Below are 90460 nucleotides of genomic sequence, written 5' to 3' on the forward strand. Positions count from 1 at the left end.
CCGCCATTTGGAGAAGTGGAATTTAAATTTTCATTTTAGGGGTGACGGTTTGCGGAAAATACCGCTTGTATTTGTGCACGGCTTTCGGTAGAATAGTACTAGGCTGAATCTGGGATTCTCTTTGGAAACGGAGAGAAGAACATGAAGAAAAAACGATCTGCCATTTTAAAATGGCTTTTGCTGGCTGTGTTTTTGCTGGCGGCCGGATGCTTTTACAGCTACAGTGGAGGGCAGACTTCTGAAACGTGGAATCCGTCAGCAACTTCCATGGAGACAGAGTTGCTGGGAGCGTCGGAAACATTCAAAGCGGAAGCGCCAGAAGCAGGAAAAGAAGCGGAAGTAGAAGAAACCGAAAAACTGGAATCAGATGGACAGTCCGGTGCCGAAATCGTATCGGAAACAGCGGAACAGGCAGCGGTACAGAAAGCAGGACAGTCAACCGTACAGAGGTCCGGTGCGGGCACTGCGGAGCAGAAACGCTGCTATGTGTACATCTGCGGAGAGGTCAATTGTCCAGGTGTTTACACGCTTCCGGAAGGCGCGCGGATTTATGAAGCCATTGAACTGGCTGGCGGTTTTACCGGGGAAGCAGCGGAAAGCTGGCTGAATCTGGCAGAGCCGGTCTGCGACAGCATGAAGCTGGAGGTTCCGTCCCGGACACAGGCAAAGGATCCGTCATGGCAGGCGAAAAGTCAGGCTGGCAGTGCAAACAATGCGGGGGCGACTGGAGGTGGAGCGAACGGTGCAGCGGGGAAAAGCCAGGCGGCACTGGTGAACATCAACACGGCTTCTCTGGAAGAACTGATGACGTTAAAAGGCATTGGGGCTTCCCGGGCAGAGGATATTGTCCGCTACAGGCAGGAGGCCGGTGGTTTTACAAAAATTGAAGACATTATGAAAGTGCCTGGCATCAAAGAGGCAGCTTTTCAGAAAATAAAAGACAACATTATAGTATAGGGAATAGGTGAGAACATGGCAAAGATTCTGGTGGTTGATGATGAAAAACTGATCGTGAAGGGCATCCGGTTCAGTCTGGAACAGGACGGCATGGAAGTGGACTGCGCATATGACGGGGAAGAGGCAATCAATCTTGCGAAGCAGACCGAGTACGATGTGGTACTTCTGGATGTTATGCTGCCGAAGTATGACGGGTTTGAGGTTTGCCAGGCAATCCGTGATTTTTCCGAGATGCCGATCATCATGCTGACTGCCAAGGGCGGAGACATGGACAAGATTTTGGGACTGGAATACGGGGCCGATGATTATGTCACGAAGCCTTTTAATATTCTTGAGGTAAAGGCACGGATCAAGGCGATCATGCGAAGAAATTCCAAAAAGGCCGGTAAGGGAAAAGCAGCAGAGAATAAGATGATCACAGCAGGAGATTTAAAGCTTGACCGGGAAGGACGTCTGGTATTTATCGGAGAGAAAGAAATTAACCTGACTGCGAAGGAATTTGATCTTTTGGAACTTTTGGTATGCAATCCGAATAAGGTGTATTCGCGCGAGAGTCTTCTGGCTCTAGTGTGGGGCAACAAAGCATCCGAATCTGGTGATGTTCGAACCGTAGATGTTCATGTCAGACGCTTAAGGGAAAAAATTGAACCAAGTCCGAGTGACCCGAAATATGTGCATACGAAGTGGGGCGTCGGTTATTATTTCCGTGTGTAGGACAAGAGGTGAGCAGTATGGAACAAAACAAATGGACAAACCGGTGGAGAAGACTGGACAATACGGCTAAGATTTTTCCGGTGATCGCAAATGAAAATGTGAGCCAGGTATTCCGGATTTCGGTCACGCTAAAAGAAAAGGTAGATCCGGAACTTTTAAGCCAGGCACTGAAGGATCTTCTTCCGGAGATCCGGAATTTCCGGGTAAAACTCAGGAGAGGACTTTTCTGGTACTATTTTGAAGAGAATGACAGAATCCCTCAGGTAAAACGGGAAAATACGTACCCGTGCCGTTTTATTGACCCGCATGGAAACCAGCGTTTTTTGTTCCGGGTAACCTATTATGAAAAGCGGATCAACCTGGAGGTGTTCCATGCGCTGACAGACGGACTTGGGGCAGTAAATTTCTTAAAATGCCTGACCAGGCAGTATTTGAGACTGGCGGCAGGGGCGTCTCAGTTTATGACATGGGACGATGAAAATATCCGCAAACAGGAAGTATTCCATGTGCAGGACAGTTATTTAGAGCATGGCGATGACGGAAAACCGCGCAGCTACAGTTCCAAACCGGCTTATCAGCTGGAAGGACATTATCTGCCGCTTGGAGCCGGTCAGGTTTTGCACGGCTATGTTCCGGTCAGTGAACTTAAGAAAGTTTGTAAAAAGCACGGAGTGAGCATTACCAAATATCTGGCGGCAACCCTGATCTGGTCGATCTGGAAGGAATATTTGGGCGGAAGAAGCAGCCGGAGGGCAGTTGTATTGAATCTTCCGATCAATCTGCGGGCCTTTTTTGGTTCTGATACCATGGCTAATTTTTTTGCAGTTACCATGATCGGCTGGCTGTTCCGAAATCCGGATATTCCGTTTGACGTGCTGCTTCAGAAGGTCAGCAGCCAGATGGATAAAAAAATTGACAAAGAAAAGCTGGCAGAGAGCATTGCCTACAATGTCTCCAATGAGAAAAAATGGTATCTGCGTGCAATTCCGCTCTTCCTTAAGGTTCCGGCACTTTCCATGGTGTTCCGTTTAAAAGACCGTGCCTACACGATGACATTATCCAATATTGGTCCGGTTTCGATGGAATCGGAATATGCAGATCTGATTGAGCGCTTCCATCTGATGATCGGGGTGTCCCGTCGCCAGCCGGTAAAGTGCGCAGTCTGTGCTTATCAGGATGAAATGGTGATCACCTTTACCTCGGTATTTGCGGACAGCCGTCTTCAGAAGCAGTTTTTCCATAAATTAAAAGAAGATGGTGTACCGGTCCGTTTTGAGGGAAATGAGCTTTCTGCGGCAGCAAAACGGGATATGTATCCGCGAGTCCGAAAAGTGCTCATCCGCCGCGGAGGTGCAGAGGAAAAAGCAACCCGTATGGCAAAGAAAGTAGGAAATACCGGAGTGGGCGCAGCAAAAGGAATCCGCGATTATGTAAGTGGCCGGAGAAGCTGGAAAGAAGAATTAAAACGGCGCCTGCATATATAATCACCACGTAACTGCTTTGCCGGTCTGCACAGTTGCTGCATAGACTGTGCGTATGCGAAACAGTTGAAAATAATGTTAGACAGAGCTTGGAAAGGATGACTAGTTTGAGAAACAGAGAAGTGAGCCTGCGTGGAAAACTGGTGCGGGACATGATGAAAAACATGATGGATTCCGCCATGGGACATAAGATCCAGACTGGGGAATACCGGATGGATCCGAAGGAGCCAGCCTGGAATTGTCCGCCGGATTATGAATATGAGATCATCGGGATGGAACATTTTAAAATGGAATATCTGCGTCCGGCCGGTGTGTGTACCGGGAGGGTGATTCTACAGTTTCATGGCGGCGGCTACATTGGCCCCATGAAGAATATTTACCGGGATTTTGCCATACAGTATTCCCAAAGAAGCTTCGGCGGAGATGTGCTGACGGTGGACTACCGCGTTGCCCCGGAGCACCCGTATCCAGCTGCGCTGGAAGATGCCGTGGCAGCGTACCAGTGGCTGATCGGGGAGAAGCATTATGAATCCGGAAAGATCATCATAGCGGGAGATTCTGCAGGAGGTGGTCTGGCACTGGCATTGGTCATGTATCTGCGCGATCATGGAATGGAACTTCCGGCGGGTATTGTGGTCATGTCACCCTGGACGGATCTGACGAACAGCGGAGCCTCATATCAGACAAATTTTGACCGGGATCCCCAGTTTGGCGGTACAACAGACAATATGCTGTTTCACAGTCCTTATATTGGAACTGCAGATCCGCACGATCCATATCTGTCTCCTTTGTTTGGCAGCTTTGAAGAGTTCCCACCGGTTTTGTTCCAGGTGGGAAGTGAGGAAGTGCTCTTAGATGATACTTTGCGGGCGGCTGATAAAGTACGGAAAGCACATGGAAAATTGCGTGTGACTGTCTATGAGGGTATGTTCCATGTGTTTCAGATGGCGCTGCGCTTGATTCCGGAAAGCCGGGAGGCATGGGACGAAGTAAGCCGTTTCCTGGAGGTCATTTACCGGATCGAGCGGAAAAAAGAAGGAAAAACCGTAAAACGGGTAAAATCCGGACGGGAGAGAAGCAGGAGAGAATCATGAAGATCACACTGGTGACGGTAGGAAAAATCAAAGAAAAGTTTTATACGGATGCGATCGCAGAATATGCGAAGCGGTTAAGCCGTTACTGCAAACTCGAGATCGTTCAGGTAGCAGATGAAAAAACGCCGGATAAGGCGAGCGAGGCAGAAGAAATCCAGATCAAAGAAAAAGAAGGGAAACGGATCCTGGAGCAGATCAAGGATGGTGCTTTCGTCATTGCCCTTGCAATCGATGGAAAAATGCTGGATTCCGTGGAACTGGCGGAAAAGATCGATAAGCTTGGTGTTGGTGGAGTCAGTCAGCTGGTTTTTGTGATCGGTGGTTCCCTCGGACTCTCCAAAGCCGTGCTTGACCGTGCCGATTACCATCTGAGCTTTTCAAAGATGACATTCCCGCATCAGCTGATGCGGGTGATTTTGCTGGAACAGATTTACCGCAGTTACCGGATCATCCACAAAGAGCCGTATCATAAGTAACGGTATCATAAATCATGCTGCCGGTGGCGCAGCAAAGCAGTATACAGAGCAATCAGGTTTCAGAGGAAAGACCATGTAAAAAAAGGAGGAGATTTCATATGAAAAACTGGAAAAAACAGATTGCATTGGTTGTAGCAGCAGGAGTTTTGATGGCAATGGGAGCCGTTACTGCATTTGCAAGTTCAAAGAGCAGGCTGGAAACGATCACAGATCTTTACTGGGGGGACGATGGAACAACTGCAAACTGGGAAACGGTAGAGGATGCTTATCAGTATGAAGTGCGTCTTTACTGTGAAGAAAGCCAGGTGGCAAGTGTCAAAACCAAAAAAGACTCTTATGACATGGAAAAGAAAATGACAAAAGAGGGAAATTACACGTTCCGGGTGCGCGCTCTGGCAAAATCAAATTCGAAGGAATTTACAGATGGATACTGGTCGGAAGATTCTGAGGAAACCTATATTGCGGCTGATTTTGCTGAACTGATCAAAAATGGCGGAAGTTCTTCCCAGTTAAAGAACGGAGGACCTGGAAAGAAAGAAGGCGAACAGGCGGCTGAAGAGAAAGAAGCTTCCGTTGTGTCCCAGGCGAAATGGATCCAGGAAGCAGGAAGCGGCCGCTGGTGGTATCAGAATGCGGATGGAAGCTATCCGGCAAATGGCTGGTGGCAGGACCTGGCAAACGGGATCTGGTATTTCTTTGATGCGCAGGGCTATATGCAGACGGGATGGATCGACTGGAACGGCAGCCGCTATTACTGCACGGGAAGCGGTGCCATGGCAGTCGGGGAATACACCATTGACGGTGCTGCATACCGGTTTGATGCGTCCGGCGCCCTGCAGCAGTAAAAAAACTGCGATAAAGAAAACATGGTATAGGATAACCGAATACAGCGCATTGTGCAGGAAACAATTGTGAACATAGACAAGGTCCGGGTATAAATCACCCCTTCCCTCATATATATTATGTAGGGGAGGGGTGATTTTTTGGATAAGCGGGAAGAACTGATCAAAATATTTTCGAAAGATATCCGGGTGATTTTAAAACAGGTCATGGTGGATTTTGACCAGGTGCAGGAAATACGTCTGCGGGTCCATGCGCCGCTTCTGATGATTTGGAATAATCACGAGTATTACATTACGCCGGAAGGAAATTTAAGTACACGGGCCGAAGAGGCGTATCTGGTGACGCGGGAAGCATTGAAAGAAACGTTGGACTATATGAGCAATTATTCGCTGTATGCCTTTGAAGAAGAAATAAAACAGGGATTTATCACGATCCAGGGAGGACACCGCATCGGCATTGCCGGAAAAACCATCATTGATGAACATGGAATCCGCAGTATGAAATTTATTTCCTTTATCAATGTACGTCTCTCCCATCAGGTGAAAGGATGTGCAACGGTACTGTTGCCGTATCTGTATGACCAGGAAACCCTCTTTCATACCCTGATCATATCGCCTCCGCGCTGCGGAAAAACCACACTTCTCCGTGATATTATCCGTCAGGTGTCCAATGGAGGACCTGGACATGCAGGGCTTACCATTGGCGTGATCGATGAACGGTCGGAAATTGGTGCCTGTTATCAGGGAATTCCGCAGAATGAACTCGGAATCCGGACGGATATTCTGGATTGCTGTCCGAAAGCACAGGGGATGATGATGCTGATCCGAACCATGTCGCCGCAGGTGATCGCGGTGGATGAGATTGGAAGCCGGGAAGATCTGGAAGCGATCGAATATGTCATGAATTGCGGCTGTAAGCTGGTTGCCACGGTTCATGGAAGTTCGATTGAGGATATCAAACAAAAACCGGTGCTTCGGAAGATGGTGCTGGAAAAATGGTTTGAGCGCTATGTGATTTTAAATAACAGGGGGAAAATTGGCAATATCGGAGAGATTTATGATTCCAGGGGCTGCAGGCTGTATCCGGTAGGAGGTGAATGCTTTTGAGTATTCAGGGATGGATGAAGGTATTGGGGGCGGCCTGTATTCTATGGGGAGCAGCAGGGACCGGAATCTGGTTTGCCGGAAGATATAAACAGCGGATCCAGGAACTGGAGCAGCTGAAACAGATGCTCTTTTTGTTAAAAGGGCAGATCCTCTATGCCAGTGCACCGCTCCCGGAAGCATTGGAGACAGTCGGAAAGCGGGTAGACGGAATCCTGGGAAAATTGTTTCAGGAAACTGCAGCCAGTCTGCAACAACAGCCCGGAGAGCCATTCCCGGTAATCTGGAAACGATGTGTTTCCGAAATATCCGGGCACAGCGCACTTTCAAAAATGGACATGCAGGCGCTTCAAAATCTGGGGGATCATCTTGGATTTCTGGACCGGGAAACTCAGGAACGGACACTGCTTCTATATCTGGAACAGGTAGATGCCCAGCTTGAGGTTTTAAGGGAACACCGCCAGGAACGCTGCAGACTGTATACAAGCCTTGGAGTTATGGGCGGCTTATTTCTTGCAGTAATCCTGATCTGATGGAGGATCCATATGGGAGTAAATCTGATTTTTCGCATTGCCGCAGTCGGGATTTTAGTATCTGTGATCTGTCAGGTACTGCGGCACAGCGGGCGGGAAGAACAGGCATTTCTGACCAGTCTTGCTGGTCTTGTACTGGTGCTGTTCTGGCTGGTGCCTTATATTTATGAGTTATTTGAAACCATGAAAAATCTGTTTGCCTTATAAAAATTGTAACTGCGGGGTGTCTGGCAGTTACAGATCGTGTTTCTATAGCAAATGTCTGGCAGGGGTTGATATGTCGGTTGTAACAGTAGGAATTATCGGAATTGCGGCAGTGCTGATGGCAGTTCAGCTAAAAAGCATGAAGGGCGAATATGGGCTGTATCTGGTCATGGCGGCTGCCTGTGTGATCTTTTTTTACGGAACACTGAGGCTTCGCGTGATCCTTGACGGCTTAGGGAAAATCCAGGCCATGATCCGGCTCAATCCGGTCTATTTAAATACGCTTTTAAAAATGACCGGAATTACTTATATTGCGGAATTTTCTTCCGGAATCTGCAAAGATGCAGGATATGGAGCGTTGGGGAATCAGATTGAGATATTTGGAAAATTGTCCATTCTGGCAGTAAGTCTTCCGGTCATTCTGGCACTGTTGGAGACACTGCAGGGGTTTCTGGTATGAAGCGGGGGAGCAAAGGCAAAGTGCTGCGTCTGTTCGTAGCTGTTCTGACGATTTCGGTGTGCATGTTGGGGGCTTCGGCTGAATATGCATGGGCGATGGGGGAGTCTCCGAACGTGCTGGCAGCAGATAGGGCTTTCAATGTCTGGAATGTATCTGGGTTTCATAATGCCGGGATTGTGGCCGGGCAGAAAAACGGGAGCACAGATGGAGAGAAAACCGGACTGGGGTCAGAGTCTGCGCTTCCTCTGGACGAGCTTTCCGGTCTGGATGAGATTGAGGAATATCTCAAACAAGAACTGGGTGGAGGGGAGCACCGGCTTACGTTTCGTGAACTGATGAAAGCATTGGCATCCGGAGATACAAAAACAGCTGCTTCTCTCTGCCTGGAAGGACTGTGGCAGCAGCTGTCTGGCGAATTGCAGGGGAAAAAAAGTATGGCAGTCAGCCTGTTGGCACTTGGACTTTTCGGTGCGATGTTTACAGGTTTTTCCGAGGTGTTTTCCGGAGATTCCACGGTAGAAACCGGATTTTTTTTGACTTATTTGATGGTATTTGCAATTTTGGCGGCTGCATTCAAAGAAAGCTCTGAGGCTGCTTCGCGGATCCTGGATGGGCAGGTCCAGTTTATGAAAGTACTGCTTCCTTCTTATTTTACGGCAGTGGTCTGGTCTGGTGCCGGACTTTCTTCGGCTGCCTGGTATGAACTGGCGCTGTTTTTGATCGCCGGGGTACAGCGGCTTTTTGGAGGATTATTACTCCCGCTGGCACGCATTTATTTTCTGTCTGTTATGGTTGGTTCCATGATCAAAGAAGATCTGTGTTCCCGGATGCTGGATCTTTTAAAAACAGGGATCTGGTGGGCAAGCCGGTCCCTGTTTGGAATCGTACTTGGGTTTCAGCTGATTCAGGGAATGGTGCTTCCTTATGCAGATGCAGTAAAAAATGCCGGAATGCAAAGGCTTTTGCAGGCAATTCCGGGAATCGGAGATGGAGCCGGGGCAGTGACCAGACTGATGCTGGGTTCCGGTGTATTGATCAAAAATACCATGGGAGCCGCGGCGGTATTGCTGTTACTCTTATGTTCCATAGTGCCGTTGGCAAGATTGTTTGTGATGTACCTGCTTTACCGTGGAATTGCAGCTGTCTTGCAGCCGGTGGCAGATAAGCGGCTGATTTCCTGCTTGAGTGGTGTGGCAGAAGCCCAGAAAATGCTTCTTGTGGTGGCAGCATCCGGATTCTTGCTGTTTGCGGTCACGATAGCGCTGATCTGTCAGGGAACAAATGCGGTTTATCTGGCATCGTAAAATTTGGAGGGAGTAAAGTGTCAGCAGTTTATGAATGGATCCGCAATCTGACAGCACTTTTCCTCTTTTTTTCTGTCGTGGAAAATCTGTTGCCAGGGAAAAAATACGGGAAATACATACGCCTGTTTGCTGGTATGGTTCTGATCCTTTTGGTCGTGGAGCCGCTGACGAACCATCTTGATCTGGAAGAGGTTCTGGCACGCAGCTATGAGAGTCTGCTCATTCGTGAAGAAGCCGGGGGACTCGAAGCAAACTTCAATGAAATAGAAAAAGAACGCGTGACGCAGATTCTGAAGCGTTATGAGGAGACAGTTTGTCAGGACATCCGGAAACTGGCAGATGCATGCGGCATGAAGCTTGTTGATTGTAACGTAAGTATAGACGGAGAAGAAAACAGTGCAAAATTTGGAGCAGTAAAGAGCATCTCAATTGTGTTGCAGGAAGAGTCTGATGCAGAGAGTACCAAAAAACTGTTAAAAAAAATTCAGGAATATTATGGTCTGGAGGAAAACTATGTGGAAATTCAAATTGCCGGAGGGAAAAGATCGGTGGATCTTTCTGCTGACCATAGGCGTGATTCTCTGTATTCTGGCGTTTCCGGTGGGGAATAAAGAAAAGCGGATGTTGTCTCCGACTCCCGGATATGCGGACACTTCAGAAAATACACAGACCGTGTCACAGGATGCGGCAGCCTACGAGAAAAAACTGGAACTGCGCGTAAAAGAACTGCTGCGCAATGTTTCCGGTGTAGGGGAAGTCGATGTGATGATCGTATTAAAATCTTCCTCTGAAAAAGTGATTCAGGTAGATAACAGCAGTTCCAAATCCGTGACAACAGAAAAGGGAAACGGAATGGACCGCTCGGTGGAAACCATGGATCAGGAACACAGTACAGTACTTACGGGGAGCGGCAGTGGTCAGGAACCAATTGTCTCCAAGGAAGTTTACCCGGAGATCGAAGGAATCGTGATCAGTGCAGATGGGGGAGGGAGTGCATCGGTCCAGGCGGAGATTTCCGGGGCCATGGAAGCATTATTTGGCCTTCCGGCGCATAAGATAAAAGTGCTAAAGCGGGTGGAGTAAAAGAAGGAGCGTCGGTATGAAACTGAAACGGGAAGAAACATCCAAACAGAACAACATGAAAAAACTGTTTCGCAGAAACCAGATCATCATTACGACCCTGGCCATCATGATCGCGGCTGCCGGATATTTGAATTATGCGGGAAAACGGGAACTGGAAGCCAGCACCGGAGATGAAATTTACCAGGCCGGCATGTTTGACATTTCACAGGAAGATCTGCTGAAAGAAAACCAGAAGAACAGTTTGGGGGGAGCAGGCATGATTGAGGAAGCGCAGCCGCAGGCAGAAGGCTCCATGCTTCAGGCAGAAGCCTCGCAGACAGAAATTCAGACGCAGGAAAATACGCTGGCAGAGGCAGAGCAGGGAGCAGAACTCGCTGAAATTGACAGCTGGGACAGCGGAGAGGAAGCCGGAATCGAGAATCCGGGAGAGGCAGTTCTGACGAGCGGTCTTACCGTATCGGATTACATAGCAAACGTGCAGTTAAACCGGGAACAGATCCGGGCAAGAAATAAAGAAACGTTAAATTCAATCATCAGCAACACCAACATCGATGAAGCTGCGAAGCAGGAAGCGATTCAGAACATGATCACCATGACTGCAGTTGCAGAAAAAGAAAATGCAGCAGAGACCCTTTTGCAGGCACGCGGGTTTGCAGATCCGGTTGTAAGTCTGACGGATGGAAAAGTCGATGTTGTGATCAATGCGCCTTCCATCACCGATCAGCAAAGAGCCCAGATCGAGGATATCGTGAAGAGAAAAACGGAAGTTGGAGCGGAGAATATCATTATCACGCTGCTGAACCTGGAAGACTAAATTGGAAATTGAAAACCGAATTGGAAAGACTGAAAATCCCCTTTGCAAAACACCCCAGATTTGCTATACTATAGGAAATAGAGAATCTGGACAGCAGTGGGAGTTGTAAGAAACAGCTGCTGCACCGGGCTGATCTGAGGAGGGAATACTGTGGCAGAGTTAGAAGGAAGAAATACGCATAAATTATATGAAAAAGAGATGATGGGCGAGGTCCGCATTGCAGATGAAGTTGTAGCGATCATTGCCGGACTGGCAGCTACCGAGGTAGACGGCGTGGATTCCATGGCTGGCAACATTACCAACGAGCTGGTTGGAAAACTCGGCATGAAAAATCTGTCCAAGGGTGTTAAGGTAGAAGTGACTGAGGAACATGTATCAGTCGATTTATCTTTAAACATCAAATACGGCTACAACATTCCGGATGTCAGCGAACGTGTACAGGATCGTGTAAAATCTGCAATTGAGAACATGACAGGTCTTACCGTACTGGATGTTAATATCCGGATTGCAGGAGTGAACATCAACGAGCAGTAACTGTAAGCTGCAGGAACGAGTTGAAAAATTGCATAAAAGTTAAACATGAATGGAAATATCGTAAAAAGAGGTCTGCCTGGAAATGGTATGGCCTCTTTTTTGCTGTCATACGCATGACAAAATATCTGTGATGAACATTACATATAAAGAAAACATAAAGAAATGTGACAATAAAATATCTATGGTTACATTTTGTAAAAAATAGTGCTATAATCCATGCTTGATTCATCAAGAGAAGAACTATTGCAGATTTATTTTCTGCAATTACAAATGAAAAAAAGGAGGAAATGGAAATGAATCTTGCATTTTGTATTCCGTTTGCAGGACTTCTGCTTTGCATTGCGGTTCTCCCGTTGGTAAAAGCAGAATGGTGGGAAGCACACCAGCCGCATGCAGTTATATTCTGGTCGCTGCTGTTTGTGCTGCCGTTTGCATTCGTTTATGGACCAGGACAGGCTTTTGAGAAAGTGTTAGAGTGTATCGTCGATGATTATCTGACCTTTATCATTCTGCTGTTCGGCCTTTTTTGTGTTTCTGGTAATATCACCCTGGAAGGAGATCTGGCTGGTTCCCCGCGGATCAATGTGGGTCTTCTTCTGATCGGAACCATGCTTTCGAGCTGGATCGGAACAACCGGTGCCAGCATGCTGATGGTGCGTCCGATCATTAAGATGAATGCGTGGAGAAAACGGAGAAGCCATATCATGGTCTTCTTTATTTTCCTGATCTCCAACATTGGAGGCTGCCTGACACCGATCGGTGATCCGCCTCTTTTAATGGGATTTATGCGTGGGGTTCCATTCTTCTGGAGCCTGCATTTGTTACCGGTGCTGTTATTTAATGTTGTGATTTTACTGACTGTTTTTTATTTCCTGGACCGCAGGGCTTACCGGAAAGATATCGCAGAAGGCTTAAAGCCGGATATCAGCAAGCCGGGTACTGAAGTTCACATTATGGGACTTCATAACCTGATCTTTCTGATTATGATCGTTGCAGCCGTAATTTTAAGCGGAACCCTTCCGGGGATGGCAGCATTCCAGGATGCAGAGGGCGCTGTGCGCGGAATTCATCTGTTTGGGGAAGTAACGCTGACTTACCCGGCACTGATCGAGGTTGTGATCATTCTGGCAGCAGCATGGTTATCCTTTCAGACAACCAGTCCGGAAATCCGCAGAAAGAACCACTTTACATGGGGAGCAATCCACGAGGTTGCGGTATTGTTTGTGGGAATTTTCATCACCATGCAGCCGGCCCTTATGATCTTAAAGGCGAATGGTGCAAGCCTTGGTCTGACCAAACCGTTTGAGATGTTCTGGGCAACGGGATGCCTCTCCAGTTTTCTGGATAATACACCGACCTATCTGGTCTTCCTCACGACAGCCGGAGCCCTTGGGTTTACGGAAGGCATGCCGACAATCCTCGGTACCGTTCCGATCGCCATGCTGGAAGCAATCTCCTGCGGTGCAGTCTTCATGGGCGCCAATACTTACATCGGCAATGCACCGAACTTTATGGTAAAATCGATTTCAGATGAGAATGGTATCCGCATGCCTTCGTTTTTCGGATATCTGCTCTGGGCGGTTTCATTTCTGATTCCGGTATTTATTCTGGACATGCTGGTATTCTTTTTATAAGGAGGGAAAGAGACTATGGAATATACACAGGAAAGTCTCCGTGAGCTTGCGGAGCGCATCTATGATCTGGATGCAGAAGTTTACAGCTGTCTTGGCTCTTCCCTTGGCCGTGTGTTCAACCGTGACCGGGAACGCTGTGTAACAGAAATGGTGCGGCTGATGATGCAGCGTGACAGCGGCCACCAGTTGCGCAGTGAGCTGGCACTGATCAGTAATATGGCGCGGACGATTCCAGATAAGGAAAGCCGTTCCATGATCATGCGGGAATACACCAGTATTCTGCATGAGATCATCGCCCTGCCGACCAGCTTTGGCGGCGGCGATGTGCTGGATCAGAACATGGCAAGTTTAAATACCTTAAATCTGGAGAAACGTTTCTCTGGAAACGATCATCTGGTTATCTGCATCAGCCGTACGTATGGCTGTGCCGGAAATGAGATTGGTTTTACCCTGGCAGACCGTTTGCGGATCAATTATTATGATGCGGAAATCTTTTCAGCCGTTTTGAAACGTCTGGAAGCAGAAAAAGATGAAGTAGTAGATAAAGCCGGATATCCGGGAAAAACGATTGATAAAGCGGATCAGGAAGCAGCATTTTCCAAACCGCAGAAACTGACACTGAAAGCCTGGGCGGCAGGGTTTAACCGTTATCATGGCCTGAGCAAGCGGGACGCGGTATTCTTTAACCAGAGTGATCTGATCTGCGATATGGCTAAGAAGGAGGACTTTATCGTGATGGGACGCTGTGCCGATGTGATCCTGACCAATAACCAGATCCCGCATATCAGCATCTTTATCACGGCTCCGTTTGAGCAGCGGCTGCGCCGTACCATGGAAGTGCACCCGGATTTGAATGAGAAGCAGGCAAAACATCTGTTAAAACAGTTAGACCGCCAGCATCAGAATTATTACCGCTTTTTTACCGGAAGAAAATGGGGCAACGCTGCGAACTATGATCTGTGTTTAAACAGTGCGGCCTATGGTATCGACGGTTCCGTTGATTTTATCCTCCGGATGCTGGACCGGGAAGGAAAGATGAATTCCCCGGAGTAAGGATATTCATGGAATGCTCCACTGGTGGCAGCAGATTGTGAAACAGCACGATGCGGAATCAGAACTGTCATTTGCTGTGGAACAGCACGATCCCGCCGATGGCAATCAGCGCACCGAGGAGTTTTTTCCATTCGAACGCGGCTTTTTCCACTCCGAACCAGCCAAACAGTTCGATGGCATAAGCCACGATGATCTGTGTGACGACAATAAACAGAGTCGCTTTGGCCGGACCGAGGCCGTCCATGCTGCGGACAACCGTGTAAGTGATAAAAGCCCCGAATATGCCGCCGAGCATCATGTACCAGGGCCGCACGGAAACGAGGGCAGAGACAGGAACCCGTTCGGAAAAAAGCCAGAAGACCACGCAGGTAAAGAAAGCGCTGAGCTGGACCCATCCGGCAGAGAGCCAGATGCCGGTCTGGCGGGTAAGACCGGTGTTTAAGACACCCTGGACACTCATGAGGGCGCCTGAGATCAAGGCAATGAAAAATCCAAACATAAAATACCTCCCAAAATATAGCCGTACCGGTTCATTAGCACAATGGAGAAACATTAGCTAGTGTACCGGATGCGGCTGTTTTTATACCTTTTTTTGCGCCGGATAAAACAGCGTTGTGAAACTGAAAAAAATGTGGTATGATAATGCGTAAGATTGGAATCGGTATAAGCAGGAGGAAGAAAGATAGATGACCAGAAGAGAAATGCGTGAGCATTGTTTTAAGATCCTGTTCGGAGTAGAGTTTTACCCGACAGAAGAAATAAACGTTCAGGTGGAGCAGTATTTCGATGCACCGCAGGAGGACGATGTTGCGGATGACGGCAAGGAAGAAGTGCTTCATAACGTAGACATGAAAGAAGTAGACCGCACTTTCCTGACGGACCGTGTGGAAGGCATTGCCGGCAAGATCCCGGAACTGGATGCCCGCATCGACGAGGTGGCACAGGGCTGGAAGACCGGACGTATGGGAAAGGTAGAGCTTACCATTCTGCGTCAGGCACTTTATGAGATGTTATATGACAGCGAGGTGCCTTCCAAAGTTGCGATCAACGAGGCAGTAAACCTTGCGAAAAAATTTGGAGGAAAGGATTCACCGGCGTTTATCAATGGTGTTTTGGCAAAGCTGGTAACCGAGGAATAATATGGCCAGTGTATATTCTGTTTCCCAGGTGAATTCCTACATCAAGAATATGTTTGCCCAGGATTTTGCCCTCAGCCGGATCACGGTGCGGGGCGAGGTCTCAAACTGCAAGTATCACACATCAGGACATATTTATTTTACGCTGAAGGATGGGACCGGAACTCTGGCGGCAGTGATGTTTGCCGGCCAGAGGAAAGGTCTCTCTTTTCAGTTACAGGAAGGGCAGCAGGTTGTGGTGACCGGCTCGGTCGACGTTTATGAGCGGGACGGCAAATACCAGCTTTACGCAAAAAAGATCGAGAAAGAGGGCCGCGGGGATCTGTACCAGCGCTTTTTAAAACTGCGTGATGAGCTGGAAGAGATGGGCATGTTTGCACCGGAATACAAGCGGCCGATCCCAAAGTATGCGAGAACCGTAGGTGTGGTAACGGCATCTACCGGTGCTGCGATCCGGGATATCATGAATATCACAGCCAGAAGAAATCCGTATACGCAGCTGGTCTTATATCCGGCCCTGGTACAGGGAGCCGGGGCGGCAGAGTCTGTCGCAGCAGGAATCCGCACGCTAGACAGAATGGGACTGGATGTTCTGATCGTAGGGCGCGGAGGCGGTTCCATTGAGGATCTCTGGGCATTTAATGAAGAAGTCGTAGCGCGGGCAATCTTTGACTGTGCGACTCCGATTATCTCTGCAGTGGGGCATGAAACAGATGTCACGATCGCAGACTATGTGGCAGACTTGCGTGCCCCGACACCGTCGGCAGCAGCGGAGCTTGCCGTGTTTGATTACCGGCAGTTCGAAGCAGCCTGTTTCTCTTATCGGGCGGGACTTGCGCAGGCGATGGAGCGGAAAACCGAGCTTTTGCGTTATCGCACAGAGCAGTATCGTCTGCAGCTTAAGCTTCATGACCCGGAGCGGAAACTGCGGGAGCAGAAGCAGCGCCTGGCTGATACAGAGGATGCCTTAAGACGTGCCATGGAACAGAAAATAACAGAAAGCCGGCACCGGCTGGCACTTCTTGGCGGGAAGCTGCATGGGCTGTCGCCGCTTGCAAAAATCAGCAATGGCTTTGGCTTTGTGACAGACGAAAAAGGTGAGCGCCTTACGCATGTCAGCCAGACAGCTCCTGGCGGGGAGATCACGCTGCGTATTACGGACGGAAAAATCCGGGCTAAGGTGCTTGAAACAGAAGCTTATCATACAGAGCGTGAAGCATAACACATGCTGGATGGGAAACGTTTGATCCATGATAAAACGACATGGAAATCTGGCGTGTTGGAAGCAGAACATATGCCACGCAAAAAAGGAGCGGACATGGAAAAATCAATCGAACAGACTTTTGCAGAGCTGGATGAGCTCATGGAAAAACTGGAGTCTCCGGATACAAGTCTGGAAGAGTCATTTGCCTGCTATGAGGCAGGCATGAAGCTGGTGAAAGCTTGCAGTGATAAAATCGATAAAGTAGAAAAGCAGATGATCATCCTGCAGGGAGGGGCAGAGGAAGATGGAGATGCATGAAGAACTGAAGAAGAGAACCGGAGAGGTAGAAACGGTTGTTGAGCGTTATCTGCCCAAGGAAGAAGGACACCAGAAAACCATTTTTGAGGCCATGAACTACAGCGTACGGGCTGGTGGAAAACGTCTGCGCCCTATGCTGATGGAAGAAACGTACCGGCTGTTTAGCGGAAAAGAACAGGCTGTGGAGCCTTTTATGGCAGCGATGGAGATGATCCATACTTCTTCTCTGATCCACGATGATCTTCCGTGCATGGACAACGATGAACTGAGAAGAGGGCTTCCGACTACCTGGAAAAAGTTCGGTTATGATATGGCTGTGCTTGCGGGAGACGCCCTGATGATCTATGCGTTTGAGACCGCATCCAAAGCCTTTGCCATGACACAGTACCCAGAGCGGGCAGCAAGGGCGATTGGCATTCTGGCAGAAAAGACTGGTATTTATGGTATGATCGGCGGTCAGGTGGTCGATGTGGAACTGACCGGAAAACCGATCCCGCAGGAAAAACTGGATTTCATCTACCGGTTAAAGACTGGAGCACTTCTGGAGGCTTCCATGATGATCGGTGCCATTTTAGGCGGTGCTTCGGAAGAAGAAATCCGTCGTGTGGAGGAGATTGCAGCGGCAGTCGGTCTGGCTTTCCAGATCCAGGACGATATCCTGGATGTGACAAGCACCAGTGAAGAACTTGGAAAACCGGTCTTAAGCGATGAGAAAAACCAGAAAACCACATATGTAACGCTGGTTGGCCTGGACCAGGCAAGAGAAGATGTGGCAGAGATCTCATCCCGTGCGGTAACACTGCTAAAGCAGCTGCCGGGCCAAAATCCGTTCCTTGAAAATTTGATTACGATGCTCGTGGAGCGGAAAAAATAAGAACGATAGGCAACATGCCGTAACTGGGAACACAGCGGGCAGTTACAAATTACTTTAGGGAAGAAACAGGGAGTTGCAAAAACCATGATTCTGGAACACATTGAAGGTCCGTGGGACGTGAAAAAATTAAACACGGAGGAGCTTAAGACTCTGGCAGCAGAGATCCGGCAGTTTCTGATCGAAAAGATCAGCGTGACCGGCGGACATCTTGCGTCCAATCTGGGCGTAGTGGAGCTGACCATTGCTTTATATCTGGCATTTGACCTGCCAAAGGATAAAGTCATCTGGGATGTGGGGCATCAGTCGTATACCCACAAGATCTTAAGCGGACGCCGGGAAATGTTTGATGAACTGAGGCAGTACGGGGGAATGAGCGGGTTTCCAAAACGCAAGGAAAGCCCATACGATTCCTTTGATACCGGACACAGTTCCACATCCATTTCCGCTGGTCTTGGCATTGCCCAGGGGCGGGATCTGTTAGGCGAGAATTATGCAGTCATTTCCGTGATCGGCGACGGAGCCCTGACCGGCGGTATGGCTTACGAGGCATTGAACAATGCGGCTCACCTGAAAAAGAATTTTATCATTGTATTAAACGACAATAACATGTCCATCTCAGAAAATGTGGGCGGCATGTCAAAATATTTAAGCGGTCTGCGTTCCGGAACCAGATACAATGCACTGAAACGTCATGTATCGGAGACATTGTTAAAAGTTCCAGTGGTTGGTGCCAGCCTGGTAGAGCAGATCAGCCGCACCAAAGACAGCATCAAGCAGCTGGTCATTCCGGGAATGCTCTTTGAGAACATGGGCGTGACTTACCTGGGACCTGTGGACGGGCACGATATCAAAGCCATGGTGAAAACGTTCCGGGAAGCCCGGAGAATGGACCATGCAGTGCTGGTGCATGTGCTGACCAAGAAAGGAAAAGGGTATGCTCCGGCAGAAAAAAATCCGTCCCGTTTCCATGGAATCGATCCGTTTGATATTGCAACCGGAAAGTCATTGAAGGAAAAGGTTTATCCTACGTACACGGATGTATTCTCCAAAGAAATCTGCCAGCTTGCGGAAACCGAAAAACGACTGGTTGCGGTCACGGCAGCCATGCCGGACGGAACGGGACTGAAAGCGTTTTCCAAACAGTACCCGGAGCGTTTCTTTGATGTGGGAATCGCGGAACAGCATGCGGTGACCTCTGCGGCTGGTATGGCGGCAGCCGGTCTGAAACCGGTGGTTGCCGTCTATTCCTCGTTTTTGCAGAGAGGATTTGACCAGGTGCTTCACGATGTCTGCATTCAGAACCTTCCGGTTGTCTTCGCACTCGACCGTGCCGGACTGGTCGGAAGTGACGGGGAAACGCATCAGGGAATTTTTGACCTGTCCTATTTAAGCTGTATTCCCAATATGAGCATTATGGCTCCGAAAAATTTATGGGAGCTTCAGCAGGAACTGGAGTTTGCAGTCTGCCATTACGACGGTCCGATCGCAATCCGTTATCCGCGCGGGCAGGCATACCGCGGATTAAAGGAGTTTGCCCAGCCGATCGAGTACGGAAAGGGTGAAATGCTTTACGAAGGCAGCCGCATTGCCCTGCTGGCAGTCGGAAGCATGGTCAGCACGGCGCAGCATGTGCGGGAAAAATTAAAGGATGTTGGTTTTGACTGCACGCTTGCCAACGGCCGTTTTATCAAGCCGGTGGATTATGAACTGGCAGACCGGCTGGCAGCAGCGCATGAACTGCTCGTAGTATTGGAAGAAAATGTGCTTCAGGGCGGATATGGTTTACAGGTGAAGGCTTATGTGCAGGAACGTTACCCGCAGGTAAAAGTTTTGAATATCGCACTTCCGGATGCGTATGTGGAACATGGCAATGTATCGGTCCTGCGCGAGGAACTGGGCATTGACAGTGATTCTGTGATCCGAACGATGCGAAATGCCTGGAAACCGCTGGATGAGAGGTTGTCTGCCATGCAGTCTCATGAAAAAACGCAAACAACCCAGGAATAAAACCGGAAGAAGAGTCGGAAAGAAAAGCGAAAACAAAACTGGAAACAAAACAGAAAGTCAGCAACAAAACTGGGACAAACAGAAACAAATTCAGAGAGAAAACCAGAAACAGAAAGAGGAAGATACATGAAAGAAAGACTGGATATCCTGATCGTGAATAAAGGTCTTGCCGCTTCCAGAGAGAAAGCGAAAGCCATTATCATGTCGGGCATCGTTTATGTAGATGGACAGAAGGAAGATAAGGCAGGCTCCATGTTTGAGGAGACGGCAAACATCGAAGTGCGCGGCGCAACCTTAAAATACGTCAGCCGCGGCGGCCTGAAGCTGGAAAAGGCCATGACGCACTTTGGAGTGAAATTAAAAGATAAGATCTGTATGGACGTGGGCTCTTCCACGGGAGGGTTTACCGACTGCATGCTGCAGAATGGCGCGGTGAAGGTCTATGCAGTGGATGTGGGACACGGTCAGTTAGACTGGAAGCTCCGCAACGATCCGCGGGTGGTGTGTATGGAAAAAACGAATATCCGTTACGTCACCCCGGAAGACATCGCGGATCAGATCAATTTTTCTTCCATCGATGTTTCCTTTATCTCCCTGACAAAAGTCTTAGGACCGGTGAAGGCGCTTCTTGCGGATGACGGACAGATCGTCTGCCTGATCAAACCGCAGTTTGAAGCAGGACGGGAGAAGGTCGGAAAGAAAGGCGTGGTCCGTGAAAAGAGCACGCACCTGGAAGTCATTGAGAAAGTGATCGAATTTGCAGTAAGCATTGGATTTGAAATTTTGAACCTGGAGTATTCTCCGATCAAGGGGCCGGAAGGCAATATCGAATATCTGCTTTATCTTCAGAATCATACCGATGGACAAACCTACACGGAGTATCAGGTCGACGCAAAAGCCATTGTCGATGCGGCTCACGGAGAACTGGACAAATAACAGGAGAGTTTATGAAACATTTTTATCTGATCGCGAATCCGTCGAAACCAGGAGCTTTGGATGCAGCGGAAAAAATAGAAAAAGAACTGATTCGCCGCGGCGCATACTGCACGCATAACCGGGGGTATACAAGGGCGGATCAGGTTCCGTCTGACACGGAGTGTGTGATCACACTTGGCGGAGATGGTACCCTGATCCAGGCATCCAGAGATCTGATCAGCCTCGATCTTCCCATGATGGGAATCAATATGGGGCATCTGGGCTACCTGACCCAGGTGTCGCGGGAGGAAGCCCTCGACCCGGTACTGGATGCCCTTTTGACCGATTCTTTTACATTGGAAAAGCGCATGATGCTGGAAGGCAGTGTGGTAGGGGCAGAAAAAGAAGTCAAAGGCATTGCTTTGAATGAGATCGTTCTGACCAGACAGGATGTATTGCAGGTACTGCATTTCCAGGTTTATGTGAATGGAGTATTTTTCAACGAATATATGGCAGACGGAATCATTGCGGCAACCCCTACAGGTTCTACTGCGTATAATTTGTCAGCAGGCGGACCGATCGTGGCGCCTGGGGCGCAGCTGATGCTTTTGACTCCGATCTGTTCCCATTCCCTGAACGCGAGAAGCATTGTGCTTTCTCCGGAGGACCGCGTCAGCATCCGACTGGTAAAATGGAGCGGCGGCAGATCGTATTCGGCAGTATTTGACGGAGACCAGGCATTTCCGCTCCATTATGGGGAACGGCTGGAGATTAGCCGGGCACCGAAATATACTACACTGATTCAATTAAAAAATGTATCATTCCTTGAAAATATCAGACAGAAAATGGACCGCATTTAACGGAGGGAACAGATGAAACTGGAACGTCACAGCAAAATTGTGGAACTGATCGGAAAATATGAGATTGAAACCCAGGAAGAACTGGCAGAGCGCCTGAATCAGGAAGGGTATAAGGTGACCCAGGCTACCGTTTCCAGGGATATCCGGGAACTGAAACTAACCAAAGTCCAGTCGGAAAACGGACGGCAGCGCTATATGGTCATGCAGAACCAGGCGGCTTTCAGTGACAAATATATCCGCATCTTAAAAGATGGATATGTTTCTATGGATATGGCACAGAATATCCTTGTGATCAAGACGGTGTCCGGCATGGCAATGGCAGTGGCAGCAGCACTGGATGAGATCCATTTTCATGAGATCGTTGGCTGCATCGCTGGAGATGACACCATCATGTGTGCGGTTCGCAGCGTGGATGACACGATCCTTTTAATGGATAAACTGAAAAAACTGATCTTGGCCCGATAGGCAAAAGGAGGGGCGGCAATGCTTTTGGAACTGCATGTAAAAAATCTGGCGCTGATCGAGGCGGCAGATGTGGAACTGGAAGATGGCTTAAATATCCTGACCGGTGAGACCGGTGCAGGAAAGTCCATCATGATCGGGTCAGTCAACCTGGCGCTTGGCCAGAAGGCTTCGAAGGAGATGATCCGAAACGGCGCGGAATATGCGTATGTGGAACTCGTGTTTTTGGTGGATCCGCAAAAAAAAGAAGCGCTCCGGGCACTGGATGTCGTACCGGATGAAAACGGCATCCTGATCATCAGCCGCAAGATCATGGCATCCCGCAGTATGAGCCGTATTAACGATGAGACGGTTACGGCGGCCAGGTTAAAACAGATCACGTCTCTTCTGATCGATATTCATGGACAGCATGAGCATCAGTCTTTGCTTCACGCATCAAAACATCTGGAAATTCTGGATACCTACGCAAAATCCCGTGTTCTTGAGCTGAAATTGCAGACAGAGTCTCTTTATAAAGAATATACTTCCCTTAAGAAAGAATTGGATCAGCTTGTTACGGACAGTGAAAGCCGCAGAAGAGAGGCTGATTTTCTGCGCTTTGAGATCGAAGAGATTGAAAATGCCGGATTAAAAGAAGGGGAAGAGGAATTTCTTGCGGCAAATTATAAAAAATATGCAAATGCAAAGCGGATCATCGAAAACCTTTCGGCTGCATACCGCGCGGTGGATTCGGAAAGTGTGGGAAATGCCCTGCATGAGGTCAGCGAGGTGGCAGAATTTGACCCGGAATTAAAAGCAATCAAGGATCAGCTTTACGATGCGGAGGCGGTGTTAGCGGATGCCCATCATGCAATCGGGGAATACTTAGGACAACTTGATTTTGATGAAGCATCGTTTCAGGAAACGAAAGAGCGTCTTGATCTGATCCGCGGGCTGCAGGCAAAATATGGAGAAAATATAGAAAAGATCCAGAAATCCCTGGAAGAAAAGAAAAAACGTCTGGAGCAGCTGGAGCATTTTGATGAGTACCGCGCCAGAATGGAACAGGAATACAAAAAGACAGAAGAAAAACTGGAGACAGTGAGTGCAAAATTGTCGAAAGTCCGCAGGGAAGAAGCGAGAAAACTGACGGAAAAGATCCGCGAGGGACTGATTGACTTAAACTTCCTGGATGTGCGTTTCTCGATGGAATTTAAGCGGCTGCCTCACTATACGGCGAATGGATTTGATGAGGCGGAATTTGTCATTTCCACAAACCCCGGAGAACCGGAGCGGTCGCTCGCCCAGGTGGCGTCCGGCGGTGAACTTTCCCGTATCATGCTGGCAATCAAGACGGTGTTAGCAGACAGCGATGATATTCCGACCCTGATCTTCGATGAGATCGACACGGGAATCAGCGGTCGCACGGCACAGAAAGTTGCGGAAAAACTGGCAGTGATCTCCAGAAACCACCAGGTGATCTGTATCACGCATCTTCCGCAGATCGCGGCAATGGCAGACTGTCATTTTGAAATTAAAAAATCAACAGACGGGGAAAGCACAAAAACCAGGATCAACCGTTTAAAAGAAGATGAGACGGTCACGGAACTGGCGAGACTTCTCGGCGGCGTCCAGATTACGGATGCGGTGCTTCAGAATGCCAGCGAGATGAAAAAACTGGCTAAGCAGACAAAGAAGTACAGGTAAGATGTTTGCAACTAAAAACTGACAGTGTGATTTTTCTATTCGGCACACATACTAGAAAGGAGCTTACAAAAGGCTCCTTTTTTCTTTGTTTCATAGAAAATCGGTAATTAGGTTCCATGATACAGGAATGAAACAGACGGCAGGTGAGACAACGGACAGGAGGAATGTGGAATGCGAAAAACACACAGGGCAGGAAGTTACTTTTACCGGATTCTTAACGCAGTATTCTGGAGCAGTCTGGTCTTTACAGCGGGATATGGCTGGTATTATACCGAACACCAGATCCCGGAACATTTCAGCATTGCAGAGGGAGAGGAAGAATCTATGGTGCTGGATCTGCCTTTTTATACTACCATACTGAGTGAGAGCGAGGCGGTCGTACTAAAGGGAGATTCCGGCATCCCACAGGACGAGATCCGGATCCGACCGGACCAGGAATTCTCTCTCTATGCGGAAAAAGAAGGTCAGTTCCGTTTGGGTCTGAAGCTGTTTGGAGCAATTCCCTTTAAGCAGATCAGTGTGGACGTGGAGGATACCTGCTATGCAGTTCCCTGTGGCATGCCAGTGGGAATCTATTTGAAATCCAACGGAATTCTGGTGGTTGGAACCGGAAAAGTGACGGATGAAAACGGGAAAGAGGCAGAACCAGCTTACGGAATTTTGCAGTCCGGTGATTACATTGAGGCAATCAATGGGCAGCCGCTTTCGGACAAAGAAGCTCTGGTCACAAACTTAAACCATATGGGCGAGAGTGAGGCACTTTTGCGGGTACGGCGGGCCGGAAAGGAACTGGAGCTGTCTGTGGATACGGTAAAAACAGAGGACGGGAGCCGCAAACTGGGTGCCTGGGTGCGGGATGATACCCAGGGGATCGGCACCATGACGTACTTAGAGGAAGATGGAAGCTTTGGTGCACTGGGGCACGGGATCAGTGACAGTGATACTGGGCGGGTGGTAGAGATTGAGAACGGGGTGCTGTACGAGACCGAAATTCTGGGAATAGAGAAAGGAAGTGCCGGAAATCCTGGGGTGATGGCCGGTGTCATCTACTACGGTCCCGGATCCAGGCTGGGAAGTGTGGATCAAAATACCGATTGCGGGATATTCGGAACAGTGGATGAAAAATTTCGTCAGAAGATATTGGAACAGCCGGTTGAGGTGGGACACCGGCAGGACGTAAAAAAGGGCAAGGCCTGGATCCGCAGCTATGTTTCGGGAAGTGCCTGCGATTATGAGATAGAGATCCAGCGGGTTGATTACAGTCCGGCGCGGGAAAACAAGAGCCTGGTATTTCAGGTGACCGATGAACGGCTGTTGCGCCTTACGGGTGGGATTGTGCAGGGGATGAGCGGCAGTCCGATCCTCCAGAACGGGAAACTGGTCGGGGCAGTGACGCATGTATTTGTGAATGATCCGACAAAAGGGTACGGAATTTTTATGGAAAATATGTGTGCTCATTAGGAATGACAGCTTTGGATCGTCCTGGAAATTGGAAAGATTTCCTTGTAAATCACGCAATTGCCCGCTATAATGAACTTATTTAAGATTTATAATAGAAAGAGACCAGAGCGATGAAGAAAAAGAAGATTCCGGGTGTATTGCTGGCGGTTGTCTGTGTGCTGTCCTTGGTGTCTGGCCGCGGCGGCAAGGCCAGTCCTGGTGCTGCCGGTGATTTTGACAGTGGCGTCCATGAACCGCTCAGCATATGCAGTCCGTTCCGTGATGTGAACGCATTCATCGAGGTCGTGCACAAGTACTATCCGGAAATCAATTTTGATTTCATGTCTTTTCCGTGCTTCGGGATATGCAGTATTTGCACGATGCATCGTTTGACAGCACTTTGCAGACGATGCGGGAAACCGGAGTGGCTTATTCCAATGTCATTCTGAATGGACAGGAATATTATTATGTACTGTACCAGATGGAAAATTTCGAATGGACGCTGCTGTTTCTTGTGCCATCCGCTTATGTCGCTACGAATACAGTACAGCTGGTGAACACGACAACAAGGCTGCTGCTGCTGATTACCGATGAGAAATCTTTCATTGAGAATGCACAGGCAGCATTCAAAAAAACAGAAATTACCCTGCTGCTTGCAAAATCCGAAACGGAGGCGAACGAATTACTGCGGAAGAATCCGGTGGACATTGCTTTATTGGGCAGTTGTCTCAAGGACGATACGCTTGCCGGAAATCTGCACCGGCTGCGGAACAAAACAGGAAACGCACTGCTGCTTTACTGATGCGATTACGAAGAACGGGAGTATCTTTCCGGGATTGCGGAAAACGGCGGTGTAGACGGTGTGCTGACTCGTCCTTTCTTCCTGTCTAACCTTGCAACTGTGATCGACCGGGTACATAGCGAAGTGCCTGCGGATGCGCCGGAGCGTGCTTCCATCCTAAACGGTATGCGTTTCCTCTGCGCGGAGGATAACGCCCTGAATGCGGAGATCCTGCAGGCGGCAAATCTGCGGGGGGCAGGCTGTTCATCGGTAGAAGACGACGCAACATAACAGAATAATTCCAGGTAAAAAGCGCTGCAGCAATGCGGCGCTTTTTTGTTTAACTTGGAAACGTTGTAAAAATATGAAAAAAATTCTCCACAAAGCGTTATATCTGACAGGATTCATTCGTCATAAAGTAGGAAAGCCGAACATGCAAGGCGGTCTGTCTGAGATGAAATGCAGACATGTCTGGAAAACAAACGGCGGAGCGACTGCAAAAACGCTGCATAAGATGATTCTGAGCGTTTGTCGAATTATGCGGGAAGCGTCGAATGGTGCGCCAGGACCTGGTTGTTCCCTTGCAAAGACGGCGTGTATAATACAAATTGTGTAACTATCCGTCATATAGATGGTATGTCGGATTTGGGGACAGGAGGAATGGATCATGGCAGAATTAAATATTGCGATTGCAGAAGATAACCCGTTAATGTTGGAATTACTGAGCAGTATACTGGAAGCAGAAGAAGGGTTCCATGTGGTCGGGAAAGCAGACAATGGAGAAGATGCCTATCAGATGATCATGGAGAAAAATCCGGATATTGTTCTTCTGGATGTGATTATGCCAAAGCTGGATGGGATTACCGTGCTGGAGAAGGTTCGTGCGGCAAAAGGCGGAAAAGATATGCCTTCCATCATTATGGTAACTGCTGCGGGAAATGAGACTGTGGCATCGGCAGCATTTCGGAATGGAGCCAGTTACTATATCTTAAAGCCGTTTGACCGGGAAGTTCTTCTCGACAAGATCCGTCTGGTTGCGGAGGAGCGTTTCCGTTCCAGAATGGTATCTTCCGTGCGGGAAAAACCGGCAGAAGCTTACCTGAATCATATAAATAAAGGAGATTACCTGCGTCAGAACCTGGAAGATGATGTCACACAGCTGCTTCACGAGATTGGAATACCAGCTCATATCAAAGGATATCAGTATCTGCGGGATGCGATTACGATTTCCGTAGAAGAACAGGATATGCTGGTTTCCGTGACCAAGGTTTTGTATCCCACGATCGCAAAGAAGCATGGAACTACGGCGAGCCGTGTGGAACGGGCAATCCGTCATGCCATTGAGGTGGCGTGGAGCCGCGGACAGCTGGAGATGATCCACGAGATTTTTGGTTATACGGTAAACAGCGGAAAAGGAAAACCTACGAACTCAGAATTTATTGCACTGATCACAGATAAGATCCGTCTGGATTATAAACGGGCTCTGTGATCTTTTGAGAAAACCTGCCTTGCGCCTGAAATTTTACAAAAAAGGAGATTTGTAAATAAGTAAAAATCAAATCAAAGTTTCATAAAGATTTTACTTCCTAAAACGGTATAAATCATGTATACTGATAAGTAAGACAGTCCGCTTGGGGGCAGACTGGTGCAGAGGAGGGGTTCGTATGAAGAACATATTATTTGTCGCATCAGAAGCAGTTCCATTTATCAAGACAGGAGGACTCGCTGATGTGGTTGGTTCTTTGCCAAAATGCTTTGACAAGGAGTACTTCGATGTCAGGGTTATGATACCAAAATATTTGTGTATCCCGGAAAAATGGCGCAATGAAATGACCTATATTGACCATTTTTATATGGATTATCTGGGACAGAGCCGTTATGTGGGAATCATGGAATATGTCTATGACGGCATTACCTTTTATTTTATTGACAATGAATCCTACTTTGGCGGTCCGAAGCCATATGGTGACTGGCTGTATGATCTGGAGAAGTTTTCTTTCTTCTGCAACGCGGCATTATCCGCACTCCCGGTTATCGGTTTTAAACCGGATGTAGTCCATTGTCACGACTGGCAGACTGGTCTGATCCCGGTTTACTTAAAGGACCGTTTCCGCGGCGGAGAGTTTTTTGCAAACATGAAATCCGTTATGACGATCCACAACTTAAAATTCCAGGGGGTCTGGGATGTTAAGACCATCCAGCGATTTTCCATGCTGCCGGATTATTACTTTACACCGGATAAGCTGGAAGCATACAAAGACGGAAACATGCTAAAGGGCGGGATTGTATTTGCAGATGCTGTTACCACCGTAAGCCAGACCTATGCAGAGGAAATCAAGATGCCGTTTTATGGCGAGGGTCTGGATGGTCTGATGCGTGCCCGTTCCGGCGATCTGCGCGGTATCGTAAACGGAATCGACTATGAAGAGTTTAATCCGGCGACCGATAAACTGATCGTACAGCCATATAATGCAAAGAATTTCCGCAAGGAAAAAGTGAAAAACAAAAAGCAGCTCCAGGCACAGCTGGGACTTCCTGTGGATGAAAAGAAATTCATGGTCGGCATTGTTTCCAGACTGACTGACCAGAAAGGTCTGGATCTGGTTCAGTGTGTGATGGATGAACTCTGCAGCGATGACATGCAGCTGGTAGTACTGGGAACCGGCGACGAAAAATACGAGAACATGTTCCGTCATTATGACTGGAAATATCATGACCGTGTATCGGCGCAGATTTATTATTCCAACGAGATGTCCCATAAGATTTATGCAGGCTGTGACGCATTCCTTATGCCGTCTTTGTTTGAGCCGTGTGGCTTAAGCCAGCTGATGGCACTCCGCTACGGCACTGTGCCGATCGTGCGCGAGACCGGTGGCCTGAAGGATACGGTAGAGCCTTATAATGAGTATGAGAGCCGCGGAACCGGATTCTCTTTCTCAAATTATAATGCACACGAGATGTTAGATACCGTTCGCTATGCAAAGTATATCTACTACAGTAAAAAGCGGGAATGGAACAAGATCATTGACCGTGCCATGGCAGCAGATTTCTCCTGGCAGCAGTCAGCATGCAAATACCAGGAACTTTATGACTGGCTGATTGGCTATTGATCCCAAGTGTTTGCCTGCGCAGGAAAGGAACGTTCCCGACAGGCGGTTGTGAAAGATCCAATGCAAACGTCTGCGTGCACAGCAACAAAACGAAAAAGGAAAGCAGGATTACAACATGGGATTTTGGGATAAACTGCTGAGTAACGAAGTACTGATCAGCGCCATTGTGGGCTGGACGGTTGCTCAGGTTTTAAAAACACTTATCGATTTTGGCTTGAATAAAAGCTTTACTCCGGAACGCCTTGTCGGATCCGGCGGCATGCCGAGTTCGCACTCTGCAACGGTCTGCGGGCTTACGACTGCGGCAGGACTTTGCTATGGAGTGGATTCGTTCCAGTTTGCCATCAGTTTTATTCTGGCTGCGGTTGTCATGTACGATGCCATCGGGGTCCGTCAGGAGACAGGAAAGCAGGCAAAATTGCTGAACCTGATCATGGAGCAGGACTGGTTTAACTTAAATAATCAGGAAATCCAGAAGCGGCTGAAGGAATTTGTCGGACATACACCGCTTCAGGTAGCAGCGGGAGCAGCACTTGGCATTTTGCTGGCTCTGGTTGTGCATCAGAACTATTTATAGTTCTGTTTGCGCATGCGGTCTGGCACAGAAACTATTTATAAAAACGAGTTGACACAGGAAAACGGATATGCTATTATAGTCCGGTATGAGTTAGCGCCGGGACCCAGTCGTTTGGATAACTCCAACCAATGACCTGGTTTACGGTGAGTATATTATTTTTAAGGAGGAAATCAACATGATTTCAAAGGAAAAGAAAGCAGCAATCATCGCTGAGTACGGCAGAAAAGCAGGAGATACCGGTTCACCAGAGGTTCAGATCGCAATCCTGACTGCAAGAATCGCAGAGCTGACTGAGCATTTAAAGAGCAATCAGAAGGATCATCATTCCAGACGTGGTCTGTTAAAGATGGTAGGTCAGAGACGTGGTCTTCTTGACTACTTAAAGAAAACCGACCTGGAAGGCTATCGTGCACTGATTGAAAAGTTAGGCATCAGAAAGTAATTAGGACGTTAGGGTGGAGAGGTCATCTCCACCCTTTTGTTTTTTACTGCCATGCACCGGAAGAAAACTGCCAGTGGCAGATTCGGCGGGCTGCATGGAGCGAAAAACGTTCTGAGTTACCTGGATATTTTCTGGAAGGTATATCCCGAAGCCGCTGCTGTATACACAAGGCATGTCAGCCCGATAGAACGATGCATTTCCTTTGTGTACAGAGCAGTAGTTTCGGAGCCTTCTGTGAATATATAGAATGAAAGAGAAAAGGAGACAACCCATGTACAAAAGTTTTAGTATGGAACTTGCCGGAAGAACCCTGACTGTGGATGTAAACAGAGTTGCAAAGCAGGCAAACGGCGCAGCATTTATGCATTATGGCGATACCACCGTATTATCTACCGCTACGGCATCTGATAAACCGAGAGACGGCATTGATTTCTTCCCGTTAAGCGTAGAATATGAAGAAAAATTATACTCTGTAGGAAAGATCCCGGGAGGCTTCAACAAGAGAGAGGGAAAGGCATCTGAGAATGCAATCCTGACTTCCCGCGTCATCGACCGTCCGATGAGACCGCTGTTCCCGAAGGATTACCGCAACGATGTAACCTTGAACAACATGGTTATGAGCGTAGATCCGGAGTGTCGTCCGGAGTTAGTTGCAATGTTAGGCGCTGCAATCGCAACCTGCATTTCTGACATCCCGTTTGATGGTCCGTGTGCCATGACCCAGGTTGGCATGATCGATGGCGAGTTTATCATCAACCCGACCCAGGCTCAGTGGAAACAGGGCGATTTAAACTTAACCGTAGCATCTACCCGTGAGAAGGTCATCATGATCGAGGCTGGCGCAAACGAGATCCCGGAAGCAAAGATGATCGAGGCTATTTACAAGGCTCATGAGATCAATCAGGAGATCATTAAATTCATCGACACCATTGTGGCAGAGTGCGGCAAGGCAAAACACAGCTACGAGAGCTGTGCGATTCCGGAAGAGCTGTTTGCAGCGATCAAGGAGATCGTAACTCCGGAGCAGATGGAAGAGGCTGTCTTCACCGATGACAAGCAGACCCGTGAGGAGAACATCCGTCAGATCACCGAGAAACTCGAAGAGGCATTTGCAGACAACGAAGAGTGGCTTGCAGTGCTTGGCGAGGCTGTTTACCAGTACCAGAAGAAGACCGTCCGCAAGATGATCTTAAAAGACCACAAGAGACCGGATGGCCGTGAGATCACCCAGATCCGTCCGCTGGCAGCAGAGGTTGACCTGATCCCGCGTGTACATGGTTCCGCAATGTTTACCCGTGGACAGACCCAGATCTGCAACGTATGTACCCTGGCTCCGCTGTCTGAGCAGCAGAAGTTAGATGGCCTGGATGAGAACGAAGTATCCAAGCGCTACATGCATCATTATAACTTCCCGTCCTACTCTGTAGGTGAGACCAAGCCATCCAGAGGACCGGGACGCCGTGAGATCGGTCATGGCGCACTGGCTGAGCGTGCCCTGGTTCCGGTACTGCCGTCCGAGGAAGAGTTCCCGTACGCAATCCGTACCGTATCCGAGACTTTCGAGTCCAACGGTTCTACCTCCATGGCATCCACCTGTGCTTCCTGCATGTCCTTAATGGCAGCAGGCGTGCCGATCAAGAAGATGGTAGCAGGCATTTCCTGCGGTCTTGTTACCGGTGAGACCGACGATGATTTCGTTCTCTTAACCGATATCCAGGGCCTTGAGGATTTCTTCGGCGATATGGACTTTAAGGTAACCGGTACCACCGACGGTATCACTGCAATCCAGATGGATATCAAGATCCATGGTCTGACCAGACCGATCGTAGAGGGTGCGATCGCAAGATGTCGCGAGGCAAGACTCTTCATCATGGATACCTGCATGAAGCCGGCAATCTCTGAGCCAAGAAAAGAAGTTGGCAAATATGCTCCGAAGATCGACCAGATCAGCATTGATCCGCAGAAGATCGGCGATGTGGTTGGTAAGCAGGGCTGCGTGATCAACAAGATCATCGAGGAGACCGGCGTGAAGATCGACATTTCTGAGGAAGGCAACGTAGCAATCTGTGGTACCGACAAAGAGATGATCGAGAAAGCAAAGAGCATCATCAAGAGCATTGTAACCGACATTGAGCCGGGTCAGGTTATGACCGGTAAGGTTGTCCGCATTATGCCGTTTGGTGCTTTCGTCGAGCTGAAGCCGAAGAAAGATGGTATGATTCACATCTCCAGACTTTCCGACAAGCGCGTAGAGAAAGTGGAAGATGTTGTAAATATCGGTGATATGGTAACCGTTAAGGTTCTTGACGTTGACAAAATGGGCAAGATCAGCCTCAGCATGAAGCCGGGCGACCTTGCAAAAAAGGAAAGTGAAAACTAAATTATGAACTGTAAAAGATATTTTACAGGTGCTCTGGCTGCCTTTATGGTAGCCAGTAGTGCTTTTATGACTTACGCGGACGGTCCTGCATCCATGGGAACCGATCCGGCAGGACTTACATCAGCGCCCGGTGAGATGACCGGGACAGGAAACCAGGATACAGCGTCTGCGGTGACGGAAGCACCGGCTGCATCGGAAGCACAAAGCGGAAGCAGTACTGTGACGGCAGGAAGCCAGACAGCCGGGAATTCGACAGCGGGCAGTGGCAGTGTCACAGCCGGAAACCAGGCAGCAGGAAGCGCAACTGTGACGGCAGGAAGCCAGACAGCGGGCAGCACTGCCGTAATAGCAGGCGGAGGTGCGTCTGTAAACCAGACGGTCACGGCCGGCACGCAGACAGGACCTTCCTCCGGGGTGATCACGGTGGGAAGCGGAGCGGCGGTTGGCATTGCAGCAGGTCCGGGCGGCGTGATGATTCCATCGGCAGTTGAAAATGGAAATCTTTCTTTTGCAGGACAGCTTCAGAACCCAGTTGTGAAAGTTGTCGAAAAATACAGTTATGACCAGATGAGCCGTGACATCAACACGCTGAAAGAACGCTACGGAAACCATCTGCAGGTGAATACCATAGGAACGAGCCTGGATGGACGGGCTCTTTATGAGATGGTGATCGGGAATCTGAATGCGTCGAAACATGTGCTGATCCATGCGGGAATTCATGCGCGGGAGTACATGACGCCGCTTCTGGTCATGAAACAGGCGGAACATCTGCTGGCTTTTTATGACAGCGGAACTTATCAGGGGCGGAGCCTTTCTGGTATTCTGGACGGTGTGGCAGTCCACATAGTGCCGATGGTGAATCCGGATGGAATCACCATCAGCCAGTTTGGCGTGTCAGCGCTCCGTTCTTCTGACCTGCGTCAGATTGTAAATCAGTGTTATGCGCAGGATAAGGCGGACGGACGTACCAGCCAGGAATTTGGCCGCTATTTGAATTTGTGGAAAGCAAATGGGCGTGGCGTGGACTTAAATCAGAATTTCCCGGCATTGTGGGAAAGTATCACGACCGGTCCGTCCCATGCTTCTTACGCAAACTACAAAGGAACCAGCGCACTTTCTGAGCCGGAGAGCCAGGCGCTTGCGAATCTTGCCAATTCCAGAAACTGGGCACTTACTATCAGTTATCACAGTATGGGAAACCTAGTTTACTGGGATTTTGCGGGAAACAAAGTATCAGCCGGGTCTAAGGCGCTCGCTGATCTGGTAACCGGACTTTCCGGATATCAGATCAATGCAAGCAGCGGAAAGGGTGGTTTCAAGGACTATGTCCAGATCAAAGACAATCCGATTCCAAGTCTGACGATTGAGGTAGGAAGTGTTGCCTGCCCGATGCCGGTCAGCGAGTTTGGCAATGTCTGGAACAGTAACCAGGCTGTAATGGCAGCTGTAGCTGCCTATGCAGCGGATCATTGATCAAAACGGATCGGATGGTACATTAACAGGAATGCTGAGGTTTTCACAATTCTTTTGCAATATTTCGTTGAGAATGCCTGTCGCAGATGCTGCGGCAGGCATTTTTACATACTATTTATCCAAAATTTAGTTAAATTTTAAAAATGGTTGGAAATGCAGGTAGCAGTATGGTATGATTAAATTGTTTGCGGACTGAAGAGAATAAAGAGAAAAAGTACGCGAGACGAGGAGGAGAGTATGTCAATCAGCGACATTTCAAACGGGTTTAGTTTCCTTGGAGGTCTCGGCATGTTCCTTTATGGCATGAATATCATGGCAGACGGCATGCAGAAGACAGCAGGAAGCAAAATGAGCAGTTTCCTTGGAATGCTCACAAATAACCGCTTCCTGGCCGTGGCTCTGGGTGCGTTAATCACGGCGATCATCCAGTCCAGTGGTGCTACAACGGTTATGGTAGTCGGTTTTGTAAGTGCAGGCGTTTTAAACCTGTCCCAGGCGGTCGGCGTGATCATGGGTGCTAATATCGGTACCACCATCACCGCATGGATCGTATCCATGAGCCAGCTCGGAGATGCATTTGAAGTTATGAAGCCGAGTTTTTATGCACCGGCGATCATTGGAATCGGAGCTTTGCTTCTGGTTTTTGCGAAAAGTCAGAAGAAAAAGATGGTCGGCGAGATTATGATCGGTCTTGGACTTTTGTTCATTGGTCTGGATTTTATGTCTGGTTCCATAAGTCCGTATACCGATGCCCCGATCTTTGCAAAAGCGTTTGAGGTTCTTGGCGGAAACCCGCTTCTGGGTATGCTGATCGGTGCACTGGTTACTGCACTGTTACAGAGTTCATCTGCTTCTGTCGGTATTTTGCAGACTCTGGCCATGAACGGGATCGTAACGACCAATGCAGCAATCTATATTACCCTTGGCCAGAACATTGGTTCCTGTGTAACAGCAATGCTGTCCAGTATGGGAGGTTCCCGTACCGCAAAGCGTGCAGCGGTTATGCATCTGACTTTCAACGTGATCGGTGCGATTGTGTTTGGAACCATTGGTTTTATCTTTTTCAGTCTGCGTCCGGCTTTTGCGGCGGCGAATATCAATGCGGTACAGATTTCTATCTTCCATACGATCTTTAACCTGTCCATGACAACGCTGCTGTTCCCATTTGCAGATGTACTGGTAAAAATCTCCGGTATCGTTGTGAAAGAGAAAGAAGAAAAAGAACCGGTTGTGGAAGATGCAGAAACAGCTGCAACCCTCAAGCATCTGGATGAGCGTATTTTTGAGTCTCCGGCCTTTGCCGTTGAGACAGCTGCCCTTGAAGTAGTCCATATGGGCCAGATCACCTATGAAAATGTAACACGCGCCATTGATGCAGTCCTGACGGTGAACTCCGATGAGGTGGAAACCGTATTTAAGGTGGAGCAGACCATCAACAACATGGAAAAGATGCTGACAGAATACCTGATCAAGGTAGACAATCTTTCCCTGACCGAGAAACAGAAGAAGGTTGTAAACAACTTATTCTACAGTGTCAGCGATATCGAGCGTATCGGTGACCATGCGGAAAACCTGGCGGAGCAGGCTCAGTATATGGTGGAACACAGACTTCAGTTTTCCACTACCGGATCGGATGATTTGCGTTCGATCAGTGACAGCGTATTAAAATCGTTCCAGTATGCCATCGATGCGAGACAGAATGGAAATATGGAGGCAGTACGAAAAGTTAGCCAGTACGAGGACGATGTCGACAGCCAGGAAGAAGAACTCCGCGAAAAACACATCGAGCGTTTGTCAGCAGGCGAGTGCAATGCATCGGCAGGTGTCGTCTTCCTCGATATCATCAGCAATCTGGAACGTGTATCCGATCATGCCTACAATCTGGCTGGATATGTAAAAGATGAGATGTAAATCATGACAGATTGATGCGAGAAAAAATACAGAAACAGCGTTCTTTGTATACAAAGCACAAAAGAAAGCCCTTCGGAGCCGGTCTCCGAGGGGCTTCTTTGACAAAAACAAGACGAAAATTCAAGTGTTTTTGTCAATATGGCAAAAAAAGGCTTGCTATTTTGTGTGTAATTAGGTACAATAAGAACAAGGTTGATGAGTTTTTAACAATCATCATATTTTTAACAATCTAGGAGGAATGAATCATGGCAGTTAAAGTAGCAATCAATGGTTTTGGTCGTATCGGCCGTCTGGCTTTCAGACAGATGTTTGGCGCAGAAGGTTATGAGGTAGTGGCTATCAACGACTTAACCGATCCGAAGATGTTAGCTCACTTATTAAAATACGATACCGCACAGGGCGGATACGCAGGTCACATCGGTGAAGGCAAGCACACCGTAGAGGCTGGCGAGGATTCCATCACAGTTGACGGCAAGAAGATCACTATCTACAAAGAAGCTAAGGCAGCAGACCTTCCGTGGGGAGAGATCGGCGTAGATGTAGTATTAGAGTGTACTGGTTTCTACACCTCCAAAGAGAAAGCACAGGCTCACATTGACGCAGGCGCAAAGAAAGTTGTTATCTCCGCTCCGGCAGGAAACGACTTAAAGACCATCGTTTACAGCGTAAACGAGAACACCCTGACTGCAGAGGATACCATCATTTCCGCAGCATCCTGCACCACCAACTGCTTAGCACCTATGGCGAAGGCACTGAACGATTACGCTCCGATCCAGTCTGGTATCATGAGCACCATTCATGCTTACACCGGCGACCAGATGATCCTGGATGGTCCGCACAGAAAAGGTGATTTAAGAAGAGCAAGAGCAGGCGCTGCAAACATCGTTCCGAACTCCACCGGTGCTGCAAAGGCAATCGGTCTGGTTATTCCGGAGTTAAACGGCAAGCTCATCGGTTCTGCACAGCGTGTTCCGGTGCCGACCGGTTCTACCACCATCTTAACCGCAGTTGTTAAGAAAGCTGGCGTTACCAAAGAGGATATCAACGCAGCTATGAAAGCAGCAGCAAGCGAGTCCTTCGGCTACAACGAGGATCCGATCGTTTCTTCCGATGTTATCGGTATGAAGTACGGTTCCCTGTTCGATGCAACCCAGACCATGGTAGCTCAGATCGCAGATGATCTGTACGAGGTTCAGGTTGTTTCATGGTACGACAACGAGAACTCTTACACCAGCCAGATGGTTCGCACCATCAAATACTTCGCAGAGCTGGCATAATTTCTGCTAAAGAAAATTATTACAAAAGACTCAGATTAGGGTCCGGTCACGTGTGGACCGGATCCTTTTTCGCTTTATAGTGCTACATTTGGGAATCTGGAAAAAGATTGGTTGCTGCCCGCATAGCACGCAAACAGCAGCCATGCAGAAAATTTGGATACAGGAAAGGGGATTACCTCCATGTTAAATAAAAAAAGTATTGATGATCTGAAAAATTTAAAAGGAAAAAGAGTGCTGGTGCGCTGTGATTTCAACGTTCCGTTAAAGAATGGTGTCATCACCGATGAGACCCGTATCGTGGCTGCACTCCCGACCATCCAGAAGCTGATCGGTGAGGGCGCAAAGGTCATTCTTTGTTCCCATCTTGGCAAAGTAAAGAATGGTCCGAACGAGGGTGAGTCCTTAGCTCCGGTTGCAGTACGCCTGTCCGAAAAGCTGGGCAAAGAGGTTGTATTCGTAGCAGATTACAACGTAACCGGTGAGGCAGCAACCAAAGCAGTAGAAGCGATGAAAGAAGGCGATGTTGTCCTTCTTCAGAATACCCGTTTCCGCGGCGCAGAAGAGACCAAGAACGGCGAACAGTTCAGCAAAGAGCTGGCTGACCTGGCAGATGACTATGTATGCGACGCATTCGGTTCCTCCCACAGAGCACACGCTTCCGTAGAGGGCGTAACCAAATTCATCACCGCAAAGGGCGGTACCAACGCAGTTGGTTATCTGATGCAGAAAGAAATTGATTTCCTGGGCAATGCAGTAGAAAATCCGGTAAGACCGTTCGTAGCAATCCTGGGCGGCGCAAAGGTTGCGGACAAGTTAAATGTAATTTCCAACCTGCTTGAGAAATGCGATACCCTGATCATCGGCGGCGGCATGGCGTTCACCTTCTTAAAGGCAGAGGGCAAGGAAATCGGTAAATCCCTGGTAGATGATACCAAGTTAGATTACTGTAAAGAGATGCTGGAAAAGGCTGAGAAGCTTGGCAAGAAATTGCTTCTTCCGGTAGACGCAGCAGTCGCAGCATCCTTCCCGGATCCGATTGATGCACCGATCGAGGTTGCAAACGTAGCAGCAGATCAGATCCCGGCTGACATGATGGGTCTGGATATCGGCACAGAAACCGCAAAACTTTATGCTGAGGCAGTAAAGAGCGCTAAGACCGTCGTATGGAACGGACCGATGGGCGTATTCGAGAACCCGACCCTGGCAGCAGGTACCATTGCTGTAGCAAAGGCACTGGCAGAGACCGACGCAACCACCATCATCGGCGGCGGTGATTCCGCAGCAGCAGTCAACCAGCTTGGCTTCGCAGACAAGATGAGCCACATCTCCACTGGTGGCGGCGCATCCCTGGAATTCTTAGAGGGTAAGTCCCTCCCAGGCGTAGCAGCAGCAGATGATAAGTAAGCACTTAAGTGAACACTTAGTGCGTGCGAGCCAAGGGCGAAGCACAAGCTTAGTGTGAACTTACTTCCCCGCACTTAGTGAATGCAAGCCAAAGGCGCAGTATGAACTTAGTAAGAGGAAGTTTCAATAAGCTTCCTTTCACAAGTTTCCAATATAAAAAAGGAGAGAAAAAATGTCCAGAAAAAAAATTATCGCAGGCAACTGGAAGATGAACATGACTCCTTCCGAGGCAGTTGCCCTGATCGAAACCTTAAAACCACTTGTAAAAAACGATGAAGTAGATGTTTTGCTTTGTGTTCCGGCCATCGACATTATCCCGGCGATGGAGGCAGCAAAGGGAACCAACATCCAGATCGGTGCCGAGAATATGTACTTCGAGGAGAAGGGGGCCTACACCGGCGAAATCTCCCCGAATATGTTAGTCGATGCAGGCGTAAAATATGTCATCATCGGCCATTCTGAGAGAAGAGAATACTTTGCAGAGACCAATGAAACCGTAAACAAGAAAGTCTTAAAGGCATTTGAGCATGGTATTACCCCGATCATTTGCTGCGGCGAGAGCCTGACCCAGAGAGAGCAGGGCATCACCATTGACTGGATCCGCCAGCAGATCAAGGTTGCATTCTTAAATGTCACTGCAGACCAGGCAAAGACTGCAGTGATCGCTTACGAGCCAATCTGGGCGATCGGAACCGGAAAGGTTGCTACGACTGAGCAGGCACAGGAGGTATGTGCAGCAATCCGCGCATGCATCGGTGAGATCTACGACGAGGCAACTGCAGCAGCAATCCGTATCCAGTATGGCGGTTCTGTATCTGCGGCAAGTGCCCCGGAACTGTTTGCACAGGCAGATATCGACGGTGGTCTGGTAGGCGGAGCTTCCTTAAAACCGGATTTCGGCGCAATTGTCAATTACAATAAGTAAGACATTTCTGGAAAACAGCAAGTGTAAGCTGCGCAGTGTATGAACCGTAACAGCCGTAAAGGTGCTGTTAAGGAATTGCCCCCCAAAAGGTGAAAAACTATACACAAAATCATTTTTGTAGTAAAATATGAGGGAACGGAAGGAAACTTCCGCTCCCTTTTTCGAGTTTCGCATGGAGCTGTGTCTGGTGAAACAAAAAGCGCTTTACTTAAGGCAGGATGCCAGTGGTGCATCAGCTGTTTGCGGAATAGAAAATTCACGGATGTATAGTGGGGGACGTTATGAGTGAAACTGAAAAAAAGCTAGAAGTTGAAAAAAAACGAAAAAGAAAACCTAAAAACGCAGAAAAAGAACATCCAAAATTGAGCAATGTGATTGTGCACAATGTTGTGATCACGTTCTTGATCATGGGAATATCTACGATTATTGCGCAGGCCTTTTTCCATTATAGCAGGAACTCTACCAGTGTGGCGATCATTTATGTCTTGACGGTTATGCTGATCGCACGTTACACAACGGGTTACATTACCGGTATCATTGCATCTATTTTTGGTGTGTTTTTTGTGAACTATGTCTTTACCTATCCATACATGAACTTTAACTTTTCAATCGATGGGTATCCGGTAACGTTTCTCGGTATGCTTCTGGTATCTTCGATCACCAGTACAACGACAACCCGCTTTAAAAAACAGAACCAGCTTTTAAATGAACGGGAAAAACTGCTGGTAGAAGCGGAAAAAGAGACCATGCGGGCGAATCTTTTAAGAGCGGTATCGCATGATTTAAGAACACCACTTACAAGCATTATCGGACTGGCAGATACTGCGTTAAGCGACAGCCCGGAAATTACGCAGGAAAAGCGCCGGGAACTGTTAGAAGGGATCCGGGATGATGCCAACTGGCTGCTGAATATGGTGGAAAATTTGTTGTCGGTAACCAGGATCCGTGTGGGCGATGCCCATGTAAATACGTCACCGGAGCCACTGGAAGAAGTTGTGGCGGAAGCCGTACAGCGTTTCCGGAAACGTCTGCCGCAGGGAAAAGTCGATGTTAAGATCCCGGATGAATTTCTTATGGTTCCGATGGATGCGACCCTGATCGAACAGGTAATCATTAATCTTCTGGAAAATGCAGTTTACCATTCCGGGACCGATGAGCCGATTGAGTTTTATGTAGAAAAACGGGAAGATTGTGTGGCATTTCACATCCGGGATTACGGAAAAGGAATTGATCCGGAACGTCTGAAGATAATTTTTGATGGAGCAGGAATGGAACCCAATGCCAGCGGAGATTCCCACAAAGGAATGGGGATTGGTCTTACCATCTGTAAGACGATCATCAATGCACATAACGGAAGCATTGAGGCAGCTAACCGCTTAAAGGGAGCTGAATTTATTTTTACATTACCATTGGAAGAGGAAGAAGAACATGACAAATAAACAGGTGATTCTGATCATTGAAGATGAAAAAAATATTGGAAATTATATTGAAACCATTGTGATATCAAACGGTTACAAAGCACTGCGTGCCATGAACGGAATGTCGGGGCTTTCCCTTTGCACCTCCCACCATCCGGATCTGATCCTTTTGGATCTGGGTCTGCCGGATCTTGACGGAAGTGAAGTGCTGGAGCGGATCCGCGGCTTTTCTGCGGTACCGATCATTGTAATTTCTGCGAGAACGCAGGAGGCAGAAAAAGTACAGGCACTCGATAAGGGGGCAGACGATTACATAACCAAGCCGTTTGGTTCAGAAGAACTACTGGCACGCATCCGCACCGCGTTGCGCCACAGTGCCCAGATCGTCAGTGCCGGACCGCGGGAAACCGTATATTCACGGGATGGTCTGGTGATTGATTTTGATAAGCGTGTCGTTACCTTAAACGGAGAAGACATCCATCTGACCCAGATTGAGTATAAGCTGGTGTCCCTTCTTGCGAAAAATGCAGGAAAAGTACTTACGTACGACTTTATCCTAAAGGAAATCTGGGGACCATATGCCGATACGGACAATCAGATTCTTCGTGTAAACATGGCGAATATCCGTCGGAAACTCGAAACAAATCCGGCAGAGCCACACTACATTTTCACGGAAATTGGTGTGGGATACCGGATGAAAGAATGATGATAGATGATGTTAGAATCCGCTGTTGATGATCTTCCAGTCGTCAGATTTGGATTTCCTGGCAATACTGATATAACGGAACGGGTTTCCGTCCCTGCGGTCCAGGTTGGTCAGAACGCGGTAGATGATGATATTTCCAGGACTGTAATCCTCTTCAATGCCACTGTTGTGGTATTGAGGGTCAGAAGAGTCTGCCGGGTAGATCTGGTCGACTCCTTCAAAAGAGATGACTTCTTCTGTGAAATAATGTTGAGCCAGCGCTTCAGTCGTGTCTAGTTCCTCCTGTGTGAGTGATTCCAGGTAGGAAGCACCTGATGTGCTGGTTTCTTTTGTTGCTGCACTGGTTCCGGAAATCTGTCCGGCAAATTCGGAAGGAATCATGGAAAGTGCATTGCGGTCAGATTCAGAAAGTGTATAATAGAAGTTGAGCCACTTTAAGGTATCTTTGGAAAGTTCTTTTTTCTTTTTATAAACACCTTGAAACTCCACGGTGTCATCAGCCAGAAAAAGTTCACAGATTCTGGCTGTTTCGTCTGTGATCAGACCGATCGCCCCGTCTGCGAGAAACGAGTAAGATTTGCCCTGACAGTCGAAATTTGCTTCTCCGTTATTGACCGGTGTGGTATTGGCAGCCGTGACAGACTGGATCGTGCCATCGGTGTATCCTGGAAAAACAGATACCGTTCTTTGCGTGTCATAGTAAAGAATGTTGTTTAACAGGATCATATTGGCTGGTTCTTCCTGGTTTTGCGTGTCGGCAAGCTCTGTATCAGTACTTTGCGTTTCCTTGCTTTCGCTGATACTGCATCCGGAAGCGGAAACAGCTGCCGCGGACAAAAGAAAAAGAACCAGAACTTTACGGTATATTTGCATAATCATTCTCCAATAACAATAGTGTTGTCATTATAGCAAGGAACCGATAAAAAAGCTTTAAGATATTTTTAATTTTAGATTACTTCTTCAAGATTGCGCAGCATGAAACGGTGCAGACAGCAGTAAAAGAAACCCAGGGAAGGAACAGAAAACATGACAAAAGATAATTTCAGAGAAAATCAGATTACGGAAGGCATCATCTGGCAGCAGCTTCTGCTGTTTTTCTTTCCGATTCTCTTTGGTACTTTTTTTCAGCAGCTTTACAATGCAGCGGATGCCATGATCGTAGGCCGTTTTGTGGGAAAAGAAGCATTATCGGCAGTAGGTGGTTCCACCAGCATGCTGACACAGCTGATCGTAGGCTTTTTTGTCGGATTGTCGTCGGGAGCTTCCGTGATCGTTTCCCAGTATTACGGTGCAAAACGCTCGGAGATGGTTGGATATGCAGTTCATACTGCGCTGATGTTCAGTATCCTTTCCGGCTTTGTGATCATGGCGGCAGGAATCTGGTTTGCTCCGGCCATGCTTACTGCCATGGGAACACCGGAGGATGTACAGGGGCTTTCCTTAACGTATTTGCGAATTTATTTTTTGGGGATCATTGCCAATCTGGTTTATAATATGGGGGCTGCGATTTTGCGCGCCGTGGGAGATTCCAAAAGACCGCTTTATTTTCTAGCGACCAGCTGCCTGACCAATATTGCTCTTGATATCCTGCTCGTTGTGATCTGCAGGCTCGGTGTAGTGGGAGCGGCGCTTGCAACCATTCTTTCCCAGCTTTTAAGTGCAGTGCTGGTGCTTGGCTGTCTCATAAGAACCAAAGATATGCACCGGCTGATCCTGAAAGAATTGCGGCTGGATGGACGGATGCTAAAACGGATCATCCGTATAGGACTTCCGGCGGGAATGCAGTCTGTGATGTACGGACTGTCGAATGTAATCATCCAGGCAGGCATTAATTCGCTTGGAACCAATACGGTTGCTGCCTGGGCCGCTTACAGTAAGCTGGATTCCGTGTTCTGGATGATGATCAATGCGTTTGGCATTTCGGTGACAACCTTCGTGGGACAGAATTTTGGTGCCGGGAAGATGGAGCGGGTACACCGGGGCGTGCGGACCTGCATGATCATGACAATCCTGTCTTCTTTGGGCATGTCATTTCTGATCTACCGGTTTGGTGTGTACGGCTATGAACTGTTTACCACAGACCGTGAGGTAATTCACATCGGCATTGCCATGATGCACTATCTGGCTCCGATGTATGTAGAATACGTGGCAATCGAAATCCTTTCCGGCGCTCTGCGCGGAGTGGGGGATTGCTGGTGGCCGATGATCATCTGTCTTCTGGGTGTTTGTGTGCTGCGCGTCAGCTGGATTCTGATCGCAGTTCCATTGAAACGGGATATTTACACGATCATGTTCAGTTATCCGCTGACCTGGATCACAACCACGATTCTGTTTATCATTTATTATTTGTTTTTCGGGAAGCTTAAGATAAGAAAAACGGTTGCGTAATGCGGAAACAGGAATGAAAAAAACTGCAGGTGATGGATTCATCTGCAGTTTTTTTCATGATATTGATGGGACGTCAGTGGTGTATCTGCTGCTTACATTTCCGGTACCGGAGTGGGTCTGGATTTGTCAAAAACATCTTCTGCGCGGAAGAGATCGTCCAGCTTGCGGGAACGTCCTTCTGCATCTGCCGTAATATCTTTCCACATGCGGTAGCCGTCTAAGTTGCGGCGGCCCTGACGCAGGTAGTCATCGCCAAGCTGTACCCAGTACTGGCTGGAATCGACGTTGCAGAAATAGCGGAAGCCCACGTTGTAAAGATAGCGGAAGCGTTCATTGTCCATGGTATAAGGATGCCAGTCACCGACATCCGCACCAAATGGGAACAGAATGATATCCGTAGGTCCGATCAGGGATTCTACTTCCGATTCCCATTTGTCTGTATCGGATTGGAAACGTTCCCACTCCACGGTGCCGAGATTCAAGTGTCCCCAGCTGTGGGAGGCAAGTTCAAAACCGTTGTCCCTCAGACATTGTGCGACCTGGGAAGCAGCCTGCCGGTCTTCTTCATAGGTTGCGGAACCGGCATAGGAAGATGCCGTGCGGTATCCAAGGATTCCTTCATAGCCTGTGAATGCCAAAACGGCGCGGGCCCCTTTGTAGGAGAAATCAGGATGATGTTCGCAGAACTTGTCCAGGATCGGAACCAGGTCATAGTCCCCGGTGCGGACAGATCCATCATCCATGGTCATTTCGCAGGTTGGCTTGCCGTCTTCGCCAATGACAATGCGGCTGGCGAAGCCGTCTCCATCCATGTAGGGATAATAGCATAAGTCATCCTGGGACATAACAAACGGAATTTTTCCAGGCGGCAGCATAATGTCGCCGGCTTTCATGACCGTATTTCCATTTTCATCGGTTGTCTCATAAGCCATATCGTGGAGTCGTACCAGGACATAGCCCTTGCTGTACAGGCTTTCCAGGATTTTGTTGAATTCATCGATGGTAGTCATGACCTGATTGTAACCATCCTGATCGTTGTCGCCATCGAATGCCTTGGATGGATTCGCTACCAGAGTATGAAAGAATACATGGGTAATCTTACTGATCGGTGTGCGGACCAGCGTTTCTTTTGTGGATTCATATTCGGAAATGGCATTGATAACTTCCGGGTCGGAAGCGAATTCTTCCGATGCTTTTAACCGGTCTATGGCAGCGTCGTAGTCGTAGCCGGCTGCAAGCAGATAAGCCTGGTGAAGCAGGTCTGCTGCCGGAGTATCGGGCATGACAAAGCCGTCTCCCTCGGTTGGAGTTTCTGCTAAGTCAGAAGAGTCCGTGGAAATGACGATGGAACTGGTCGCGTCAGGTGTGCTGGTATCATGATGCTTTTTCAGAAAAAAAATGCCGGTGCCAAGTGCACCGATCAGTACAACGCAGGCTGCAGCTGCCAGAAAACGTGGAAACCGCGGGCGGCGGCGCCTGTGGCTGTATGACCTGCCGGAATAATATTCGTTCATATAAAAACCCCTTTACTATGATATTTTCATCATAGCATAGAACCTGAAAAATAGCCATAGATTGCATTATAGAAAAGGGGAAAAGTGAGGCGTTTTATGAAACGATGGGGGATGATCATGTGCTTTTGTCTGCTGGTGAATCTGGTGAATCCAATCGTCTGCGATGCGGCGCACATGCCGGGATTACGGGGAGAACCGGGACTGCCGGGATCGCGGAGAGAGCCGGGCCTGCAGGGAGAAGCGATGTTGCCTGGATTGCAGGAAAAGCCGGGACTGCAGGGAGAACAGGAAATACAAAGGGAACTGGACTCACAGGAACTGTCTGCAGAATCCACGGTGCAGGTGCAGGCGCCGTCTGCCGTTTTGATGGAAGCTTCCACGGGGCAGATCATTTATGAAAAAAATGCGGATGAAAGGCGCAGTCCGGCCAGCATAACAAAGATTATGACCCTGATCTTAATCTTCGATGCGATCGATGAAGGAAAAATCCGGCTGACCGATGAGGTGGTAACCAGCGCCCATGCAAAATCCATGGGCGGTTCGCAGGTTTTTCTGGAGGAGGGAGAGGTGCAGACGGTGGAAACCCTGATCAAATGCATTGTGGTGGCATCGGGGAATGATGCATCGGTCGCGATGGCAGAATACATAGCCGGATCGGAAGATGCTTTTGTCCAGCGCATGAATGAACGTGCTAAGGCTCTGGGAATGTCAGGAACCCATTTTACAGACTGCTGTGGTCTGACGGAATCACCGGAGCATCTGACTACAGCGCGGGATATTGCAGTCATGTCGCGGGAACTCATTACGAAATATCCGCAGATCCATACCTACTCCACTATCTGGATGGAAAACATTACCCATGTGACAAAGCAGGGAACGAAAGAGTTTGGGCTTTCCAACACGAATAAGTTATTAAAGATGGCAACCAATTTTAAAGTGACTGGCTTAAAAACCGGATCGACTTCCCTTGCAAAATATTGTCTGTCCGCCACTGCTGAGAAAGACGGAGTACGCCTGATTGCAGTTGTGATGGCAGCACCGGACTACAAGGCACGTTTTGCAGATGCCCAGAACCTTTTAAATTACGGTTATGCAAGCTGCCGGCTTTACGAGGATCAGGAAATGGTGCCGCTCCCGGTTATGGAAGTAACGGATGGTGTTGCCCAGTCCGTTTTTCTGAAATACGCAGGAAGTTTTTCCTATCTGAGTTTAAACGGTGAGGATTTTTCGGCGATCGAGAAGAAACTGATGCTGCCGGAAACCCTGAAGGCTCCGGTAAGTGCCGGAGAAAAAGTTGGAGTATTGCGCTATGAGCTGAATGGGAAGGTACTGGGGGAGGTCGGGATTCTGACAAATGGAAGCGTGGAGAAAGCCGGATTTTTCGATTATTTGCAGATGGTAATGCGGATCTGGAATCTGGGTGCACATACGTGACACGGAATCGCTGTCGAATATGGGCAGACAGAAAGAAAACTGTTACGGACATTATGCGTGAACAGCAGCGAAAAAACAGGTCAGACAGATCAAAAGGCGAACCGTTGGGGAATCGGTTTCATACATTGTAGGTATTAAGAGGTTTGACAGGAGGCATTTCGGTTTGAGAAGAAAAGGAATCGGGTGTTTATGCGCAGTCAGCATGATCTGCGCGGTTTTGTGCGGCTGTACAAAGGAACAATCGGGGCTTACCCCGGTTACGCTTTATGAGGTTGCCCATTCTATTTTTTATGCACCGCAGTATGCAGCGATTGAACTTGGATACTTTAAAGAAGAGGGGATTGATCTGACACTGGTGAATGGTGCGGGGGCAGATAAAGTCATGACAGCCATGCTTGCCGGGGATGCAGATATTGGATTTATGGGATCGGAGGCAAGTATTTATACTTATGCGCAAGGAGCTGAGGATTACGCGGTAAACTTTGCACAGCTGACGCAGCGGGCAGGAAACTTTCTGGTGGGACGAGAAGCGGATCCGGATTTTAACTGGCAGAAACTAAAAGGAAGCAGAGTTCTTGGCGGTCGGGCAGGCGGCATGCCGCAAATGGTATTTGAATACATTTTAAAGAAAAACGGAATTGATCCCAAAACAGATCTCACGATTGACCAGAGTATCCAGTTCGGTCTGACAGCGGCAGCATTTACCAGTGACCAGTCCGATTATACGGTAGAATTTGAACCGTTTGCGACGGGACTGGAACTGGAAGGAAATGGTTATGTGGTGGCATCGTTGGGCACAGATTCCGGATATGTCCCCTATACGGCATATTGCGCAAAGAAAAGCTATCTCGCCATGCATCCGGAGCGGATCCAGCAATTTACAAATGCCCTGCAAAAGGGGATGGATTACGTGAATTCCCATACGGCGGAGGAGATTGCAAAGACGATCCAGCCTCAGTTTTCCGAGACTCCACTGGAAAATATCGTAACGATCGTAAAACGTTATCAGGATCAGGATACCTGGAAAAAGGATCTGATCTTTGAAAAGAGCAGTTTTGAACTTTTGGAAAATATCCTGGAGGAAGCCGGAGAACTTTCCGGACGCGTCCCATACGAAAACCTGGTCACAACGGAATATGCAAAAAAGGCGCTGCCGTAGACGGGAAGAAAAGGGTGTTGGAGCAGAAGCACAGCAAAATTTTTCCTCAGGACTATGGACTTTACAAATTTAGTGTGATAAACTGGTGACAGTAGAAACTGCAGGATCCTGCATGAAAAGAAGGGAATCGTGTCCGATGAATAAGAAGATTAAGACAGAGGCGGTTGACCATCTGTTTGAAGCCATTTTAACATTAAAGACTCCGGAGGAGTGCTATATATTTTTTGAAGATGTGTGTACGGTAAATGAACTGTTGTCGTTATCCCAGCGCTATGAGGTAGCAAAAATGCTGCGGGAGAAGCGGACTTATCTGGAAATTGCAGATAAGACAGGAGCATCTACTGCAACCATCAGCCGTGTGAACCGCTCATTAAACTATGGAAACGATGGTTATGACATGGTATTTGGCCGTATTGCCCAAAAGCAGGAAGCGGGAGCCGCAAACGGGGAAACTGCTAAGGAGCAAACTGCAGAAACTCAGACAGAACATGCACCAGAGGAATAAGCATGATCCGGTGGATTCAGAGTCCGGAAGAACAAAAACAGAATATCACCATATAAAAAAGTGATGTCATGCGGCATCACTTTTTCGTTTTCCTGGTTTTGGGATCAAGCGGCATTTCTTCGCGGAGCTGGTCGATCAGCATTTCAATCATATGTTTTTTCAGATAAACATCGAAAGAAAGTTCGCTGATAAAAGAAAAAAGCTGCAGATATTCTTTGTCGTCACTTTCGGAATCAGCAAAAGTCTTAAGACTGTCCTCAAATTTTGAACGGACGTCGTCTTTTAAATGTTCCATCTGAAGGTCTTCCCGGGAAAAAACTTCCTCGTAAATGTCACTTAACGACAATCCCTCTTCTGCGCGAAAGTGCTGTTCGGTCACCGGACGGAACAACTGCTCGATGTCGTTAATGGAAAGAAGATTTTTGTAGTAATAAATAAACAAAAGCAGCAGAATGTGCTCTTTGCTGTATTTTTTACGGACAGGCGCGGGCAGCAGGCGGTTTTTCGCGTAGTTATTGATCATGGTTTTGGTGAGGGCTTTATCCTCCGGGCTGCGTTTGGTCTTCTTCAAATGTTCTTCCATGAAGGAAGTGACCTGGTCCATATATAAGTCCACTTCAGGGATTTTTTCTGTTTTAATGTATGAGATGGAGTCAAGCCAGCTCAGAATATCAGATAGTCTTTCGGAATTATTTTTCATGATGTCACCTCTTACTCTATTATATAGTATTGAAAACCAGATAGCAAGTGGAAAAGATCATGCAAAAAACAAAAAATTTGGAACAAAAACAAAAAGTATTAACGAAGCTTGAAAAGGGATTGAATTTTTTATCCGGAATGTCTATAATAGAAAATTACAAAGAACAAACAAAGGAGAGATTTCTTATGAAAAAAGTATTAGCAACTAACAATGCTCCGGCAGCAATCGGACCGTATTCCCAGGCAATCCACGCAGACAAGTTTGTATTTGTTTCCGGTCAGCTTCCGATCGATCCGGCTACTGGTGAGTTTGCAGGTGCAGATATCGCAGCACAGACCAAGCAGTCCTTAACCAACATCAAGAACATTCTGGAGAGCGACGGACTTAGCATGGCAAACGTAGTAAAGACCACTGTTCTGTTAAACAACATCGCAGATTTCGGTGCTATGAACGAAGTTTACGCTACGTTCTTTGAGGGTGCATGCCCGGCAAGAGCAGCTTTCGAGGTTGCAGCACTTCCGAAGGGCGCACTGGTAGAGATTGAGGCAATTGCATACGCTGAGTAATCGAAAAACGGCGGATGTGTTACGGATTGTTTTCAATCTGTCATGCACGGAAACAGTATAGAAGTGGAATGATGCAGGCACGGACTTGGGTTCGCTGCCTGCGTGGATCCGGATACAGCAGGTACTGCGAACAAAGGTTTGCGGTACCTGCTGTTTTATGGTAGAATGGTTACTGTTTATGGAGCGAGAAAAAAGATTTTGAAAGGATAACAGCGCAATGGCAGTTTATGATACCTTAAATGACAGACAGAAAGAGGCGGTGTTTTGTACGGAAGGTCCTCTTTTGGTCCTGGCCGGGGCAGGATCCGGTAAAACCAGAGTCCTGACGCACCGCATCGCGTACCTGATTGAAGAAAAGGACGTGAACCCATGGAATATCATGGCGATCACCTTTACCAACAAAGCGGCGGGAGAGATGCGGGAGCGTGTGGACAAGCTGGTCGGTTTTGGCTCTGAGAGCATCTGGGTTTCGACGTTCCATTCCTCCTGTGTGCGGATTTTACGCCGCTTTATCGAGAATCTGGGCTACAGCACAAGTTTTTCCATTTACGATTCGGATGATCAGAAAACGCTGATGAAGCAGATCTTAAAGAAAATGGATCTGGACCCGAAGCAGTTTCGGGACAGAGCCATGCTTTCTGCCATTTCCGGTGCCAAAAATGAACTGATGAGCCCGGAAGAATTCCGGCTGAATGCGGAAGGCGACTGGCGTGCAAAGAAGATTGCAGAAATCTATCAGATGTATCAGGATGAGTTAAAGAAAAATAATGCACTGGATTTCGATGATCTTATTTTTAAAACCGTGGATCTGTTCCAGACGAATGCGGATGTGCTGGAATATTATCAAGAGCGTTTCCGCTATATCATGGTGGATGAGTACCAGGATACCAACACGGCGCAGTTTCGTCTGATTGAGCTTCTGGCCGGAAAATATAAAAACCTCTGCGTGGTAGGCGATGATGACCAGTCTATTTATAAGTTCCGTGGTGCCAACATCAGCAATATCCTGGATTTTGAAAGTGCATTTCCGGGGGCAAAAGTCATTAAGCTGGAGCAGAATTACCGTTCCACCAGTCATATTCTGGATGCGGCCAATGCAGTGATCCGCAATAACCAGGGGCGGAAGGACAAGACTCTCTGGACCGCCAATGGAGAGGGGGAACCGGTGATCTTCCACCAGTATGAGCAGGCTTACGAAGAGGCGGATGGCATCGTCCGTGACATTTTAAAGGATGGACGGGACTTTCAGAATTACGCGGTCCTTTACCGGACGAATGCGCAGTCCCGTCTTCTGGAGGAAAAATGCATTGAGCACAATGTGCCGTACCGTCTGGTAGGAGGCGTAAATTTCTATCAGAGAAAAGAGATCAAGGATGTATTGTCTTATTTGAAAACAATCGCAAACGGACGGGATGATCTGGCAGTCCAGCGTATCATCAATGTGCCAAAAAGAGGCATTGGTGCGGCATCGATCGCGAAGATTACGGCGTGGGCTTCGGAGCAGGGCATCAGCTTTTACGATGCGTGTGTCCGGGCGGCAGCCGTGCCGGGGCTCGGTAAGGCAGCAGGAAAGGTTGCCGTGTTTACCGGTCAGATCGAGGAATTCCGCGATGCGCTGACCGAGGATGAGATCAGCATCAAAGCACTGATCGAGCAGATCCTTTCCGATACCGGCTACCGGGAAGAACTGGAAGCAGAGGGAGAGGTCGAGTCCCAGACGCGTCTGGAGAACATCGAAGAACTTATGAATAAGGCGGTCAGCTACAGCGAGGATGCGGAACATCCGTCCCTGGATGAATTTTTAGAGCAGGTGGCGCTGGTGGCCGATGTGGACCGGATGGACGATTCTGAGAACCGGGTAACGCTGATGACCTTACACAGCGCAAAGGGACTGGAGTTCCCGGTAGTATATTTAAGCGGCCTTGAGGATGGACTTTTCCCAAGCCGCATGGCAATTTCAGCGGATGACCGGACCGAACTGGAAGAAGAACGCCGCCTTTGCTACGTCGGCATTACCCGTGCCAAGGAGCGGCTGGTGATCACGGCATCCCGCATGCGCATGATCAATGGGGAAACCCATTATTCCAAAGTCAGCCGTTTTGTGGAAGAAATTCCGGAAGAACTGATTCAGATGGAAAAGCTGGAGCCGAGACTGGGACGCAGCGTGGCGCGGGATGAATTTGAGGATGACGATCTTCCGTGGAATAAAAAACAGAGCCATCTTGGCATCAGCAAATTTGGCATGAAATCGAATTCCTATGCATCGCCGACCGCATCGTATGTTTCCGGGACCGGAAACGGATACGCAGGAATGCAGGGAGCAGGACGTGATTTAAGTGGGATTTTCGACCGGAAGTTATCCGGAGGCAGGGCGGCAGGGGCAGCAGCCAGGGCTGCTTCAGGACAGTCGTTTCAGTCAGCCGGACCAGGATTTGGAAAGGCGTTTACGGTTCAAAAACCTTCTTCTTTGGACTATGGAGTAGGAGACCGGGTACGCCATGTCAAATTCGGCGAGGGAACCGTTCTGAGTGTAAAGGACGGAGCGAAGGATTTTGAGGTATCCGTGAATTTTGATACGGCCGGTGTGAAGAAGATGTTCGCCTCCTTTGCGAAGCTTCAGAAAATCGGATAAACAGGCAGCCGTGCTGTTTACGCTGGCGCATAGAATTTACAAATTTGAATAAAATAGGATAGTAAAAAAAGAAAAACAATGATATAATCCTAGTAATGCATAGCATGAAACGGCATATTTATATAGCCGACCAAACATGGTAGAAAGGACGTGGCAGTATGAATCGTTTTGATAACATGAGCAAAGACGCAATGGCACGTGTGGAAGAAATCATGAATTCCACCAAGTTAAATGAGTTCTTACACAGAAAAGAGGAAGAGGAGAAAAAGAAAACCTGCATTCTCTGGATCCTTGCCATCATCGGAGTGGTAGCAGCTGTTGCAGCAATCGCATATGGCGTATACCGTTTCTTTACCCCGGATTATCTGGAAGACTTTGAGGATGATTTCGATGACGACTTCGATGATGATTTCTTCGAGGACGAGGACGACACCAAAGAAAAATAAGAATAGCTTTGGTCATCCACAAAGGTTTGAAGGAAAGAAACTTGTTACTTAGCAGAACCAATCAGGCGTGTCTCGCAGACCGGGATGCGCCTTTTCTCTGCCATGCATCAAAGAAGAATAGGAGAAAAACGTGAAAAAGGGCGATATGTATGAAGCGGTCGTAGAGACCATTGACTTCCCGAACAAGGGAATTTTACATGTGGACGGGGAGCGGGTCATCGTGAAGAATGCCATCCCGGGACAAAAAGTACGGTTTGTCGTAAATAAAAAAAGAAAAGGAAAATGCGAGGCACGTCTTTTGGAAGTAGTAGAAAAGTCGCCTCTGGAGCGAAGGGAGGGCACCTGTCCGCATTTTGGCATCTGCGGCGGCTGCCTCTATCAGAGCCTTCCTTACGAAGAACAGTTGAAGATCAAAGAAAGTCAGATCAAAGCACTTCTGGATGAAGTCTGTGATTCTTATGAATTCGAGGGAATCAAGGCAAGCCCGCTCTCTGACGGATACCGCAACAAGATGGAATTCTCTTTTGGCGATGAGTACAAGGACGGTCCGCTGGCACTCGGCATGCACCGCCGCGGCAGCTTTTATGATATCGTGAATACGCCGGAGTGCCAGATCGTACATGCGGATTTCTGCAAAATCTTAACGGCAACCCTGCAGTATTTCACGGAACACCATATCAGTTACCACAAAAAGATGCAGCACACCGGCTACCTGCGTCATCTGCTGGTGCGCCGTGCCGTGAAGACCGGCGAGATTTTAGTGGCCCTGGTCACTTCCGGGCAGACCGAAAAGCTTGGTGTGACCGAAGAACATACGACTCCGGTGACGGAGAAAGAACTTCTGGCAGGCTGGCTTTCCTGCATGCAGAATCTGGAGCTTACCGGAACGTTTGCCGGAATCCTGCATATCCAAAACGACAGCCTTGCTGACGTTGTTCAGAGCGATGAGACGACGATTCTTTATGGTCAGGACTTCTTCTATGAGGAACTTCTTGGCTTAAAGTTCCGTATTACCCCGTTTTCTTTCTTCCAGACCAATTCCCTGGGAGCCGAGGTGCTTTATGAGACGGCACGAAGCTATGTCGGGGAGACGAAGGATAAAGTTGTGTTTGACTTATACAGTGGAACCGGAACCATTGCCCAGATCATTGCCCCGGTGGCTGCGAAGGTTGTGGGTGTGGAAATCGTGGAGGAAGCCGTAGAGGCTGCGAAAGAAAATGCGGCAGGGAACGGACTGAAAAACTGCGAATTTATCGCCGGAGATGTTTTGAAGGTGATCGGAGCGTTAAAAGATAAGCCGGATCTGATTATTCTGGATCCGCCGCGTGATGGCATTCATCCGAAGGCACTGGATCAGATCATCGATTTTGGTGTGGACCGCATGGTTTACATTTCCTGTAAGCCGACCAGCCTGACCAGGGATCTTGTGGTATTGCAGGAGCGTGGTTACAAGCTGGAGAAAGCATGTGCGGTAGATATGTTCCCGTCCACCGCAAACTGTGAGACGATCGCGCTGCTGACCCGCGTAAAATAATCTGAGATATTGTTGATAATTCAGAAAATCCCGTTGCTGGGCACGCATGCGTGAACAGTAACAACTGCCGCCAGCAAATCAGGCTGGCGGGGAATGCGGCGGAAGCCCTGGGCGCCTCCCGCATGCGTATCCTGATGAAAGAAATCATCCCAAACAGTGTCAGCTCTGTGCTGATCATGGCGACTACGGATATCGGAAATAAGATCCTGATGTTCTCAACGCTGAGCTTTCTGGGACTGGGCTCCGCACCGCCTACCCCGGAATGGGGCATGATGGTTTCTGACGGTGTGGATTACTTCAATAAGTTCTGGGTATCCGGTTTCCCGGGTCTTGCGATCTTCACCATGGCTGTAGGAGCCAATTTCATTGGCGATGGTCTGCGGGATCTGCTGGATCCGAAGCTGCGTACACAGTTCTGATAAAAATGCCGCGCGGATGCGTGGCTCAAAACGAATCAGCAATAGAAAGACGGCGCCGGGGACCGGGAGGGTCTGCGGCGCCCCTTTTGGCAGATGGAGCTTTTTGAGAAATACTGTCAACAGGCAGATAAAATGAGGAGGTTTTTGAACATGAACGAAGCAAGAGCAAAAAGAATTCTGGACGAATTACAGAAACAGGGGGTCAGCCAGATGCTGCTGACAGACCCGATGTCCATTGCCTATCTGACTGGTATTCGCATGACACCCATCGAACGCTTTTACGCGCTTTTACTGCGGGCAGACGGACATCACGCTTACTTTTTAAATCATCTGTTTTATGTACCGCAGGAAGTCGGGGCGGAGAAAGTCTGGTATTCCGATACCGATCCGGTGCCAGAACTGGTGGCAGCGCATCTGGACAAGCATGCAGTGCTGGGGGTAGATAAGGATTTAAAGGCCCGTTTTCTGCTTCCGCTGATGGAGATGAAGGCAGCGGCAGGCTTTGTGAATGGCTCTGAGGCTGTGGACATTACCCGCGGTGTGAAAGATGCTGAGGAACAGGAGAAGATGCGCGTGGCTTCCAGGCTGAACGATCAGGCTATGGCGCAGTTTAAAAATCTGATCCATGAGGGCGTGACGGAGCAAGAAGTTGCTGACCAGATGCTGGAGATTTATTTAAGCCTGGGTGCGGATGGTTACTCATTCCCGCCGCTGGTGGCATTTGGTGCCAATGCGGCAGATCCGCACCACTCCCCGGATGATACCGTGGTGCAGCCGGGAGACTGTGTATTGTTTGATGTAGGCTGTATCAAAGACGGCTACTGTTCGGATATGACTCGTACCTTTTATTATAAGTCTGTCAGTGAAGCACACCGTAAGGTCTATGAGACCGCAAAAGCTGCCAATGAGAGTGCCATTGCAAAAATCAGACCCGGCATACCGCTTTGTGAGCTGGATGCCACAGCCAGAAACCTGATCGCCGATGCCGGATGGGGACCGAATTTCAATCACCGTCTCGGACACTTTATCGGACAGTCCTGCCATGAGTTTGGGGATGTTTCTTCTGCCAATACCTGGGAGGCAAAGCCGGGCATGATCTTCTCCATTGAGCCGGGCATTTATTTAAGCGGTGATACCGGTGTCCGTGTGGAGGATCTGGTACTGGTTCGCGAAGATGGCGTGGAAGTGCTGAACCATTACCCAAAGACTTTGCAGATCATCGAATAAAGGAGGCTTATGGATATGAAACATCCAATCGCAGCGCTGCACATGGCAAACGGGGCAAAAATCGTGATCGAGCTGCTTCCAGAGTCGGCTCCGAATACGGTGAACAGCTTTCTTTATGCGGCATCCCATGGGTATCTGGATCATCATGCCATTGAACGCATTGTGCCGGGAAACTGGGTGGATATGAGCTACACGGCATTTGGTCACAAGGAAACCCAGTACCTGATCCCCCAATGAATTTATCTTAAATCCGGACGTGACGCCGCTTGATTCCCATCCGGGATGTGTCTGCATGGGTGGTTACGGGGATGTGGGTCTGGAAAGCTGTGAATTTTTCTTTCCGCTTCGCGACTGCCCGGATCACAAGGGGATTTATCCGGTATTTGGAACGGTCATTTCCGGCATGGATGAGATTTTACGTATCGCGCAGGTGCCAACGGTGCCGGTTGATTTCCGATTCCGGGTGTGGAAGTGAACCGCCCGGTAAAGCCGGAAATCCTGGACCATGTAGAACTGGAACTGTTTGGAGCGGTTTACCCGGAGCCGGTGCGGGTGGAAAATCCGAAACTGCCGAAATGCTGGCCGAAGCTGTAAGAAAAGAAACTTGACAGCAACAAATGGTTGTACTATCATCTAAATAGTTGCAGATACATCTAAATGCAAGACGTATCTTCGGAAACAGAGAAAGGCGGATGATAGTATGGATCAAACCGAAAGAAAAATCACAAAAATTGCGCGCGAGGTCAGCAAATTTACCGTTCAGACCATGAAAGAGGAAGGCATTGGTACGGCGGAATTTGATTTTATCCATCTGGTGCGCCACAATCCGGGAATTACCCAGACTCAGGTGCGGGAACAGCTCCAGATTGACAAAGGAGCTGCGGCCAGAAGGGCAGCCAGTCTGGAGGCGAAAGGCTACCTGGTCCGCAAACCGAATCCCAAAGATGGAAGAAGTCAGCTTTTGTATGCGACAGAGCAGGCAGAACATCTGAAAAATTCAAAAGCACGAATCGAATCTGTTTTTTATGAGTGGCTTTTGGAAGAATTGCCGGAAAAAGAAAAAGAACAGTTTTTAGAGACGCTGGATACGTTATACTGGCGTTCGAAGCGGGAACGTCAGGCGGGCTTTTCTACCGTGACAAGCCGTGTGAAGCAACGGGGAGCGTCAGACGGATAGACTGCAGAAACCCTGGAAGCGGAAAAACAAAAGTATGCAGGCATGTTACTGTATTACGACTGGAGACTGGCATTGTTGTCCATAATCTTTCCTCCGGTATCTTATTTCATTGCAGAAAAGATGAAGGTGCAGATCCAGAAGGCAGGAGCTGCCTATAAAGAACAAGCTCTCCAGGTGACAGCCGCAGGCAGGTCAGGTACTGCTTCACGGCCGCCCGGTGTCTGAAATTCAGGATTTGGAAAGAAGAAAACGGTTTGGCTATGTGGAGCAGTCGTTCCACCAGGTACCCGGAACCGTCAAAGACCAGATCACGCTGTTTGATCCGGACATTTCCATGGAAGCCGTAAAGCGGGCTGCGGTGCTGACCGGGCTTGATGAGACGATTATGCAGATGGAGCACGGTTACGATACGGTCTGCACACCGGAATTGTTCTCCCAGGGGCAGTGGCAGCTTTTATCGATCGCACGGGCGGCTGCGGCAGAGCCGGAACTGTTTTTGTTAGATGAGATTACGGCTAATCTGGATGCGGAGACCGAACAGGCTGTTTTAAAGGCACTGAAACAGGTTTCGGAGGACCGCACGGTGATTTCGATTTCTCACCGAATTGCAGCGGAATTTGGAAGAATCATTCAAGTTGGCAGTTAAAAAGATAGACAAGGGAAAGTGAGAACATATGATATGGAAAAAAACGATATCCAGATCCGTGTGGCATCGGAGGCCGATGCAGAAGCACTTTTAGCAATTTATACGCCTTATGTAGTAAAAACGGCAATCACGTTTGAGTATGAGCCGCCGACTCTGGAAGAATTTCGGGGACGAATCAGGCATACGCTGCAGAAATACCCTTATCTCGTAGCTGAGCAAAATGGAAAAATTCTCGGTTATGCCTATGCGGGCGTTTTTCATGAGCGCGAAGCGTACAGCTGGGCGGTAGAAACTTCTATCTATGTGGATGAAACCCTGCGGCATTCTGGGGTGGGGAGAAAGCTGAATAGAGCCATGGAAGCCGTATGCAGGGCGATGGGAATTCTCAACATGGAAGCCTGTATCGCAGTTCCGGAAGCAGAAAATGATGAATACCTGACCAGAAACAGCGTGGATTATCATGCACATATCGGATACCGGCTGGTAGGAGAATTTTATCAGTGCGGTTACAAATTCGGACGCTGGTATAATATGGTCTGGATGGAAAAAATGATCGGAGAACATCAGGATGAGATGGAGATGCCGGTGTGGTTTCCGGATCTGAAACAGATCAATGAAATATTAGAATAGGGAACCTGTAAAATCCATGTAAAATGCTTTGTGGACAGTCTGTAAAATTCGGAGTATACTAGATATTATAACAAATCCAGAAAAATTCAGACGGAGGAAAGCAACATGGGTACAAAAGCAGAATACGCAATTTCTTTACACGACAAGGGGTATAACTGTGCGCAGGCAGTAGCCTGCACGTTCTGCAAAGAATTTGGTGTGGACGAACAGGAAATGTTTAAAATCGCAGAGGGCTTTGGTCTTGGCATGGGCATGATGGAGATGTGTGGTGCCCTTTCCGGCATGATGATGATCATTGGACTGGCAAACAGTGTCGGGGATCTGGAAAAGGGCATGCCGACCAAAGGTGCAACCTACAAGCAGGTTAAGGAACAGGTCATGAAATTCAAAGAGAAAAACGGTTCTTATCTGTGCAGAGAGCTGAAAGGAGTAGAGACTGGAAAGGTGCTCTGCAGCTGCCCGCAGTGTATTATGGATGCGGTGGCATTGACCGAAGCATATTTGGCAGAACATCAGGCAGACAGATAAGGGGTGTGTGAAATTGAGGGGTAAACATGCAGATCTGATCGAGGGGAATATTTTTCAGGCCCTTTTGGTTTTTGCAATCCCGCTGCTGATTGGAAATCTGTTCCAGCAGCTGTATAATACGGCGGATTCCTACGTAGTGGGAAATTTTGTCGACACCAATGCACTGGCAGCCGTGGGAGCGTCCGGCTCTGTCATCCAGATGCTGGTTGGCTTTTTTATGGGTCTGTCGGTAGGTGCTGGTGTTGTCATTGCCCAGTATTTTGGTGCAGGGGATAAGGAAAAAATGAGCCATGCAATTCACAGTGCACTGGCTTTGACGGCATTTTTAAGTGTCCTGTTTACCATTGCAGGAATTGCAGTCACAAGACCCCTGCTTCGGGCAATTGGTGTACCACAGGAAGTACTTCCGCATTCCACCTTGTATCTGACTATTTATTTTGCCGGAATCACCTTTCTGTTGTTCTATAATATGGGATCCGGAATTCTGCGTGCGATCGGAAACTCCCGGGACCCGCTTATTTACCTGGCAATAGCCAGTGTGCTGAATGTGATCCTGGATGTTCTGCTTGTGTGTGTGGCGCGTCTTGGCGTAGCCGGTGTTGCGCTTGGAACCATGATCGCGCAGGCAGTCAGTGCATTTCTTGTCATGCGTCAGCTGATCCATACCCGGGAAGTGTACCGGGTGGAAATAAAGAAGATCCGTTTCCATAAGGCCATGACCAGACAGATTATCCTGGTAGGACTTCCGGCTGCATTTCAGCAGAGCATTACGGCGTTTTCCAATGTGATCGTGCAGTCGTATATCAACAGCTTTGGTACCGCTGCAATCGCCGGTTATTCTACCACCATCCGCATCGATGGATTTTTGCAGCTGATCCTGCAGAGCTTCAATATGACGATCACTACGTTTGTCGGGCAGAACATTGGTGCGGGAAAAACGGAACGGGTAAAGAAAGGCATGCTGACGGCGTGGATCATGTGCTCTGTCCTGATCGTGGGAGGATGCTTTTTGATGAACCGCGGCGGTGCTGCTCTCGTCAGTCTTTTTACGAATGATGAGGAAGTCATTGCCAACGGTGCTGCCATGTTAAAGCTGTTTTCCTATGCGTACTGGACGCTGCCGGTGGTTCAGATCTTAAGCGGTTCTTTGCGCGGGGCAGGAAAATCCAGCATTCCGATGATCTTTATGCTTGGAACGTTTGTGGTGATCCGTCAGATTTATCTGGCGATCACAGTACCTGCAACACACAGTCTTATGGTTGTCATGGCAGGATGGCCTATCACCTGGGCGCTCTGTGCAGTCGGAATGGCAATCTATTTCTTTAAAGCGGACTGGATGAAGGACGCAGAGAAGCTGATTCAGGGGTAGAAAAGAAAAAGGACACAATAAAATTTCATATTGCTGGTATACGAATTTCCGGTTCTGCAAAGACTAGTTTCTGACAATGCGTCAGAAAGAGAGGGTCTTATGAGTAATGTGATTCGTTCCAGAAAAGCCGCAGTCATTGGCTGCGGCTTTGTTGGCTCTGCGATTGCGTTTACCTTGATGCAGAGCAAACTGTTTTCGGAGCTGGTGCTGCTGGATGTGAATAAAGATAAGGCAGACGGGGAGGCGAAGGATATTTCCCACGGCGTCCCCTTTGCGGCACCCATGAAAATCTATGCAGGAGATTACGATGATATTGCGGATGCTTCGATCATCATTGTGACAGCAGGGGCCAATCAGAAGCCGGATGAGACAAGGCTGGATCTGGTGCACAGGAATGTAGAAATCTATCAGAGCATCATCCCGGAAATTGCCGGCAGAAATTTTGGCGGGATTCTGCTGATCGTCTCGAATCCGGTAGACATTTTGACTTATGTGGCACTTCGCCTGAGCAGTTTGTCGGAAGAACGGGTGATCGGTTCCGGAACAGTACTGGACAGTGCACGCATGAAATATGCGCTTGGACAACATTTGCAGGTAGACAGCCGCAGTGTACATTCCTATATTGTGGGAGAGCATGGTGACAGCGAGATCGCGGTGCTGAGCAGTACCAATATTTCCGGCATTCCGCTGGATGTATTCTGTGAGATGCGCGGTTACGAGAATCCGAAAGAAAAGCTGGATCTGATCGCGGAATCTGTCAAAAACAGTGCTTACGATATCATCGCCAAAAAACAGGCGACGTATTACGGCATTGCCATGTCCGTGCGCCGGATCTGCGCCTGCATCGTCCGCAATGAACGCTCGATTTTGCCGGTATCGTCCATGATGCATGGGGAATACGGCATCCGGGACATTGCCCTGAGTATGCCTGCAGTTCTGGGGGCGGACGGCGTGGAAACGCATGTGCCGATCTCACTGAATGAAGACGAGACGACCAGGCTGATCCAGTCGGCAGAGACGCTCAAAGGCATTGCGCAGGGGCTGGAACTGTAGAACAAGACCGGATGCATCAAAATGGTCAGAAATCTGGTTGGAGATCGGAAATCTTCCTGCCAGGGATTTTCTGGGATTTCCAACCGGGTTCCAGCCAGGGTCCATGAAAAGAACTTTCTCGACGACAGCCTCCTTCTGTGGTATAATTTTTTCTATTATGCGATTACGAAAAGGAGGCTTTTTTCATGGGTGTACAGGAGCAGGAAAAAGCAAAGACATATCGCTGCATCGGCCTTCTGGCCCATGTAGATGCAGGGAAAACGACGTTATCTGAGGCGATTTTATATACGTCCGGAACCATACGGAAACTGGGGCGTGTAGATAACCGGGATGCGTACCTGGATACATACGCGCTGGAGCGGGAACGGGGCATTACCATCTTTTCCAAGCAGGCAGTATGCCAGCTTGGGGATACCACGGTTACACTGCTTGATACACCGGGACATGTGGATTTTTCCGCGGAAATGGAGCGGACACTGCAGGTGCTGGACTGCGCGGTGCTGGTGATCAGCGGGGCAGATGGCGTGCAGGGGCATACGGAAACGTTGTGGAGCTTACTGAAACGTTACCAGGTTCCGACCTTCCTTTTTATCAACAAGATGGATCAGCCGGGAACCGACCGGGATGCGCTGATGGCAGAGCTGAAAAAACGCCTGCATGATTCCTGCGTGGATTTTGAACCGCTGGACGGGCCTGAGGATGCAGTGCCGGAGGACGTGTGGGAGAACATCGCCATGTCCGATGAAGCGCTTTTGGAGCAGTATCTGGAAAATGAAAGCATTACGGATGATCAGATCCGCGGGCTGATCCGGCAGCGGAAGCTGTTTCCGTGTTATTTTGGTTCGGCGTTAAAGCTGCAGGGCGTGGAGGAACTGCTTGCCGGACTGGAGCGGTGGATGGGAAGTGAAAACACCGAAAAACACAGTTTGGCCGCTGGTACAAAAGCAGAGAAGGCCGTTGGAAAAACGGAAATCAGGGATCAGAAAGATTCCCGGAATGCATTTGGTGCCAAAGTCTTTAAGATCTCCCGCGATGATCAGGGTGCCCGGCTGACTCACTTAAAAGTCACATCGGGTTGTCTGAAAGTAAAAGATTTTCTGGAAGAAAAGGGCAAAGAACCGGAGAAGGTCAACCAGATCCGCATTTATTCCGGCACGAAATACGAACTTGTGAATGAGGCTGTGCCAGGCATGGTCTGTGCGGTGACCGGTCCTGTGACAACGTATCCGGGCCAGGGGATTGGAACGGAGGCAGAATCCGAGCTTCCGGTCCTGGAACCGGTGTTAAATTACCGTGTAGAGTTGCCGGAGGGCTGCGATGCCCATAAAATGCTAGCAGAACTAAAGCAGCTTGAGGAGGAAGAACCGGAACTTCACATTACCTGGAATGAACCGGCGCAGGAAATTCAAGTGCAGGTTATGGGTGAGGTACAGATCGAGGTGCTAAAAAGTCTGGTGGCAGAGCGCTTTGGTGTGGATATCCGTCTGGATGCAGGAAGTATTGTATACAAGGAGACGATCACGCAGACCGTAGAGGGCGTGGGGCATTTTGAACCGCTGCGCCATTATGCGGAGGTCCATTTGCTGATGGAGCCGGGGGAACCGGGCAGTGGTCTGCAGTTTTCTGCCCGCTGCAGTGAAGATTTTCTGGACCGGAACTGGCAGCGCCTGATCTTAACCCACCTGGAAGAAAAACGCCATCGTGGAGTTCTCACCGGCTCTGAAATTACGGATATGCAGATTACGCTGATCGCAGGACGCGCCCATTTAAAACACACCGAAGGCGGGGATTTCCGCCAGGCCACGTACCGGGCAGTCCGCCAGGGACTGTGTGAGGCAGCAGCGGAAGGATGTGTGCAGATTTTAGAGCCGTATTACGCGTTTAAGCTGGAGGTGCCGTCCGAGTATGTAGGCCGCGCCATGACGGATCTGGAGCGCATGAAGGGAACCTTTGAACCGCCGCAGTTAGAGGAAGAAAATATGGTTTTAAGCGGTGTGGTTCCGGTTGCCACCATGCAGAATTACCAGCGGGAGGTTGTTTCCTACACGAAAGGACGCGGACGGTTAAGCTGCGTGCTTCAGGGATATTTCCCATGCCATAATGCGGTGGAAGTGGTGCAGGAAACAGGTTATGAGGCAGAACTGGACCTGGCGGATCCGACGGGCTCGGTATTCTGTGCCCATGGAGCCGGCTTTGTGGTGCCATGGTATGAGGTGAAGCATTACATGCATATCCAGACCGGAATTCCGGTGCTGGGAGAGGAAGCCGCGGCGAATACCGGCGATGACGCCGCTGATGGATGGAATACGGGGGGCGGAGCTGGAAGGAACATTGGCGCGTCTCCTGGGGATGGCAGAAATGCGGGAGCAGGAACCGTAGGGATATCTGGCAGATCCGTATCGCAGACTGGAAGCTGTTCTAATTCTGGTGGTGCGTCTTTCGGTGCCGATGAAAAAGAACTCGAAGCCATTTTTACCCGTACCTACGGCGAGAGCAAGCGCAAACGCTCCTACGACAGCGGTCCGCGCCAGGTGGTGTATGATCCTGGAAAATATGCGCATACCAAAAAGGAAGAACCCGTGGAAGAATACCTTCTTGTGGATGGCTACAACATCCTCTATGCCTGGGAGGAACTTCGGGAGCTGATGAAGGTCACTCTGGATGGTGCGCGGCACCGTCTCATGGACATGCTCTGTAACTATCAGGGCTACCGCAAATACAACCTGATCGTGGTATTTGATGCCTACAAGGTGAGCGGCGGAGTTGGAAGCACGGAGGATTATCACAATATTCATGTGGTTTATACCAAAGAGGCTGAGACCGCGGACCAGTACATCGAAAAATTTGCCCATCAGATGGGAAAGAAATACCGGGTGACCGTGGCAACTTCCGATGGACTGGAGCAGGTCATCATCCGCAGCCAGGGCTGCCTTCTCATGTCAGCCAGTGATCTGGAGGAAGACATGGAGCGCGTCAGCCGCCAGATTGAGGAAGACCGGGGGCATCTGGTAAAGCCTGGAAAACGTTATCTCTTCGCAGATGTAGAGAAGGATCTGGCTGAATACTTAGAGCAGGTACGGCTTGGGAAGATTCCGGCGACATCAGAGAAGCAATGAGTGGAAACCTGGTTGCTGTATACGGGTAGGAATTTTCTGAACTGAAAATTCCGTAAGATACAGTTCTGGTAGCAGATTTTGCCGATTTGGAATGCGAAGCATCGGCAAAATCCCGTTGCCTGGCACGCACGTGTGAACGGCAACGAGAAATCTTCGCAGAATCAGAATTCTACCTTGCATTATTGTTTTTCTTGAAGTACAATATAACTGGTTCGTCAAAATTTAGACAAACCACATTGGGAATGCAGGAAAAGAGCTGCTGTCTGCCGCATGGAAAACAGCAGCCATCGGACCGGAAGCCGGTCGTTAAAGAAAAAGGAGAACAAGTCATGGAAAAAAGACCAGTGGTATTAATGATCCTGGATGGATACGGATTAAACGATCATTGTGAGGCGAACGCAGTCTGCGAGGGCAAGACCCCGATCATGGACCAGCTTATGAGCCAGTGCCCGTTTGTAAAGGGCCAGGCAAGCGGTCTGGCAGTCGGTCTGCCGGACGGACAGATGGGTAACTCTGAGGTTGGTCACTTAAATATGGGTGCAGGACGCATCGTATACCAGGAGCTGACCCGTATCACCAAGTCGATTGAGGATGGTGATTTCTTCCAGAATGAGGAACTGATGGCAGCAGTCGAGAACTGCAAGAAGAACGATTCCGCGCTGCATATGTTCGGTCTGGTATCCGACGGCGGTGTGCACAGCCACATCACCCATATTTACGGACTGCTGGAACTGGCTAAGAGAAACGGGCTTTCCAAAGTTTATGTTCATTGCTTCTTAGATGGTCGTGACACCCCGCCGACCTCCGGAAAAGAGTTCGTGGAAGCACTGGAAGCGAAGATGGCAGAGCTGGGCGTCGGCAAAGTTGGCGTTGTTTCCGGTCGTTATTATGCCATGGACCGTGATAAAAACTGGGATCGCGTGGAGAAAGCCTACAACGCGCTGAGCAAGGGCGAGGGTGTTCATGCAGAGCATGCAGTGGATGCCATTCAGGCTTCTTACGATGACGGTAAGACGGATGAGTTTATGCTGCCGACGGTCATTACGGAAAACGGTGCTCCGGTCGCAACCATCAAAAACGGCGATTCCGTGATCTTCTTTAACTTCCGTCCGGACCGTGCACGTCAGCTGACCCGCACCTTCTGCGATGATGAATTTACTGGTTTTGACCGCGGCGAGCGCATCAAAACAACCTTTGTCTGCTTCACCGATTACGACGAGACCATTGAAAACAAGCTGGTTGCATTCAAGAAAGAGAGCATCACCAATACCTTTGGTGAGTTTTTAGCTGCGCACGGCTTAAAGCAGGCCCGTATCGCAGAGACCGAGAAATATGCGCATGTAACCTTCTTCTTTAACGGCGGTGTCGAGGAGCCGAATCCGGGTGAAGACCGTATTCTGGTTCCGTCCCCGAAGGAAGTAGCAACCTACGACTTAAAGCCGGAGATGAGCGCACCGGCTGTCTGTGACAAGCTGGTAGACTGTATTAAGTCCGGCAAGTACGATGTCATCATCATCAACTTCGCGAACCCGGATATGGTTGGCCATACCGGAGTGGAGAGCGCAGCCATCAAGGCCATCGAGACGGTAGATGCCTGCGTCGGCAGAGCGGTTGATGCCATCAAAGAAGTGAATGGTGTGATGTTTATCTGCGCAGACCACGGAAATGCAGAGCAGCTGGTAGATTACAGCACCGGCGAGCCGTGGACCGCACATACCACCAACCCGGTTCCGTTCATCCTGGTCAATGCAGACCCGTCCTACAAGTTAAGAGAGGGCGGCTGCCTGGCAGATATCGCTCCGACCCTCATCGAACTGATGGGAATGGAGCAGCCGAAAGAAATGACTGGAAAATCCCTGCTGGTCAAATAAACAATATCGCACAGTAAGTCGATTAGAAAGTCCGGGCGTGTACGAGTCTGACTTCCTCCATTTTCACATATCGTTGTTCGCTTGCTTTCGCTGACACATGTTCGCCTGCATCGGATTTACATCCGCTGCATTCGGACATGTGTGCGGGGGAGGCGAAACAACTGATATGCTGAAAATTCCAGAAGTCAGACTCATACACGCCCTACTTTTTTGGCTCCGCTGCGTACGAAAAAAACTGCAAGCATCACTAAATTGGCTGAGTGTTAGCTTATTTTCAGTCATTTCAGTAGTGATTGCATTTTTCTGGAAGTTTGATGAGCCTACCAGTGCACTGGACCCGGAACTGGTGGGAGAGGTCTTAAATGTCATGAAAGAAGTGGCAAAGCAGGGGATGACCATGATCGTCGTTACGCATGAGATCAGCTTTGCCATGGAAATTGCGACAAAGATCGTGTTCATGGATGGAGGTGTGGTTGTCGAAACCGGGACACCAAAAGAGCTTCTGACTGCGCCGAAAAATCCGCGTACCCGCGCGTTTTTGCAGCGTATTTTACCGAATGATTATGACTATCAGATATAGATTGTGAGGATGAATTATGGTACAATTTGATCAGGTTCTGAACCGGAAAGGGACAAACTGTGCAAAATGGGACCGTCAGGGCGGAGACGGAAGCATTCTTTATTCCACACCGATGTATACCCATATCCGCCGTCTGCCGCAGGAAGCCAGGGCCGCTGTGACAGAGGTTCCAATGAAAGAAAACAATCTGTTTTACACCATGGACTTTGAAGCGCTGGAGCAGGCGGTTACCCCGCAGACGGGCGTATATGTGCTCTGCAATCCGCATAACCCGGTTGGACGGGTATTTACGAGGCAGGAGCTTACACAGGTTGCAGATTTTGCAAAAAAGCATGAGCTTTTCGTGGTAGCCGATGAGATCCACTGTGAGCTGGTCCTGGAAGGGGAGCATATCCCGTATTTCAGCCTGAACAAAGAGGCAGAGCAAAACAGCATCACCCTCTGCAGCGCAGGAAAGATCGCAAATATTCCGGGACTTCCGCTGGCTTATGCGATCATTCCGAATCCGGATCTGCGCAAACGCTTTGAGGAAGAGGCGCTTGGCTTGTTTCCGGTTCGCAATATCCTTGCAGAAACAGCCCTGACAGCTGCTTACAATGGTTCCTGCGATGCATGGAAAGAAGAACTGCGGGACTATCTGCGGGCAAACCGCGACTATCTGGAGGCGCGGATCTCAGAAATTCCGGGACGTATGGACAGCCATGAATTTTAGGAGAGGAGAATGAAAACATGAGTGAGAAAAAACAGACCTGCTTCAGCTGCGTGGATTGCGGAAAATGCGGCTGCAAAAAGCATAACGGAGACTATCCGGAGTTTTGCGCGACCGCAGCACTGACGGAGGAAGAGCTGCAGGAGATCGCGCACCTGTATGAAAACCGGGTCAACAAAAAAGTAGCCATTGCTTCTGCGGAAGTAGAAGGGGAATTCTACGGCAGATATACCCGTGTGGAAGAGACCATCGAGTTTGCAAGACGCATCGGCGCGAAAAAGCTGGGAATCGCGACCTGCATCGGTCTCCTGGAAGAAAGCCGGATTTTGGCAAAGATCCTGCGCCTAAACGGGTTTGAGGTTTACAGCGCAGCCTGCAAAACCGGCTCCATGTTAAAAACAGATATCGGCGTCAAACCGGAATACACCTGTGTAACCGGCAATGTAATGTGCAATCCGATTCTGCAGGCAAAGCTTTTAAATAAAGAAAAAGTGGATTTAAACATCATCATGGGATTGTGCTGTGGACATGACAGCCTGTTTATCAAGTATGCGAAGGGTCTGACAACAACCCTGGTAGTAAAGGACCGTGTCCTTGGAAACAATCCGGTGCAGGCGCTGTATCAGGCACGCGCATATTACAAGAGACTGTTAGAAAAGCCGATTTAGGTGCCGCACATGCCCTGCTTTATTGGCGGCGCTGAAAAGATAGCACAGCGGCACCAGATACAGAAAGAATGCCGCAAGCAGGCTGCTCATGGGGGCTCCGATGGTTGCCAGGGGAACGGCGCCCGCAATGGACCACGGGATGAGCGGTGCGACGACAACGGCAGAGTTTTCCAGATCAAGAGCCATGCGGCTGTTGTTGGGCTCTAAGTCATTTCCCAGCTGTCTGGTCAGCATAATGGAAAGGGTCTGGTTGCAGGCAATCATGGAAGTACCGATGGCAGCTGTCAGGATTGCGCCGAACGGGGTAATACGTGATCCAAGCTTTGATAATCCGTTCTTCAGTCCGTCTAAGAGTCCGGTATTCTGGAAGATGCCGGCGTAGGAAGAAGAGATGCACACGATCGCGGCAACTTTTACCATGGAAAGGATTCCGCCTCCGTCAAGAAATGCTGCAACTTCCGGATCGGCAGCGTGGTAGCCGGATAAGAGCAGCTGCGGCAGGTCGGAAAAGGACAAATCCTGAATGAAAAAGCCAACGATCAGGGAAACGGCGATGCTGGCAAGCATGGCAAATTTTACCGGGATGCGCATCAGCGCCAGAATCAGGATCACAATGGCTGGCAGGATCGCTGCCGGGTGAAGCACAACCTCCCGCCCGAACAGGGCGGTAAGATCCGTCGTTTCAGCCTGACTGTGCAGCTGGAAGCCGAAAACCCCGTACAGGATGCAGGTCAGAAGAAACGGAAGCCATGCGGTGCGGACCATGTTTTTGATGTTGTCAAAGATGCTGGTTTTCGTCAGCTCGCTGACCAGAAGTGCGCTGGTGGAAAACGGGGAACAGCGGTCTCCGAAAAAGGCTCCGGAGAGAATGGCACCGCCGAGAAGCATCGGGTTTGCACCGGCAGAGACGCCCATGGCCATGCAGATCACACCGATGGTGGCTGCCGTGCCAAATGAAGTACCGGTCAGCACAGAGAGCGCACTGTTTAAGAGAAATGAGACAAGTAAGAGCACTTCCGGGCGCAAAAGTCTGGTGGCGTGGCAGATGATAAACGGAATCGTCCCGCAGGCGCGCCACAGGGCTGTCATCATCCCAATCAGGACAAACACGATCAGAATGTTTTTGGCAGTGAGAATGCCGGAGATGAGCATGGAGAGAATCTTCTTTGGAGGATTCCTTTTTTTTAATGCATATCCGCTAAAGAGGATGAGTCCTGCAAAGAGGGCATACAGGGTAGGAAGCCCGAAGATAAGACAGGTTATCAGAATAAGGGAAAACAGCCCCAGGGTAACAGTTTCCATGAAAAAATACTCCTTTTCGTTTGTAATAGGGAAACCGCAGATGTTGCGAACGACACCGGCAATGAAATGACCGGGTTCCCACTCACTATCCTAACACAGTTTCTTTTTCCTTCCAAGATGAAATACTGCTTCCATTTCCATAAAAAATGAGATAGAATGAACTGTAACACTGAGATCCCGTGGCTGTGTACGTGAAAAATAGTTACGGGACAGAATGGAAACAAGACCGGTTCAGACCGGATCACGATACCCCGGAAGGAGAAAAAGCAGAGTATGAAAATTGCAATCGTAACGGACAGCAACAGCGGAATTACCCAGGAGCAGGCAAAAACCATGGGGATTTATGTGCTGCCGATGCCATTTATGATCAACGGAGAAACCTTTGAGGAGGATATCAACCTGACCCAGGAAGAATTTTACAAACGTCAGGCGGAAGATGCGGACATCAGTACTTCCCAGCCTTCCCCGCAGGCGGTTACAGATCTGTGGGACAGCTTGTTTGCACAGGGCTACGAGCAGATCGTCCACATCCCGATGTCCAGCGGCTTAAGCGGATCCTGTCAGACTGCCCGTATGCTGGCGCAGGATGAGCCCTATGAAGATAAGGTATTTGTCGTGAACAACCAGCGCATCTCCGTGACCCAGCGCCGTGCCGCAATGGACGCGAAGGAACTGGCAGAGGCTGGTTTTAACGGAAAGCAGATTTTCGAAATCCTGGAACGTGTCAAGATGGAATCCAGCATTTACATCACGGTTGACACCCTGAAGTTCCTGAAAAAAGGCGGACGTATCACACCGGCAGCAGCAGCGCTTGGTACCCTGCTGCGCATCAAACCGGTGCTCCAGATCCAGGGCGAAAAGCTGGATTCTTTTTCCAAAGTCCGTACCATGAAGCAGGCGCGCACAACAATGCTGTCCGCGGCAGAGAAAGACCTTTCTGAGCGTTATGCAGATCCAAAGGCAGAAAATACCTGGATCTTTGTGGCACATACCCAGAATACGGAACCTGCAGAAGAGTTTGCAAAAGAGATCGAAGCACAGTATCCGGCTGCCGGTGCAATTGATCAGGCACCGCTGTCTTTGAGCATTGCCTGCCACATCGGACCAGGTTCCCTGGCAATCGCCATGTCCAAGAAGATCGATATTGAGGCAGAACGGAAACGCTATGGCTTATAAAATGAAAAAACTGCAGATTCCCTGGCTGAAAAAACGGGTCGTCAGTTTAAAATTGCCAATCACGGTCTGCCTGGTCCTGTTTGGTATCATTCCCATGTTTTTGTGCACCCAGACAATCTTAAGCTCGCTCAGGCAGACCCAGATCGACGAGCGCATGGTAGAAGTGCAGAATCAGTGTCAGATCTTAAGCAGCAAAATCGCACGCACCGGATATCTTTCCGGGGAAGACCGGAGCAATTTAAACAGTGAGATTGAGACGATTGCAGATGTTTACAATGGACGCATTGTCGTGGTGAACCAGGATTTCAAGATCGTGCAGGATACCTTCCATATTGCGGAAGACCGCATTCATATCGCGGATACCGTCATCCGCAGTTTTCAGGGGGAAACCGTGAGCCGGTACAACCGCGATAAGCATTATTTTGCCCAGGCAATCCCAATCTACAGTCTGTCCCAGGACAAGCATGTCGAGGGGGTTCTGGTTGTGACTGCATCAACCGAGGCCATGATACGCCTGACCGACACGGTAGGAGACCGGCTGATTCTGTTTCAGGTGATCCTGGTTCTGGTGCTGATTCTGGCTGCAGTACTGGCGGCGGCCATGATGGTCCGCCCGTTCAAGGACTTCCAGGTCCGCCTGCATCATGTGGAGCAGGGAGCTCTCGATACCGATATCAGCTCCGAGGCATATCGGGAAACACGGGATATTTCGAATTCGGTTGCCCAGACCATCACGAAGCTTCAGGAAGTCGATCAGTCCAGACAGGAATTTGTTTCCAATGTGTCCCATGAACTGAAGACGCCGATCACATCGATCCGCGTACTGGCAGATTCCCTGATGGGCATGGGCGAGGTGCCGGTAGAACTTTACCGGGAGTTTATGGAAGATATTTCAAATGAAATTGACCGCGAGAGCAAAATTATCGATGATCTGTTATCCCTGGTAAAAATGGATAAGTCAGAAGCGGAGTTAAATATAACCCAGGTAAACTTAAATACGCTGGTAGAGCAGATCTTAAAACGCTTAAAGCCGATCGCAAACCGCCGGAAGGTAGAACTGATCTTTGAGAGTATCCGGGAGGTGACGGCCGACGTCGATGAAATGAAGCTGTCCCTTGCCATCACCAATCTGGTAGAAAATGCGATCAAATATAATATGGAAGAAGGATGGGTGCGTGTAACCCTGGATGCAGACCATAAATTTTTCTATCTCAAGGTGCAGGACTCCGGAATTGGAATTCCGGAAGATGTCCAGGATCGTATTTTCGAACGTTTCTACCGGGTAGATAAAGCCCGTTCGCGGGAAACCGGCGGAAGTGGTCTTGGTCTTGCCATTACCAGGAATGTCGTACTGATGCATAAGGGAGCGATCAAACTTTCCAGCAAAGAAGGGGAAGGCAGTACCTTTACGCTTCGCATTCCATTAAACTATATCGCCTAGCAGGAGGAGTTTTATGAAACAATCGCAGTATCGATGCAAAAAGGCCGGCAGGCTTTTTTACAGGAATCGCCTGATGCTTCTGATCGTTCTTCTGGCAGGGCTTTTTCTGAGCGGATGTCAGAAACGGAACACTCCTTTGCAGGATGGCGAATCAGAGTATCAGATCTATTATATGAACCAGGCAGCAAATAAGCTGATTGCGCAGCCCTACCGCACCAAAACAGACGATACGGAGCGTCTGGTCGGGGAACTGGTGGATGCGATGCTTCATGTACCGGCTGATCTGGATGCCCAGGCTGTTTTATCCGATAAGGTAGTGTATCTTGGCTGCCGTCAGGATGACAATGTGCTTTACCTGTTTTTTGACAACAACTACACCAGTATGAATGCCTGCCAGGAGATTTTATGCCGGGCAGCGCTGGCAAGAACCCTGACCCAGGTGCCGGGGATTGAATATATCAGCATTTACTCTGGTGACCAGCCTCTGTTAGATCGAAACGGAATGCCGGTTGGTCCGATTTCCGCAACGGATTTTGTAGACAGCATTACCGATGTCAATGCCTATGAGCGCACAGAGCTGACGTTGTATTTTACGGATGAAGATGGGACGATGCTGTATCCGGAAAAACGCAGTGTCATGCATAATGTAAACACATCCGTAGAGCGGGTCATCATTGAAGAACTCATCAGCGGACCGGAACAGCCGGGACTGATGCCGACTTTAAATTCGGATATCAAGATTTTAAATGTTTCCGTCAATGAAAACGTCTGCTATGTTAATTTTGATGCAGCATTTTTAAACAATTCCCTGGAAGTAAAGGATTATATTCCGATTTATTCCATTGTGAACTCCTTATCGGAACTGTCCAATGTCAACCGGGTGCAGATCACGGTGAACGGCTCCCAGGAAGTCACATTCCGGGAAAATATTTCATTAAATACATTGTTTGAGAGAAATCTCGATTATACAGGAGGAAATTAATATCAGACATCCATTGCTGCTTTTGACAGGGGGATTCGTACTTGGAGAGGTCGTAATCCTGCATCAGGGCACAATGAAAAAACTGGCGCTGCTTTTTGCGGCGGCGCTCGTGCTGTGTGCGGCTGCTGTGCTGGCAGACCGCCGCAGAAGAAAGTTTTGCATTGCAGATCACCGTGGAGGTGCCCGTGGCGCATCCACCGGATGGGGCAGGAGCTTAGGAATCAGGCTTCTGCCTCTTTTTGTATTGTTTGGCATGGCACGCGGTATGCAGGAGCAGCATGTGGTGGTTAAGGAAATGTGCATGCAGCTGGATGCAGAAAGTACTTATGGAGAGGGACGGATCGTTTCTGTCGGGGAAAAAGAAGCCTGGACGGTTCTTTTGTTAAAGCAGGTGTCTACAAAAGAAGGCAGACTTCGATATCTGCAGGTGTATGTGGAGCGGGATCTGGAAGGCACAGGGAATGCAGAAAACCAGGATGACCGGGCAAAGCACTCTGCTGAAAAGACAGAAAACAGAAATGCAGAGAAAATCGATTCTGATCGAGAAACAGAAGTCCGGGCGGAGCAACGCGCTCCGTACCGGATTGGGGAATCCGTGCGGATCTGGGGCGAGTTTACCGCTTTCCAGACTGCTTCCAATCCGGGGGCGTTCGATTATGCAGCATATTACCGGGGAGAAAAGCTGGTATGGAGGGTGTTTGCACGGTCTGTAAGGAACATCGATGGGAAATCCTATGGCTTAAGCCGTCCCGTTGATGGTCTGGCAAATATGCTTTGGCATGTTCGGGGCTGGGCGTCCGACCGGCTGAAGCTTTTGGCGGGAGAGGAAGACGGAGGCATCTTTGCAGCCATGCTGCTCGGCGAGAAAGGCAGTATGTCGGAAGAAATCCGTGATCTGTACCAGAAAAATGGCATTGCCCACCTGCTGGCGGTGAGCGGGCTTCATCTGTCACTGGTCAGTATGGCAGCTTATGGCTTCTTGCGCAGGGCAGGAGCCGGGTATGGGAAGGCAGCCGTGGCGGGAGGGACGATCCTGGTTTTTTATTGCATGCTGACAGGGGCATCGCCTTCGGTTCTGCGTGCGCTGGTCATGACACTGTGCGGTTTTCTGGCTGCTTATCTTGGCAGAACCTATGATCTGTTGTCTGCTATGGGCTTGTCCGCGCTGCTCCTTTTGTGGTACAGTCCCTACCTGATGGATCAGGCCGGTGTCCAGCTTTCGTTTGCGGCCATCGGAGGTATTGGGCTTGCCAGGGACTTGGAAAAGGGCGGGAAAATGGCTGCTTCTGTGTGGGAGCAGACGATGCGGATGACTCTTTGTATGCAGCTTGTCTCCCTGCCGGTCGTATTGTGGCATTTTTTTGCGTATCCGCTGTATGGAATCTTTTTGAATCTGCTGGTAGTGCCGCTAGCAGGAATCATTGTGGGAACGGGAGCCGGGGGACTTCTTGCCAGTCTTTTCCGGATACAGGCGGGTGCGTTTCTGACCGGAGGAGGCCGTGCGGTTTTGGCGTGGTATACATTTTGCTGCAGGTGTTTTATGAGATTGCCGGGCTGCAGCCTGCTCATGGGGAGACCGGAACTTTGGCAGATCGTGCTCTATTATCTGGTACTGGGAATTGCGCTGCAGGTCGGCAGTGAAAATAGGATGGTGGCTGTTTGCGGGTCTGACAGGAGGGGTGGGAAGCAGCCCAATTTGGAATATACCTGGCAGACCGGGAACCGGCCCGATCTGAGATATGCCCGACAGGTCAGAATCGTGCGGAAGATTGCTTTAAAAACCCGGGAGTATCTTCTTGTGATCGCATTGCTTGCCGGACTGGTATGTTTGCACACTCCGGCGGTGCGCGGTCTGGAAGTGACGATCCTGGATACCGGACAGGGAGACGGCATCTGCATCCGCACAAAGAATCAGGTGATTCTGGTCGACGGAGGCAGTACCGACCAGAAAAAGCTGGGAGAATACAGCCTGGAGCCGTTTTTGCGGAGCAAGGGAATCCGCTTCATAGACCTTGCCATTGTCAGCCATGGAGACTGGGATCATATCAGCGGTTTAAGCTGGCTGATGGAACAGGCAGCAGAGAAGGGAAAGAAGGGGATAGGAAGACAGGAAGCGGCAGGTGGGAAAGCTGCGGATTTTGTGAAGGTGAAAACGCTGGTACTGCCGGAGAAAGGAAAAGGAGAAGAAGTGTATGAGAACCTGAAACGATTGTGCGAGCAGCAGGGCGGTCATGTGATCTGGGCTGCGCGTGGTGACGGCTGGAAGGAAGCAGGAGACGGAATACTGACCCTTACCTGCCTGTATCCGGAACGGAATGTCCTATCCGGGGGTGACAGTCAGATACAGGCCGCGAGGAAGCCAATGATACAAATGCCCCAAACATTCCGTGAAAATCATGTGGAAACAGACCGAAACGAACATTCCCTGGTCTTTTTGCTGGATTATCGTGCGTTTCATATGATGTTAACCGGAGACATGAGTGCAAAAGGGGAAGAAGAACTGATTCGTCTGGAGAAACACGAAGCAGAGGATATGTCAGAGAACGTGTCAGAGTATATGGATGGCAGCAGAGCAGAGAAGGAGGATATTTGGATTTTAAAGACTGCGCACCATGGTTCTGCATATTCCAGCAGCGAGGCATTTCTTTCCTGGCTGGATCCGGACTGTGCGGTGATTTCCTGCGGAAAAAAGAACCGTTACGGGCACCCGCATCCGGACACGATAAAGCGCCTGACGGACTGCGGCAGTAAGATTCTGCTTACGACAGAAAACGGTGCCATCATCTGGAAAACAGACGGGCACCGGGTCTGGCTGAAAACGATGAAGCGGGGAGCAGGAAGATCAGAATGATCCGTCTTTCCGCAAATTATGAAATACGTAGGAAAAATAAGCATCCTGGGTTTCTTTTTTTGTTCTGCGGCTGCAAAATAAACTTTCCCCGTTTTTAAAGAGGATCTTTCCATCTTCAGAGATCGCCTGAACCTGGGAAAAATTCACCAGAAGTGTTTTGCTGTTTAAATAAAAACTTCCGGATTTTGGCAGCAAAGCAAGCAGATCGGAAAAAGACATGCGGGTGCGGATGTCGTCTTTCATGGAGTGCACCAGCAGACAGTGACCGGATTTTTCTACGTAGACGATATCGTCCAGTGAAAGCGGACGGTTTACCGGGGCGGCGCCCTGTCCGGAAGTGACTGGAATGGTGATGCAGGACGGTACAGCGAGATGTTCCCGGATTTCCTGAAGACACCAGGCGAGTTTATCCGGCTCTACTGGTTTTAAAAGATAATCCAGTGGATGCACTTCGTAGCCTTCCAGTGCAAACCCCAGCTCCGATGTTGTAAAGATAATGGGGATCCGTTTGGACAGACAGCGCAGACGCCTGGCTGTCTCCATGCCGTTTAGGTCGTTTTCCTCCAGCATGATGTCCAGAAAAACAGCCTCAAATGTACCTGGAATGAATTCTTTCAAAAATACTTCTCCATTCGGATAGCAGGAAAAATCTGCCGGGATTCCAAGTTTTCTATGTTCTTCCCGGATCAGTCCCAGGAGGTACTCCTGATCCTCGGTCCGGTCCTCTACGATCGCGTAATGCATAAAATTCTCACCTCACAAGAAAGGATGTGCCTTGGCACATTCCTGCGCCGGAGCGCGGCTGCTCTGGCAGCCATCTACGTTTGTTTATGACCAGTGTAACATGGAATAAATGACGTGTAAAATGGAAAATTGCTTGTAACGGGCAAAAGGAGATGTTACCATAAATAACAGAAATGCTGCTGCTGCCCGGGAAAAGGAGAATCTGAATGGACATCCGCTTGCCGGGAATGCATCTGAAAACAGCAGCAAAACGGTATTGAGAAAAGAAGCAGGGGGAAAACGAACTATGATTATTATGGTATGTGTCGATGATCACAATGGAATGATGTTCAATAAGCGCCGCCAGAGCCAGGACCGTGTGCTGCGGCAGCATATGCTGGAGCTGACAAATGGAAAGAAGCTGTGGATGAATACTTACAGCAGAGGTCAGTTCTCAGAGGAAGCTGCCAGCAGCATTCAGGTGACAGAAGATGGATTTCAAAATATCCCATCCGGGGAATATTGCCTGATCGAAGACCAGGACCCGGCTCAGTACGCAGAAAATGCGGAAGAATTAATCCTGTTTCGTTGGAACCGCAGTTATCCGGCAGATTTATACTGCACTTTGGATCTGTCGGCGTGGAAACTGGCGCAGACAGAAGAATTTGAAGGGTATTCGCATGAGAAGATCACGCAGGAGCGCTACGTGAGATATTAAAACTTAATTTCTTTTCCTTCCAGTCTCCACTGCCTAAATTCTGCAGAAGCGGAAAGGAGCAGGTCGGAGGAGGAGTTCAGTGCGGTCTCAACAGAATCCTGGATGACTCCGATGATGAAGCCAACGCCGACTACCTGCATGGCAATATCATTCGGGATACCGAATAAGGAACAGGCCATCGGGATCAGCAGCAGGGAGCCGCCGGCAACACCGGATGCGCCGCAGGCAGAAAGGGCAGCCAGAACGCTTAAAATGATGGCACTTGGAATATCCACTGTGATGCCGAGCGTGTGTGCGGTAGCCAGAGCCATAACGGTGATGGTGATCGCTGCGCCGTCCATGTTAATGGTTGCGCCAAGCGGAATTGTAACGGAGTAGGTATCCTTGTCCAGTCCCATTTCCTTGCAGGCTTCCATGTTGATCGGAATGTTTGCTGCAGAGCTTCGGGTGAAGAATGCGGTGATCGCGCTTCTCTTTAAGCATTTGAAGATCAGCGGGTACGGATTCTTGCGGATGCACCAGAATACCAGGATCGGGTTGGTAACAAAGTAAATGAACAGCATGGAACCAACCAGAACGGCAAGGAGTTTTCCGTACTCTGTGAAGATGGAAAGACCATTCTCGGAAACGGTGCTGAATACAAGTCCCATGATGCCAAACGGTGCAAAGCTGATGATCCAGGTAACTACTTTCGCAAGACCACCTGCAATTTCATCGAACATGGTTTTGGTGGTTTCGCTCGCGCCGCGCAGACCAATGCCGAATAGCACTGCCCATACCAGGACACCGATGTAGTTTGCGCTCACGATGGACTGAACCGGGTTGCTTACCATGTTTAAAAGCAGGGAACTTAATACTTCCGTGATTCCCTCCGGAGCAGCCAGGTCAGATGCGCCCTCAGCCAGAGTCAGGGTGATCGGAAATATCATGCTGGCGATCACGGCGATGACAGCAGCCAGGAAGGTACTGAACATGTACAGGATGATCACGGTACGGATGACGCCGCCGTGGCTCTTACCGGAATGACACAAAGAACTGATGACCAGGAAAAATACCAGGAGCGGAGCGACTGCTTTTAACGCACCTACAAAAACATTGCCAAGGATGGAGATGCCGGCAGCCTGCGGAACTGCAAGGCCTAAGATGGCACCGATGATGAGACCGGCAACGATTCGTTTTACAAGACTGATGTCGCACCAGGTTTCGAATAGCTTTTTCATAAACATGCCTCTTTCTTTCGTTAATGGATCAACTGTGATTGATCTGTGGGCGACGCCCAGTGTTTTATTATACACAATTTGCAATAGAAATACAAATGTTTTTTCTGCACGGACATTTCCGGAAGATTGTTTGCGGATGGCTTTTGAAATATTTCTGAATTGAAAGAAAATTGTAAATTCTCCCCATCTGTTTTGTGGTATTCTATTTATAGAAAACAACAGCAAAGAAAATGGAGGGAACGCGATGAAGTATCAGATTCTTGGAACAACCATGCCTGCAGTGGAGATTTTATTTGAACAGAGCGGAGAGAGCATGTATACCCAGACCGGCGGCATGGCATGGATGACAGAGGGTATCAGCATGACCACCAATGCACGCGGCGGTCTTATGAAAGGAATTGGCCGTATGTTTGCAGGGGAATCCCTCTTTATGGCAACTTACAAGGCAGAACAGCCTGGTACCCAGATCGCGTTTGCTTCGACGGTTGCAGGAAGCATTCTCCCAGTCAATGTGGGGGAAACCGGAGGAATCATCTGCCAGAAGGGTGCATTCCTCTGCGCCCAGGAAAGTGTTGATTTGAATGTTACTTTTACCAAAAAAGCGTCCGCAGGTCTGTTTGGCGGAGAAGGCTTCATTCTGGAGGAATTAAGCGGAAGCGGCATGGCATTTCTGGAGATTGACGGGGATAAAGTCATCAAAAATCTGCAGGCGGGCGAGGTACTGAAGGTCGATACCGGCAATGTCGTTGCGTTCGAAAAGAGCGTTCAGTACGAGATTGAGACGGTCAAAGGTTTCGGAAATATCATGTTTGGCGGAGAAGGTCTGTTTTTAACCAGACTGACCGGTCCTGGCAAAGTGGTATTACAGACTCAGAACGTCGCAGAGTTCGCAGGAAGAATCGCAAGATACATCCCGGCTGCTACCACAAAATAGAGATTGCCTGTCTGCGTTTCCATCAAAGGGGAACCGCCGCATGCGTTGATACGCAGAAATCGTTTGCCGGGACTTGACATTTTGAGGCTTCCACTTTATAATGCGATATATTGGCAAGATACTGTTTCTACGATGCGAAAATAGTATCATTGACATCCAAAAGTCGTAAATACAGGTTAAGGCATTGAAGAGAACAAGTAACAGTCCGAGGTACCGCACAGAAAGCAGCCGGCAGATGAGAGGCGCGCGGAAAACGAACTGCGAATACATCCCGGAGCCGTGCACCGAACAAAATCAGAACCACAGCGTTACAGATATGTCGCAGAAGTTATGGCATGGAAACGCCAGGATTCCGAAAACCGCATTGGAATCGCGAAAGGGGGTTCTGCATGGATCAGTAGGCTGCGCCGGATTACAGCATCCGTTATCATGCTGGAACAAAGCAGGCGGAAACAAAATGCATCAATCAGCATCGATCTGCAGCTTTGTTCGCTGAGGCAGGCAGTGTGAACTGTTTGTGAAGTAAGGTGGTAACACGAGACGTCCCTCGTCCTTTCTGGCATTTGCCAGGAGGACGGGGTTTTTTATTCCCATGAATCAATTTAGAGAACGCTGTCAGTGGCAGCCCTGCAGGTTTCATGGGAAGTTATTTCTAAGATATCAAAAAGGAGAATGACAATGAACTGTTATGAAGAGCTGGTAGCCCGCGGTCTGATCGCCCAGGTTACAAACGAAGAAGAAATCAAAAAAATGGTAAACGAAGGAAAAGCAACCTTCTATATCGGTTTTGATCCGACTGCAGACAGTCTGCACGTAGGTCATTTCATGGCACTGTGCTTAATGAAGCGTCTGCAGATGGCAGGCAACAAGCCGATCGCCCTCATCGGCGGCGGTACCGGTATGATCGGTGATCCGTCCGGACGTACCGACATGAGAAAGATGATGACTCCGGAGATGATCCAGCACAACTGCGACTGTTTCAAAGAGCAGATGAGCCGTTTCATCGACTTTAGCGATGGCAAGGCTCTCATGGTAAACAACGCGGAGTGGCTGTTAAAATTAAACTATGTAGAGCTGCTGCGTGAAGTTGGTGCCTGCTTCTCCGTTAACAACATGCTGCGTGCAGAGTGCTACAAACAGCGTATGGAGAAAGGCTTAAGCTTCTTAGAGTTCAACTACATGATCATGCAGAGCTACGACTTCTATATGTTATACCAGAAATACGGCTGCAACATGCAGTTTGGCGGCGATGACCAGTGGAGCAACATGTTAGGCGGTACCGAGCTGATCCGCCGTAAGCTGGGCAAGGACGCTCACGCAATGACCATTACCCTGCTGTTAAACTCCGAGGGCAAGAAGATGGGCAAGACCCAGTCTGGCGCCGTATGGTTAGACCCGAACAAGACCACTCCGTTCGAGTTCTACCAGTACTGGAGAAACGTGGCAGATGCCGATGTATTAAAGTGTCTGCGTATGCTGACCTTCCTGCCGCTTGAGCAGATCGATGAGATGGACAAGTGGGAGGGCAGCCAGTTAAATACTGCAAAAGAGATCCTGGCATATGAGCTGACCAAGCTGGTTCACGGCGAGGAAGAGGCTAAGAAAGCACAGACTGCAGCACGTGCACTGTTCAGTGGTCAGGGCAGTCTGGAGAACATGCCAAGCTTTACCTTAACCGATGCAGATTTCAACGAGGGAAGCATTGACATTCTGGCAGTTCTGCAGAAATCCGGTCTGGCTCCGACCCGTTCCGAGGCAAGAAGAAACGTAGAGCAGGGCGGTGTATCCGTAAATGGTGAGCCGGTGAAGGAGATCAAGACAGCCTACACCAAGGCAGACTTTGCAGGTGACGGTATGGTTGTAAAACGTGGTAAGAAGAAATTCATGAAGGTAACAGCTGAGTAATTATGGAAGAAAATAATCAGAATAGGAATGCGGGGCAGGATTCGCAGACCCCGCACAAGCGCCGTGTCCGCTATAAGGGCACCCATCCGAGAAGATTTGAGGAAAAATACAAAGAGCTGAACCCGGAAAAATACGCAGATACCATCGAGCACGTTATTCAGAAGGGCGGAACACCGGCGGGAATGCACATCTCCATTATGGTGAAAGAGATTTTGGATTTCCTGCAGATCAAGCCGGGCCAGAAGGGCCTCGACGCAACGCTTGGCTACGGTGGTCATACCCGTGCCATGTTAGAGCAGCTTCATGGCGAAGGCCATATTTACGGCCTGGACGTAGACCCGATCGAGTCTGTGAAGACGAAAAAACGTTTGGAGGATCTTGGTTTTGGCGAGGATATTATGACGGTGCGCCAGATGAACTTTGCTGACATTGACCAGATTGCAAAAGAAGTTGGACCGTTCGATTTCATTCTCGCTGATCTTGGCGTTTCCTCGATGCAGATCGACAACCCGGAGCGTGGCTTTTCCTATAAATTCGACGGACCGCTGGATCTGCGCTTAAACCCGCAGGCTGGGATCTCTGCGGCAGAGCGGTTAAAAGAAGTTGACCGGGAAGAACTGGCTGGCATGCTGCTGGAAAACTCCGATGAGCCGTATGCGGAAGAAATCGCACGCTGCATCACCGGAGCTATCCGCAAAGGGGAAAAGGTGGACACGACCACGAAGGTGCGGGAGCTTATTGAACAGGCGCTTTCCTTTATCCCGGAAAAAGAACGGAAGGAAGCCGTGAAGAAAGCCTGCGCCAGAACCTTCCAGGCCCTGCGCATCGATGTAAACAGCGAGTTTGAGGTGCTTTACGCATTCCTCGACAAGCTGCCGCATGTGCTGGCACCAGGCGGTCGCGTGGCGATTCTGACCTTCCATTCCGGCGAGGACCGCATGGTAAAGAAATCGTTTAAGCAGTACCAGAAGGCTGGACTGTACTCCGAAATCGCGGAAGATGTCATCCGGCCGTCCGCAGAAGAATGCGTCCGCAACAGCAGAGCAAGATCCACGAAGCTGCGGTGGGCAGTGAAAGCAGATTAACAATTTAAGTATATGACAAGGGCCGTGTGAGTTGCCTTTTGGCAACGCACACGGCCCTATTAAAGTTAATCAAATTGTTACATTTTGATCAATTCATAATCCCGGCTTCCCAGCCCGATCTTCTCAGCATGCTCCAGGCAGGACTTCCACTCGGACTCCGGTGTGGAGTTGGTGAAATGGTCGTGGTGGTCATGGAAATTTGGATCTGCGAGATGCTTTGCCAGCTGGCTTCCCGGCATCGGCTGTGCAGCCATGCAGGCATCGACGCAGGCCTGATCCAGGGCCAGCGGGTCGAAAGAAGCAAACATACCGATGTTTGGCAGGATCGGAACATCGTTTTCGCCGTGGCAGTCACAGTTTGGGGAGACATCCACGATCAGGGAAATATGGAAGTTCGGTCTGCCATCCACAACCGCCTTGGTGTACTCTGCCATGCGGCAGTTTAACAGCTCATTCGCATTGTTGTTGTCGAAGATAATCGCGTCAAAGTTGCAGGCACCCAGACAGCGGCCGCAGCCCACGCAGTTATCCTGATTGACATGCATCTTTTTCGTGGATTCATCGAATACCAGACCGCCGTTGGCGCATTCTTTCTGACAGCGGCGGCAGCCACGGCACAGGCTCTCCTCAATGTGCGGTTTTCCGCTGCAGTGCTGCTCGGTCTTCCCGGCACGGGAACCGCAGCCCATACCGATATTTTTGATCGTGCCGCCAAAGCCGGTCATCTCATGACCCTTGAAGTGCGTCAGGCTGATAAAAACATCAGCATCCATGATGGCACGTCCAATCTTGGCAGCCTTCACATACTCACCGCCCTGAACCGGAACCTCGATATCGTCCGTACCCTTTAAGCCGTCACCAATGATGACCGGGCAGCCGACGGAAAGCGGGGTAAAGCCATTCTCCCAGGCACATTCCAGATGCTCCAGGGCATTTTTTCTGCTTCCCGGGTACATGGTGTTGCAGTCGGTCAGGAAAGGCTTGCCGCCAAGTTCTTTTACGACATCAGCGACTGCTTTGGCGTAATTCGGACGAAGATAGCTGATGTTTCCAAGCTCTCCAAAATGCATTTTGATGGCAACAAACTTCCCATCCATGTCAAGGTCGGCAATGCCGGCTTTTTTAATGAGCTTTTTTAATTTGGTCGGAAGGCTGTCGCCGAAGGCAATGGTATGAAAATCGGTAAAATATACTTTGGATTTTTCCATGGTTATGTATTCCTCCTGAAGGTAAGTTTTGATCGCATGCATCGTGGCTGCTGTTTGCAGATTTCTGAAACATATTTTATTATAGCTGCAAAAAAATATCAATAAGAGAAAACTATTCATTGATTTTTTTGTTACTGAAGTGAAAAGCTTATTTCCACTTTGAAAGGGACAAAGTAGATGTTAGTCTTTCACTTATTTCCACTTACACTATAGTTGTATTTAGTCTTACACTTTATATACCTGACAGCCATTGCCCAGACTATCGGCAAAGACACACTTATCAGTTTGGAGAACGCGATAAAAACCAGTTTATAAAAGACGGCGTATTGGATATGAAACGGGTCCAGGAAAAATTCATGGTTCATTTTCATGATATTTATGGAAAAGATTCAGACAAATTTGTAGAAGAGAATGGTCGACGTCTGTTTTGCTGTATTTGAAACCAATCATCAATGGAACTGGAAATTATTATATTGAGGCACAGACCAGAGATCAGACACGGACGGATGTCATTGTGGATTATTTGGGAAGACAGTAGGTCATAAGTTGCTTGTCACGTTTGCGTAAATAGGAACGGTAATAAATCCTTAAGAGAAACGTCTGCAATAATCAATGGCAATTAAGAAATTTATCTGCTATACTGTGCGTGTGAAAAGGAAACAGAAGTATTTTGTAACCGAAAACGATGCAGCGGATGAAAATAACACCGCTGAACCATGATTACAGATAAGGAGATAGATCTTATGAAAAAGAAAAACAATGCAATTACAGCTATTGGTATGGCAGCTCTTATGACAGCAGCAGGTGTTCTGACTGCCATGGCAGCCCAGTCCCCGACCATTGTAGCCGGAAGTGGTATGAGCCAGAATGAAGCAGCAGGACCGGGAACAGTTGGTGAAAATGCAGCAGCTGAGGAGCAGGCACCAATCTGGGGCACCATCATCAGCGTGGATGGCAGCAGCATCGATCTGGACTGCCCGGCAGGCAATGTGTTTGAGGGGGAAGTCATTGTAAATATTTCCGATGATACACTGGTTTTGGATGGTGAAAACGGTTATCCAGTGGAATTAAAGGATCTTCAGGCCGGAGAGACGGTGTATGCCTACATCGGCCCGGCTATGGCCATGAGCCTTCCACCGCAGGCAACCGGCGAGGTTGTCATCGGTAAGATCCCGGCAGACGCGAAGGCACCGGAGTACATTACGGTAAAATCCATGACTGCAAATGCAGACGGAAGCTGGAGTCTGGTTTCCACGGCCGGAACCGAGTATGCAGTTTCTGCTGACTGCCGCATTCTGCCGTATCTGACCAGACAGATCGTTTCCCTGGAAGATGTGGAGCAGGGCAGCAACCTGCTGGTATGGAGCGATAGCGAGAACCAGGCACAGAAACTGGTGCTGTTTGCGAGATAGTATGATACAAGGATTATAGTAGCATGCAGTGCGAAACAATCCGGTATCATAGAAGTTAGAAGAACGAGACAGTGAAAAAAGCAGTCCTGCCCGCACAAAACGATGTGGCAGGGCTTGCTTTTATTGCATTGCTTATCGAGGAGGCGCCGGTGATTACGGGGAGGGAAAGAATATGAAAAAAAAGAAATACGAAGTGTTAAAATATACGGCCGCTGCACTTGTGATCGCAGCAGCAGGTTTTACCGGCGGCTGTGCAAAGAAAGCAATCAGCACAGAACGGATTTCCGGGGCAGAAAATGTCTCACAGCAGGAAATTACCATAGCGGATTCGGAAACGGAAACTTCTGATACTGGCGCAGACGCATCAGTAACGGAAGATTCGGATTCCCTGGGCAATCATTCGGGTGTGCTGCCGTTGGAGATTACCACGGAATACAACAATGACTGGGAGGATAACAAGGCACTGCTTTCCGTAAAAACATCTCAGGTACATCTTCTGGAGGAAGGGCATGAAGCATTGGAGAAAGCCATAGATGCCCTGAACCAGAAAAATCTGGATGATCAGAATACCTTTTTTCAGGAAAATCAGGAGGATGCCAGACAAAGCTATCAGGATAGTCCGGAAATGTTTCAGGACAGTGCCTGGGAGTCCGAGGTGAGCGTGACAGCGCTCCGGACCGATGAAACGGTACTGAGTCTGCAGCAGACGGAATACAGCTGGCTCGGCGGCGCGCATCCGAATACCTATTATAAGGGGATTTGTTTTGATACGAAAACCGGAAAAGAGTTGTCACTGCAGGATATTGCAGCAGATTACGACGGCGTTTACGATAGTGTCTGTCAGAAGCTGAAAGAGGAAAACGATCCTGACATGTTTTTTGAGGGCTACGAGGATACCGTGAAAGCCATGTTTTACGGCAAAGATCCGGATTACGGCAGTGTGCAGTGGTTTTTGATGAATGACCGGGTAGTGGTCCTGTTTAACCAGTACGATATTGCACCTTATGCGGCAGGTCCGATCCGCGTGGAGATTCCGTTTGCAGAACGTGCGGACCTGTTTGAGAAGCAGTATGAGACATCGAAAACATCTTATGTCATGCAGATTCAGGAGTACGAGACGCTGGAAGCTGATGGAAACGGAGATGGAAAGAAAGAGGAGATCTCCTACACCGTGGACCGTGATGAATACGGGATTGGCGGTGCTATTACCGTAACCTGCGACAGTACCTCTCTCAACACAGAAAAGCTGATCGAGCAGGATTACGGCGCTTCTGGCGGTTATTCCTCCGAGGGTTACCTGATCCACACTGAGGATGGAAAAACATATCTGTATCTGCAGCATCAGAGTGACAACGATGCCCATTACATCAACGTGTTTGATTTGAGCAAAGGGACACCAGCTTTTGTGGGTTCCTTAGACAGCAGCTGGTCAGGTTCTCCGATCACCGATCCGGAATGCTTCCCATTGTGGGACCGCATGGATGTGCTCGGAACTTACAGCGCGTATCGGATCTACCATATCGGAGAGGGTGGACTTCCAAAGACCGATGAGACTGTGTACCGTCTTGGAAATATGTATAAGGAATATCCGGTTACGCTGGTATCGACACGGGAACTGGATGTGACGGTTGGAACGGGGACTTTGGCGGACTCCTGGAAGCAGGAAACACTGCCGTCCGGAACGTCTTACACGATCACCGCTACCGATGGCGAGAGCTTTGTGGAAGCACAGCTTACGGACGGACGCATCTGCCGGATCCCGGTTACGAAAGCAGCAGACGACTGGGAGTGGAAGATCAACGGAGTCAGCGAAAATGACTGTTTTGAGATGGTACCGTATGTAGGATGATGGAAAGACCAAACAAGGAAGGATTTGCGCAAATGAAAATAAGAGGTGATTTTCACACACACACAACGTACTGCGACGGAAAGAGTACACCCCGTGAGATGGTGGAGGCGGCTTACCGCATGGGGCTTACCGATTTTGGAATATCCGGCCATGCAGATTATTCGATGTATGAGCCGGGCTTTGGCATGTCTGATGCGATTCTGGCATCTTATAAGCAGGAGCTGCAGAAACTCAAAGAGGAATATGCCGGGAAACTGAATCTGTATATCGGCATTGAACTGGATGTGCTGGGACCGCGCCAGCAGGCGGATTATGCCATTGGTTCCACCCACAGTGTATTAAAAAACGGGCAGCTTGTATGTGTGGACGATACGGAGGAAAAGCTGGTACAGGGCGTGGAAACACTCTGGAACGGTGACTGGTACGCGTTTGCGAAGGATTATTATGAGCTGGAGGGAACCGTATACGATCGTCTGAAGTGTGACTGGGTGGGACATTTTGACCTGCTTACGAAGTTTAATGAAGGATATAAGCATTTTGATGAGACGAAGGATGCGTATCTGGAACCGGCACTTGCAGCGATGAAAAAGCTTCACGGGCAGGGACTCCCGTTTGAGATCAATACCGGTGCCATGTCACGCGGTTACCGGACAGCTCCGTATCCGAACCGGATCTTATTGAAAGAGCTCCATGCCATGGGCGGCCGGATCATGATCAATTCCGACAGCCACAGTGCCAGTACCATTGCCTATGCCTTCGACATGGCCGGACAGATTGCCTATGAGTGCGGATTCCGGAAGGTGACGGTGTTAAGTCCGGAGGGATTACGGGAAATTCCATTCAATTAAAAAGGGGCTGTGAAAAATGATGATCTCATTTTTCACAGCTCCTTTTCCTTTTATTCAGACCGTTCGTATCGATAGATAAAGTGAGAACCAATATAGTAGGTTTCCGAATACTCAAAACGGCGTCCGTCAGTCAGATGGCCCGGATGGGAAATTTTCAGAAGCGGGATATCGTCGATTTTCAGCCATTTTTTTTGCTGTGGGGTAGGCAAAACCGCACTGATTGTGCGGGAGCCGTCTGTGGGATCAATGTCATAGTGCTGCGAGATATAATTGTAAAGGGAACCCTCCAGCATACGAAGATCAAAGTTAGGAAACAGGCTGACAGGAAGGTAGGTGTAGTTGAGAGCCATGATCGTGTCGTCTGCGGTACGAATTCTTATAATAGAATGGACCAGCTCATCATCCCCAAGTCCCAGTTCTCTTGCGGCTTCGGGAATTTCAGCGGCCCGATGGATGGAATAAGACACTAAAATAGAGCCTGGAGCTTTTCCAATCGACCGCATATCATCTGAAAAGCTTCGGGTAAAGTTGGCTTTTTTTGAAATTTGTATAGAACTTACAAAGGTTCCCCTTCCCGGCATGCGGTTTATATAGCCTTGCGAAGAAAGCAGATCCAGGGCTTTTCGGGCAGTCATACGGCTGACCTTGTAGCGCTCGCATAGTTCATTTTCTGTTTCAATCTGATCCCCTGTTTTGAGAGCGCCGCTCTGTATCTGATTAAGAATATCCCGTTCTATTTCTTTATATTTCGGTAACTGCTTTCCCATAAAATCCTCTCCGATTTAAATATATTTAACTCAAACTTCCCACACCATTTGGTGTGTTTAACATTGAAAAATCAATATTTTAACCCATAAAAAAGACATAAACCGCTCGCTAGTGGTATAATTGAGTTGACGAAAAACAATTACACAGCAAGGAGATTTATGCCATGTCAAGTATACCACGTAATTCCCAAAACGAAAACAATGTTTTAGATTTTGTCACAAATTTTATCGCGGAGTTTCATATAGGCAAGCTTTTGTTTAAGAGCAATGCCGGAAAAGAAAAGGGGATTCCGGTAATGGATATCTTTCGCTATCTATTTTGCCTCCTTTTTTCTGACAGAAGCATGTATATGCAGCGAAAAACAGGCATATTTAAGGAAGATTTTTCTAAAAATACCGTCTATCGCTTTATAAATAGTCCGAAGACGAACTGGCAAAGGTTTACAACACTGCTTTCTGCAAATATCGTCAATGATTTTATGAAGCCACTGACTTCCGAAGACCGCAAGGACGTATTCATTATCGATGATAGCCTGTTTGACCGGTCACGTTCTAAGAAAACAGAACTTCTTGCAAAAGTCTTTGATCACTGCTCGATGAAATATAAGCGTGGCTATCGTATGCTGACACTTGGTGCAGCTTGGCTGGTCTGATGGAAATTCCTTTGTTTCAATTAATCATTGCTTTCTCTCAGCTGCAGATGACAAAAATCTTCTGTGCAGAGCTGAATGCTATGATGGACGTTCCCTTGCCAGGAAACGAAGAAGTCAATCCCGGCGGAAAGCTACTGATGTCATGGTCGAACTGATCCATTCTGTTCAGAAAGCAGGGATTGCTGCAAAATACGTTGTTTTTGACAGTTGGTTTTCTTCTCCAAAGACAATCCAGGCTTTAAAAAAGGAAGAAAATCTGGATATCATTGCCATGATCAAGAAAAGCAGCAAGATCAAATCTGGATACCAAGATAAAAATCTGAATATCAAGGAAATCTACAGTCGTAATAAAAAGAGGCGTGGACGTTCCAGATATCGGCATATGGGATATTGAAGTTTTCTTCAAATCCTGCAAATCGTATCTTCATCTGGAGAAAGAATGCAGAAGCACATCTTATGATGCCTTAAATGCTCATATTGCCATCGTTTTTACAAGATACATGATGCTGTCTATCGCACAAAGACGTAATACAGATGAGAAAACCATCTGTGAACTATTTTTCTGCCTACTGGATGAATTGGATGATATCACATTCAGCCAATCCATGAGGATTATTATAGATGCCCTAATGGATGCTGTTATGGAATACTTTCATATAACAGAAAGTCAGTTGGAAGAATTTACATCCAACTTTATTTGACGACTGCCAAAATATATGCAACAGGCATTATGCTATGCTTAAAATGCCTGTCAGAATGTTAATTTATGAGTTAAAGTATTGATTTTTCAAGGTGCGAGCCCCATTTTTTATGTGGGAAGTTTGAGCTTAATTATTATAATCGAAATGGAGAAAAAGGTCAATGTATATACAAACAAAAGACACGACAAACGCATGAATGATTATCCCCTGTCAATTCTTTT

Annotated in this window: 88 protein-coding genes and 1 pseudogene; 80 read left to right on the forward strand and 9 right to left on the reverse strand. The window is 48.8% G+C overall.

The genetic code is table 11. The annotated features are described in order from the left end of the window. Positions 1–141 precede the first annotated feature (141 nt). From DWZ40_RS16235 to DWZ40_RS16315, 17 genes are all read left to right on the forward strand, one after another. Positions 142–957 carry a helix-hairpin-helix domain-containing protein gene (locus tag DWZ40_RS16235; RefSeq protein WP_118543919.1) on the forward strand — a complete coding sequence of 272 codons (816 nt, stop codon included), beginning with the start codon at positions 142–144 and terminating at the stop codon, positions 955–957. Positions 958–972: 15 nt separating this feature from the next. Next, positions 973–1671: a response regulator transcription factor gene (locus DWZ40_RS16240; protein ID WP_118543920.1), complete on the forward strand. Its 699-nt coding sequence runs from the start codon at positions 973–975 to the stop codon at positions 1669–1671. Positions 1672–1688: 17 nt separating this feature from the next. After that, positions 1689–3155: a hypothetical protein gene (locus DWZ40_RS16245; protein ID WP_182431772.1), complete on the forward strand. Its 1467-nt coding sequence runs from the start codon at positions 1689–1691 to the stop codon at positions 3153–3155. A gap of 104 nt (positions 3156–3259) precedes the next feature. After that, a complete protein-coding gene (locus DWZ40_RS16250) occupies positions 3260–4246 on the forward strand; it encodes an alpha/beta hydrolase (protein WP_118543921.1) in 987 nt (328 codons plus the stop codon). After that, the gene (gene rlmH / locus DWZ40_RS16255; protein ID WP_118543922.1) at positions 4243–4722 is read left to right on the forward strand and encodes a 23S rRNA (pseudouridine(1915)-N(3))-methyltransferase RlmH; all 480 of its coding nucleotides are present in this window, start codon (positions 4243–4245) and stop codon (positions 4720–4722) included. The genes DWZ40_RS16250 and rlmH overlap by 4 nt, the downstream gene beginning before the upstream one ends. A 98-nt stretch (positions 4723–4820) precedes the next feature. Beyond that, positions 4821–5567 carry a hypothetical protein gene (locus DWZ40_RS16260; protein WP_182431773.1) on the forward strand — a complete coding sequence of 249 codons (747 nt, stop codon included), beginning with the start codon at positions 4821–4823 and terminating at the stop codon, positions 5565–5567. A 138-nt stretch (positions 5568–5705) separates the two neighbouring features. Then, positions 5706–6671, forward strand: coding sequence for a stage III sporulation protein AA (spoIIIAA, locus tag DWZ40_RS16265; RefSeq protein ID WP_182430421.1), 966 nt, complete (start codon positions 5706–5708; stop codon positions 6669–6671). After that, positions 6668–7201, forward strand: a complete 534-nt coding sequence (locus DWZ40_RS16270) for a stage III sporulation protein AB (RefSeq protein ID WP_243035372.1) — start codon at positions 6668–6670, stop codon at positions 7199–7201. Before spoIIIAA ends, DWZ40_RS16270 begins: the two co-directional genes overlap by 4 nt. Positions 7202–7213: 12 nt before the next feature. Beyond that, complete coding sequence (gene spoIIIAC, locus DWZ40_RS16275) at positions 7214–7408, forward strand: stage III sporulation protein AC (RefSeq protein WP_118530868.1); 195 nt, start codon at positions 7214–7216, stop codon at positions 7406–7408. Positions 7409–7478: 70 nt separating this feature from the next. Further along, the gene (locus tag DWZ40_RS16280; RefSeq protein WP_118543925.1) at positions 7479–7865 is read left to right on the forward strand and encodes a SpoIIIAC/SpoIIIAD family protein; all 387 of its coding nucleotides are present in this window, start codon (positions 7479–7481) and stop codon (positions 7863–7865) included. Beyond that, a complete protein-coding gene (locus DWZ40_RS16285; protein WP_118543926.1) occupies positions 7862–9169 on the forward strand; it encodes a stage III sporulation protein AE in 1308 nt (435 codons plus the stop codon). The genes DWZ40_RS16280 and DWZ40_RS16285 overlap by 4 nt, the downstream gene beginning before the upstream one ends. A gap of 17 nt (positions 9170–9186) precedes the next feature. Next, entirely contained in the window at positions 9187–9780 is a 594-nt protein-coding gene (locus DWZ40_RS16290) for a stage III sporulation protein AF (protein WP_182431774.1), read from the forward strand. Further along, complete coding sequence (locus DWZ40_RS16295) at positions 9770–10252, forward strand: stage III sporulation protein AG (protein ID WP_347560112.1); 483 nt, start codon at positions 9770–9772, stop codon at positions 10250–10252. The genes DWZ40_RS16290 and DWZ40_RS16295 overlap by 11 nt, the downstream gene beginning before the upstream one ends. A gap of 16 nt (positions 10253–10268) precedes the next feature. After that, the gene (locus tag DWZ40_RS16300) at positions 10269–11066 is read left to right on the forward strand and encodes a SpoIIIAH-like family protein (RefSeq protein WP_118543929.1); all 798 of its coding nucleotides are present in this window, start codon (positions 10269–10271) and stop codon (positions 11064–11066) included. Between the two features lie 198 nt (positions 11067–11264). Further along, positions 11265–11600: an Asp23/Gls24 family envelope stress response protein gene (locus tag DWZ40_RS16305; protein WP_118543993.1), complete on the forward strand. Its 336-nt coding sequence runs from the start codon at positions 11265–11267 to the stop codon at positions 11598–11600. A gap of 293 nt (positions 11601–11893) precedes the next feature. Beyond that, positions 11894–13234 carry a sodium:proton antiporter gene (locus DWZ40_RS16310; protein WP_243035373.1) on the forward strand — a complete coding sequence of 447 codons (1341 nt, stop codon included), beginning with the start codon at positions 11894–11896 and terminating at the stop codon, positions 13232–13234. A gap of 15 nt (positions 13235–13249) precedes the next feature. Beyond that, on the forward strand, positions 13250–14287 hold the full coding sequence (locus DWZ40_RS16315; RefSeq protein WP_118543931.1) for a cytidylate kinase-like family protein: 1038 nt from the start codon (positions 13250–13252) through the stop codon (positions 14285–14287). Between the two features lie 67 nt (positions 14288–14354). Here DWZ40_RS16315 and DWZ40_RS16320 read toward each other — a convergent pair whose 3' ends face one another. Beyond that, the gene (locus DWZ40_RS16320) at positions 14355–14786 is read right to left on the reverse strand and encodes a DMT family transporter (protein WP_118543932.1); all 432 of its coding nucleotides are present in this window, start codon (positions 14784–14786) and stop codon (positions 14355–14357) included. Between the two features lie 187 nt (positions 14787–14973). Between DWZ40_RS16320 and nusB the strand changes: the two genes are divergently transcribed. The 25 genes from nusB to DWZ40_RS16450 all read left to right on the forward strand — a co-directional run bounded on the left by nusB (position 14974) and on the right by DWZ40_RS16450 (position 41593). Continuing rightward, on the forward strand, positions 14974–15426 hold the full coding sequence (nusB, locus tag DWZ40_RS16325) for a transcription antitermination factor NusB (protein ID WP_118543933.1): 453 nt from the start codon (positions 14974–14976) through the stop codon (positions 15424–15426). Position 15427: 1 nt separating this feature from the next. Next, positions 15428–16645 carry an exodeoxyribonuclease VII large subunit gene (xseA, locus tag DWZ40_RS16330; RefSeq protein WP_118543934.1) on the forward strand — a complete coding sequence of 406 codons (1218 nt, stop codon included), beginning with the start codon at positions 15428–15430 and terminating at the stop codon, positions 16643–16645. Positions 16646–16741: 96 nt separating this feature from the next. Then, positions 16742–16945: an exodeoxyribonuclease VII small subunit gene (xseB, locus tag DWZ40_RS16335; RefSeq protein WP_347560113.1), complete on the forward strand. Its 204-nt coding sequence runs from the start codon at positions 16742–16744 to the stop codon at positions 16943–16945. Continuing rightward, positions 16932–17819, forward strand: a complete 888-nt coding sequence (locus DWZ40_RS16340) for a polyprenyl synthetase family protein (protein ID WP_118543935.1) — start codon at positions 16932–16934, stop codon at positions 17817–17819. Before xseB ends, DWZ40_RS16340 begins: the two co-directional genes overlap by 14 nt. Before the next feature lie 84 nt (positions 17820–17903). Then, positions 17904–19826, forward strand: coding sequence for a 1-deoxy-D-xylulose-5-phosphate synthase (gene dxs, locus DWZ40_RS16345; protein WP_118543936.1), 1923 nt, complete (start codon positions 17904–17906; stop codon positions 19824–19826). A 126-nt stretch (positions 19827–19952) separates the two neighbouring features. Beyond that, positions 19953–20762: a TlyA family RNA methyltransferase gene (locus tag DWZ40_RS16350; protein WP_118543937.1), complete on the forward strand. Its 810-nt coding sequence runs from the start codon at positions 19953–19955 to the stop codon at positions 20760–20762. Between the two features lie 11 nt (positions 20763–20773). Continuing rightward, positions 20774–21601, forward strand: a complete 828-nt coding sequence (locus DWZ40_RS16355; RefSeq protein WP_118543938.1) for an NAD(+)/NADH kinase — start codon at positions 20774–20776, stop codon at positions 21599–21601. A 12-nt stretch (positions 21602–21613) separates the two neighbouring features. After that, positions 21614–22066 carry an arginine repressor gene (argR, locus tag DWZ40_RS16360; protein WP_118543939.1) on the forward strand — a complete coding sequence of 151 codons (453 nt, stop codon included), beginning with the start codon at positions 21614–21616 and terminating at the stop codon, positions 22064–22066. 18 nt (positions 22067–22084) lie between these two features. Then, positions 22085–23749 carry a DNA repair protein RecN gene (gene recN, locus DWZ40_RS16365; protein ID WP_118543940.1) on the forward strand — a complete coding sequence of 555 codons (1665 nt, stop codon included), beginning with the start codon at positions 22085–22087 and terminating at the stop codon, positions 23747–23749. 171 nt (positions 23750–23920) lie between these two features. Then, a complete protein-coding gene (gene spoIVB, locus DWZ40_RS16370; protein ID WP_118543941.1) occupies positions 23921–25210 on the forward strand; it encodes a SpoIVB peptidase in 1290 nt (429 codons plus the stop codon). Between the two features lie 110 nt (positions 25211–25320). Continuing rightward, positions 25321–25638, forward strand: coding sequence for a hypothetical protein (locus DWZ40_RS16375; RefSeq protein ID WP_118543942.1), 318 nt, complete (start codon positions 25321–25323; stop codon positions 25636–25638). Further along, on the forward strand, positions 25599–25991 hold the full coding sequence (locus DWZ40_RS16380) for a hypothetical protein (protein ID WP_147354204.1): 393 nt from the start codon (positions 25599–25601) through the stop codon (positions 25989–25991). Before DWZ40_RS16375 ends, DWZ40_RS16380 begins: the two co-directional genes overlap by 40 nt. Positions 25992–26051: 60 nt before the next feature. Beyond that, positions 26052–26261: a hypothetical protein gene (locus DWZ40_RS16385; protein ID WP_118543944.1), complete on the forward strand. Its 210-nt coding sequence runs from the start codon at positions 26052–26054 to the stop codon at positions 26259–26261. A gap of 376 nt (positions 26262–26637) precedes the next feature. Further along, the gene (spo0A, locus tag DWZ40_RS16395) at positions 26638–27459 is read left to right on the forward strand and encodes a sporulation transcription factor Spo0A (protein ID WP_118543946.1); all 822 of its coding nucleotides are present in this window, start codon (positions 26638–26640) and stop codon (positions 27457–27459) included. A gap of 175 nt (positions 27460–27634) precedes the next feature. Then, the gene (gene glgA, locus DWZ40_RS16400) at positions 27635–29080 is read left to right on the forward strand and encodes a glycogen synthase GlgA (protein ID WP_118543947.1); all 1446 of its coding nucleotides are present in this window, start codon (positions 27635–27637) and stop codon (positions 29078–29080) included. A gap of 115 nt (positions 29081–29195) precedes the next feature. After that, positions 29196–29657, forward strand: coding sequence for a divergent PAP2 family protein (locus tag DWZ40_RS16405; protein WP_118543948.1), 462 nt, complete (start codon positions 29196–29198; stop codon positions 29655–29657). Between the two features lie 175 nt (positions 29658–29832). After that, complete coding sequence (gene rpsO / locus DWZ40_RS16410; RefSeq protein WP_118530908.1) at positions 29833–30099, forward strand: 30S ribosomal protein S15; 267 nt, start codon at positions 29833–29835, stop codon at positions 30097–30099. A gap of 271 nt (positions 30100–30370) precedes the next feature. After that, positions 30371–32479, forward strand: coding sequence for a polyribonucleotide nucleotidyltransferase (locus DWZ40_RS16415; RefSeq protein ID WP_118543949.1), 2109 nt, complete (start codon positions 30371–30373; stop codon positions 32477–32479). Between the two features lie 3 nt (positions 32480–32482). Then, positions 32483–33952 (forward strand): M14 family zinc carboxypeptidase, encoded by a 1470-nt coding sequence (locus DWZ40_RS16420; RefSeq protein ID WP_118543950.1) that lies wholly within the window; start codon positions 32483–32485, stop codon positions 33950–33952. Between the two features lie 237 nt (positions 33953–34189). Further along, positions 34190–35863: a Na/Pi cotransporter family protein gene (locus DWZ40_RS16425; RefSeq protein WP_118543951.1), complete on the forward strand. Its 1674-nt coding sequence runs from the start codon at positions 34190–34192 to the stop codon at positions 35861–35863. Positions 35864–36108: 245 nt separating this feature from the next. Next, positions 36109–37140 carry a type I glyceraldehyde-3-phosphate dehydrogenase gene (gene gap / locus DWZ40_RS16430; protein ID WP_118543952.1) on the forward strand — a complete coding sequence of 344 codons (1032 nt, stop codon included), beginning with the start codon at positions 36109–36111 and terminating at the stop codon, positions 37138–37140. A 180-nt stretch (positions 37141–37320) separates the two neighbouring features. Beyond that, positions 37321–38544 carry a phosphoglycerate kinase gene (locus tag DWZ40_RS16435; RefSeq protein ID WP_118543953.1) on the forward strand — a complete coding sequence of 408 codons (1224 nt, stop codon included), beginning with the start codon at positions 37321–37323 and terminating at the stop codon, positions 38542–38544. A gap of 172 nt (positions 38545–38716) precedes the next feature. Next, complete coding sequence (tpiA, locus tag DWZ40_RS16440) at positions 38717–39469, forward strand: triose-phosphate isomerase (protein ID WP_118543954.1); 753 nt, start codon at positions 38717–38719, stop codon at positions 39467–39469. Between the two features lie 281 nt (positions 39470–39750). After that, positions 39751–40908 carry a DUF4118 domain-containing protein gene (locus tag DWZ40_RS16445; RefSeq protein ID WP_118543955.1) on the forward strand — a complete coding sequence of 386 codons (1158 nt, stop codon included), beginning with the start codon at positions 39751–39753 and terminating at the stop codon, positions 40906–40908. Then, the gene (locus tag DWZ40_RS16450) at positions 40898–41593 is read left to right on the forward strand and encodes a response regulator transcription factor (protein ID WP_118543956.1); all 696 of its coding nucleotides are present in this window, start codon (positions 40898–40900) and stop codon (positions 41591–41593) included. The genes DWZ40_RS16445 and DWZ40_RS16450 overlap by 11 nt, the downstream gene beginning before the upstream one ends. 12 nt (positions 41594–41605) lie before the next feature. On the opposite strand, the gene DWZ40_RS16455 is transcribed toward DWZ40_RS16450, so the two are convergent. After that, positions 41606–42466 (reverse strand): hypothetical protein, encoded by an 861-nt coding sequence (locus tag DWZ40_RS16455; RefSeq protein WP_118543957.1) that lies wholly within the window; start codon positions 42464–42466, stop codon positions 41606–41608. 153 nt (positions 42467–42619) lie between these two features. Between DWZ40_RS16455 and DWZ40_RS16460 the strand changes: the two genes are divergently transcribed. Beyond that, positions 42620–43981 carry an MATE family efflux transporter gene (locus DWZ40_RS16460; protein ID WP_118543958.1) on the forward strand — a complete coding sequence of 454 codons (1362 nt, stop codon included), beginning with the start codon at positions 42620–42622 and terminating at the stop codon, positions 43979–43981. Between the two features lie 92 nt (positions 43982–44073). On the opposite strand, the gene DWZ40_RS16465 is transcribed toward DWZ40_RS16460, so the two are convergent. Continuing rightward, positions 44074–45495, reverse strand: coding sequence for a polysaccharide deacetylase (locus DWZ40_RS16465; protein WP_118543959.1), 1422 nt, complete (start codon positions 45493–45495; stop codon positions 44074–44076). A 96-nt stretch (positions 45496–45591) separates the two neighbouring features. Here DWZ40_RS16465 and DWZ40_RS16470 point away from each other — a divergent pair, with 96 nt between their 5' ends. The 3 genes from DWZ40_RS16470 to DWZ40_RS16480 all read left to right on the forward strand — a co-directional run bounded on the left by DWZ40_RS16470 (position 45592) and on the right by DWZ40_RS16480 (position 48593). After that, positions 45592–46929, forward strand: a complete 1338-nt coding sequence (locus DWZ40_RS16470; protein WP_118543960.1) for a serine hydrolase — start codon at positions 45592–45594, stop codon at positions 46927–46929. A gap of 202 nt (positions 46930–47131) precedes the next feature. After that, positions 47132–48088 carry an ABC transporter substrate-binding protein gene (locus DWZ40_RS16475; RefSeq protein WP_118543995.1) on the forward strand — a complete coding sequence of 319 codons (957 nt, stop codon included), beginning with the start codon at positions 47132–47134 and terminating at the stop codon, positions 48086–48088. A 136-nt stretch (positions 48089–48224) separates the two neighbouring features. After that, a complete protein-coding gene (locus tag DWZ40_RS16480; protein ID WP_243035374.1) occupies positions 48225–48593 on the forward strand; it encodes a YerC/YecD family TrpR-related protein in 369 nt (122 codons plus the stop codon). A gap of 76 nt (positions 48594–48669) precedes the next feature. Here the strand turns inward: DWZ40_RS16480 and DWZ40_RS16485 are convergent, their stop codons facing one another. After that, positions 48670–49293, reverse strand: a complete 624-nt coding sequence (locus DWZ40_RS16485; protein ID WP_118543961.1) for a DUF1836 domain-containing protein — start codon at positions 49291–49293, stop codon at positions 48670–48672. 185 nt (positions 49294–49478) lie between these two features. Here DWZ40_RS16485 and DWZ40_RS16490 point away from each other — a divergent pair, with 185 nt between their 5' ends. The 21 genes and pseudogenes from DWZ40_RS16490 to DWZ40_RS16580 all read left to right on the forward strand — a co-directional run bounded on the left by DWZ40_RS16490 (position 49479) and on the right by DWZ40_RS16580 (position 68464). Next, positions 49479–49859, forward strand: a complete 381-nt coding sequence (locus DWZ40_RS16490; protein ID WP_118530959.1) for a RidA family protein — start codon at positions 49479–49481, stop codon at positions 49857–49859. Between the two features lie 217 nt (positions 49860–50076). Beyond that, positions 50077–52491, forward strand: a complete 2415-nt coding sequence (locus DWZ40_RS16495; RefSeq protein WP_118543962.1) for a UvrD-helicase domain-containing protein — start codon at positions 50077–50079, stop codon at positions 52489–52491. A 158-nt stretch (positions 52492–52649) separates the two neighbouring features. Beyond that, positions 52650–52937: a DUF4366 domain-containing protein gene (locus tag DWZ40_RS16500; RefSeq protein ID WP_118543963.1), complete on the forward strand. Its 288-nt coding sequence runs from the start codon at positions 52650–52652 to the stop codon at positions 52935–52937. 130 nt (positions 52938–53067) lie between these two features. Further along, on the forward strand, positions 53068–54471 hold the full coding sequence (gene rlmD, locus DWZ40_RS16505; RefSeq protein ID WP_118543964.1) for a 23S rRNA (uracil(1939)-C(5))-methyltransferase RlmD: 1404 nt from the start codon (positions 53068–53070) through the stop codon (positions 54469–54471). Between the two features lie 50 nt (positions 54472–54521). Further along, positions 54522–54890, forward strand: coding sequence for an ABC transporter permease (locus tag DWZ40_RS16510; protein WP_243103072.1), 369 nt, complete (start codon positions 54522–54524; stop codon positions 54888–54890). 150 nt (positions 54891–55040) lie between these two features. Further along, positions 55041–56117 carry a Xaa-Pro peptidase family protein gene (locus tag DWZ40_RS16515; protein WP_118543965.1) on the forward strand — a complete coding sequence of 359 codons (1077 nt, stop codon included), beginning with the start codon at positions 55041–55043 and terminating at the stop codon, positions 56115–56117. 15 nt (positions 56118–56132) lie between these two features. Further along, positions 56133–56354: a peptidylprolyl isomerase gene (locus DWZ40_RS20370; protein WP_279220678.1), complete on the forward strand. Its 222-nt coding sequence runs from the start codon at positions 56133–56135 to the stop codon at positions 56352–56354. A 19-nt stretch (positions 56355–56373) separates the two neighbouring features. Beyond that, entirely contained in the window at positions 56374–56592 is a 219-nt protein-coding gene (locus DWZ40_RS20375; RefSeq protein WP_347560114.1) for a peptidylprolyl isomerase, read from the forward strand. Further along, complete coding sequence (locus DWZ40_RS20380; protein ID WP_279220680.1) at positions 56589–56711, forward strand: hypothetical protein; 123 nt, start codon at positions 56589–56591, stop codon at positions 56709–56711. Before DWZ40_RS20375 ends, DWZ40_RS20380 begins: the two co-directional genes overlap by 4 nt. Positions 56712–56817: 106 nt before the next feature. Further along, positions 56818–57294, forward strand: coding sequence for a MarR family transcriptional regulator (locus tag DWZ40_RS16525; RefSeq protein ID WP_118543966.1), 477 nt, complete (start codon positions 56818–56820; stop codon positions 57292–57294). A gap of 42 nt (positions 57295–57336) precedes the next feature. Further along, on the forward strand, positions 57337–57519 hold the full coding sequence (locus tag DWZ40_RS19850; RefSeq protein WP_347560115.1) for a hypothetical protein: 183 nt from the start codon (positions 57337–57339) through the stop codon (positions 57517–57519). Beyond that, a complete protein-coding gene (locus DWZ40_RS16535; protein WP_347560116.1) occupies positions 57512–57940 on the forward strand; it encodes an ATP-binding cassette domain-containing protein in 429 nt (142 codons plus the stop codon). Before DWZ40_RS19850 ends, DWZ40_RS16535 begins: the two co-directional genes overlap by 8 nt. A 33-nt stretch (positions 57941–57973) precedes the next feature. Next, positions 57974–58570, forward strand: coding sequence for a GNAT family N-acetyltransferase (locus DWZ40_RS16540; protein ID WP_118543968.1), 597 nt, complete (start codon positions 57974–57976; stop codon positions 58568–58570). A 105-nt stretch (positions 58571–58675) separates the two neighbouring features. After that, positions 58676–59098, forward strand: coding sequence for a C-GCAxxG-C-C family protein (locus tag DWZ40_RS16545; RefSeq protein WP_118543969.1), 423 nt, complete (start codon positions 58676–58678; stop codon positions 59096–59098). Between the two features lie 13 nt (positions 59099–59111). After that, a complete protein-coding gene (locus DWZ40_RS16550) occupies positions 59112–60467 on the forward strand; it encodes an MATE family efflux transporter (protein WP_243035376.1) in 1356 nt (451 codons plus the stop codon). Between the two features lie 99 nt (positions 60468–60566). Beyond that, on the forward strand, positions 60567–61520 hold the full coding sequence (locus tag DWZ40_RS16555) for an L-lactate dehydrogenase (RefSeq protein WP_118543970.1): 954 nt from the start codon (positions 60567–60569) through the stop codon (positions 61518–61520). A gap of 185 nt (positions 61521–61705) precedes the next feature. Then, a complete protein-coding gene (locus tag DWZ40_RS16560; RefSeq protein WP_118543971.1) occupies positions 61706–64636 on the forward strand; it encodes a TetM/TetW/TetO/TetS family tetracycline resistance ribosomal protection protein in 2931 nt (976 codons plus the stop codon). Between the two features lie 329 nt (positions 64637–64965). Beyond that, positions 64966–66507: a 2,3-bisphosphoglycerate-independent phosphoglycerate mutase gene (gpmI, locus tag DWZ40_RS16565; RefSeq protein ID WP_118543972.1), complete on the forward strand. Its 1542-nt coding sequence runs from the start codon at positions 64966–64968 to the stop codon at positions 66505–66507. 310 nt (positions 66508–66817) lie between these two features. Continuing rightward, positions 66818–67087: pseudogene (locus DWZ40_RS16570) on the forward strand (amino acid ABC transporter ATP-binding protein); the annotation flags it as partial. Positions 67088–67103: 16 nt separating this feature from the next. Next, a complete protein-coding gene (locus tag DWZ40_RS16575) occupies positions 67104–67799 on the forward strand; it encodes an aminotransferase class I/II-fold pyridoxal phosphate-dependent enzyme (RefSeq protein WP_118543973.1) in 696 nt (231 codons plus the stop codon). Between the two features lie 17 nt (positions 67800–67816). Further along, positions 67817–68464, forward strand: a complete 648-nt coding sequence (locus DWZ40_RS16580) for a DUF1847 domain-containing protein (RefSeq protein WP_118543974.1) — start codon at positions 67817–67819, stop codon at positions 68462–68464. On the opposite strand, the gene DWZ40_RS16585 is transcribed toward DWZ40_RS16580, so the two are convergent. Beyond that, positions 68447–69766: a Na+/H+ antiporter NhaC family protein gene (locus tag DWZ40_RS16585; protein ID WP_118543975.1), complete on the reverse strand. Its 1320-nt coding sequence runs from the start codon at positions 69764–69766 to the stop codon at positions 68447–68449. The genes DWZ40_RS16580 and DWZ40_RS16585 overlap by 18 nt on opposite strands. Before the next feature lie 273 nt (positions 69767–70039). On the opposite strand from DWZ40_RS16585, the gene DWZ40_RS16590 reads away from it, so the two are divergent. From DWZ40_RS16590 to DWZ40_RS16605, 4 genes are all read left to right on the forward strand, one after another. Continuing rightward, positions 70040–70942 carry a DegV family protein gene (locus DWZ40_RS16590; protein ID WP_118543976.1) on the forward strand — a complete coding sequence of 301 codons (903 nt, stop codon included), beginning with the start codon at positions 70040–70042 and terminating at the stop codon, positions 70940–70942. 1 nt (position 70943) lies between these two features. Further along, positions 70944–72383: an ATP-binding protein gene (locus DWZ40_RS16595; RefSeq protein WP_182431776.1), complete on the forward strand. Its 1440-nt coding sequence runs from the start codon at positions 70944–70946 to the stop codon at positions 72381–72383. A gap of 13 nt (positions 72384–72396) precedes the next feature. Further along, positions 72397–73365, forward strand: a complete 969-nt coding sequence (locus DWZ40_RS16600; protein WP_118543978.1) for a GerMN domain-containing protein — start codon at positions 72397–72399, stop codon at positions 73363–73365. A gap of 73 nt (positions 73366–73438) precedes the next feature. After that, positions 73439–76216 carry a ComEC/Rec2 family competence protein gene (locus DWZ40_RS16605; RefSeq protein ID WP_147354205.1) on the forward strand — a complete coding sequence of 926 codons (2778 nt, stop codon included), beginning with the start codon at positions 73439–73441 and terminating at the stop codon, positions 76214–76216. On the opposite strand, the gene DWZ40_RS16610 is transcribed toward DWZ40_RS16605, so the two are convergent. Further along, positions 76208–76960: a LytTR family DNA-binding domain-containing protein gene (locus tag DWZ40_RS16610; protein WP_118543980.1), complete on the reverse strand. Its 753-nt coding sequence runs from the start codon at positions 76958–76960 to the stop codon at positions 76208–76210. The two genes, DWZ40_RS16605 and DWZ40_RS16610, sit on opposite strands and share 9 nt — an antisense overlap. Before the next feature lie 286 nt (positions 76961–77246). Here DWZ40_RS16610 and DWZ40_RS16615 point away from each other — a divergent pair, with 286 nt between their 5' ends. Then, positions 77247–77657, forward strand: coding sequence for a ribonuclease Z (locus tag DWZ40_RS16615; RefSeq protein ID WP_118543981.1), 411 nt, complete (start codon positions 77247–77249; stop codon positions 77655–77657). Here the strand turns inward: DWZ40_RS16615 and sstT are convergent. Beyond that, positions 77654–78877 carry a serine/threonine transporter SstT gene (gene sstT, locus DWZ40_RS16620; protein WP_182431775.1) on the reverse strand — a complete coding sequence of 408 codons (1224 nt, stop codon included), beginning with the start codon at positions 78875–78877 and terminating at the stop codon, positions 77654–77656. The genes DWZ40_RS16615 and sstT overlap by 4 nt on opposite strands. A gap of 244 nt (positions 78878–79121) precedes the next feature. On the opposite strand from sstT, the gene DWZ40_RS16625 reads away from it, so the two are divergent. The 3 genes from DWZ40_RS16625 to rsmH all read left to right on the forward strand — a co-directional run bounded on the left by DWZ40_RS16625 (position 79122) and on the right by rsmH (position 82801). Further along, positions 79122–79811: a TIGR00266 family protein gene (locus DWZ40_RS16625; protein ID WP_118543983.1), complete on the forward strand. Its 690-nt coding sequence runs from the start codon at positions 79122–79124 to the stop codon at positions 79809–79811. Between the two features lie 678 nt (positions 79812–80489). After that, entirely contained in the window at positions 80490–81716 is a 1227-nt protein-coding gene (tyrS, locus tag DWZ40_RS16635) for a tyrosine--tRNA ligase (RefSeq protein WP_118543985.1), read from the forward strand. Between the two features lie 2 nt (positions 81717–81718). Continuing rightward, the gene (rsmH, locus tag DWZ40_RS16640) at positions 81719–82801 is read left to right on the forward strand and encodes a 16S rRNA (cytosine(1402)-N(4))-methyltransferase RsmH (RefSeq protein WP_118543986.1); all 1083 of its coding nucleotides are present in this window, start codon (positions 81719–81721) and stop codon (positions 82799–82801) included. Positions 82802–82878: 77 nt separating this feature from the next. Here the strand turns inward: rsmH and DWZ40_RS16645 are convergent, their stop codons facing one another. After that, positions 82879–84009, reverse strand: a complete 1131-nt coding sequence (locus DWZ40_RS16645; RefSeq protein WP_118543987.1) for a DUF362 domain-containing protein — start codon at positions 84007–84009, stop codon at positions 82879–82881. A gap of 743 nt (positions 84010–84752) precedes the next feature. On the opposite strand from DWZ40_RS16645, the gene DWZ40_RS16655 reads away from it, so the two are divergent. The 3 genes from DWZ40_RS16655 (at position 84753) to DWZ40_RS16665 (ending at position 88118) form a co-directional block, all read left to right on the forward strand. Continuing rightward, positions 84753–85421 (forward strand): hypothetical protein, encoded by a 669-nt coding sequence (locus DWZ40_RS16655; protein WP_118543988.1) that lies wholly within the window; start codon positions 84753–84755, stop codon positions 85419–85421. Between the two features lie 172 nt (positions 85422–85593). Beyond that, positions 85594–87270: a DUF3298 and DUF4163 domain-containing protein gene (locus DWZ40_RS16660; RefSeq protein ID WP_118543989.1), complete on the forward strand. Its 1677-nt coding sequence runs from the start codon at positions 85594–85596 to the stop codon at positions 87268–87270. A gap of 32 nt (positions 87271–87302) precedes the next feature. Beyond that, on the forward strand, positions 87303–88118 hold the full coding sequence (locus DWZ40_RS16665; RefSeq protein WP_243032207.1) for a histidinol-phosphatase: 816 nt from the start codon (positions 87303–87305) through the stop codon (positions 88116–88118). Between the two features lie 50 nt (positions 88119–88168). Here DWZ40_RS16665 and DWZ40_RS16670 read toward each other — a convergent pair whose 3' ends face one another. Further along, positions 88169–88885: a GntR family transcriptional regulator gene (locus DWZ40_RS16670; protein WP_118543991.1), complete on the reverse strand. Its 717-nt coding sequence runs from the start codon at positions 88883–88885 to the stop codon at positions 88169–88171. Positions 88886–89049: 164 nt separating this feature from the next. Here DWZ40_RS16670 and DWZ40_RS20385 point away from each other — a divergent pair, with 164 nt between their 5' ends. Both DWZ40_RS20385 and DWZ40_RS20390 read left to right on the forward strand, forming a co-directional pair. Beyond that, positions 89050–89538, forward strand: a complete 489-nt coding sequence (locus DWZ40_RS20385; protein ID WP_279220681.1) for a transposase — start codon at positions 89050–89052, stop codon at positions 89536–89538. After that, a complete protein-coding gene (locus DWZ40_RS20390; protein WP_279220682.1) occupies positions 89519–89932 on the forward strand; it encodes a transposase in 414 nt (137 codons plus the stop codon). Before DWZ40_RS20385 ends, DWZ40_RS20390 begins: the two co-directional genes overlap by 20 nt. Positions 89933–90460: the final 528 nt, after the last annotated feature.

The organism is Clostridium sp. AF32-12BH (assembly GCF_003477935.1).
Lineage (GTDB): Bacteria > Bacillota > Clostridia > Lachnospirales > Lachnospiraceae > Brotaphodocola.

What these genes read in the sequence shown, in the direction of transcription:
- DWZ40_RS16235 (WP_118543919.1), top strand. Translation starts at nt 142, where the DNA reads ATGAAGAAAAAACGATCTGCCATTTTAAAATGGCTTTTGCTGGCTGTG.
- DWZ40_RS16240 (WP_118543920.1), top strand. Translation starts at nt 973, where the DNA reads ATGGCAAAGATTCTGGTGGTTGATGATGAAAAACTGATCGTGAAGGGC.
- DWZ40_RS16245 (WP_182431772.1), top strand. Translation starts at nt 1,689, where the DNA reads ATGGAACAAAACAAATGGACAAACCGGTGGAGAAGACTGGACAATACG.
- rlmH (WP_118543922.1), top strand. Translation starts at nt 4,243, where the DNA reads ATGAAGATCACACTGGTGACGGTAGGAAAAATCAAAGAAAAGTTTTAT.
- DWZ40_RS16260 (WP_182431773.1), top strand. Translation starts at nt 4,821, where the DNA reads ATGAAAAACTGGAAAAAACAGATTGCATTGGTTGTAGCAGCAGGAGTT.
- spoIIIAC (WP_118530868.1), top strand. Translation starts at nt 7,214, where the DNA reads ATGGGAGTAAATCTGATTTTTCGCATTGCCGCAGTCGGGATTTTAGTA.
- DWZ40_RS16280 (WP_118543925.1), top strand. Translation starts at nt 7,479, where the DNA reads ATGTCGGTTGTAACAGTAGGAATTATCGGAATTGCGGCAGTGCTGATG.
- DWZ40_RS16285 (WP_118543926.1), top strand. Translation starts at nt 7,862, where the DNA reads ATGAAGCGGGGGAGCAAAGGCAAAGTGCTGCGTCTGTTCGTAGCTGTT.
- DWZ40_RS16300 (WP_118543929.1), top strand. Translation starts at nt 10,269, where the DNA reads ATGAAACTGAAACGGGAAGAAACATCCAAACAGAACAACATGAAAAAA.
- DWZ40_RS16305 (WP_118543993.1), top strand. Translation starts at nt 11,265, where the DNA reads ATGATGGGCGAGGTCCGCATTGCAGATGAAGTTGTAGCGATCATTGCC.
- DWZ40_RS16310 (WP_243035373.1), top strand. Translation starts at nt 11,894, where the DNA reads ATGAATCTTGCATTTTGTATTCCGTTTGCAGGACTTCTGCTTTGCATT.
- DWZ40_RS16315 (WP_118543931.1), top strand. Translation starts at nt 13,250, where the DNA reads ATGGAATATACACAGGAAAGTCTCCGTGAGCTTGCGGAGCGCATCTAT.
- DWZ40_RS16320 (WP_118543932.1), bottom strand. Translation starts at nt 14,786, where the DNA reads ATGTTTGGATTTTTCATTGCCTTGATCTCAGGCGCCCTCATGAGTGTC.
- nusB (WP_118543933.1), top strand. Translation starts at nt 14,974, where the DNA reads ATGACCAGAAGAGAAATGCGTGAGCATTGTTTTAAGATCCTGTTCGGA.
- xseA (WP_118543934.1), top strand. Translation starts at nt 15,428, where the DNA reads ATGGCCAGTGTATATTCTGTTTCCCAGGTGAATTCCTACATCAAGAAT.
- xseB (WP_347560113.1), top strand. Translation starts at nt 16,742, where the DNA reads ATGGAAAAATCAATCGAACAGACTTTTGCAGAGCTGGATGAGCTCATG.
- DWZ40_RS16340 (WP_118543935.1), top strand. Translation starts at nt 16,932, where the DNA reads ATGGAGATGCATGAAGAACTGAAGAAGAGAACCGGAGAGGTAGAAACG.
- dxs (WP_118543936.1), top strand. Translation starts at nt 17,904, where the DNA reads ATGATTCTGGAACACATTGAAGGTCCGTGGGACGTGAAAAAATTAAAC.
- DWZ40_RS16350 (WP_118543937.1), top strand. Translation starts at nt 19,953, where the DNA reads ATGAAAGAAAGACTGGATATCCTGATCGTGAATAAAGGTCTTGCCGCT.
- DWZ40_RS16355 (WP_118543938.1), top strand. Translation starts at nt 20,774, where the DNA reads ATGAAACATTTTTATCTGATCGCGAATCCGTCGAAACCAGGAGCTTTG.
- argR (WP_118543939.1), top strand. Translation starts at nt 21,614, where the DNA reads ATGAAACTGGAACGTCACAGCAAAATTGTGGAACTGATCGGAAAATAT.
- recN (WP_118543940.1), top strand. Translation starts at nt 22,085, where the DNA reads ATGCTTTTGGAACTGCATGTAAAAAATCTGGCGCTGATCGAGGCGGCA.
- spoIVB (WP_118543941.1), top strand. Translation starts at nt 23,921, where the DNA reads ATGCGAAAAACACACAGGGCAGGAAGTTACTTTTACCGGATTCTTAAC.
- DWZ40_RS16375 (WP_118543942.1), top strand. Translation starts at nt 25,321, where the DNA reads ATGAAGAAAAAGAAGATTCCGGGTGTATTGCTGGCGGTTGTCTGTGTG.
- DWZ40_RS16380 (WP_147354204.1), top strand. Translation starts at nt 25,599, where the DNA reads ATGCGGGAAACCGGAGTGGCTTATTCCAATGTCATTCTGAATGGACAG.
- spo0A (WP_118543946.1), top strand. Translation starts at nt 26,638, where the DNA reads ATGGCAGAATTAAATATTGCGATTGCAGAAGATAACCCGTTAATGTTG.
- glgA (WP_118543947.1), top strand. Translation starts at nt 27,635, where the DNA reads ATGAAGAACATATTATTTGTCGCATCAGAAGCAGTTCCATTTATCAAG.
- DWZ40_RS16405 (WP_118543948.1), top strand. Translation starts at nt 29,196, where the DNA reads ATGGGATTTTGGGATAAACTGCTGAGTAACGAAGTACTGATCAGCGCC.
- rpsO (WP_118530908.1), top strand. Translation starts at nt 29,833, where the DNA reads ATGATTTCAAAGGAAAAGAAAGCAGCAATCATCGCTGAGTACGGCAGA.
- DWZ40_RS16415 (WP_118543949.1), top strand. Translation starts at nt 30,371, where the DNA reads ATGTACAAAAGTTTTAGTATGGAACTTGCCGGAAGAACCCTGACTGTG.
- DWZ40_RS16420 (WP_118543950.1), top strand. Translation starts at nt 32,483, where the DNA reads ATGAACTGTAAAAGATATTTTACAGGTGCTCTGGCTGCCTTTATGGTA.
- DWZ40_RS16425 (WP_118543951.1), top strand. Translation starts at nt 34,190, where the DNA reads ATGTCAATCAGCGACATTTCAAACGGGTTTAGTTTCCTTGGAGGTCTC.
- gap (WP_118543952.1), top strand. Translation starts at nt 36,109, where the DNA reads ATGGCAGTTAAAGTAGCAATCAATGGTTTTGGTCGTATCGGCCGTCTG.
- DWZ40_RS16435 (WP_118543953.1), top strand. Translation starts at nt 37,321, where the DNA reads ATGTTAAATAAAAAAAGTATTGATGATCTGAAAAATTTAAAAGGAAAA.
- tpiA (WP_118543954.1), top strand. Translation starts at nt 38,717, where the DNA reads ATGTCCAGAAAAAAAATTATCGCAGGCAACTGGAAGATGAACATGACT.
- DWZ40_RS16445 (WP_118543955.1), top strand. Translation starts at nt 39,751, where the DNA reads ATGAGTGAAACTGAAAAAAAGCTAGAAGTTGAAAAAAAACGAAAAAGA.
- DWZ40_RS16450 (WP_118543956.1), top strand. Translation starts at nt 40,898, where the DNA reads ATGACAAATAAACAGGTGATTCTGATCATTGAAGATGAAAAAAATATT.
- DWZ40_RS16455 (WP_118543957.1), bottom strand. Translation starts at nt 42,466, where the DNA reads ATGCAAATATACCGTAAAGTTCTGGTTCTTTTTCTTTTGTCCGCGGCA.
- DWZ40_RS16460 (WP_118543958.1), top strand. Translation starts at nt 42,620, where the DNA reads ATGACAAAAGATAATTTCAGAGAAAATCAGATTACGGAAGGCATCATC.
- DWZ40_RS16465 (WP_118543959.1), bottom strand. Translation starts at nt 45,495, where the DNA reads ATGAACGAATATTATTCCGGCAGGTCATACAGCCACAGGCGCCGCCGC.
- DWZ40_RS16470 (WP_118543960.1), top strand. Translation starts at nt 45,592, where the DNA reads ATGAAACGATGGGGGATGATCATGTGCTTTTGTCTGCTGGTGAATCTG.
- DWZ40_RS16475 (WP_118543995.1), top strand. Translation starts at nt 47,132, where the DNA reads ATGATCTGCGCGGTTTTGTGCGGCTGTACAAAGGAACAATCGGGGCTT.
- DWZ40_RS16480 (WP_243035374.1), top strand. Translation starts at nt 48,225, where the DNA reads ATGAATAAGAAGATTAAGACAGAGGCGGTTGACCATCTGTTTGAAGCC.
- DWZ40_RS16485 (WP_118543961.1), bottom strand. Translation starts at nt 49,293, where the DNA reads ATGAAAAATAATTCCGAAAGACTATCTGATATTCTGAGCTGGCTTGAC.
- DWZ40_RS16490 (WP_118530959.1), top strand. Translation starts at nt 49,479, where the DNA reads ATGAAAAAAGTATTAGCAACTAACAATGCTCCGGCAGCAATCGGACCG.
- DWZ40_RS16495 (WP_118543962.1), top strand. Translation starts at nt 50,077, where the DNA reads ATGGCAGTTTATGATACCTTAAATGACAGACAGAAAGAGGCGGTGTTT.
- DWZ40_RS16500 (WP_118543963.1), top strand. Translation starts at nt 52,650, where the DNA reads ATGAATCGTTTTGATAACATGAGCAAAGACGCAATGGCACGTGTGGAA.
- DWZ40_RS16515 (WP_118543965.1), top strand. Translation starts at nt 55,041, where the DNA reads ATGAACGAAGCAAGAGCAAAAAGAATTCTGGACGAATTACAGAAACAG.
- DWZ40_RS20370 (WP_279220678.1), top strand. Translation starts at nt 56,133, where the DNA reads ATGAAACATCCAATCGCAGCGCTGCACATGGCAAACGGGGCAAAAATC.
- DWZ40_RS16525 (WP_118543966.1), top strand. Translation starts at nt 56,818, where the DNA reads ATGGATCAAACCGAAAGAAAAATCACAAAAATTGCGCGCGAGGTCAGC.
- DWZ40_RS19850 (WP_347560115.1), top strand. Translation starts at nt 57,337, where the DNA reads ATGTTACTGTATTACGACTGGAGACTGGCATTGTTGTCCATAATCTTT.
- DWZ40_RS16540 (WP_118543968.1), top strand. Translation starts at nt 57,974, where the DNA reads ATGGAAAAAAACGATATCCAGATCCGTGTGGCATCGGAGGCCGATGCA.
- DWZ40_RS16545 (WP_118543969.1), top strand. Translation starts at nt 58,676, where the DNA reads ATGGGTACAAAAGCAGAATACGCAATTTCTTTACACGACAAGGGGTAT.
- DWZ40_RS16555 (WP_118543970.1), top strand. Translation starts at nt 60,567, where the DNA reads ATGAGTAATGTGATTCGTTCCAGAAAAGCCGCAGTCATTGGCTGCGGC.
- DWZ40_RS16560 (WP_118543971.1), top strand. Translation starts at nt 61,706, where the DNA reads ATGGGTGTACAGGAGCAGGAAAAAGCAAAGACATATCGCTGCATCGGC.
- gpmI (WP_118543972.1), top strand. Translation starts at nt 64,966, where the DNA reads ATGGAAAAAAGACCAGTGGTATTAATGATCCTGGATGGATACGGATTA.
- DWZ40_RS16575 (WP_118543973.1), top strand. Translation starts at nt 67,104, where the DNA reads ATGGTACAATTTGATCAGGTTCTGAACCGGAAAGGGACAAACTGTGCA.
- DWZ40_RS16580 (WP_118543974.1), top strand. Translation starts at nt 67,817, where the DNA reads ATGAGTGAGAAAAAACAGACCTGCTTCAGCTGCGTGGATTGCGGAAAA.
- DWZ40_RS16585 (WP_118543975.1), bottom strand. Translation starts at nt 69,766, where the DNA reads ATGGAAACTGTTACCCTGGGGCTGTTTTCCCTTATTCTGATAACCTGT.
- DWZ40_RS16590 (WP_118543976.1), top strand. Translation starts at nt 70,040, where the DNA reads ATGAAAATTGCAATCGTAACGGACAGCAACAGCGGAATTACCCAGGAG.
- DWZ40_RS16595 (WP_182431776.1), top strand. Translation starts at nt 70,944, where the DNA reads ATGAAAAAACTGCAGATTCCCTGGCTGAAAAAACGGGTCGTCAGTTTA.
- DWZ40_RS16600 (WP_118543978.1), top strand. Translation starts at nt 72,397, where the DNA reads ATGAAACAATCGCAGTATCGATGCAAAAAGGCCGGCAGGCTTTTTTAC.
- DWZ40_RS16605 (WP_147354205.1), top strand. Translation starts at nt 73,439, where the DNA reads ATGAAAAAACTGGCGCTGCTTTTTGCGGCGGCGCTCGTGCTGTGTGCG.
- DWZ40_RS16610 (WP_118543980.1), bottom strand. Translation starts at nt 76,960, where the DNA reads ATGCATTACGCGATCGTAGAGGACCGGACCGAGGATCAGGAGTACCTC.
- DWZ40_RS16615 (WP_118543981.1), top strand. Translation starts at nt 77,247, where the DNA reads ATGATTATTATGGTATGTGTCGATGATCACAATGGAATGATGTTCAAT.
- sstT (WP_182431775.1), bottom strand. Translation starts at nt 78,877, where the DNA reads ATGAAAAAGCTATTCGAAACCTGGTGCGACATCAGTCTTGTAAAACGA.
- DWZ40_RS16625 (WP_118543983.1), top strand. Translation starts at nt 79,122, where the DNA reads ATGAAGTATCAGATTCTTGGAACAACCATGCCTGCAGTGGAGATTTTA.
- tyrS (WP_118543985.1), top strand. Translation starts at nt 80,490, where the DNA reads ATGAACTGTTATGAAGAGCTGGTAGCCCGCGGTCTGATCGCCCAGGTT.
- rsmH (WP_118543986.1), top strand. Translation starts at nt 81,719, where the DNA reads ATGGAAGAAAATAATCAGAATAGGAATGCGGGGCAGGATTCGCAGACC.
- DWZ40_RS16645 (WP_118543987.1), bottom strand. Translation starts at nt 84,009, where the DNA reads ATGGAAAAATCCAAAGTATATTTTACCGATTTTCATACCATTGCCTTC.
- DWZ40_RS16655 (WP_118543988.1), top strand. Translation starts at nt 84,753, where the DNA reads ATGAAAAAGAAAAACAATGCAATTACAGCTATTGGTATGGCAGCTCTT.
- DWZ40_RS16660 (WP_118543989.1), top strand. Translation starts at nt 85,594, where the DNA reads ATGAAAAAAAAGAAATACGAAGTGTTAAAATATACGGCCGCTGCACTT.
- DWZ40_RS16665 (WP_243032207.1), top strand. Translation starts at nt 87,303, where the DNA reads ATGAAAATAAGAGGTGATTTTCACACACACACAACGTACTGCGACGGA.
- DWZ40_RS16670 (WP_118543991.1), bottom strand. Translation starts at nt 88,885, where the DNA reads ATGGGAAAGCAGTTACCGAAATATAAAGAAATAGAACGGGATATTCTT.
- DWZ40_RS20385 (WP_279220681.1), top strand. Translation starts at nt 89,050, where the DNA reads ATGTCAAGTATACCACGTAATTCCCAAAACGAAAACAATGTTTTAGAT.